This window comes from Gilliamella sp. Choc6-1 (assembly GCF_001690385.1).
Lineage (GTDB): Bacteria > Pseudomonadota > Gammaproteobacteria > Enterobacterales > Orbaceae > Gilliamella > Gilliamella apicola_A.
This window is the reverse complement of sequence record NZ_LZHI01000012.1, coordinates 1-115,343: the sequence shown is the minus strand read 5'-3', so window position 1 is coordinate 115,343 and position 115,343 is coordinate 1. Positions and strand designations below refer to the sequence as shown.

General features: G+C 33.6%; 105 protein-coding genes, 1 tRNA gene and 4 pseudogenes (1 of these 110 running past the window's edge). 47 read left to right on the top strand and 63 right to left on the bottom strand.

From position 1 onward, the window contains the following. On the bottom strand, positions 1–6 hold the start of the coding sequence (locus tag A9G36_RS00980) for an anthranilate synthase component II (protein ID WP_034943573.1). It extends 570 nt beyond the left edge of the window; only the first 6 of its 576 coding nucleotides appear in the window; it begins with the start codon at positions 4–6; the stop codon falls past the left edge of the window. Between the two features lie 1,065 nt (positions 7–1,071). On the opposite strand from A9G36_RS00980, the gene A9G36_RS00975 reads away from it, so the two are divergent. From A9G36_RS00975 to A9G36_RS00955, 5 genes are all read left to right on the top strand, one after another. Continuing rightward, entirely contained in the window at positions 1,072–3,906 is a 2,835-nt protein-coding gene (locus A9G36_RS00975) for a two-partner secretion domain-containing protein (protein ID WP_065585272.1), read from the top strand. Positions 3,907–5,134: 1,228 nt separating this feature from the next. Beyond that, complete coding sequence (gene lptC / locus A9G36_RS00970) at positions 5,135–5,698, top strand: LPS export ABC transporter periplasmic protein LptC (protein ID WP_065568791.1); 564 nt, start codon at positions 5,135–5,137, stop codon at positions 5,696–5,698. Between the two features lie 3 nt (positions 5,699–5,701). After that, positions 5,702–6,256, top strand: a complete 555-nt coding sequence (gene lptA, locus A9G36_RS00965; RefSeq protein ID WP_081295246.1) for a lipopolysaccharide transport periplasmic protein LptA — start codon at positions 5,702–5,704, stop codon at positions 6,254–6,256. 1 nt (position 6,257) lies between these two features. After that, positions 6,258–6,983 (top strand): LPS export ABC transporter ATP-binding protein, encoded by a 726-nt coding sequence (gene lptB / locus A9G36_RS00960; RefSeq protein WP_034943566.1) that lies wholly within the window; start codon positions 6,258–6,260, stop codon positions 6,981–6,983. Then, a complete protein-coding gene (locus A9G36_RS00955; protein ID WP_065585275.1) occupies positions 6,983–8,398 on the top strand; it encodes an RNA polymerase factor sigma-54 in 1,416 nt (471 codons plus the stop codon). The genes lptB and A9G36_RS00955 overlap by 1 nt, the downstream gene beginning before the upstream one ends. A gap of 72 nt (positions 8,399–8,470) precedes the next feature. Here A9G36_RS00955 and leuD read toward each other — a convergent pair whose 3' ends face one another. The 4 genes from leuD to leuA all read right to left on the bottom strand — a co-directional run bounded on the left by leuD (position 8,471) and on the right by leuA (position 13,338). Next, entirely contained in the window at positions 8,471–9,073 is a 603-nt protein-coding gene (gene leuD, locus A9G36_RS00950; RefSeq protein ID WP_065568790.1) for a 3-isopropylmalate dehydratase small subunit, read from the bottom strand. A gap of 13 nt (positions 9,074–9,086) precedes the next feature. After that, positions 9,087–10,487 (bottom strand): 3-isopropylmalate dehydratase large subunit, encoded by a 1,401-nt coding sequence (gene leuC / locus A9G36_RS00945; RefSeq protein WP_065568789.1) that lies wholly within the window; start codon positions 10,485–10,487, stop codon positions 9,087–9,089. Positions 10,488–10,643: 156 nt separating this feature from the next. After that, entirely contained in the window at positions 10,644–11,723 is a 1,080-nt protein-coding gene (leuB, locus tag A9G36_RS00940) for a 3-isopropylmalate dehydrogenase (protein ID WP_065568788.1), read from the bottom strand. 67 nt (positions 11,724–11,790) lie between these two features. Then, complete coding sequence (gene leuA, locus A9G36_RS00935) at positions 11,791–13,338, bottom strand: 2-isopropylmalate synthase (RefSeq protein ID WP_065585271.1); 1,548 nt, start codon at positions 13,336–13,338, stop codon at positions 11,791–11,793. 463 nt (positions 13,339–13,801) lie between these two features. Between leuA and nfsB the strand changes: the two genes are divergently transcribed. Both nfsB and ettA read left to right on the top strand, forming a co-directional pair. Then, on the top strand, positions 13,802–14,446 hold the full coding sequence (gene nfsB / locus A9G36_RS00930; RefSeq protein WP_065568786.1) for an oxygen-insensitive NAD(P)H nitroreductase: 645 nt from the start codon (positions 13,802–13,804) through the stop codon (positions 14,444–14,446). A 417-nt stretch (positions 14,447–14,863) separates the two neighbouring features. Continuing rightward, positions 14,864–16,531, top strand: a complete 1,668-nt coding sequence (ettA, locus tag A9G36_RS00925) for an energy-dependent translational throttle protein EttA (protein ID WP_065568785.1) — start codon at positions 14,864–14,866, stop codon at positions 16,529–16,531. A gap of 92 nt (positions 16,532–16,623) precedes the next feature. Here the strand turns inward: ettA and A9G36_RS00920 are convergent, their stop codons facing one another. From A9G36_RS00920 to A9G36_RS00900, 4 genes are all read right to left on the bottom strand, one after another. Next, on the bottom strand, positions 16,624–18,252 hold the full coding sequence (locus A9G36_RS00920; protein ID WP_065585270.1) for a DUF2813 domain-containing protein: 1,629 nt from the start codon (positions 18,250–18,252) through the stop codon (positions 16,624–16,626). A gap of 15 nt (positions 18,253–18,267) precedes the next feature. Continuing rightward, entirely contained in the window at positions 18,268–19,071 is an 804-nt protein-coding gene (gene rfaP, locus A9G36_RS00915) for a lipopolysaccharide core heptose(I) kinase RfaP (protein WP_065568784.1), read from the bottom strand. Next, on the bottom strand, positions 19,064–20,188 hold the full coding sequence (locus A9G36_RS00910) for a glycosyltransferase family 4 protein (RefSeq protein WP_034943548.1): 1,125 nt from the start codon (positions 20,186–20,188) through the stop codon (positions 19,064–19,066). The genes rfaP and A9G36_RS00910 overlap by 8 nt, the downstream gene beginning before the upstream one ends. Positions 20,189–20,967: 779 nt before the next feature. Next, complete coding sequence (locus A9G36_RS00900) at positions 20,968–21,894, bottom strand: TIGR01212 family radical SAM protein (RefSeq protein WP_065568782.1); 927 nt, start codon at positions 21,892–21,894, stop codon at positions 20,968–20,970. 339 nt (positions 21,895–22,233) lie between these two features. On the opposite strand from A9G36_RS00900, the gene A9G36_RS00895 reads away from it, so the two are divergent. From A9G36_RS00895 to A9G36_RS00850, 10 genes are all read left to right on the top strand, one after another. After that, complete coding sequence (locus tag A9G36_RS00895) at positions 22,234–22,872, top strand: nitroreductase family protein (protein ID WP_034944694.1); 639 nt, start codon at positions 22,234–22,236, stop codon at positions 22,870–22,872. 13 nt (positions 22,873–22,885) lie between these two features. After that, a complete protein-coding gene (locus tag A9G36_RS00890) occupies positions 22,886–24,082 on the top strand; it encodes an FTR1 family iron permease (RefSeq protein WP_034943543.1) in 1,197 nt (398 codons plus the stop codon). Between the two features lie 116 nt (positions 24,083–24,198). Beyond that, positions 24,199–24,762: an iron transporter gene (locus A9G36_RS00885; RefSeq protein ID WP_065585269.1), complete on the top strand. Its 564-nt coding sequence runs from the start codon at positions 24,199–24,201 to the stop codon at positions 24,760–24,762. Positions 24,763–24,858: 96 nt separating this feature from the next. Beyond that, positions 24,859–26,109, top strand: a complete 1,251-nt coding sequence (locus tag A9G36_RS00880; protein ID WP_065585268.1) for a Fe-S-containing protein — start codon at positions 24,859–24,861, stop codon at positions 26,107–26,109. Between the two features lie 23 nt (positions 26,110–26,132). After that, positions 26,133–27,419: an ABC transporter permease gene (locus A9G36_RS00875; protein WP_034943538.1), complete on the top strand. Its 1,287-nt coding sequence runs from the start codon at positions 26,133–26,135 to the stop codon at positions 27,417–27,419. Positions 27,420–27,436: 17 nt separating this feature from the next. Then, positions 27,437–28,579: an ABC transporter permease gene (locus A9G36_RS00870; RefSeq protein WP_065568780.1), complete on the top strand. Its 1,143-nt coding sequence runs from the start codon at positions 27,437–27,439 to the stop codon at positions 28,577–28,579. 10 nt (positions 28,580–28,589) lie between these two features. Then, entirely contained in the window at positions 28,590–29,249 is a 660-nt protein-coding gene (locus tag A9G36_RS00865; protein ID WP_065568779.1) for an ABC transporter ATP-binding protein, read from the top strand. Between the two features lie 20 nt (positions 29,250–29,269). Beyond that, entirely contained in the window at positions 29,270–29,749 is a 480-nt protein-coding gene (locus tag A9G36_RS00860) for a DUF4418 family protein (RefSeq protein ID WP_065568778.1), read from the top strand. Between the two features lie 85 nt (positions 29,750–29,834). Further along, entirely contained in the window at positions 29,835–31,046 is a 1,212-nt protein-coding gene (locus tag A9G36_RS00855; protein WP_065585267.1) for an ABC transporter permease, read from the top strand. After that, positions 31,046–31,711, top strand: coding sequence for an ABC transporter ATP-binding protein (locus A9G36_RS00850; protein ID WP_065585266.1), 666 nt, complete (start codon positions 31,046–31,048; stop codon positions 31,709–31,711). The genes A9G36_RS00855 and A9G36_RS00850 overlap by 1 nt, the downstream gene beginning before the upstream one ends. A 24-nt stretch (positions 31,712–31,735) precedes the next feature. Here A9G36_RS00850 and A9G36_RS00845 read toward each other — a convergent pair whose 3' ends face one another. Then, positions 31,736–32,317, bottom strand: coding sequence for a Maf family protein (locus A9G36_RS00845; RefSeq protein ID WP_065585265.1), 582 nt, complete (start codon positions 32,315–32,317; stop codon positions 31,736–31,738). 583 nt (positions 32,318–32,900) lie between these two features. Here A9G36_RS00845 and A9G36_RS00840 point away from each other — a divergent pair. Then, positions 32,901–33,329: a universal stress protein gene (locus A9G36_RS00840; RefSeq protein ID WP_034943526.1), complete on the top strand. Its 429-nt coding sequence runs from the start codon at positions 32,901–32,903 to the stop codon at positions 33,327–33,329. 226 nt (positions 33,330–33,555) lie between these two features. Further along, positions 33,556–34,239, top strand: a complete 684-nt coding sequence (locus A9G36_RS00835) for a hypothetical protein (RefSeq protein WP_034943524.1) — start codon at positions 33,556–33,558, stop codon at positions 34,237–34,239. Positions 34,240–34,407: 168 nt separating this feature from the next. On the opposite strand, the gene rlmKL is transcribed toward A9G36_RS00835, so the two are convergent. From rlmKL to glmU, 4 genes are all read right to left on the bottom strand, one after another. Continuing rightward, positions 34,408–36,534, bottom strand: coding sequence for a bifunctional 23S rRNA (guanine(2069)-N(7))-methyltransferase RlmK/23S rRNA (guanine(2445)-N(2))-methyltransferase RlmL (rlmKL, locus tag A9G36_RS00830; protein WP_065568804.1), 2,127 nt, complete (start codon positions 36,532–36,534; stop codon positions 34,408–34,410). 714 nt (positions 36,535–37,248) lie between these two features. Further along, positions 37,249–37,485 (bottom strand): hypothetical protein, encoded by a 237-nt coding sequence (locus tag A9G36_RS10080; RefSeq protein ID WP_065573960.1) that lies wholly within the window; start codon positions 37,483–37,485, stop codon positions 37,249–37,251. After that, positions 37,463–37,513: a hypothetical protein gene (locus A9G36_RS10445; RefSeq protein WP_442902642.1), complete on the bottom strand. Its 51-nt coding sequence runs from the start codon at positions 37,511–37,513 to the stop codon at positions 37,463–37,465. Before A9G36_RS10445 ends, A9G36_RS10080 begins: the two co-directional genes overlap by 23 nt. 1,023 nt (positions 37,514–38,536) lie before the next feature. After that, the gene (gene glmU / locus A9G36_RS00820) at positions 38,537–39,913 is read right to left on the bottom strand and encodes a bifunctional UDP-N-acetylglucosamine diphosphorylase/glucosamine-1-phosphate N-acetyltransferase GlmU (protein ID WP_141670315.1); all 1,377 of its coding nucleotides are present in this window, start codon (positions 39,911–39,913) and stop codon (positions 38,537–38,539) included. Between the two features lie 132 nt (positions 39,914–40,045). Here glmU and hemG point away from each other — a divergent pair, with 132 nt between their 5' ends. Both hemG and typA read left to right on the top strand, forming a co-directional pair. Then, positions 40,046–40,591 carry a menaquinone-dependent protoporphyrinogen IX dehydrogenase gene (hemG, locus tag A9G36_RS00815; protein WP_051825019.1) on the top strand — a complete coding sequence of 182 codons (546 nt, stop codon included), beginning with the start codon at positions 40,046–40,048 and terminating at the stop codon, positions 40,589–40,591. Between the two features lie 154 nt (positions 40,592–40,745). After that, a complete protein-coding gene (gene typA, locus A9G36_RS00810) occupies positions 40,746–42,572 on the top strand; it encodes a ribosome-dependent GTPase TypA (protein WP_034943518.1) in 1,827 nt (608 codons plus the stop codon). A 34-nt stretch (positions 42,573–42,606) separates the two neighbouring features. Here typA and A9G36_RS00805 read toward each other — a convergent pair whose 3' ends face one another. Beyond that, a complete protein-coding gene (locus A9G36_RS00805) occupies positions 42,607–43,023 on the bottom strand; it encodes an RnfABCDGE type electron transport complex subunit B (protein WP_051634234.1) in 417 nt (138 codons plus the stop codon). After that, complete coding sequence (locus A9G36_RS00800; RefSeq protein ID WP_065585264.1) at positions 43,023–44,723, bottom strand: formate--tetrahydrofolate ligase; 1,701 nt, start codon at positions 44,721–44,723, stop codon at positions 43,023–43,025. Before A9G36_RS00800 ends, A9G36_RS00805 begins: the two co-directional genes overlap by 1 nt. Positions 44,724–44,889: 166 nt before the next feature. Here A9G36_RS00800 and sohB point away from each other — a divergent pair, with 166 nt between their 5' ends. Beyond that, positions 44,890–45,999, top strand: a complete 1,110-nt coding sequence (gene sohB, locus A9G36_RS00795) for a protease SohB (RefSeq protein ID WP_065585263.1) — start codon at positions 44,890–44,892, stop codon at positions 45,997–45,999. A 103-nt stretch (positions 46,000–46,102) separates the two neighbouring features. Here sohB and A9G36_RS00790 read toward each other — a convergent pair whose 3' ends face one another. The 15 genes from A9G36_RS00790 to A9G36_RS00720 form a co-directional block, all read right to left on the bottom strand. Further along, positions 46,103–47,329: a beta-ketoacyl-ACP synthase gene (locus A9G36_RS00790; RefSeq protein ID WP_065568769.1), complete on the bottom strand. Its 1,227-nt coding sequence runs from the start codon at positions 47,327–47,329 to the stop codon at positions 46,103–46,105. Beyond that, positions 47,326–48,057 (bottom strand): 3-ketoacyl-ACP reductase FabG2, encoded by a 732-nt coding sequence (locus A9G36_RS00785; RefSeq protein ID WP_034943512.1) that lies wholly within the window; start codon positions 48,055–48,057, stop codon positions 47,326–47,328. The genes A9G36_RS00790 and A9G36_RS00785 overlap by 4 nt, the downstream gene beginning before the upstream one ends. Next, entirely contained in the window at positions 48,057–48,536 is a 480-nt protein-coding gene (locus tag A9G36_RS00780) for an ApeP family dehydratase (protein WP_065568768.1), read from the bottom strand. The genes A9G36_RS00785 and A9G36_RS00780 overlap by 1 nt, the downstream gene beginning before the upstream one ends. Further along, the gene (locus A9G36_RS00775; protein WP_065568802.1) at positions 48,536–49,717 is read right to left on the bottom strand and encodes a beta-ketoacyl-[acyl-carrier-protein] synthase family protein; all 1,182 of its coding nucleotides are present in this window, start codon (positions 49,715–49,717) and stop codon (positions 48,536–48,538) included. Before A9G36_RS00775 ends, A9G36_RS00780 begins: the two co-directional genes overlap by 1 nt. Position 49,718: 1 nt before the next feature. Continuing rightward, complete coding sequence (locus A9G36_RS00770) at positions 49,719–50,291, bottom strand: DUF3261 domain-containing protein (protein WP_034943506.1); 573 nt, start codon at positions 50,289–50,291, stop codon at positions 49,719–49,721. A 26-nt stretch (positions 50,292–50,317) separates the two neighbouring features. Then, positions 50,318–52,642, bottom strand: a complete 2,325-nt coding sequence (locus tag A9G36_RS00765; protein WP_065585262.1) for an MMPL family transporter — start codon at positions 52,640–52,642, stop codon at positions 50,318–50,320. Beyond that, entirely contained in the window at positions 52,620–53,225 is a 606-nt protein-coding gene (locus A9G36_RS00760; RefSeq protein WP_034943504.1) for an outer membrane lipoprotein carrier protein LolA, read from the bottom strand. Before A9G36_RS00760 ends, A9G36_RS00765 begins: the two co-directional genes overlap by 23 nt. Beyond that, entirely contained in the window at positions 53,222–53,644 is a 423-nt protein-coding gene (locus tag A9G36_RS00755; RefSeq protein ID WP_034943503.1) for an acyl-CoA thioesterase, read from the bottom strand. The genes A9G36_RS00760 and A9G36_RS00755 overlap by 4 nt, the downstream gene beginning before the upstream one ends. Continuing rightward, on the bottom strand, positions 53,634–55,385 hold the full coding sequence (locus A9G36_RS00750; protein ID WP_065585261.1) for a glycosyltransferase family 2 protein: 1,752 nt from the start codon (positions 55,383–55,385) through the stop codon (positions 53,634–53,636). Before A9G36_RS00750 ends, A9G36_RS00755 begins: the two co-directional genes overlap by 11 nt. Then, positions 55,376–57,112 carry an ApeI family dehydratase gene (locus A9G36_RS00745; RefSeq protein ID WP_065585260.1) on the bottom strand — a complete coding sequence of 579 codons (1,737 nt, stop codon included), beginning with the start codon at positions 57,110–57,112 and terminating at the stop codon, positions 55,376–55,378. The genes A9G36_RS00750 and A9G36_RS00745 overlap by 10 nt, the downstream gene beginning before the upstream one ends. Continuing rightward, positions 57,082–57,567 carry a hypothetical protein gene (locus A9G36_RS00740; protein ID WP_141670314.1) on the bottom strand — a complete coding sequence of 162 codons (486 nt, stop codon included), beginning with the start codon at positions 57,565–57,567 and terminating at the stop codon, positions 57,082–57,084. Before A9G36_RS00740 ends, A9G36_RS00745 begins: the two co-directional genes overlap by 31 nt. A gap of 83 nt (positions 57,568–57,650) precedes the next feature. Next, entirely contained in the window at positions 57,651–57,899 is a 249-nt protein-coding gene (locus A9G36_RS00735; protein ID WP_034943500.1) for an acyl carrier protein, read from the bottom strand. A 13-nt stretch (positions 57,900–57,912) separates the two neighbouring features. Next, positions 57,913–58,170, bottom strand: a complete 258-nt coding sequence (locus A9G36_RS00730) for a phosphopantetheine-binding protein (protein WP_034943499.1) — start codon at positions 58,168–58,170, stop codon at positions 57,913–57,915. A gap of 28 nt (positions 58,171–58,198) precedes the next feature. Further along, positions 58,199–58,993 (bottom strand): lysophospholipid acyltransferase family protein, encoded by a 795-nt coding sequence (locus A9G36_RS00725; protein WP_065568764.1) that lies wholly within the window; start codon positions 58,991–58,993, stop codon positions 58,199–58,201. Further along, complete coding sequence (locus A9G36_RS00720; RefSeq protein ID WP_034943497.1) at positions 58,975–59,694, bottom strand: beta-ketoacyl synthase chain length factor; 720 nt, start codon at positions 59,692–59,694, stop codon at positions 58,975–58,977. Before A9G36_RS00720 ends, A9G36_RS00725 begins: the two co-directional genes overlap by 19 nt. A gap of 119 nt (positions 59,695–59,813) precedes the next feature. On the opposite strand from A9G36_RS00720, the gene A9G36_RS00715 reads away from it, so the two are divergent. The 4 genes from A9G36_RS00715 to A9G36_RS00700 all read left to right on the top strand — a co-directional run bounded on the left by A9G36_RS00715 (position 59,814) and on the right by A9G36_RS00700 (position 64,969). After that, positions 59,814–60,899, top strand: a complete 1,086-nt coding sequence (locus A9G36_RS00715) for a class I SAM-dependent methyltransferase (RefSeq protein WP_065568763.1) — start codon at positions 59,814–59,816, stop codon at positions 60,897–60,899. 35 nt (positions 60,900–60,934) lie between these two features. After that, positions 60,935–61,336 (top strand): hypothetical protein, encoded by a 402-nt coding sequence (locus A9G36_RS00710; protein ID WP_065568762.1) that lies wholly within the window; start codon positions 60,935–60,937, stop codon positions 61,334–61,336. Between the two features lie 307 nt (positions 61,337–61,643). Beyond that, on the top strand, positions 61,644–63,344 hold the full coding sequence (gene aspT, locus A9G36_RS00705) for an aspartate-alanine antiporter (protein ID WP_034943495.1): 1,701 nt from the start codon (positions 61,644–61,646) through the stop codon (positions 63,342–63,344). Between the two features lie 29 nt (positions 63,345–63,373). Next, the gene (locus A9G36_RS00700; protein WP_065568761.1) at positions 63,374–64,969 is read left to right on the top strand and encodes a bifunctional aspartate transaminase/aspartate 4-decarboxylase; all 1,596 of its coding nucleotides are present in this window, start codon (positions 63,374–63,376) and stop codon (positions 64,967–64,969) included. A 145-nt stretch (positions 64,970–65,114) separates the two neighbouring features. On the opposite strand, the gene A9G36_RS00695 is transcribed toward A9G36_RS00700, so the two are convergent. Next, entirely contained in the window at positions 65,115–67,067 is a 1,953-nt protein-coding gene (locus tag A9G36_RS00695) for an acyltransferase family protein (protein WP_065568760.1), read from the bottom strand. A 286-nt stretch (positions 67,068–67,353) separates the two neighbouring features. Then, positions 67,354–69,312, bottom strand: coding sequence for an acyltransferase family protein (locus tag A9G36_RS00690; protein WP_255305577.1), 1,959 nt, complete (start codon positions 69,310–69,312; stop codon positions 67,354–67,356). Between the two features lie 1,529 nt (positions 69,313–70,841). Here A9G36_RS00690 and A9G36_RS00680 point away from each other — a divergent pair. Then, the gene (locus A9G36_RS00680) at positions 70,842–71,075 is read left to right on the top strand and encodes a hypothetical protein (RefSeq protein ID WP_141670595.1); all 234 of its coding nucleotides are present in this window, start codon (positions 70,842–70,844) and stop codon (positions 71,073–71,075) included. Between the two features lie 15 nt (positions 71,076–71,090). Here A9G36_RS00680 and A9G36_RS10440 read toward each other — a convergent pair. Next, positions 71,091–71,894: pseudogene (locus A9G36_RS10440) on the bottom strand (integrase core domain-containing protein). A gap of 77 nt (positions 71,895–71,971) precedes the next feature. Here A9G36_RS10440 and A9G36_RS10435 point away from each other — a divergent pair. From A9G36_RS10435 to A9G36_RS00660, 4 genes and pseudogenes are all read left to right on the top strand, one after another. Further along, on the top strand, positions 71,972–72,037 hold the full coding sequence (locus tag A9G36_RS10435) for a DUF4113 domain-containing protein (protein WP_081295248.1): 66 nt from the start codon (positions 71,972–71,974) through the stop codon (positions 72,035–72,037). A gap of 652 nt (positions 72,038–72,689) precedes the next feature. Then, positions 72,690–73,151, top strand: a complete 462-nt coding sequence (locus A9G36_RS00670) for a GNAT family N-acetyltransferase (protein WP_065568756.1) — start codon at positions 72,690–72,692, stop codon at positions 73,149–73,151. A 3-nt stretch (positions 73,152–73,154) separates the two neighbouring features. After that, a pseudogene (locus tag A9G36_RS00665) lies at positions 73,155–74,060 on the top strand (SidA/IucD/PvdA family monooxygenase). A 376-nt stretch (positions 74,061–74,436) separates the two neighbouring features. Further along, positions 74,437–75,246: a class I tRNA ligase family protein gene (locus A9G36_RS00660; protein ID WP_065585257.1), complete on the top strand. Its 810-nt coding sequence runs from the start codon at positions 74,437–74,439 to the stop codon at positions 75,244–75,246. On the opposite strand, the gene A9G36_RS10430 is transcribed toward A9G36_RS00660, so the two are convergent. The 5 genes and pseudogenes from A9G36_RS10430 to A9G36_RS00650 form a co-directional block, all read right to left on the bottom strand. Continuing rightward, positions 75,221–75,367, bottom strand: a complete 147-nt coding sequence (locus A9G36_RS10430; RefSeq protein WP_442902640.1) for a DNA cytosine methyltransferase — start codon at positions 75,365–75,367, stop codon at positions 75,221–75,223. The genes A9G36_RS00660 and A9G36_RS10430 overlap by 26 nt on opposite strands. Positions 75,368–75,405: 38 nt before the next feature. Then, entirely contained in the window at positions 75,406–75,798 is a 393-nt protein-coding gene (locus A9G36_RS09790) for a hypothetical protein (protein ID WP_141670594.1), read from the bottom strand. Then, positions 75,720–76,067: pseudogene (locus A9G36_RS10425) on the bottom strand (hypothetical protein); the annotation flags it as partial. The gene A9G36_RS09790 and the pseudogene A9G36_RS10425, both read right to left, overlap by 79 nt. Continuing rightward, the gene (locus A9G36_RS10235) at positions 76,040–76,345 is read right to left on the bottom strand and encodes a DNA cytosine methyltransferase (RefSeq protein ID WP_065568752.1); all 306 of its coding nucleotides are present in this window, start codon (positions 76,343–76,345) and stop codon (positions 76,040–76,042) included. The pseudogene A9G36_RS10425 and the gene A9G36_RS10235, both read right to left, overlap by 28 nt. Before the next feature lie 338 nt (positions 76,346–76,683). Beyond that, positions 76,684–76,771, bottom strand: a tRNA-Ser gene (locus A9G36_RS00650). A gap of 194 nt (positions 76,772–76,965) precedes the next feature. Between A9G36_RS00650 and A9G36_RS00645 the strand changes: the two genes are divergently transcribed. From A9G36_RS00645 to A9G36_RS00620, 6 genes are read left to right on the top strand one after another with little or no spacing between them, the layout of a single operon-like run. Next, positions 76,966–77,283, top strand: coding sequence for a TusE/DsrC/DsvC family sulfur relay protein (locus A9G36_RS00645; protein ID WP_034943493.1), 318 nt, complete (start codon positions 76,966–76,968; stop codon positions 77,281–77,283). 21 nt (positions 77,284–77,304) lie between these two features. After that, positions 77,305–77,601 (top strand): cell division protein FtsB, encoded by a 297-nt coding sequence (ftsB, locus tag A9G36_RS00640; RefSeq protein WP_442902637.1) that lies wholly within the window; start codon positions 77,305–77,307, stop codon positions 77,599–77,601. Between the two features lie 8 nt (positions 77,602–77,609). Further along, positions 77,610–78,314 (top strand): 2-C-methyl-D-erythritol 4-phosphate cytidylyltransferase, encoded by a 705-nt coding sequence (ispD, locus tag A9G36_RS00635; RefSeq protein ID WP_081296636.1) that lies wholly within the window; start codon positions 77,610–77,612, stop codon positions 78,312–78,314. 6 nt (positions 78,315–78,320) lie between these two features. Next, the gene (gene ispF / locus A9G36_RS00630) at positions 78,321–78,797 is read left to right on the top strand and encodes a 2-C-methyl-D-erythritol 2,4-cyclodiphosphate synthase (RefSeq protein ID WP_034943489.1); all 477 of its coding nucleotides are present in this window, start codon (positions 78,321–78,323) and stop codon (positions 78,795–78,797) included. A gap of 30 nt (positions 78,798–78,827) precedes the next feature. Then, on the top strand, positions 78,828–79,850 hold the full coding sequence (gene truD, locus A9G36_RS00625) for a tRNA pseudouridine(13) synthase TruD (protein ID WP_065568751.1): 1,023 nt from the start codon (positions 78,828–78,830) through the stop codon (positions 79,848–79,850). Positions 79,851–79,855: 5 nt separating this feature from the next. Further along, a complete protein-coding gene (locus tag A9G36_RS00620) occupies positions 79,856–80,482 on the top strand; it encodes a protein-L-isoaspartate(D-aspartate) O-methyltransferase (RefSeq protein ID WP_065568750.1) in 627 nt (208 codons plus the stop codon). A gap of 237 nt (positions 80,483–80,719) precedes the next feature. Here the strand turns inward: A9G36_RS00620 and pnuC are convergent, their stop codons facing one another. Both pnuC and nadR read right to left on the bottom strand, forming a co-directional pair. Then, complete coding sequence (gene pnuC, locus A9G36_RS00615; protein WP_034943482.1) at positions 80,720–81,409, bottom strand: nicotinamide riboside transporter PnuC; 690 nt, start codon at positions 81,407–81,409, stop codon at positions 80,720–80,722. Between the two features lie 2 nt (positions 81,410–81,411). Next, positions 81,412–82,647, bottom strand: a complete 1,236-nt coding sequence (nadR, locus tag A9G36_RS00610; protein WP_065568749.1) for a multifunctional transcriptional regulator/nicotinamide-nucleotide adenylyltransferase/ribosylnicotinamide kinase NadR — start codon at positions 82,645–82,647, stop codon at positions 81,412–81,414. A gap of 161 nt (positions 82,648–82,808) precedes the next feature. Between nadR and recD the strand changes: the two genes are divergently transcribed. After that, positions 82,809–84,659: an exodeoxyribonuclease V subunit alpha gene (gene recD, locus A9G36_RS00605; RefSeq protein WP_065568748.1), complete on the top strand. Its 1,851-nt coding sequence runs from the start codon at positions 82,809–82,811 to the stop codon at positions 84,657–84,659. Positions 84,660–84,743: 84 nt separating this feature from the next. Here the strand turns inward: recD and A9G36_RS00600 are convergent, their stop codons facing one another. From A9G36_RS00600 to trxB, 12 genes are all read right to left on the bottom strand, one after another. Then, entirely contained in the window at positions 84,744–85,469 is a 726-nt protein-coding gene (locus tag A9G36_RS00600) for an amino acid ABC transporter ATP-binding protein (protein ID WP_034943474.1), read from the bottom strand. Beyond that, entirely contained in the window at positions 85,466–86,146 is a 681-nt protein-coding gene (gltK, locus tag A9G36_RS00595; RefSeq protein WP_034943472.1) for a glutamate/aspartate ABC transporter permease GltK, read from the bottom strand. The genes A9G36_RS00600 and gltK overlap by 4 nt, the downstream gene beginning before the upstream one ends. After that, positions 86,143–86,886, bottom strand: a complete 744-nt coding sequence (locus A9G36_RS00590) for an amino acid ABC transporter permease (protein ID WP_034943469.1) — start codon at positions 86,884–86,886, stop codon at positions 86,143–86,145. Before A9G36_RS00590 ends, gltK begins: the two co-directional genes overlap by 4 nt. Before the next feature lie 86 nt (positions 86,887–86,972). Beyond that, on the bottom strand, positions 86,973–87,881 hold the full coding sequence (locus tag A9G36_RS00585) for a glutamate/aspartate ABC transporter substrate-binding protein (protein ID WP_034943466.1): 909 nt from the start codon (positions 87,879–87,881) through the stop codon (positions 86,973–86,975). Positions 87,882–88,083: 202 nt separating this feature from the next. Beyond that, positions 88,084–89,649 carry an apolipoprotein N-acyltransferase gene (gene lnt / locus A9G36_RS00580; protein WP_065585256.1) on the bottom strand — a complete coding sequence of 522 codons (1,566 nt, stop codon included), beginning with the start codon at positions 89,647–89,649 and terminating at the stop codon, positions 88,084–88,086. Then, positions 89,642–90,514 (bottom strand): CNNM family magnesium/cobalt transport protein CorC, encoded by an 873-nt coding sequence (gene corC, locus A9G36_RS00575; protein WP_065568746.1) that lies wholly within the window; start codon positions 90,512–90,514, stop codon positions 89,642–89,644. The genes lnt and corC overlap by 8 nt, the downstream gene beginning before the upstream one ends. A gap of 74 nt (positions 90,515–90,588) precedes the next feature. Beyond that, a complete protein-coding gene (gene ybeY / locus A9G36_RS00570) occupies positions 90,589–91,053 on the bottom strand; it encodes an rRNA maturation RNase YbeY (protein WP_034943459.1) in 465 nt (154 codons plus the stop codon). Between the two features lie 16 nt (positions 91,054–91,069). Next, positions 91,070–91,540, bottom strand: a complete 471-nt coding sequence (rlmH, locus tag A9G36_RS00565; RefSeq protein ID WP_034944655.1) for a 23S rRNA (pseudouridine(1915)-N(3))-methyltransferase RlmH — start codon at positions 91,538–91,540, stop codon at positions 91,070–91,072. A gap of 4 nt (positions 91,541–91,544) precedes the next feature. Continuing rightward, positions 91,545–91,862: a ribosome silencing factor gene (gene rsfS, locus A9G36_RS00560; RefSeq protein ID WP_034944652.1), complete on the bottom strand. Its 318-nt coding sequence runs from the start codon at positions 91,860–91,862 to the stop codon at positions 91,545–91,547. A 255-nt stretch (positions 91,863–92,117) separates the two neighbouring features. Then, positions 92,118–93,749, bottom strand: coding sequence for a heme ABC transporter ATP-binding protein/permease CydC (gene cydC, locus A9G36_RS00555; RefSeq protein ID WP_065574116.1), 1,632 nt, complete (start codon positions 93,747–93,749; stop codon positions 92,118–92,120). Next, a complete protein-coding gene (cydD, locus tag A9G36_RS00550; protein ID WP_065568744.1) occupies positions 93,743–95,458 on the bottom strand; it encodes a heme ABC transporter permease/ATP-binding protein CydD in 1,716 nt (571 codons plus the stop codon). Before cydD ends, cydC begins: the two co-directional genes overlap by 7 nt. A gap of 15 nt (positions 95,459–95,473) precedes the next feature. Continuing rightward, on the bottom strand, positions 95,474–96,427 hold the full coding sequence (gene trxB, locus A9G36_RS00545) for a thioredoxin-disulfide reductase (RefSeq protein WP_065568743.1): 954 nt from the start codon (positions 96,425–96,427) through the stop codon (positions 95,474–95,476). A gap of 394 nt (positions 96,428–96,821) precedes the next feature. Between trxB and A9G36_RS00535 the strand changes: the two genes are divergently transcribed. After that, positions 96,822–97,007 carry a hypothetical protein gene (locus A9G36_RS00535; RefSeq protein WP_065585255.1) on the top strand — a complete coding sequence of 62 codons (186 nt, stop codon included), beginning with the start codon at positions 96,822–96,824 and terminating at the stop codon, positions 97,005–97,007. 64 nt (positions 97,008–97,071) lie between these two features. Here A9G36_RS00535 and A9G36_RS00530 read toward each other — a convergent pair whose 3' ends face one another. Further along, positions 97,072–97,728: an NAD(P)H-dependent oxidoreductase gene (locus tag A9G36_RS00530; protein WP_034943452.1), complete on the bottom strand. Its 657-nt coding sequence runs from the start codon at positions 97,726–97,728 to the stop codon at positions 97,072–97,074. An 8-nt stretch (positions 97,729–97,736) separates the two neighbouring features. Then, positions 97,737–98,990, bottom strand: a complete 1,254-nt coding sequence (locus A9G36_RS00525) for an AmpG family muropeptide MFS transporter (protein ID WP_081295247.1) — start codon at positions 98,988–98,990, stop codon at positions 97,737–97,739. Positions 98,991–99,255: 265 nt separating this feature from the next. Here A9G36_RS00525 and A9G36_RS00520 point away from each other — a divergent pair, with 265 nt between their 5' ends. From A9G36_RS00520 to rplI, 6 genes are all read left to right on the top strand, one after another. Further along, entirely contained in the window at positions 99,256–100,257 is a 1,002-nt protein-coding gene (locus tag A9G36_RS00520) for a 2-hydroxyacid dehydrogenase (RefSeq protein WP_034943448.1), read from the top strand. 56 nt (positions 100,258–100,313) lie between these two features. Continuing rightward, positions 100,314–101,387 (top strand): lytic murein transglycosylase B, encoded by a 1,074-nt coding sequence (mltB, locus tag A9G36_RS00515; RefSeq protein ID WP_065574115.1) that lies wholly within the window; start codon positions 100,314–100,316, stop codon positions 101,385–101,387. Positions 101,388–101,665: 278 nt separating this feature from the next. After that, positions 101,666–102,049: a 30S ribosomal protein S6 gene (gene rpsF, locus A9G36_RS00510; RefSeq protein ID WP_034943444.1), complete on the top strand. Its 384-nt coding sequence runs from the start codon at positions 101,666–101,668 to the stop codon at positions 102,047–102,049. Further along, on the top strand, positions 102,033–102,344 hold the full coding sequence (priB, locus tag A9G36_RS00505; RefSeq protein WP_034943442.1) for a primosomal replication protein N: 312 nt from the start codon (positions 102,033–102,035) through the stop codon (positions 102,342–102,344). The genes rpsF and priB overlap by 17 nt, the downstream gene beginning before the upstream one ends. A 4-nt stretch (positions 102,345–102,348) precedes the next feature. Continuing rightward, on the top strand, positions 102,349–102,576 hold the full coding sequence (rpsR, locus tag A9G36_RS00500) for a 30S ribosomal protein S18 (protein ID WP_025314965.1): 228 nt from the start codon (positions 102,349–102,351) through the stop codon (positions 102,574–102,576). A 22-nt stretch (positions 102,577–102,598) separates the two neighbouring features. Next, the gene (gene rplI, locus A9G36_RS00495; RefSeq protein ID WP_034943440.1) at positions 102,599–103,048 is read left to right on the top strand and encodes a 50S ribosomal protein L9; all 450 of its coding nucleotides are present in this window, start codon (positions 102,599–102,601) and stop codon (positions 103,046–103,048) included. A gap of 154 nt (positions 103,049–103,202) precedes the next feature. Here the strand turns inward: rplI and ggt are convergent, their stop codons facing one another. The 8 genes from ggt to A9G36_RS00455 all read right to left on the bottom strand — a co-directional run bounded on the left by ggt (position 103,203) and on the right by A9G36_RS00455 (position 111,764). After that, complete coding sequence (ggt, locus tag A9G36_RS00490) at positions 103,203–104,852, bottom strand: gamma-glutamyltransferase (RefSeq protein ID WP_442902638.1); 1,650 nt, start codon at positions 104,850–104,852, stop codon at positions 103,203–103,205. 364 nt (positions 104,853–105,216) lie between these two features. Further along, entirely contained in the window at positions 105,217–106,566 is a 1,350-nt protein-coding gene (celB, locus tag A9G36_RS00485) for a PTS cellobiose transporter subunit IIC (protein ID WP_065568738.1), read from the bottom strand. A 14-nt stretch (positions 106,567–106,580) separates the two neighbouring features. Further along, positions 106,581–107,069 (bottom strand): hypothetical protein, encoded by a 489-nt coding sequence (locus A9G36_RS00480; RefSeq protein WP_051825008.1) that lies wholly within the window; start codon positions 107,067–107,069, stop codon positions 106,581–106,583. Between the two features lie 5 nt (positions 107,070–107,074). After that, positions 107,075–107,425, bottom strand: coding sequence for a PTS cellobiose transporter subunit IIA (locus A9G36_RS00475; protein ID WP_065568737.1), 351 nt, complete (start codon positions 107,423–107,425; stop codon positions 107,075–107,077). Between the two features lie 2 nt (positions 107,426–107,427). Then, positions 107,428–109,455, bottom strand: a complete 2,028-nt coding sequence (locus A9G36_RS00470; protein WP_065585253.1) for a PRD domain-containing protein — start codon at positions 109,453–109,455, stop codon at positions 107,428–107,430. Positions 109,456–109,611: 156 nt separating this feature from the next. Continuing rightward, positions 109,612–109,935 (bottom strand): PTS cellobiose transporter subunit IIB, encoded by a 324-nt coding sequence (locus tag A9G36_RS00465; RefSeq protein WP_034943433.1) that lies wholly within the window; start codon positions 109,933–109,935, stop codon positions 109,612–109,614. Positions 109,936–109,984: 49 nt separating this feature from the next. Then, positions 109,985–111,415, bottom strand: a complete 1,431-nt coding sequence (locus tag A9G36_RS00460; RefSeq protein ID WP_034944636.1) for a 6-phospho-beta-glucosidase — start codon at positions 111,413–111,415, stop codon at positions 109,985–109,987. Between the two features lie 121 nt (positions 111,416–111,536). Then, the gene (locus A9G36_RS00455) at positions 111,537–111,764 is read right to left on the bottom strand and encodes a ChaB family protein (RefSeq protein WP_034943431.1); all 228 of its coding nucleotides are present in this window, start codon (positions 111,762–111,764) and stop codon (positions 111,537–111,539) included. A 545-nt stretch (positions 111,765–112,309) separates the two neighbouring features. On the opposite strand from A9G36_RS00455, the gene A9G36_RS00450 reads away from it, so the two are divergent. Then, positions 112,310–114,679, top strand: coding sequence for a type VI secretion system Vgr family protein (locus tag A9G36_RS00450; RefSeq protein ID WP_065585252.1), 2,370 nt, complete (start codon positions 112,310–112,312; stop codon positions 114,677–114,679). After that, positions 114,679–115,343: pseudogene (locus A9G36_RS00445) on the top strand (hypothetical protein); the annotation flags it as partial. The gene A9G36_RS00450 and the pseudogene A9G36_RS00445, both read left to right, overlap by 1 nt.

The window sequence follows — 115,343 nt, the reverse complement described above, 5'->3', positions numbered from 1 at the left end:
GATCAAAATATTTGCCTACTATTTACTTAAATTTTTTATTGCTGTATTGCCAATTAATAGATCTTATTACATTTCTATCTGATTAGAAAATTTTTTAATTCTTTAATATTTTTATAAAGTTAAATAGATAATAAAATTAATATAAACTTAACCGAGAATATAAAAATAATAGCAAATGCCTTAGAAAAAATGAAGTTATATATGAGGTAGATGATAGAAGAAATACCAAATAGTAATGCCGAGTATTTATTAGGGAAACGTTAATCCGTTGGACAATAGGTATAAAAGGCTACCGACCTGTTGATTATTACTACATGTTTGCAGATATTCCTTTGCATGATTAATAAATTGGATACTACTGTGTGTGGAAAATTAAGTAAACCATTATTAAATGAATAGTGTGATAAAAATAAAAAATTATAAATAAAACCTTTGACCAAATATTATTTTAATGATTATCATATCAAGGTTGGATTATCTAAATCGTGTTAAATTTCTTTACTATTAATTACAAAAATTAAAAGTATAAGAAGCTCATTGAATGAGCGAGTTGTAGTAAATGACATATATGAGTTTTTGATATTTTTAGACGTATTGACATAGTAGATTTCAGTGAGAAATTATGATACGCACAATAAAAGATAACTATGTTATTAATTATATTTAATAACATATTAATAATTAAATTTTTTATTAAATAGTGATTTGGAAATAATTGAATTTTTAAAACTGAATTCATCACACTTAAAATATAGTTTTCTTAATAGTTTAGATAGATTTTCAATAAGTGAATGGCAAGATTGCTTTAATTGAGAGTAATAACTTGTAGTAAAACATTAAAAATTGTGACTAGTTTTATCTAGCTATAAATGAATTATATAGTGTAGATGTTATTTTTTATGTAGTAGGGAACTAATATTGCGTATTTGGTAAGCTTGTAATATTAGTTGTTATCTTTGTTGTTTAATTGCGGATATATATATATTAGCTATAAGTTTTTTTAGAAATAAAAGTGAATATGCTCTTATTTTAGAAAATTTAGGTGAGAAGAAATAAAAGGTGAAATAAATTATGAACAAAAGTTTTTATCGAATCGTTTTTAATAAAGCGCGTGGATTATTTGTAGTTGTATCGGAAATTGCTAAATCACATCAAGTAATTGCAAGCAATAGTTGTAAAGCAAAAGTTAATAATACCAAAGAAAACATGACTAAAAGAGCAAAATTATGCGCTTTAAAACCATTGGTTTTTCTGTCTTATGCTGCATTAGGGATGATCAGTATAGTTGAATCAAGTTATGCTAACAATATTGTTGTCGATTCATATGCAAATCAATATCAACAACCTCATATTCGCCAACTTAATAATGGTACTACAATTATCAATATTGCAGCACCGAATACTCGCGGTGTATCGCACAATAAATATACTCAATTTGATGTGTCAAAACACGGAGTAATTCTTAATAACTCTGTTAATAGTTCAAAGACTCAGTTGGCTGGATTAACTGCTGGTAATCCATTATTAAAAAATAGTGCCAAAGTTATTTTAAATGAAGTTAACTCGCGGAATATTAGTAAATTAAATGGGGCTATCGAAGTAGCTGGTCAAAAAGCACAAGTAATTATAGCTAATCCAGCAGGTATAACCTGCGATGGATGTAGCTTTATAAATGCCGAGCGAGCGACGTTAACCACAGGTAAACCCATATTACAGGATGGAAATTTAAAAGGTTATCAAGTTGATCGTGGGCATATTGAAATTACAGGTAATGGTCTAAAAAATACTGGACAAGATTATACAGATATTATAGCGCGTAGTGTAACTATTAACGCTGATTTGTGGGCAAATAAAGAAATAACTGTTGTAACAGGCAGAGGTTATGTAAATGCTGAACTTAATAATATCGAGAAACACGGATTTAATAATCTAGATCAACCAGAGTTTGGTATTGATGTTTCAGCTTTAGGTGGTATGTATGCAGGTAAAATAAAAATGATTGGTACTGAAGATGGAGTAGGAGTGCGTAATAATGGTCGATTAGGAGCAAGTGCTGGTTCAATTTTGATTTCTGCTGACGGTAAAATAATTAATTCAGGCAATATCAATGCAGTACAAGATGTGGAGTTAATTAGTAATAAAGGTATTGAAAACCATGGTAATGCAATAAGCAAAAAAAATATTACTTTTACGAGTAAAGAAGAAATTAAAAACCTAGGTAGTGTTGTTGCTCAAGAAAATCTTGATTTAAAAGCAGGAAGCTGGATAGGAAATCAAGGTAAATTGACTGCAATAAAAACTATTACAACTGATAGTAAAGATTTTACAAATAGTCATAATGGTGAAATCTCAGCAAAAAATATTGCTATTAATAGTGATGTAGGAAAAAATTATGGCGTTATCAAAGCAAATGGCGAAGTTAAAATTACTGCGTCAGAGACCGAAAATAACGGTAACTTATCAGCAGAAAAAATAACCATTTCAAGTGGCAAAATTAAAAATGATTGGTATGGCGTTATTGACTCAATTGATATTAATTTGATAGGAAAAGCTATTGAGAATTATGGTGAGATTAATGCTAGCTCTAAATTAGAGATCCATACAAATGATTTAAGTAACTTTAGTAAGTTATTCTCAAAATTTAATATCGCTGTATATGGTCAAAATATTATTAACCAACAAAGAGGAACGATTTATTCTGAAGACTTTATGACTTTTAATACAGAAAAATTATTCAACGATGGAAATATACATGGTGAAATAATAAAAGTTTCTGATGCTGAAGAGTTTGTTAATGGTAGTCATGGTGAAATTTTAGGCCGACAATTATATATTGATTCTAATAAAGTCAAAAATGAAAACATTCTTAAAGTATCTCAGATTTTGCGTATGACTGGTAATTACTTACTAAACGATTGGTTTGGTAAAATAGAAGCTAATCTTGTTAACTTATTAACTAATAAATTTGAAAATTACGGATTAGTCAGCGGTGTTGATGAAGTACATTTAGACAATAAAGAGCAATATAATTTAGGCGAAATATTGGCAAGAAATAATTTATTAATAAAAGGTAATAACTTTAAAAATGACTGGAACGGCAAATTAAAGGCTAATAACATTAGGTTAACTCAATACGATATGGGGGGGGATTTTAATTTAACAAATTATGGTACATTTAATGCAATTAATAAACTAACTATTGACCTTCAAGATATCAATAATCATGGACAATTATTAGCTAATAGAGATGTTACGATTAAAAGTAATAATTTCAAGAATGATTGGAATGGTGTAATAAAAGCTGATTATATTTCTATAGTAGGTGGAAAATTTGATAATCATAAAGAAGTCAGTGCTGTAAAAGAGCTAAATATCAATGCTTATGATGTGTATAACCAAGGCACATTATCCTCAAATAATTCGTTAGGAATAAGTAGTAATCGATTTAAAAATGATTGGAAAGGTGATGTTATTGGGCAATACATTGATATTATTGGTGGAGTGTTCCAAAACTATAAAAGTATATCTGCTACAAATGATCTAAATATAAATGCTGATAATATATATAATAATGGAGAAATTTTGGCTAACAATAATATAATTGTAACAAGCGATAAATTTAAAAACGATTGGGAAGGAAATATAAAATCGGAAAATATCAATATTAATGCGACAGAGTTCATTAATTATGGCTATATAAATATGGGTAATATGATAAATATTAGTGCAAAGGATATATATAATGAAGGAAAATTACTATCAGATATGCATATCCGTTTAAAAGCTGATAATTTTAAAAATGATTGGCATGGTCTAGTCAATTCGATCTATATTCAATCTAATGTTAAAAATATAATTAATTATGGCTCAATTATAGGTATAGTTAATGAAGAAAACATGTTATAACCAACCCCAATTATTACGTTTATAAATTCTGTTATTTATAAGTAGCATTGAGATTCTAGTTTACCGATCATTTTTATGATCAGGTAAGTTAGAATCTATAACTTTTTGTACAGAAAGATAATTTATTTTAAAAATAGCTTGTTACAATCATTTAAAAGAATATTGAAGGAATAATTAAATATGTTCGTAAATAACCTAAAACGCCATAATTCTCTATTATTTATTTTCCATTTTTAAGTACTAAAGTCGAAGTTGCTGCACTGCTTACATTTGGTATGGAATTTCGTTGTCAGTTACTTTACTTACCATGGCAACATGTCCATAGTTATTTTGAATAATTTATGATTAACACACTGATAATAATAGATTTTTATAAATTCAACATGTTGATGTTTTTGGCCTAAGTTATAACCGTTCTTAGTAATATTTCTTCCAATTACATTATAGATGTTACCGTTATAATAGGCTTTCCACCATTAAATTCATCAATAACTCTGCCAATTTCTTTGTTTAATCAATTTTAGTATTGGCAAAAGAATATGAATCAAAGGTATAGTAGCTTAATATTGAAAATAGCTAAATAAAGAGCAGGCTTTTTCTATATTTTAATAACATTTTTATTTCTATCGTTTTAATTATTTATTCGTGTTTATTTTATTGAGAAATAAATTTAGTTCATAATTAAAAATTTAGTAATAGTAAAGTTATTAATGAGTTTAAAATTAAACTAGAAATTTAGTATTTATTTTTTATATAAATTATTTACCATGGTAAGAAATTATATTTCGTATTTAGAATCTAAATTAGTATTTTATCATTAAAATAAATATGTTCGAATTATAATAAAATAAGGTTACAAAATGATTAAGAAAGTTAAAATAAATGTTGTCGGTCGTATGTAAGGTGTAGGGTTTCGTTTTTTACTTATCAGTAAACCCAAAAACTAAGTTTAGTTGGTTATGTTTGAAATTTATCTAATGGAGATGTTGAGATTATTGCTCAAAATGATAGCTGACAAATAAACAAATTAATAAAATGGGGATCCTGCTTCTTCGTTCATCTCACATGTTAATAATTTTGATTTATTGCCAAAAAACGATTTAACATTATTTTAATGTTCGATATTAATTTAATAAAAAATAAAGTAGAATAATCGAAATTTTTATTTTATTAAAATAATAATTTTCCCTAATTTCAATTAACTTTAATTGCGTGATTAACTTATGTTATGAATAAAAAAAATTTAATCTATATTTTACTTCTTATCATAATTATTGGTGCCTATTATAATTATCAAAAAAATGATGATGTAACTACACAACCAACAGCAATTTTACCTAATACGCCGATCTATCAAAGTGATGATATGATTACAAAAGTTTATGATATATCAGGCGAAATTCTTTATGAAATTGAATCTGCCCATGTTTGGTATTTTGATGATACGGAAAATACAGAGTTTGATTTACCTAATTTAACACTTTATGATAAAGATCATGTAGCAACATGGCATATCCGTGCTAAAAAAGCAACGTTAACTAACGATAAACTCATTTACCTTTATCAAGATGTTCAATTGGATAATTTGATTCCCGATGCACAATTACATCAAGTAATTACCGATAATGCGGTAGTTGATTTAACAACACAGCATGTGACATCAAAAGATCCAGTTATACTTAAGGGAGCCGGATTTTATTCAACAGGAATTGGATTAAATGGAGATTTACAAGCCAAAACAGCCGATATTCTAGAAAATATAAAAACATACTATAATACTGAGGTAAAGTAAAACATGAGTTCGCAAAAAAAGGTCGTTATTTCACTATTTTTATTGCTGCCTGTAACATTTAGTTGCTTTGCAGCTGATTTTAACAATCAATCACCGGCTGAAAAACAAGAACAAAAAACACTTGTTGATAATAAGCCGATTACCATTGACGCCGACAATCAACAAATTGATATTGAAAAAAATATGATTACTTTTAGTGGAAATGTGCATGTTGTGCAAGAAGGGCTAACCATTATTGCAGATAAAGTCGTTATTACGGATATGCAAGATTCATCAAAACAAAAAATTACTGCTTATGGCAAACCAGTTAATTTTAAACAGATACTCCCTGAAAAGAATAAAATTGTTACGGGGCATTCTGCTCTAATTATTTATGATGTGAAGCAAAATAATGTGACATTAAAAGGTAATGCTGAATTATTTCAACAAGATAATCACATTACTAGTCAACTTATTAGTTATGATGTGAAAAAACAACAAATTTCTGCGCACCCAGGCAAAAATGAAAGAGTAAAAAGTACTATCATCCCAAACCAAATTAAAGAGATGAATAAATAAAATGTCAATTTTAAAAGCGGAAAATCTGGTCAAAGTATATAAGAAAAAACGCGTTGTTGAAAATGTCAGCTTAACTGTAAATTCAGGTGAGATTGTTGGATTATTAGGACCAAATGGCGCAGGTAAAACCACAACTTTCTATATGGTAGTTGGTATTGTTACTTTAAATGCTGGAAAGATTTATCTTGATGATCATGATATTAGCATTTTGCCTTTACATGAACGGGCGCAAAAAGGTATTGGTTATTTACCACAAGAAGCGTCTATTTTTAGAAAGCTTTCGGTTATTGATAACATTATGGCGATTTTAGAAACGCGCAATGATATTGATAAAAGAGAAAAAATTAATCGAGCTGAAGAATTACTTGAAGAATTCCATATTACTCATATTCGTGACAGTATAGGGCAATCTTTATCTGGTGGTGAGAGACGTCGAGTTGAAATTGCTCGAGCATTGGCGGCCAATCCTAAGTTTATTTTACTTGATGAGCCTTTCGCGGGAGTTGATCCGATTTCAGTAATAGATATAAAACATATTATTAAACATCTTAGAGATCGAGGGCTGGGTGTTTTGATTACCGATCATAATGTGCGTGAAACGCTTGATGTTTGTGAACGAGCTTATATTGTCAATAAAGGGCATTTAATTGCTGAAGGTACCCCAAATGATATTCTAAGTAACGAATATGTTAAAAGGGTTTATCTAGGTAATGAATTTAGATTATGATAAAACCAAGTTTACAACTGAAAGTTTCTCAACAGTTATCGATGACGCCACAATTACAATTGGCGATTAAATTACTACAGTTGTCAACTTTAGAACTCCAACAAGAAATTCAAACTGCGCTTGAAAACAATCCATTGCTTGAAATTGATGATCAATATGACGAAGTGAACGTTAAACAAAACGATGAAACAGAAAATATTGATACGCGTGAGGCTTTAGATAGCAAAGAAATTCCTGATGATATTCCACTGGATGCATCTTTAGATGACATTTATAGCGCTGGAACTCCATCTGGAACTAACTCAGATTATCGTAATGATGAATTGCCTATCTATCAAGGTGAAACTCACGAAACATTACATGATTATCTGGAATGGCAACTTGAACTAACACCCTTTAGCGATACAGATAGGGCGATAGCGGTATCTATTATTGAAGCTATAGATGAGAGAGGCTATTTAACAGTTTCAACAGAAGAAATACTTGAAGAGCAAGGTAATGATGAAGTTGAAATTGCCGAAGTTGAAGCAGTATTGAAACGAATATGGAATTTTGATCCTATCGGTGTTGGTGCCAGATCGTTGCAAGAGTGTTTGTCTATTCAAATTCAACATTTAGACACTCCACCATTAGTTAAACAAATTATTGATAATTATTTAGACTTATTAGCCATACGCGATTATAGAAACTTAAAAAAAGTGTTAAATACAACAGATGAACAGTTAAAAGAGGCTGTTGATTTTATACAACGTTTACAACCTTATCCCGGCGATTTGGTTAATACTGCTTCTCCAGACTATGTCATACCTGATGTCATGGTAAAAAAGGTACAAGGAAAATGGATTGTGTATTTAAATAGCGATACAGTTCCAGCTTTACGTATTAACCAGCAATACGCTGATATGGCAAAATTAGCAAATGAAAGTGATGGGCAATATATTAGATCTCATGTGCAAGAAGCTAATTGGTTTATTAAAAGCATCGAAAACCGTAACGAAACCTTATTAAAAGTCAGCCAATTTATTGTTGAGCATCAGCAAGCTTTTTTTGAACATGGTACTGAATACATGAAACCAATGATTTTGTCAGATGTTGCAACGGCAATTGATATGCATGAATCGACCATTTCTCGTGTAACAACTCAAAAATATTTGCATTGTCCAAGCGGAATTTATGAACTTAAATTCTTTTTCTCAAGTCATGTTAATAATGATTCAGGTGGTGAGGTTTCATCTACAGCTATCCAAGCATTAATTAAAAAATATATATCGGCAGAAAATAGTAAAAAGCCATTAAGTGATAGTAAATTAGTTTCGATACTTGAAGAACAAGGTATTATTATTGCACGTCGCACCGTAGCAAAATACCGTGAAGCCTTATCAATTCCACCATCAAGTCAACGAAAACAGCTTTAAATTTGAATTCAAATTTTTTGGATATATATCGCTTATTTTAATCATGGGCGCAATTTGCGCCCTTTAATAAAATTAAGCTAAAAAGCTTGGAATTTTATGTTCAAAGTCGCTAATTGCATCTTCATGTTGTAGGGTTAAGCCAATATTATCTAACCCATTTAACAAGCAATGACGTTTAAAAGCATCAATTTTAAATGAATATTGCTTATCGCCGGCAATGACCACTTCATTAACTAAATCGATGGTAAATTCAACGCCTTCATTAGCTTCGACAATTTTAAATAGCTCATCGATATCTTCTTCGGATAAATTAACCAGTAATAACTGATTGTTAAATGAGTTATTATAAAAAATATCGGCAAAACTTGAACCAATAATAGTTTTAAATCCATAATCAGCAAGTGCCCATGGAGCATGTTCACGAGAAGAACCACAACCAAAATTTTCACGTGTTAATAAAATACTGGCACCTTTATAGCGGGGTTTATTCAAGACAAATTCAGGGTTAGGCTGTTCGCCAGCATCATCTAAAAAGCGCCATTCATGAAAGGCATGTTTACCAAATCCAGTGCGTGTTACTTTCTGTAAAAACTGTTTTGGAATGATTGCATCTGTATCAACATTAGCCGCATCCAAAGGAACGACTAGCCCAGTATGTTTTGTAAATTTTGCCATGACAAGTCTCTCCTTAAAATGGTTTGCGAATATCTGTAAAATGACCAGTAATAGCTGCGGCTGCTGCCATAGCAGGACTAACTAAATGTGTTCTAGCATCGCGTCCTTGGCGACCTTCAAAATTACGGTTGCTGGTTGATGCGCAGCGATCTCCCGGGGCTAATTTATCATCGTTCATTGCAAGACACATAGAGCAACCTGGTAAGCGCCATTCAAATCCTGCATCAATAAAAATCTTATCTAATCCTTCGGCTTCAGCTTGTTCTTTCACTGGTCCTGAACCAGGTACAACTAATGCTTGTACACCTTCAGCAACTTTACGGTCTTTAGCAATTTGCGCAGCAGCTCGTAAATCTTCTATACGTGAGTTTGTACAAGAACCAATAAATACTTTATTGATCTTAATATCAGTCATTTTGGTACCAGCGGTTAATCCCATATAAGCTAATGCACGCTCAGCAGAGTGTTTTTCAATAGGATCAGCAAAATTATTAGGATTAGGTACTGTTGCATCAATTGAAGTTACTTGACCAGGGTTCGTTCCCCAAGTGACTTGTGGTGCGATATCTTTTCCTTCTAACGTCACAACTGTATCAAAATGTGCACCTTCGTCGGTTTTTAGCGTTTTCCAATAAGCAACCGCTTTGTCGAAGTCTTCACCTTTTGGTGAAAATTGGCGATCTTTTAAGTACTCAAAAGTGACTTCATCTGGTGCAATTATGCCAGCTTTAGCTCCCATTTCAATTGCCATATTACACAACGTCATGCGTCCTTCCATTGATAATGATTTAATAACATCACCACAAAATTCAACTACATGACCTGTACCGCCAGCACTGGTTGTTTTGCCAATGATAGCTAAAATAATATCCTTAGCGGTAATGCCATCAACAACATCTCCTTTAACTTCAATTTTCATAGTTTTAGCTCGACCTTGTTTTAAGGTTTGAGTTGCTAATACATGCTCAACTTCGGAAGTACCAATACCAAAAGCTAATGCACCAAATGCGCCATGTGTTGCAGTGTGCGAATCACCACACACAATAGTCATACCCGGTAAAGTCATACCTTGCTCAGGACCGACTACATGGACAATACCACGTAGTGGGCTTTGTAAATCATATAACGAAACACCAAACTCTTTGGCATTTTTTGCCAGTTCAGTTAATTGAATGCGAGCCATTTCGCTGCAAGCATTTAAATCATTACTTTTGGTTGAAGTATTATGATCCATAGTTGCAAAAGTCTTATTGGGCTGGCGAACTTTACGATTCATTGCACGCAGGCTATCAAAGGCCTGTGGAGAGGTGACTTCATGAACTAAATGACGATCAATATATAAAATAGGCGTTTCATTTGGAGCCTCATAAACGACATGCGCATCATATAATTTCTGATACAGTGTTTTTGACATTGCAGATTCCTTATTATTTTTTACAACTGGTATTAGTTTTAAACTTTGACATTATTTACTAATACTATAATTAATTGAATTAAAAAGGATACAAGGAGCAGTTTATTCTGCATACTTGAGTATCCCTTTACTACACATTTAACATAGCTAATTCAATTAAATAAGCTTACAAATAATATCTCCCATTTCATCAGTTGAAACAGGTTGTTCTTTTTGTGCAAGATCGATAGTACGATAGCCTTGCTCTAATGCTTTATTTACTGCTGTTTCGATAGCTGAGGCAATATTATCACGTTTAAAGCTATAACGGACTAACAAAGCTAATGACAAAATTTGTGCTGCAGGATTAGCAATATTTTTACCAGCAATGTCAGGTGCGCTACCACCAGCAGGTTCATATAAGCCAAAGCCTTGTTCATTAAGACTAGCAGAAGGCAACATACCCATTGAACCAGTTATCATGGCACATTCATCGGATAATATATCTCCAAATAAATTTGAGCATAAAATAACATCGAACTGAGACGGATCTTTAACAAGTTGCATTGTGGCATTATCGATATACATATGCTCAAGTTCAATATCAGGATAGTTTTTAGCTACTTCATTGACCACCTCGCGCCACAAAATTGAGGTTTGTAAAACGTTGGCTTTATCAATTGAAGTTACTTTTTTGCGACGTAAACGTGCAGCTTCAAATCCCATTTTTGCAATACGTTCTATCTCAAAACGATGATAAACTTCAGTATCAAATGCTTTTTCTTGAGCACTACTACCTTCACGTCCTTTAGGTAATCCAAAATAAATACCGCCAGTTAATTCGCGCATACATAAAATATCAAATCCACGCTCAGCAATATCGGTGCGTAATGGGCAAAGATCTTCTAAGCCTTGATATAAACGAGCAGGGCGCATATTAGCAAATAATTTGAAGTGTTTACGTAGTGGCAATAACGCACCACGTTCAGGTTGCTTTTCAGGTGGTAAATTAGACCATTTAGGACCACCCACTGAACCAAATAAAATAGCGTCAGCTTTTTCACAGCCTTCAAGTGTTTCATTAGGTAATGGGCAACCATGAATATCAATTGCTGCACCACCCACATCATATTCACTAGTAGTAATAGAAAGTTGATATTTTTGGCGGATAACATCTAATACTTTATAGGCCTGTCTCATTACTTCAGGGCCAATACCGTCGCCGGGAAGTACTGCAATATGGTAGTTTTGTGACATTTTTTATTCCTTTACAATCTAAATTAATTTTCATGTTTTGCTGTTAAACGGCAAAACAAATTATTTTTTAGTCATGATGTAATTTTTGTTTTTCTTGTGCAACTTGATTTGCTCTATATACATTATTCAATACATTAATTAAAGCCAAAGCCGATGAGTGAACAATATCAGTTGCAAGCCCCACACCATGGAACTTACGACCTTTATATTCGGCAACAATATCAACTTGTCCTAAAGCATTTTCACCTTGTCCTTTAGAAGCTAATTGATATTTTACAATCGAAATAGGTTCGCCAGTAATACGGTTGATAGCTTGATAAACAGCATCAACAGGACCGTTACCCGTTGCAGCATCAGAATACTTTTTATCACCAATTAACAAGCTAACCGAAGCGGTTGAAACAACCGTCGAACCTGATTGAACATTAAAATAATCTAAAACATAATGTTCTTTTTCATCTTTTAATTGATTGATAAATATTAATGCCTCTAAATCATAATCGAATACTTGGCCTTTTTTATCAGCTAATTCTAAAAATGCCTCATAGACTTGATCTAAGTTATAATCTTTATCGTGATAACCAAGTTCTTCTAAACGATGTTTAACGGCGGCTCGTCCTGAGCGAGAGGTTAAATTTAATTGGATTTGATTTAATCCGATTGATTCAGGGGTCATAATTTCGTAAGTTTCACGATTTTTTAAAACCCCATCTTGATGAATTCCTGAGGAGTGGGCAAAAGCGTTACTACCAATAATTGCTTTATTACTTGGAATTGGCATGTTAGTAATTTGGCTAACAATTTGGCTGGTACGATAAATCTCTTGATGATTAATATTTGTGTGAACGTTTAAGATATTTTGACGAACTTTAATCGCCATAATAACTTCTTCAAGTGCGGTATTACCCGCACGTTCTCCTAAACCATTCATCGCCCCTTCAATTTGCCGAGCACCTTCTTGAACCGCGCTAATCGAGTTAGCCACCGACATGCCCAAGTCATCATGACAATGAACAGAGATAATCGCTTGATCAATGTTCGGGACACGTTCAAATAGGGTACGAATAATGCTACCAAATTGATAAGGGACAGTATAACCGACAGTATCCGGAATATTGATCGTTCTTGCCCCTGCTTTAATTGCTGCTTCAACGATACGACATAAGTTATCAATTGGGGTACGGCCTGCATCTTCACAAGAAAACTCCACATCATTAGTATAATTACGTGCACGTTTAATACAGTGCACAGCTCTTTCAATGACATCATCAAATGTCATTTTTAATTTATCTTTAACATGTAAGGTTGATGTTGCCATAAAAGTATGAATTCGAAACTGATCTGCAACTTTTAATGCTTCGGCAGCAACATCAATATCTTTATCAACACAACGAGACAGTGCACAAACACAGCTATCTTTAATGGTCTTAGCAATCGTTTGAACTGATTCAAAATCACCAGGAGATGAAACAGGAAAGCCAACTTCCATCACATCGACCCGCATTCGCTCTAAAGCAAGCGCTATTTGTAACTTTTCTTTAACGCTCAAACTTGCTTGTAACGCTTGTTCACCGTCACGTAATGTAGTATCAAAAATAATGACTTGATCGTTCATTGTTCTTCCTTTTATATATTTTGGCGCTAGCTCGGTATTTCAAGTTATAAAAACAAAAAAACCCGCACTTTAGCGCGGGTTCTTGTTTATTTGTTGAGCTGTTTATTAAATAACTTTTTTACTCCACACACAAGCTATCCGCGCAAGTTGATGCGAGGAGGAAACTGAGGTCGAGTAATAAATAGCTAATAAACATAAAAATCTCTATTTATAAATTCAATGAAAAACTAAATTGGTGATATTTTTATCAAATGATGATGATTGTGTCAACGATTATTTCCTCCTGTATTAATAATTTTCAATAGAAGAATACCTATTAACATAGTCTGCATGTCATTTTAAAAAATATAATCAGTTTGATTAGCACTTAAGTATCAAAATGAAACTATTAGATTAATAAGTTGAGCTAGGAATAATTCTAATTATAATATAAATTATTTTTACATCTTAATGGGGACAAACTATGAACATTGTGGATATTTCCGAAAAACGCTACACAGCTAAACATTATGACGAAACACAAAAAATCCCAGCCGATAAAATAGAACAATTATTAACCGTATTAAGAAACAGCCCATCATCAGTTAACTCACAGCCATGGCATTTTTATGTTATTGATAATAACGCTGCAAAAAGTAAAATTTTACCGGCTATTACTGAATTTAACCAATCTAAAGTCACTGGATCTTCACACACTATTGTCTTTTGTATCAAAACCCCATTAGATGAAGCACATTTAGTTAACCTGCTTAATCAAGAAGAAAAAGATGGGCGCTTACCTACAGCAGAATTAAAACAGGCTCAAGACCAAGGAAGACGCTATTTTGTCCAATTAAATAGTGCAACACCCGAATCGCAACAGTGTTGGGAAGGAAAACAGGCGTACATTGCATTAGGACAATTACTTTTTGCTGCGGCAGCGATTGGTATCGATTCAACAGCCATTGAGGGATATAATTCTGAAAAAATGGATGAAATCTTAGATCTTAAAAGCAAAGGACTTAAAAGTATTGTTGTTGCCACATTAGGTTATCGAGCCGAAAATGACGGTAATGCCCATCGACCAAAATCACGCTTACCGAAAGAGCAACTTTTTACGTTTTTATAAACAAGAATAACGTTTTCAAATTACCCCACTTAGTAAAGGTGGGATATCTTAAAATAGCTTTATATTATTTCTGATGATAATTTTTATATTGCTTGAATTTATGCTCCAACACTTGTCATTATTCTGGGGATAAAATTTTAATAAAAAAGAATTAATCATTATATTTTTGAGTATAGAATAAATAGCCTTTGTTAAATTTTTCAATTTTATAAAATTAAGGATATTTAAAGAGCCAAGATATGCATTCAGATTGGATTTGAGCAATTTTATATAAATCTACAGTTAATATTATTTAATTACTCATATTATTATAAATAACCCTAGACCCAATACTCAGAATCATTACAATATACGCTATCAATTACACATCAGCTGATGTGATTTGCTATTTTAAACAAAATTAACGGATGATGTTTTATGGCGCAATATGTTTATACCATGAATCGCGTAGGGAAGATTGTTCCCCCTAAACGCTATATTTTAAAAGATATTTCTTTAAGTTTTTTTCCGGGTGCAAAAATTGGTGTACTCGGTTTAAATGGAGCGGGTAAATCCACTTTACTACGAATTATGGCGGGTGTTGATACCGAAATTGAAGGCGAAGCACGCCCACAACCTGATATTAAAATTGGTTATTTACCCCAAGAACCGAAATTAGATCCTAAACAAACTGTGCGTGAAGCCATTGAGCAAGCGGTTAGTGAGGCTAAACAAGCATTGGCTCGATTAGATGAAGTATATGCCGCTTATGCTGATCCTGACGCCGATTTTGACAAATTAGCCAAAGAACAAGCGGAGCTTGAAGCCATTATTCAATCGCAAGATGCTCACAATCTGGATAACCAGTTAGAGCGAGCCGCTGACGCACTACGTTTGCCAGATTGGGATGCGAAAATTGAAAATTTATCAGGTGGTGAACGCCGTCGAGTAGCAATTTGTCAATTATTACTTGAAAAGCCTGATATGTTATTAATGGATGAACCGACCAACCACTTAGATGCCGAATCGGTAGCATGGTTAGAACGATTCTTACATGACTACGAAGGTACGGTTGTTGCAGTAACTCACGATCGCTACTTCCTAGACAACGTTGCAGGTTGGATTTTAGAACTTGACCGTGGTGAAGGCATTCCATGGGAAGGCAACTACTCATCTTGGCTTGAACAAAAAGATCAGCGCCTAGCGCAAGAAGCCTCGACCGAATCGGCACGTCGTAAATCGATCGAAAAAGAACTCGAGTGGGTACGACAAAATCCGAAAGGGCGCCAAGCAAAAAGCAAAGCCCGCCTAGCTCGCTTTGAAGAACTCAACAGTAACGATTACCAAAAACGTAACGAAACTAACGAGCTCTTTATTCCAGCTGGACAGCGTTTAGGCGATAAAGTGATTGAAGTAAGCAATCTAACTAAATCGTATGGCGATCGTGTGCTGATTGATAACTTATCTTTTAGTATTCCTAAAGGGGCAATTGTTGGCATTATTGGTCCAAATGGAGCAGGGAAATCAACCCTATTTAGAATGCTATCAGGCAAAGAACAACCTGATACAGGTACGATTACTTTAGGTGAAACAGTGCAACTTGCATCAGTTGATCAGTTCCGTGACAGTATGGACGACAAAAAAACAGTTTGGGACGAAATTTCAAACGGTCAAGATATTATGCGTATTGGCAATTTTGAAATACCAAGTCGTGCTTATGTTGGTCGTTTTAATTTTAAAGGCGTTGATCAGCAAAAGCGTGTAGGTGAACTTTCAGGGGGTGAACGTGGACGTGTACATTTAGCTAAATTATTGCAAGTGGGAGGTAATGTATTACTACTTGATGAACCAACCAATGATTTAGATGTTGAAACGCTACGCGCACTTGAAAATGCATTATTAGAGTTTCCGGGGTGTGCTTTAGTGATTTCGCATGACCGTTGGTTCTTAGATCGTATTGCGACCCATATTTTGGATTATCAAGACGAAGGTCATGTTGAATTCTTTGAAGGTAACTTTACCGAATACGAAGAATGGAAAAAGCGCACATTGGGTGCTGAAGCATTAGAGCCTAAACGTGCTAAATATAAACGAATCTCCAAATAGAATTAATTTTTATTTTATTCCGCCGATTTATATTGGCGGAATAGTTTTATCTTCTTGATAGCTATTTTAAATATTTTTCAAAATGTAATTATCTAAACTAACCCTTTAGATGAACTAATAATTCTTGAAAAAGTATCCATTAGCAAACGAGGTATAGCGTTTATACTACGTGATTTTGCATCATCACAAATGGCAATCGCAAGATCAGGTTTTGAACTTTTATGAATTGCTTTTTGAATAATTTGATGTACAGGCAGATCAATATGCTGTGTTGTATTATAAGCGGCAAGTTTATAGACATGACTAAAACCATGTTTAAATAAAAAGTTTTCAATGTCTCGCGCAGGCAAAACCGTTAAGTAATCATCAGGATTTTTATCTTCACCACATAACGATTTTACCGTATCGGCATATTTTTTACCCGCCATATCCCCATCAGTAATTACATACCAATGAATTCCCATTTTATTGGCATATTTTATAAGCGGTTTTAAACCACACTGAGCAAACTCAATAAGCTGAACTCCCTCTGAACTCAGATGATAACCACTTTGTTCAGCTAGTTCACGTAACAACCACACTTCGGTTTCGCCCTCGACTAACAACCAACATCGTGCAAATAAGGCATTTGATCGGCGATAAAGAATATGAAACGCAATACGGCGACTATCACTAACGCTTAATGAATGAGGTTCAATGTATTTGGCAATAATTTTATCTGGCAGACGAATTAAACGATAAAGGTTTTCTAATGAAAATAACGATACCAGATCACTTGAGTTAGACGTGATAATTTTTTGTGTAGGGAAGTTTTTTAGTAAGCGAAATGCAACGGATAAAATGATTGGATGTAACAAACTTTCAGGCTCTTCTAAAATTAAAATAGGCATTGAACTTTGTGAAAGTGAATAATTTCCTTTAGCACCAATAATAGAGCCAAAAATGCCTAAAAATACAGTTCGTAAATAATCATTATCAAGATTATCCAAGACGTCATTAATTTGTTCCAAAACATTCCAATCTTCTGTTCTTGGTGTACTTTTGGCATTTTTTTGTTTGTAATGATTGCGGTGCGCTTGATCGACAAAATAATACTCTATTAATGATCGTGCAGCTTGTAGGCCTCGAGCTAATTCATCTTGGGTTAATTCGGCTGAATGGGCTTTTAGTTGGTTTGAAAGTTGGCTAATGTAGTGTTCGTATAATGGTTCGTTAGTAACCGTTAATTGCTCAGGATTAATTGCGTTTTTAAGTGTCATTACTGGATTTAGTTTGATTAATGTTGCAATTAATAATTTTTCGTTTTCTATATTAAAAGGGTTGCCTTGTGCATTAAGCAATTTATGTTGTGTTATTATTTGGTTATCTTGTTTATTAGCAGAAATTTGATAAGTGATTCGATGCAGATTATCTTGGTGTGATTGATACGAAACCGAGCTTAATGGCTGATAATCTTGATTATTTAATTCATGTAAATGCGATTGGCAATAAGTGATTTTAATAATAATATTATCGCCATAACATTGGTATCGGTCATGATAAAAATCAGAATCGACAAATTGATAAAAAATGTTATCCAGTGATAACAATTGCAAAGCGCTGATTAAACTTGACCGCCCCCAACGATTTTCACCCATTAGTACGCTAGAACTTGCATTTAATTTTAAAGATAGTTGACTAATACCTTTAAATCCGGAAATATCAATTTGTTCAATAAACATAGTGTATCCTTATTGTTAAAGATGATACTTTTCTGTCCTTTTACGAATTCGTTCAACTTTTCGATGCATGCTAGCTATTAGCTTAGATTCATTGCGCAAAATTGTTTTTAAAGGCTGATTAAAATACACTTTCAAAAAACGCCAAATATCACGATCGGTTAACCCAATATTCATGGCTGAAAAATAAAGCCCGATTAAATCTTTATCACGCCAACGAACAGGAACTGTTTTACGGATCTGAGCACGGTGTAAATCAATTACAGATAATTTTATTTGCTGATGATTTTCAAAAAGCGGAATATCAAGCAAAAAATGGCATAAATAACAATCACGATGATTAACCCCAGCCACATGCATTTGAGCAACCATTTTTGCCAAATAAATGACTAAAGAACGCTTCATATGATAGCTAGGAGGGTTAGTTAACCACGATTTAGTCAAATCTTCTAAACTAATTGTCGGATTAAGATCTTTTGTCACAATAAATGAATGACGAGTCAGCGGATTTATCCCTTTACGACCAAATGCTCGCCCATCCATCGTATTAACACCAACTTGCTCCAAACGCTCAATCGCATCCCACTCCTGTTTGGCATCTAAAACAGGTAAACGTAACGAAATGAGATTTTTAACAATCTCTTTAACAGTTGTACCACGATGAATTTTAATAAAATACGATTCATCATCAAGCTCAAAATTCAACGTTTTACGTTGTTTTACTGCACGATAAATTTTCCCCGATATTAACTCAACTTCTGCAAATGGATCTTTACCAGCCCATAATTGCTCAAAAGGTGATTTTAGCTTAATTTCATTCATGATTATCACAACCTAAAATAATCTTTGCAGCACGCTCTGCTAAGTGGTATAAATCAGCCGTTTTACCATAATGTATTGCATTGTAATGCCATGTTAATAACTGATCGTGATTTGTTATGGCATTTTTCACGGTCTCGTTTAACGCTGATTGTGCAAAAGGCTCATCAAGCACAACACCAGCATTGGCATCATCAATATGATAAGCATAGCCCGAAATGCTTGACACAATCACAGGCACCCCAGCGGCTAACCCTTCAATAAGCACCATACCGGCTGCTTCTTGTCTTGCTGGATGCAATAGCAAATCTGCCGCAAACAAAAAATCAGGGATATCATTACGACCGGCAAAAAAACGTACTTGATGCTCAATGCCGAGTTGCTTAGCTAGTTTTTGATAAGCCTCAGGGTTATCCTGCCCCACAACTAAAAAAGTCACTTTTTGTTTTAAATCGCAAGGTAGTGCAGCAATGGCGGTTAAAGAACGATCTACCCCCTTACGCTTAAAATCTGATCCAATTTGCACAACAACAAAATTATTCTCATCAATTTGATTTGCCAGTCTAAATTGTTTACCTTTAGCACTTGATTGAGAATGATATTGGCGATCTTTCGCAATACCAGGTGGTAATAGGTAAAAGCGTGATGGATCAGTATGGTAATAACGCTCAAAGTCACTGATTTGCTGTTTTGTTAGTACCATAACTTTGGTTTGGCTTTGTTGATTAAATACCGCATTTTCAAAAGCTAAATAGTGCTTACAGCGTTTTGACAATTTATACAAAAAGCCTTTGTGTGAAACCTTTTCGGCATAACAAGTATCGCCTGCAAAATAAACATCCAAATCAGGCATTTTATTAAAACCAACCACACAATCAACTGGATTTGCTTGTAAATGAGCCTTCACCCAATGGTAATAAGATTGATTACGACTATGATTGGATAAGCCCTTTTTAGATACCAAAATAATGTCAAACCCACAAGGTACATCGCCTTGCCAATCCATAACATAAACACGAACATTATGTCCTAGATTTTGACAAGCTTTGGCTATTTGCAAAAAATCACGTTGCAAACCACCAAACTGGAAATATTTATAAATACAAAAAGCCAATTGCATGCAGATTGCCTCAAGTTTGAAAGGAGTATTATATACTTGTCGATAAGTAAGGTGCAAAATAGATTTTTTGTTTGTTTTTTATAAGTCATAATTATTTATGATCTTATCAGAGCTCATTATTTGCTTTCATCAAGCGATTAGGAAATAAAACTTGTCTTAAGCAAGGTCATTATTCAATACAAATTTTTGCACAGATAATTATATAGTCGCCTAAATAAAGGCTACATGATAGCTTGATTTTTTAAATATCCAGTTAAAAATAGATATCAATATTATTGTTTATTAATAAGTTAAAATGAAAGTGTAGAAGAAAATAATAGTATATCAATTTAAACAATTTCTACTTTTACCTTGAATGAAATCTAAAATTGAAATTGACAATCATGTTGTTAAAGTTGATGAAATAAATATCACCCTGTTAGGTTATAAAAAACAAAATATTCCTTAAAAAATATTAGTGCATCTATAGCATATAGGTATTATAACGTTAAAAGGCTATTAATAGGGGCCGCATTAATTCTTTTGGAAGTTAATGCGTTTTTCCATGTTATTTCATCATTTGAAGATTTCTGGGCACTTATTTCTTTGCCATTAGGATTATTTATATTTCTTAACAGTATTATTTTAGGATTAATTATACAACGTAGCGGAAATGATTATTTTACTTCCACTTCGTTTATTGAACAAAAAAAATCACATAAAATTAAATTAAGCTTTAATGAACCATACTATTATCTTTAATAAATTAAATATAAAAATACAGTTTATTCTATAAGTTACTACAATTTAAAACAATAACTATCGCCAATAGCACTACCTTGAGCACCAAACTGGCGTAAATTGTGATCAACGGCGTTCATCGATTGCCAATGGTTTTCACACCAATCAGGGGCAAGTAAAGTTGGTTTTCTGGCATTAGCTGATACGCGATGATACAAAATATTAGCTGGAGTTTGGCGAATGATATCGCCAGCAATATCGACATATTCATCTAATGACAATACAGCAATCCGCCCGGCTCGCCAAGATTTTGCCATAATACTGCCTTCAACAATATGTAAAGGATGCAGTTTCAAACCATCCACGCCACTTTCAAGCACACGCTCAAGGGTTATAAAATTATCCTGTTTGGTTTCTTTGGGTAAACCAATAATTAAGTGAGTACAGACCTTAATGCCAAGCTTACGTACTTTTTGAACGGTTTGATAATAATCATCAAAAGTATGCCCTCGGTTAATATCGTGCAAGGTTTTGTTATGAGCAGTTTGCAAACCGAGTTCTAACCAAACTTCATAGCCATTGGATTGATAATGCGCAAGCAAATCAAGTGCTTCATCAGGAACACAATCAGGACGAGTACCAACACAAAGCCCAACAATATCTGCACTATTCAGGGCTTCTTCGTACATATTTTTTAGAATTTCAACCTCAGCGTAGGTGCTTGTATAAGCCTGAAAATAAGCAAGGTATCGTTTAGACTTTTTCATCTGTTTGGCTTGTGAGGTTAATTGTTCAGAAATTGATTTAACCTGAATAGATTCATCAATGATTGAGGCAACATTACAAAAGGTACAACCACCTTGACCAATAGTACCATCTCGATTGGGACAGCTAAATCCACCGTGCAGAGTAAGTTTATAGATTTTTTCGCCATAACGACGTTGTAAATCGGAACCGAATGTATTAACGACTAAATGGAGTTGCATAATCAGATAAAAATAAAATTTTGTTTATTTTACGAAAATAGCAAACTTACTTCAAGTAATGATAATATTTTTAATATAATTACTTTTGTAATCTATAACAATTTTAGGGTTGTTACCATTATTGCTTTTAACTACATGTTGTTAAATATATATGTAATTATATGATTAAAATTTTAATTTTTTAGAAAAATTAACAAAACAAATTTTATGTGTAACTGTGTGATATTAAATGATTTTTATGCGATTATTGGTAATAAATGTGATTGTTTATATTGATAATTATTATTATTAGCAATAAGATGTTTGCACTAAATAATTACAAAAATGTCAGAGGTTGCTATGCCGTACATTATTCGTAACTTAGTTGTTGCTTTATTCTCATCAATATTCTTAATGTCTTTTTGTTATGCTGATATTAGATTACCAACACCTCAGACTAGTGGGGGAATGAGTTTATTTGAAAGTTTAAAAAATCGGGGATCAACCTCTGGTGCAGGTTTTCCTATGGGTCAAGTTTCAGATAATGAACTCTCAACTGTGCTTTGGGCTGCGAGTGGTTTAAATCGTGGGGATAAGGGGTGGACAGTCCCAATGTTTAAAGGAAAACCACCTTACGTACGAATTTATGTAGCTAGTGAAAAGGGTTCTTATTTGTATGAATGGGAAGGACACTATTTAAAAGAAATTAATAAAAAAGACATTCGTGCCAATATTGGTCTACAAGCTTTTATTAAGCGCGCGGCTTATTCACTGGTTTTTGTTGCAGAAGAAAGTGCATTTAAAGATGTAAAACCTGAGCAAATTAATAATTTTAGTTATACTGCTGTAGGTGCAATGAGTCAAGACATCTATTTAGCTGCTGCAGCTTTAAAATTAAATGCTCGTTATATCCATTCTATAAAACCAGCAGCTATACGCCAAGAATTACAATTATCTGAAGGCGATAAACCGCTTGCTATGTTTATAATAGGAAAATAAGAAGGTATAAAGTGTGGAGAGATTTTTAACACTTGCTTTGCTCCTTATTGGAAGTTTAATGGCTTTGGTTCCATCATCTTATGCTGCCGAAAAAAAGTATGAAAGTTGGAATGCTATTGTTGACGAAATGGACACCATCTTAAATGATGCTTATGATATCTATTTTATGAAAGATGTTGAACGTGCTAAAGCTCGAGTTAATAATGCTTATTTTGGCTTTTATGAAAAGCATGGGGTTGAGCGTGCGGTTATGTCTTATATTTCGGGTAAACGGGGAACCGATACCGAATATCAATTTGCCAAAATTAAGCGCTTAATGACAGATGGTGCGTCGAACAAAGTTGTTAGAAATGAAATTGATACTATTTTAAAAATGTTACATGAAGATGCTAACGAACTAGATGGTAAGCAAGAGAGCGGTTGGAGCATTCTGTTAGCTTCGTTTATTATCATTTTTAGGGAAGGACTGGAAGCGATTTTAGTGATTGCGGCAATTTCAGCTTATTTGGTTCGTTCTGGTCATCTTGCCATGGTAAAAGTAGTTTATATGAGCTCACTTGTAGCTATTTTTGCCAGTATTTTAGTGGCAATTGCTCTTCATATTGTGTTTGATATTAGCGGGGCAAATCAAGAAATCATGGAAGGAATTGCTATGCTCCTTGCAACAGTCGTACTATTTTTTATTAGTAATTGGATGTTTTCAAAGGCAGAAGCTGAGGCTTGGAAAAGCTATGTTGAAGAAAAAGTACAAATTGCAGTGTCATCAGGTAGTCGCTTTGCCTTAGGTTTTGCTGCCTTTTTAGCTGTTTTTCGTGAAGGAGCTGAAACGATCTTGTTTTACCAAGCAATGCTAGTTGATGCTAAAGAACATATGGATATGGTTTGGTATGGACTAGCTATTGGAACGATAATTCTTGCGATTATTTTTGTCGTTATTCGTTTTGGTACCATGAAATTACCAATTCGCCCATTCTTTATTGGTACTAGTATTTTAATGTATATCATGGCAATAGCTTTTGCCGGTGGTGGAGTAAAAGAATTACAAGAGGCAGATATGATTCCAGTCACCTCTGTTGATTTTATACATTCTGTCGAAGTTTTAGGTATTTACCCAACGGTCGAGACATTAGTTCCACAAATAATTATGGTATTTATTGTGGTAGTTTCTGTCATGTATTACAAAGCTAAACATAGTTGTAAAAAGCAATAATTATTAATATTGCCTATTTGTTTAAAATTGCATAAATGCGGATTTAAGAACTGAGTTGTGTTAATGCCAAAAAATAAAAGTAATAAATTTTCAAAAAGTAAAAGGAGGAGTTTTCAATGAAAAAGTTAGTTTTATCAGCAGGTATTGCTTCAATACTTGCTTTATCTTCATTTGTTCACGCAGCAGCACCGGCACCAGGCGAACAAAAAGGATTTGAAGAATTTCCAATTGGTGATGAAGTAACCGTGGGGCCATTACACATTGGTGCTGTTTATTTCCACCCTGTTGATATGGAACCCGCCGGTATGGGTGGTTTACCAGCCTCAAAATCAGACATGCACATTGAAGCTGATATTTCAGCTGCAGAAGGTAATAACTTAGGTTATGGTGTAGGTGATTTTGTTCCTTACTTAACTGTAAAATATAAAATTCAAAAGCAAGGCAGTGATAAAGTGATTGAAGGTAACTTTATGCCAATGAATGCATCTGATGGTCCTCACTATGGTAATAATATAAAACTAGATGGTGCTGGTAAATATAAAGTAACATTTATGATTGAAAACCCAGAAAAACAAGGTTATTTACTACATGTTGATAAAGAAACAGGTGTGGAAGGACGCTTTTGGAGCAAACCTATCGAAGTTTCTTGGGACTTTGATTACATTCCACGCGCATGGTAATGATTTTAAAATAACTAATTATATTAAATAATTAATAATCAGTTATTGGTGAGCATTATGCTCACCAATAATATTTGCAATAGTTAGGCAATGAATATGCTTCAATACCTTATCAATATTACCGATAATACTTTCGTTCCAGCAATGATGATGGCATTACTGAGCGCTGCGATTATAAGATCCACGCCTCATCATATTAAAAAAATTATTTTGTTTGGTTTTGTATTGGGCTTTATTGCTGCATTGATTTATGCCATTTTAAAACGCAACACAGGGTTTGCTGTTCGTGAATATTATGATCTTGGCGTGATTATACCTTGGGTTATTATTGCTATACCGCTGATTGTTGCTATTTGCTTGCAAAAATCCACCCATAATCGAACTGGTAAATTCTTTTTTACAATGTTATTTGTGCTAAGTATTGGTTTAATAAGTGCACAGTCTTTACCTAATTTAATGCTCTATCCATTCGAATTTTCTGTCGGGATGGACTCTATTTTTAATAATGATTACTTGCTTAAATGGGTTGGTTATGGATTTGCTTTACTTATAATCTTGTTAACTGGGCTATTTACTTTCCGTATATGTGGACGATTATCGACAAAATTTATTTTTGCTATTACTTCACTGTCAATTATTATTTTCACTATTCAAAATAGTATTAATATTTTACAAATTTTAATTGTTAGGCGTTTTATTTCATCCCAACCATGGATGATGGAGTTGGTTATTTTTATTCTTGGTCATGTTAATTTCTTTATTTTTATTTTCATGGTAATAGTGCTTTGTTTAGCCATTGTTTTGTATATCAAATCAAAAACAACTTCGTTAATGGGTAATAACCCTGCTCAAATTCGTAAACTTAAAGCGCAATTACGTAGCGATAGAAGATCTGCCCTAATGATTGTGGCTGGTACAGCAATAACCGCATATACTGTGACGCGCGCACGTTACATTTTTGAAAAAGGCGTAGAACTTACACCGGCAGAGCCTATATCGCCTAATGCTGATGGCTTAATTGTTATCCCTCTCGATAAAGTGAACGACGGTAATTTGCATCGTTATGGTTATCAAGCAACAGATGGAACTTTAGTTCGCTTTATTATTATTAAAAAAAGCGATAATGCTTATGGTGTAGGTTTTGATGCTTGTGATATTTGTGGTGCAAGTGGTTACTACCAACGCGGTGATCAAGTCGTTTGTATTTTGTGCGATGTAGTAATGAACATTGCAACGATTGGATTTTCAGGAGGATGTAACCCAGTTCCACTTAAATACGAAATTATTAACGGCAACATGGTGATTCGTCCAGCTAACCTTGAAGCAGAGAAAAGCCGTTTCAAATAAAAGCGTATTAAAAGGAATATTGTATGTTTTGTAGAATGTTATTAAGTGTTTTAATTCGCCAAAAAAAGAAACTTTTTCTTATTGCCTTAACGGTTGCATTGGGTGTTTCGCTTGCTACTGCTATGTTAAACGTAATGTTTGATGTGGGGGGTAAAGTTAATCAAGAGCTAAAAGCTTATGGTGCTAATCTAAATATAGTTCCTCGTGGTAGTGCAGTAATTAGCGAAATGTATCAACTGGATAATAACGATAAACAGCAGGCGATACAGTATATTAAGCAAGATGATTTAGTCAAAATCAAGATGATCTTTTGGGCTTATAATATTGTTGATTTTGCCCCTTTCCTAACGACGCAAGCCACCTTTAACGATAAGCCGATTACAGTTGTTGGTACTTGGTTCAATAAACAACTTAATATTCCAACAGGAGATCAAGTTAATACCGGTATGTTAGCTATGAAATCATGGTGGACAATTGAAGGAAACACCATGACCGATGATAATTTGCAAGGAGCTATGGTGGGTGAATCTGTAGCCAAACAGTGGAATCTAAAGCTAGGCGATACGATAGATATAATTTCAACGAAAACAAACAAAAAGTTTACATTAACTATTAACAATATTTTTCATAGTGGTGGTGCTGAAGATACGCGGATCTATGTATCATTGCCTGTTGCTCAAAATATTGCAGATAAATCAGGACTGGTTGAACGTGTTGAGGTTAGTGCATTAACCACTCCAGAAAACGAATTAGCTCGTAAAGCAGCGCAAGATCCAAACAGTTTATCTAGAACAGAATGGGATACATGGTATTGCACTGCTTATATTAGCTCAATTGCATACCAGCTAGAAGAGTTAATGCCCGATGTGCGTGTGAAAGCTATTATGCAAGTTGCTGAGTCAGAAGGATCCATTTTACAAAAAACACAATTACTAATGTTATTACTAACTATCTTATCATTGATTTGTTCGGCGCTTGCTATTTCGAATTTGGTTACTGCTAACGTTATAGAGCGCAGTACCGAAATTGGTCTATTAAAAGCGCTTGGTGCAACTAATACAGCTGTTGCAATGCTAATATTAACTGAAATCTTTATTATTGCCTTACTTGGTGGATTTTTTGGTTACTTTATTGGTTTTGGTTTTGCGCAAATTATTGGTCATACAGTGTTTGGTTCTTTTGTTGAGCCTAAGATGATAATTATTCCTTTAGCCCTAATTATGGTGGTTTTAATTACTTTTTTAGGTAGTTTACCTGCATTACGTATTATGATGTTTTTGCGTCCAACTGATGTGCTACATGGTCGATAAGGTGAAAGGTAAGTCTCATGATCAATAAAAATAGGCGCTTTATAATTAAAACCGTGTTAAGTTCACTTATCCGACGCCGTTCTCGCATTGCCATTGCCTTGCTTGGCGTTGCTATTGGAGCAACGGTTCTTCTTGGTATGATCACACTTTGTTATGATATACCACGGCAAATGGGACAAGAATTCCGTTCTTATGGTGCAAATCTTTTACTACTACCAGCCAATAATCAATCAACGGTAGCAATGACAGAGGTTAATAAAGCAGTTACCTTTTTACCAGAAGATAAATTACTCGGTGTTACTCCATTTCGTTATAATTCAATTCGTAGTAATCAGCAACCTTATACTATTGTGGGGACCGACTTTAAACAAGTGGTAAAAACAAGCCCTTATTGGTCTATTGAAGGTTCAATACCACAAAATTCACATGAAATAATGATTGGTACTGATATTGCTAACTTTGCTAAATTAACCATTGGTAGCACTATGCCGATTTCCGGTAAATCCAAACAAGATTCTCGCTTTGATGAAGAACTTACCGTTACAGGTATTGTTAAAACGGGACGTTCCGAAGATAACTTTATTTTTGTTGATCTGCACGATTTAGAAGAATTACTTGAAGAAAGCGAGCAAGCCGAAATTGTTGAAGTAAGCATTGCCGCCACGGAAATAGAATTAAAACAGTACATTGAAAAAATAAAAAACCAAATGACAACAGTAGAACCTCATTTAATAAAATGGGTAACAAAGTCAGAATCATCTGTATTAGGCAAACTGTCCTCGTTACTCTATTTAGTTACTTTTGTTGTACTCGTTCTTACCATGATTTGTGTAGCTACCACTATGATGACCGTGGTAATGGAGCGTCGTAAAGAAATTGGTCTTAAAAAAGCGATAGGAGCCAACAATAAAAGTATTGCAAAAGAGTTTTTAGCTGAAGGATTAGTTTTAGGTGCTATTGGTGGCATTATTGGGGCTATATGCGGGCTTATCTTTGCTCAAATTATTAGTACCAATGTGTTTGGACGTTCAATTATTATTGAGTTTTATCTGATCCCAACCACTATCATTATCTCAGTGATAGTAACGGTAATTGCGTGTTTAATTCCAGTAAAACGTGCTCTTGAAGTAGAGCCTGCGTTAGTATTACGCGGTGAATAGGATATAAAGTATGAATATACTCGAAGTCAAAAATGTGTCTAAAATTTATGGTTCGCTTCATGCACTTTCTGAAGTGAATTTAACAGTTGAAGAAGGTAAATGGTTATCGATTATGGGACCTTCTGGTAGTGGTAAAACAACTTTGATGAATATCATTGGTTGTATGGATAAACCCTCACTTGGTTCAGTTATTTTAGACGGGCAAGATATTACTCAGCTTTCTTTGTCAGAATTAACCGAAATACGTCGAGATAAGATAGGTCTAATCTTTCAACAATTTCATTTAGTATCGTATTTAACCGCACTAGAAAACGTCATGCTTGCTCAATATTATCATAGTATGGTTGACGAAAAAGAGGCTATGCAAGCACTCGAACGTGTTGGGCTTGCTGCTCGATCTAAACACTTACCTCGGCAGTTATCAGGTGGTGAACAGCAACGTGTTTGTATTGCTAGAGCATTGATTAACTATCCCAAACTGATTTTGGCCGATGAGCCAACTGGTAATTTAGATGAAAGTAACGAAGCGATGGTCATGAATTTATTACATGAGCTGCACAAAGAAGGTAGTACCATTATTGTAGTTACTCACTCACTAGAAGTGTCAAAACATGCACAAACCACCGTAGTACTAGAGCACGGCAAAGTTGCACGTGTAATTGATAATTAATCAACTGAAGGTTGTTATATATGAAAAACCGTCTTATTTCATCAAGTATTTTTATTATTATTGGCGTATTAATTATCTTATTTCCATTATATATATTGCCAGTTTGCCCTCTTCCAGACGTTGTAAGCATGCCCGTTGATACATTGAATCACGCTAGTAGCGAGGTAGCACATAACGGGCATATACATAGTGGCACAGGAAAAATCATGAAATGTTTTTGGACAGCAAGAGCTGAAATTGGCATTGGTTGTTTAGTGATAGCCATTGGTGCATTGCTACTAATTAGCCGTACTGCTTTTGTGCGAATAGGATTAAGTATGGCACTTGCGTGTATTTCTTTATTAGCGGCAGCTATACCAACAATTCTAATTGGTGTTTGCGGTAATGAAATGATGCGATGCAATATGGGGTCTAAACCGGCGTTAGTTTTATTATCAGGTTTATTATTTATTGCCGCTGTTATTAACATCTATTACTTAAATAAAAGAACAAAAAATTGATAGCGTTTTGTTATCAAACAAAGACCACTCTTATCTTTACCAGATATAGGTATAACATTTAAATCCAACAAGCAGGAAAGTCAATATGCACGAAAAACCGATCACCATGGCAAATTTAGCATGGCGCAATATTCAGCGACGACCGTTTAGAAGTTGCTGTTTGATTGTCATCATTACGCTTTTTTCGGCGACGTTGTTTGGTGGAAGCATACTGATGAAAAATCTCAGTCTTGGTATTTCAGGCATGGCTAACAGGTTAGGTGCTGATATTCTTATTGTGCCTAATGGTTACGAAAAAAATATGGAAGTAGCCCTGTTGCGTGGTGAACCGAGTACGTTTTATTTAAAAGTAGACTTGATTGATAAAATAAAAGGTATTAAAGGTATTGATGCCATTTCACCTCAACTTTTTATTGCATCATTAAATGCAGGTTGTTGTTCGTCTAAAGTCCAATTAATTGGTTTTGAACAGCATACTGATTTTATTATTAAGCCTTGGTTACAATCACAACTTTCAGAGCCACTTACTGATAATCAAGTCGTTGTTGGTTCTAAAATTAGTTCTGATGTGGGCGATGAAATCTTATTTTTTAATCATCCTTTTAAAATTATTGCTAAAATGGATAGCACAGGGATGGGATTTGATACCTCTGTCTTTATGACTATGCCTGCAGCACAATCATTAATGAAAAATGCAAAATTAATTGAAGGAGATGTTGACCATTTTACTGATTATGCCTCATCGATTTTTATTAAGGTCAATTCAGATTATCAACCTAAAGATATTGTTAATCAAATTATGCCCAGATACGCTATTGACTATAGTATTGATTTTATTATGACCAAAGGTATGCTAAGTAATATATCTAAATGGTTAACTAGCTTTTCAACCATTGTATATAGCCTATCAGCTATTTTTTGGATTTTAGCCATTATTGTGATCTTTGTTATCTTTTCTTCAACATTAAATGAACGCAAGCGTGAAATTAGCTTATTACGGGTATTAGGCGCGTCACGGCGTGATTTAGTTAAAATGTTGCTTCGTGAATCTTTAATAATTAGTGAATTAGGCGGAGTTAGTGGCATTGTTATCGCCTCGGTATTACTTTATGCATTTAGTTTATTAATCTGCCAATCTATTGGTTTGCCGTGTGTAAATATCTTACTATTTGATGCATTATTATATGCAATTGTTGTTTTTATTCTTACGCTAATTATAGGACCTTTATCAAGTATCTATAGTGCCTTATCTATGACTAAATTTGATACTTATAGTACCCTTAGAGAGGGCGAATAATGTTACTGAATGTTAAAAACCTACGTAAAGATTACACAAGAGGGCAACAAACCTTTTCAGCTGTGAATAATGTTAGTTTTTCAATGGCAAAAGATGACTTTATATGCATTATGGGTAAATCAGGCAGTGGTAAAACGACTTTGCTAAATATGATTGCTGGTTTACTTACACCAACGCAAGGAAAAATCACTATTAATAATACAAATTTGTTTGATCTTAATGATCAGCAAGTATCTGCTTTTCGCAATCAGCATATTGGTTATATTCCTCAAGGTAGCAGTTTGCTACCTAATTTAACAGCAATTGATAATATTCGCCTGCCTTTTTATTTAACCAAGCGAGAAAACCAAAATCCCTTAAATGAAGCTAAGAGGTTGCTTGAAAAAGCTAAAATAAGTCACTTGCAAGATGCATACCCAGCTAATATGTCGGGCGGTGAAATGCGCCGTATTGCAATATTGAGAGCACTGATTTGTAAACCACAAATGATTATTGCTGATGAACCAACAAGTGATCTTGATGAAGAAAGCGCAACTGAAATCATGCAATTACTGTCTGAAATTCATCAACAAGGTACAGCGTTATTAATTGTCACTCATGATCATGATGTTGCCCGTTATAGCCAAAAAGTTATGAAAATGTCAGCAGGGCGATTTATTGATTAATGGGTTTATTTATTAACTGAATTGTTATATTAAAAGTGGATTACAACCCATTTCGATCATAATTTTATTGAGTTTTAATAATGGCAACCCAACTAATGAATTAATATCATCACCTTCAAGTTTATCAAACAGGGTGATGCCCAGTTCATCACATTTAAAACTGCCAGCACATTGTAGTGGCTTCTCTTTGCTAATGTAAGCATCAATTTCTGAATCAGTTAAATGCCGAAAAGTCACCTTAAATGGTTCGCAAATAGTGGTTTGTTGTTGTGTTTTGGTATTAATTACTGTCATACCAGTATAAAAATAGAAAGCTTTACCGCTGCTTTGTCGAAGCTGTTTACGGGCATTATCAATTGTATGCGGTTTGCAAACAATATTACCGTCTAATACACCAACTTGATCAGAGCCAATAATTAAACTATCAGCAAACTGCGTCGCTAATGATTGGGCTTTAAGTTTAGCTAACCGAACCACTAATTGCTTGGCTGATTCTCCAGCTAGCGGCGTTTCGTCACAAATTGGCGGTACGCACTCAAAAGGGATAGCTAATTTTTCGAGCACTTTTTTACGGGATACAGATGTTGATGCTAATATGATTCTCATATTAAATTCCTCTTATAGATCCAAGATGAAAGATGCGTATTAAATTCGATATGCCCATAATAATCAAAGGTCTGTTATGCAGTAGGATAATTGAACATGTTTGCCACTATTTTTCTTCACTTGTCTTAATTAATTTTTACTGATGCCTTGCCGTTGGTAACATTCATCCATAAAAAGGCTAGCTAGAATAAGTAATATATACAAAATCCGTTAAACAACTTGTAATGCTAATTCGCTTTTCATCATGTCAAGCTATTATAACCAATCTGGCATAATTTGAAATTGTATAGTATCAGTAATAGGAAGGCATTTTCCTAATGGCTATTGGCGATAAAACAGAATAATTTGTTCAAGTGTTGGTTTTATATTAAACCAATGAATGATCGTGCTCTCCCGCTATTAAACTAACAAAAAATATTTTACTTTTTCAAAAAAATTCTAGAATATTATTGTAATGTATTAAGATAGTTAACCATGAAAAGTAATTAAAGATTAAATTTAAAATTAGCATCATACTAATTCAATATTGCTAGTTGACAAAATAGATAGACGATAAATGCTTTAGTTTCTTAAGGGGATAATTATGTACAAACAGATTTTAGTTCCTATTGATGTATTTGAAGATGAATTAACTAAAAAGGTAATACCACATGTAGAGTGTTTAGCTAAATTGTCTAATGCCCATGTAATATTCTTTCATACATTGCCAGTCGCATCAGCTATTGTGAATGCGTTTTCTTTTGGTTTTGATGAATTTAAAGATAAAGCAACCATTGAAACTGAACAATGGTTAAATAACTTGATGGATTTGATAGATTTACCAAAAGAAAATCTATCCTTTTCGATAGCTTTTGGTAACCCACGGGACGAAATCCTAAATTTAGCGGAAGAAATGCAACCCGATTTAATTATTTTGGGATCTCGTCGCCCAAATATTGCTACGCATCTATTAGGATCAAATGCTTCAGGTGTAGTCCGTGGAGCTAAAACATCGGTATTAGTAGTGCGTTAGCGTCAAAAATAACCGCATATTATAAAATAACAAACGTTTTTAAATGATTTTTAAAGATCAAATTAGCTTTATTTCTGAATTTAAAAATCTGAATGCCTCTTTGGTTATTGGTTTAACTGATTTTTGCTGTATCTAAGTTGTATAAAATTTTGATTCAAGGTTTTTTTATTGCCCAAAATGTAAAAACCCCATATCATTAACAAGATTTAATATTAGGAATTATTGTATGAAAAAATTATTATTTATAACCCTATTAAGCTTTATTTTAGGTGGTTGTAATTCAGTAAAATACAATTATGTTGTAGACAAAAAACAATTTAGTTATCCAGCATTAAATGTTATTACTAAAACTTTTGTTGGCGATGACATCGTAAGGCAAGGTACAGTAGCCGCAAGAGATGTGATCGAATTTCCTCATACTACGGTTATTAGCCGAATTGTCGATTATACTATACAAGCAGGGGAATATCCTAAAGTAGGTGAAGACGAAAATTATATGTTTTTTGGTTTGAAAGAGTTGAATTCAGGTGCTGCTGTGGGTAAATCGATTTTTGCTGATATTCCCGCTGGTATTAGAACAGATAAAAGAAATAACGATTTATGTATTATAACCACTAAAGGTGGATCGCTTTGTAACAGCAATATTATATTTTCTTACCATAAGAAAAAAGCTACCAATCAAAATACCTTCCAACAGGTATTAATTTATAATGGAAAAATAGGAAACAAAATTAATATCGCTTATAAAGAATTTAATGATGATTATGCTCGCCCTGCATTTTCGAATAATGTTGAATATGATTTATCAAATTCAAGAAATATCAGATACAAAGGCGTTGAATTAAAAGTTATAAGAGCAACAAATCAATATATTGAATACAAAGTACTAAGTAACTTTAATTTTAAATAACGAATCAATTCACGCATTTTTAAACCCTCATATGAGGGTTGTTGTTTTGATGAGTAAAATATTTATTTCGTTAAGTATTATTAGGTAAGTTTTTATGTTTACTTAAAGAAAATTACCTAACAATACAAAGTATTGAGCTTAATTAAGCTCCCAGACGTTTGGTAAAAATTACAATGATTGATGCTTAATAATAAAGCAACAATGTATTTGCTTGTTGCGTTTAAAATCCAGCGATAGCGTTTTATTGGTAATTTCTTGATAGACTAGCCCTAGGTTTTGCATACCGATACTATCCATTTTAAAACCACGCTTATTATTCGAAAAGATAATCGTTCCATTAGGGCGTAACAAGCGTTTTAAATCGGACATCAATTTTAGATGATCACGCTGAACATCAAAGGTATCGTTCATGCGTTTTGAATTTGAAAATGTGGGCGGATCGATAAAAATTAAATCGAATTGCTCATCAGCTTGAGATAAATAGAGTAAACAATCCGCCTGAATTAATCGATGTTTTTTACCTGTTAAACCATTTTGTTTTAAATTACGATCTGCCCATTCTAAATAGGTGCGAGACATATCAACCGTGGTGGTTGATTTTGCTCCGCCAAGTCCAGCATAAACCGTTGCACTACCTGTATAGGCAAATAGGTTTAGAAAGTCTTTTCCTGCACTCATTTCACCAATCATTTTTCGTGCTAAGCGATGATCTAAAAACAATCCTGTATCTAAATAATCGGTCACATTAACCCAAAATGTGGTTTTGCGCTGATTAATCGGGTATTCATGGACTAAAAAATAGTCCTGTTTTTGTCCTAGCTTTTGGTACTGCTGTTTACCTTTTTGCTTTTCTCTTGTTTTTAATACTAACTGATCGGCGGTAAGCTCAAGCACTGACATGGTGGCATTAATAATATCAAAAAGCCGTTGGCGAGTTTTTTGTGGATCAATGTTTTTCGGTGCTGCGTATTCTTGCATCACTATTTTATCTTTATAACAATCGATAGCGACATTGTATTCAGGCAAATCTGCATCATAAAGCCGATAGCATTCTAGTTGTTCTTGAGCAGCCCATTTTTCTAACTTTTGTTTATTTTTCCGTAATCGGTTAGCAAAATCAGTAGCCGGCATTGTAGAATTTGTGATTGCTTCTTCAGTGTTACGCTTGGCAATGACATAATTTTTTTGTATACAGTCGAGTGGTCCATTTTTTGCTTTGAATTGTCTTTCTGCTCTCATTTGTAAGCAATCTAACAACTGTGGTGCACCGCTAAATAATGATAATCGCCATCCACCAAAATTTTGTTTGATCTGTCGACCAAGTGCCGTATGCAAAGCAATAAGCGCTGGTTCGCTTTCTAAGCGTTCTCCATAAGGTGGATTACTGATGATCATGCCTACCGTTTCAGTTGGCAATGGATTGGTCAGTTGTGTCACATCTTGCATCGAAAAAGTAATTAAATCTTCCACACCAGCTTGAAGAGCATTTTGTTTGGCCCGTTCAAGTACTGTAGCATTATTATCATAACCGATAAATGGTGTGTTTGTTTTGGATACGTTATGCTTTGCGGTGAAAAGCAATTCATTCCACAATGTCGGATTAAAGCCTTTCCAAGCAAAAAATCCCCACTGTTTACGATGTAAACCGGGTGGGATTTTTGATGCAATCATTGCGGCTTCAATTAGTAATGTACCTGAACCACACATCGGATCGAGCAATGGCTCATTTGTTTTCCAACCAGAACGCATAATAATAGCTGCTGCTAGGCTTTCTTTTAGTGGGGCTCTACCTGTTTGTTCTCGATAACCACGCTCATGTAAACTATTACCACTTAGATCTAAAGATAGTGTGACACGGTTTTTATTTAAATAAGCATGAAGCCGAATATCTGGATCTTGCTTAGCCACATTGGGGCGTATGTTGGTATGACGTAAAAAGTGATCGACAATAGCATCTTTGATCTTTAGCGCACCATATTGACTATTACGGATAAACTCGTTTACGCCAACAAAATTAATCACGAAAGAGTTATCAACAGCAAAAATATCTGACCATTTAATATTAAACACACAAGAGTACAGATCCAAATCGCTATAGATGTTGAACTCGGCAATAGGTAGCAAGATGCGAGATGCTAAACGTGACCACAATAATGATTGATATAGCGTTTTTTCATCGGCATCAAAATAGACACCACCTTGCGCAATTTTACAATTAATTGCCCCAGTTTGTTCTAACTCTTTTTTTAATAACTCTTCAAGCCCGTGAGATGTACTGGCAAATAGCGTTTTCATGCATAATCCACTTAACAATAAAATTGCTGGCATTATACCGGCTAATTGCAATAGTGGGAAATGAAGACAATTTTTTATTGTTGGTATTAAGGTTAAATTTTTGGTTTTTTCATTTTTTTAAGATAAAAATATCTATCGATAATCTTTTTTATATTAAAACATGACCAAGAAAGCCGTTTTTAACACGATTGTTTTGTCCTAATAACATATTTCAAAAAAATCAGCGATGCCTTTACGTCCATCCAATTTGATATCGCGATACTTTATAAGAAAACCCAACAATTTAATGTCTTTGATATTTTAATTACCTATATCATAATTATTGTTCTAAAATAGATTAATTTCGTCTTTGGCTTCATAGCCCAATAGATTGGTAAGTGAACATGTGTTTTCGGTAAACGAGATAAATATATCGGGGCTTTTTCAACTGAAAAGAGACAGTTAAATTAAGTGGCGTGTTGGCATTATTACCGGCGACAAAGGTAAAAAGGATATATTTACGTACAGTTTGCGGCACCTCAAACAATTCACATGTGGAAAAACATTAAATAATCGCGTCGGCGTTGTTGTTTTGTTTCTTGTCCTAATTTTTCATAATTCAAAACTGGTTAAATTGATGCAAATTTCTTTGTCTCTTTTGTCCCCCTCAGAATATAAATAATTCCTTGGTGTAAATGGAAAAATTGATTCAAAAATATCCGTATTATATTTAGTTTAGAAGCGGAATGCTATTAACCTACTGACTAAGTTCAAGGATTTTAATGGATTGAGATAAACCTTCACCATATAGCTATTGCCAAATTTTGGTTTGTAATTAATAGGCAAATTTCCTAACAAGCATTGCCAGCCAGATTCAGAGCAATTAATGGTTTGCAAATCGTTATCAACAATTAATGCAGCGAGTGCTCGATTTTGCCTACCTAATAGGCTACACATCATTAATGTTGGCATTGCCAACTAATACATACAGATCATCAATAGTGGTTAATTTGCTATGTACATAGATTTATTTGGTGACAGTGCGAGTGCGGTAGCCTAACAGCTCAAATTAAGTAAGATAACATATTTGTTATACTCTTTTAACTCTATTTTTTGTATTCTTGGTCCATTTTATCGTAATAGATAGGGTCCAATTTTGCCAATCTTTATGTGGTATTTTATTTTTAATCAGTTGTTAATAAATCTATAAATGTTTGCGAATGCGGCTAAGAAAACTATCATGACAAACTACAATAGTTTGTACGGTTTGATGAATGGTAGCCATAATATATTCTGTATTTAATAATTCTTCGGGATATACAGGTATAGTTATATAGACATGAAAAGGTTCAGGCTTAAAGGAAAAAATTACACTGGCAAATTTATTGCTTAATGTTTGAATAATTTTATTTTCAGGCAAGCTATCAGCTGTATTAGATAACAGTGTTGTTGCTCAAGGTTTCAATGGCATTTCTGTTATTGTTGCCTCTAATAGTTCATTATTTAATGGATTATTATAAGGGTGCTATATTCAAAAATAACAAATTTATTTTCCAGATAAATATCAGATTGCGGCTTCGATGAAAGATGCTTTTAAAAGATAAGCTGTTTATAGATAATTTTTGCATGTTATGGTTATAGCCTGCTTTGCTATCTGAATTATATTTAGTATCAATATTTATATTAAGTTAAGGTGATTAACAGACATGTTGGCTTTTTCAAAAGATCGATTGCTTGGAATGTAATAATTGTAATGTCACTACCTTATAAGAAAGTAAATTGTTTTCCGAGAATAGCGCAAAATAAAGAGAAGGGAAACAAAGTTTTTATCTTTAAACAGCTAATTATTAAAGAACTGCTAGAATAAAGTACAACGATTCATTGAGTCGCGTTTTTTAAGTGTTTAAATTTTTTCTATTCAGTTAAATCCTTGAAGTTCACTGAATAGAAAAATTATGATAGAACCTTTGTTACACCATAGCTAGTGATAGTATCAAAAATACTACACTTAGTTTAAACTTTGTTAGTTAGATTTTATTGGTCGTTTCCAATCAGCAATTTGTCTTTGTTTTACACGACTAACCACCAATTCGTTCTCATTCACATTATTGGTAACCGTTGTTCCTGCTGCAATAGTTGCCCCTTTACCCACTTTTACAGGTGCAATTAATTGCGTATCAGAACCGACAAACACATCATCTTCAATAATAGTTTTAAATTTGTTTGCACCGTCATAATTACAGGTGATGGTGCCTGCACCTATGTTGACGTTACTACCAATTTCGCTATCGCCAAGATAGCTTAAGTGTCCCGCTTTGCTTGCTTGGCCTAGATGTGCTTTTTTTAATTCAACAAAGTTGCCAACATGGGCTTGTTCATCAAGCTGTGAACCAGGTCGTAGACGGGCGAAAGGCCCGATAGTGCACTGTTTAGCGATAGTTGAATCTTCAATAATGCTATACGGACTGATTGTTGAATTGTCATCAATTGAGCAATTTTTTAAGACACAGCCTGCACCAATAAATACGTTATTGCCTAGTTTGACATTTCCTTCAATAATTACATTACAATCAATCGTAACATCTTTACCATGCGATAGTGTGCCTCGTAAGTCAAAGCGATTTGGATCAAGTAGTGTTACACCAGCTAGTAATAAATTCTGAGCTTGCAGTTGTTGATATTGCCTTTCTAACATTGCCAATTGCAGGCGATTATTAACACCTTCAACTTCAAATTGTTGAACTGGGTGTGAGGTTAAGATTTCATAACCATCTTGATGCGCAAAAGCAATAATATCGGTTAAGTAGAATTCTTTTTGTGCATTATTGTTGGTTAAAAGTAATAACCAATTTTTCAATAATTTTCCATTAACTAGCATTATACCGGTGTTAATTTCGTTGATTTTTTGTTGCTCTGATGAAGCATCTTTTTGTTCAATAATAGCAACAACTTTGCCATTTTTGCGTTCAATGCGCCCATAACCAGTTGGATCTTTAAGAATAACGGTTAATAAAGCGATACCTTGTTGAGGTTTATTAGCAATTAAAGTTTGTAGTGTTTGAGCCGATATGAGTGGGGTGTCACCATATAAAATTAAGATATCTTCGTCATCTTGAATGTAAGATATGGCTTGTTGTACAGCATGGCCAGTGCCGAGCTGTTCAGCTTGATAAATGAGCTGAACATTTTGATCTTTAAGCGCTTTTTCAAGTTGTATTTTGCCATGCCCATAAACAATATTGATATGATTAGTATTAAGTTGTTGAACTGTATCAATAACATGTTGTAACATCGGTTTAGATCCGATTTTATGTAAAACTTTAGGAATGTTGGAATACATTCGTGTGCCTTTTCCTGCCGCCAAAATAATAGCACTCAGTTTTGGTGGTGAAATTGCCATAATTGGTTCCGAACTGGTTAAATTAACTTAACACTATAATCAAAAATTTTAATAAAATCATCCTTATTTTGTTACTTTTTTGATAAAAAAGTATTATTAGAATTGAACAAGTGTTTTTAAGAAGGAAAAATGATGAGCACTGCAATAAAAGTTTTATTACTCTATACAACTCATGAGAAGCAAACGCTTAAAATTATGAAACGCATAAAGAAACAAATAGAAGACCAATGTGATTGTGATGTGATCGAGCTTTTACCTAATACAAAAATCGATTTATCAAAATATCAATCCGTCTTATTAGGAAGTTCTATTCGCTATGGTTTTTATAGTAATGTGATGAAAAAGTTTATTAATGATAATTCTCAAGAATTAAATCAAATTAAATCAGGTTTTTTTGGAGTAAATATGGTTGCAAGAAAACCTAATAAAAATACTCCTGAAACTAATTTATATACTAAAAAATTTTTAGCTAAGATTGCTTGGAAACCAACTTTAACAGCAGTATTTGCGGGCGCTTTATATTATCCACAATATAACTGGTTCGATCGTAATATGATCCGTTTTATTATGTGGTTAGGCAAAGGGGATACCGATGTGACAAAGCCTGTTATTGAATACACAAATTGGGAAAAGGTAGATGAATTTGCGTATCAATTTTATACACAAATAGCAAATTAATCTAAAAACTTTAACAAAAAAATTCAATATTTTTCTGATTTTTTCAAGTTATAAAGTTCTTTTTAATAAACTTTGTGATATAGATCAACATTTCAACTAAAAAGGTGTACAATACTGCGCCTAAAGAATCTATCTCCTAATTGGGATTTTAATTGTGATTGAAAATTTAAGAAATATAGCCATTATTGCCCATGTTGACCATGGTAAAACTACTCTGGTTGATAAATTGTTAAAACAGTCAGGTACGCTTGATAACCTACGTGGCGATGACAATGAACGTATAATGGATTCGAATGCGCTTGAAAAAGAGCGTGGTATTACCATTTTAGCTAAAAATACCGCAATTGATTGGAATGGTTATCGAATAAATATCGTTGATACACCAGGGCATGCTGATTTTGGCGGTGAAGTTGAGCGTGTTATGTCAATGGTTGATTCGGTATTATTGCTTGTTGATGCAATGGATGGACCAATGCCTCAAACCCGTTTTGTAACGCAAAAAGCATTTGCTTATGGTTTAAAACCGATTGTCGTTATCAATAAAGTAGACCGACCAGGAGCTAGACCTGATTGGGTGGTTGACCAAGTGTTTGATTTGTTCGTTAATTTAGGGGCGACTGATGAACAGTTAGATTTCCCTATCGTTTATGCTTCTGCATTAATGGGTATTGCGGGCTTAGAACATGAAAATATGGCTGAAGATATGACGCCACTATTTGAAGCGATTGTTAAACATGTTGAACCACCAAAAGTTGATTTAGATGGTCCATTCCAAATGCAAATTTCACAACTTGATTATAATAATTATGTTGGTGTTATTGGTATTGGACGAATCAAACGTGGTCGTGTTAAACCAAATCAACAAGTGACTATTGTTGATAGTGAAGGTAACAAACGTACAGGTAAAGTAGGACAAGTGCTAGGTCATTTAGGCCTACAACGTTATGAAGCAGAAGTTGCTGAAGCCGGTGATATTATTGCATTAACAGGTCTTGGTGAGCTCGGTATCTCAGACACGATTTGTGATAATAGTTGCGTTGAAGCTTTACCAGCGCTAACTGTTGATGAACCAACAGTAACTATGTTCTTTAATGTTAATAGCTCACCATTTGCTGGTAAAGAAGGTAAATTTGTGACATCGCGTCAAATTCTTGAGCGTTTGAAAAAAGAACTTGTACATAATGTAGCACTTCGTGTTGAAGAAACACCTGACCCCGATGCCTTTAGAGTATCTGGTCGAGGTGAATTACACTTGTCAGTGTTAATTGAAAATATGCGCCGTGAAGGCTATGAGTTAGGGGTTTCTCGTCCTAAAGTTATCTTTAGAGAAATTGATGGTAAAAAACAAGAACCATTTGAACAAGTTACACTTGATATTGAAGAGCAGCATCAAGGTTCAGTAATGGAAGCACTAGGTTTGCGTAAAGGTGATCTAACAAACATGTTACCAGATGGTAAAGGCCGTGTGCGTTTAGATTACGTCATTCCAAGCCGTGGACTTATCGGTTTCAGAACTGAATTTATGACGATGACTTCAGGTACTGGTTTACTTTACTCTACTTTTAGCCATTACGATGATGTTCGTCCAGGTGAAATTGGTCAGCGTAATAATGGTGTAATGATTTCAAACGGTACAGGTAAAGCATTGGCTTATGCGCTTTATGGCTTGCAAGACCGTGGTAAATTATTCCTAGGTCATGGTGCTGAAGTTTATGAGGGTCAGATTATTGGTATTCATACTCGTTCAAACGATTTAACTGTTAACTGTTTAACGGGTAAAAAATTGACTAATATGCGTGCATCTGGCACTGACGAAGCAACAACACTTTCACCACCAATTAAAATGTCATTAGAACAAGCGTTAGAGTTTATTGACGATGATGAATTAGTTGAAGTAACACCGTTATCTATCCGTCTTCGTAAACGTCATTTGACGGAAAATGACCGAAAACGTGCATTTAGAAGTGGTAACAAAGACTAATTAATATTTGTTCTATCGTAATATGAAAACCTCGCTATTTAGCGAGGTTTTTTTTGGCTTTTACTCTAGCAATGGCATCGGCGATAGACTGTTTTCGGTCGATCGATGTGCTAGTTTTGTTTGCCATCGGTGTGGTCCGAGGAAACAAAATTGTTGGCGGCACCAATTGGTTGTGATTTAATCGCTGTTGCTTTTTCTCAGTTAGCGCTAACTCTTCTGATTCACTTAATACAGTGCCTAAAGTGCTTAATGTAATACAGTCTGTTGGACAGGTATTAATACAATTACTACACGAAGTACATAACTGTGGCAAAATAGTGTGTAATACTTGCTTACTGCCCACTATAGCATCGGTTGGGCAAACACGAATACATTTGCCACAGCCAATACAGTTTTCTTCGTCAATAAATGCTTTATATTGTTCTTGGGTTTGCATAATTACTTCTTGCATTAACTTAAACCTACAATATTACCATCTTTGTCAATATCGATTTGTCTATAAGCAGGATTAGTACCTAGCCCAGGCATGGTCATCACATTACCCGCATAAACACGAATAAAACCAGCGCCGGCAGATATCGCTAAATGACTGATATCGACATCAAAATCGGTAGGAATATTTTTTAAGTTTGCATCAGCACTAATTGACATTGGCGTTTTAGCAATACAAAGTGGCAAATGATCCAGTTTTAATTCTTCGATCTCTTTGATGTTTTCCAGTGCAGTGGCTGATAAATTAGCCTTGTTAGCACCATATTTTTTTACCATGGTTTGAATCTTATCAGCGAGAGGCATATTATCAGGATAAGGCAATTTGATTTCACTTGGCATATCACATGCTTTAATAACATGTTTTGCTAATTTTTCAGCGCCTTTACCGCCTTGAGTAAAGACTTCGCTTACTTCACAGGCAAATGCACCTTGTTCAATCGCATATTTTTGTAAAAACGCTAATTCTTCTTCACTGTCGTGTGGAAAGCGATTAATAGCGACAATTACTTGTAAGCCATAACTTTTGGCATTGTTAATATGCCATGCTAAATTAGCTGCACCAATTTCCAGTAATTCAACGTTGGGTTCTGAAATTTCTTTCGGAATAGCTTGCCCCGGTTTAATATTATACTTACCGCTATTGGATTTTAGGCTTCGCACCGTTGCAACCAATACCACACACGAGGCTTTGATGCCGGATTGGCGGTATTTAATATTAAAGAATTTTTCCATGCCCATATCCGAACCAAATCCTGCTTCGGTCACAACATAATCGGCAAGTTGTAACGCAATACGATCAGCAATGACAGATGAATTGCCATGGGCAATATTAGCAAAAGGACCTGCATGAATTAGTACTGGTGTATGCTCAACAGTTTGCATTAGGTTTGGATTAATGGCATTTTTAAGTAATACCGTCATAGCACCTGCAACTTCAAGTTGTTCAGCAGTAATGGCTTCGCCTTTCGTATTATAAGCAAGAATAATACGACCAATACGTGCACGCATGTCGTGTAAATCTGAAGCTAATGCCAAGATTGCCATAAGTTCTGATGCCGCAGTAATTTCAAATCCATCTTGGCGTTCAACACCATTAAAGCCACCACCAACACCAACTATAATTTTACGAAGTGCACGATCATTATGATCAATTGCCCTTTTCCAAACAATGCGATTAACATCAATATTTAAACGAGGCAAACCAGTTTGTGCGGTAAATTCATCGCCTAAACGCTCTTCATGATAAAGGCGTGAATCTAATGCGGTCGATGCCAAATCATGCGCCGCAGTAATTGCATGAATATCACCTGTTAAATGTAAATTTAATGTTTCCATCGGTAATACTTCAGCTTGCCCCCCCCCAGCAGCGCCACCTTTAACCCCAAATACAGGACCTAAACTGGGTTGACGGATACAAGCGATTGCTGACTTACCAATATAATTTAATCCCTCACTTAGCCCGATAGTATTAACTGTTTTACCTTCACCAAGTGGAGTTGGCGTGATAGCAGTAACTAATACCAATTTACCTTCAGGTTTGTTTTGGTTTGTTTTAAGAATGGATAAATCGACTTTTGCAGCATGTTTGCCATAAGGTAGGACAAATTCTTCGGGAATGTTGCATTGTTTAGCTATTTCGGTAATTGGTCGTAAAGACATATTTTTCTCATATAACTGTAATTTGGGCTATCAGTATAAATAATTTGATTTGCCGAATAAAGCGACAATTATATCTTTATTGATTTTCGGCACAACTTTCAATTATCTTGTTATAATAACTAAATACATTCAATTAAAGTATATTTCATCAAAGGGTAATAATTAAATGAATTGGTTTTCTATGTATTCACTTTTCTTAGCTGAAACAGTAACAGTGGTTATAGCTATTCTAGCCGTGCTTATTTTTATATTAAGCCAACGCCGTAAGTCCATAACAGCGGCAGGGCGTTTATCAGTTAAAGATATTAGCCAAGAATATGAGCAAGCCAAAGATGATATGTTAATGTCAAGTATGGACGAGCTAGAAGCTAAACTGTTTATGAAAGATCTTAAAAAACAGAAAAAAAATGAGAGAAAGCAAGCGAAATTAGCAGCTAAACAAAAAAAGAAACAAGATAAAAAACAAGAAAAATCTGCCGAACAAACATCGTCAGATAATGTAGTTAAACCAGTAGAAAGTAATACAAACCAACAAGTAAAACCTAAATTATTTGTATTATCTTTCAATGGCAGCATGGATGCACACGAAGTTGAAGAATTACGCCAAGAAATTACTGCTGTATTAGCTGTTATTAAGCCTGAAGATAAAGTTGTCATTAAGCTTGAAAGTCCAGGTGGTGTTGTTCACGGTTATGGTCTTGCTGCATCGCAATTATTACGGTTTAGACAGCGTGATATACCTTTCACTGTAGTGGTTGATAAAGTTGCGGCGAGTGGGGGATATATGATGGCTTGTACCGCTAACAAAATTGTGGCAGCACCATTTGCAATTGTCGGGTCAATTGGTGTGGTTGCGCAGATCCCTAATTTTAACCGCTTACTCAAAAAACATGATGTAGACATTGAATTACAAACGGCAGGCGCTTATAAGCGTACATTGACTATGTTTGGTGAAAATACCGAAGAAGGACGTCAAAAATTCAAACAAGAATTAGAAGAAACTCACCTTTTATTTAAAGACTTTGTTAAAGAGTATCGCCAAAATGTCGATATCGAACAGGTTGCAACAGGCGAACACTGGTTTGCAACACAAGCTAAAAATAAAGGCTTAGTTGACGAAATTAGCACTAGTGACGACTTTATTTTATCTCACTTAGAAACACATAAAATTATCTCAGTCTGTTATCAACGTAGGCAAAGACTATCGGAAAGAATTTCGAAGAACGTGATAAAAAGTGTAGAAAGATTATTTTTTAGACAAGAAAACGGGCTGTAATAGTCCTTTTTTGTGATGAATGTCAACTTTTTAATTGATTTTTTGAGCTAATTATACTGATAGTTATAATTAGCTACCTTTTATCGTTATAGTGTTGATTAGATTAAAGTCGTTTGATGATAATTGAAGTATTTATCCCCCCAAATGCAAAATTGTTGGTTTGAAAATACTCAATATCTAAATTTCGACCGGTTCCTATTATATAGTCAAGCTCACCACATGCTGGATCAATATTATTTAGGTTAATTGTTGGATTGAACCAACCTGAGTGCATCATTTCAAGTGTTAGCCAAGCTTCTAATGCCCCACATGCACCAAGAGTATGACCGAAATAACTTTTTAACGATGAGATAGGTGTTTGATTACCAAATATTTCAGAAGTTGCATTACTTTCAGCTATATCACCGCGATCGGTAGCTGTACCATGAGCACTGATGTAACCAATATCCGCTGGTGATAAATTAGCTTTTTTTAACGCTTGTTCGATACATAGTTTCATTGTTTCTTTACGTGGTTGAGTAATATGGCTTGCATCACAATTTGTCATAAAACCGACTATTTCACCATATATTTTTGCTCCTCGTGCTTTTGCATGCTCGTATTCTTCAAGAATTAAAGCACCAGCTCCTTCACCAATTACCAAGCCATCGCGATCTTTGTCAAATGGACGAGGAGAGCTTTTAGGATTATCATTCTGTTGACTGGTAGCAAATAAAGTATCGAAAACGGCTGCTTCTGAAGGACATAACTCTTCTGCACCACCAGCTACCATTGCTGTTTGTATACCGTATTTGATGGCTTCATAAGCATAACCAATTGCTTGACTACCTGATGTACATGCACTCGACGTTGTAATTAAGCGGCCTTTTAGACCAAAAAATAATCCTGTGTTTACCGCTGTCGTGTGAGGCATCATTTTTATATAAGTGGTTGCTGTAATATTATTGGTATTTTTGTCATTTAACATAGCACCAAAGGCGGCTACTTGGTCAGTACTTCCTGTTGATGAGCCAAATGCAATTCCTGTATCGCCATTAGTTATGATTGGGTCATCTAATAATCCGGCCTTTTCAAGGGCAATTTCTGTGGCTTTTGTTGATAGTAGAGAAACACGTCCCATTGAGCGTATTTTTTTTCGTGTGTAGTGCTCAGGTATTTCAAAGTTGTCAATAGGTGCACCTAACTTAGTGTGCAAACCTTCATAAACTTCCCATTCTGGCATATACCTTACAGCATTTTCTAATTTTTTTAAGCTTGACTCAATACTATTCCAATCATTACCCAAGGAGGTAACTCCCCCCATTCCAGTTATGACAACTCTTTTAGTCATATCATTCCTCCATTGATTGAAATTACTTGTTTGGTTATATATCCTGACAAATCAGACATTAAATAACTAGCCAGACCTGCTACTTCATCCACTTGTCCCATGCGTTTTAATGGGATCATTTTCATTGCTTCTTGTAATGCAATAGGCTCCATATCTAAAATGCCGGTATCAATTAAACCTGGAGCAATACAATTCACGGTTATTTTTCGCTTAGCTAGTTCAAGTGCCAATGCTTTACTTGCACCGATTACTCCCGCTTTTGCTGCGCTATAATTAACTTGGCCACGGTTACCCGCTATCCCTGACACTGATGAGACGATAATGATTCTTCCGCCACTACGTAGCCCTATCATTGGCATTACACAAGGATGTAGTACATTGTAAAAACTGTTGAGATCAGTATGGATAACTTTAGTCCAATCATCTTCAGTTAAAGAAGGAAAAGCGCCATCTCGAATAATACCAGCATTGTTGATAACACCATAGTAAGCACCATATTGTTCTATATCGGCGTCGATATTTTGTTTGCACTGTAAACGATTGCTCACATCAAATTGTATTAATCGAGCTGTTCCACCTGCCTGTTCAATGATATGTTGTGTTTCTAGTGCACCTTGTTTATCACTATGGTAATGGACAACAATATCAAACCCATCTTGCGAAAGTTTACAAGCAATAGCTTTACCAATTCCTTTACTTGCACCAGTTACAAGGACTGTTCGTTTCATTATTCTTCTTCTCCTAATCGTGTTTTACCAAATAATTGATCAAGTTCTGATAAAGTTGGTTCGTAAACATTAAGTTTACTTGTCGCTACACATTGTTCATCAATCATTATATTACAGTCAAAATTGGCTAATCTAGCATCGTTAAGCACTAAATTAGTATGTATCATTAAGCGACGATTATGAGGGAAGTTTTGTAATGTTGTTTTTATTGATCGTCCACCTAATAGCATTCCTAAAACTGGTTTACTATTCTTCATTAAGCCATAGTATCCATTCCATACGCCAATTGTTTGAGCCATTAATTCAATGGCGTAAAAATTAGATAACGAGTAATCGCTATTTAAAAATGGTGCTAAAACGCTGGTTTTGCTTACTTGTACACTACAAATACATTGTTCATCTGTGATTAGATGAACCTTTTCTATCATTACCATAGGACTTTCATGTGGTAAATAATAATTTGCTGGAGAATATCGCATTATATTTTTCCAATAATAAGTGATGAGTTGTTACCACCAAAAGCAAATGAATTTGACATTATAATTGGGGTTTTTAACATCATGTTTTCAGTAACTATGTTGATTTCATCAAGATTTTTATCAAATGCTGATTTTGAAAAATCTTGCTGTGGTAAATAAATATCTTGATCTAATAATAGGTAACTAATAGCCAATTCTGTTGCCGCTGCACTACCTAAAGTATGCCCCGTTAAGTGCTTTGTTGAACTACAGGGAGCCAAGTTTGGGCTAAATAACCTATATACCGCTTTACTTTCAGCAAGATCATTTAATATGGTTGCTGTGCCATGTAAATTAATGTAACCAATATCATTTAAGGATAGATTTGCATTATCTAATGCTGCTCGCATGGCTTTTTCTGCCCCTAACCCTTCAGGGTGAGGGGAGGATATATGATAAGCATCAGACGATTCCCCCGTTCCTAATATTGCATAATCACTTGTTTTTTTATTAGTCAGTAAAAATATAGCACTAGATTCTCCAATGTTTATGCCATTACGGCTTTCTGCAAAAGGCATACATGGAGTGGTAGAAAGTGATTCAAGCGCATTAAAGCCATTAATTGGCATTCTTGCTAAACTATCGGCGCCACCAACAATTGCTGCATCAACTAACCCTGCTTCAATCAATCTTTTTCCACTAATGATCGCCCTTGCACTTGAGGTACAAGCAGTTGATATTGTGTAGCTTGGGCCTTTTAATTCAAGTAATGCCGTTAAGAAACATGAAGGATCTCCTAATTCTTGTTGATTATAGGTGAAAGAAGAAGCACTGTTTTGTGTTTGCAAATAATGTTTTACATTTATATCCCCTTCATGAATCCCTGAAGTACTTGTACCCATAATAATAGCAATTCGTTTATGACCATACTGTTTAATAGCTGATTCAATTTCTGATTGAATTTGTAAGTAAGCAGCATAAAGTAATTGGTTGTTGCGTGTTACGTATTTTTGCAAGTGTTCAGGGATGCTAGGTAAATTAGCATTAACTTTTCCTAACCAAGTTTTCTGACCATCTAGTAGCCAACCCTCTTGTTCAATTAAGCAATGTTGAGCACAATAGTTTTTAGTTAAACCCTGCTTAATTTCAGTTAAATTATTACCTAAAGAATTAATTGCACCAACGGCAGTAATATAAACCATTTTAATTTGTGTCCATGCTTTGTATTGTAATTTGATAACCAAATATGTGATGTTCAATTTGAATAGGTTTTCTAATATGCTCTGATGCTTTTTCAGTATAAGTAATATCAACGATAATTTGTTGTTTATCATCGCTTAGTGTTCTATGCAGATCTCTATCAACAAGCTGCCAACCTTGAGGTAACACAGTTTGCCATTCTGAAATCGGTAAGATACTTAACATAATATCTGATAATACTTGTTCAGGCGGGGGGAGCTCTTTAACAAAGATATTATTTTTTGAGTTAATAAGCTCACCATTATATTCAATTTCAAAAAGCCGAATACCAAGAGCTGAAAGACCAACAACTTTTAATTGATTATCGTTTACATCAACTAAAGTAATGATTGAATTTTCCTGATCATTATATTTAAACTTTAATAGCTGTTGATCATGATAATTTTGTTTCAAATTGATCATTGGGAGGTTAATTTTAACTTCTTTCGTTAACCATGCTTCTGATTGAGTTTTGGTTGCACAAGCTGAGACAAGCATTGTTAACAAAAATAAAATTAATATCGTAAATCTTTTCATCCTTAATTACCTGATTATTATTTATTTTAATACACTGTATATTTTTTTATGGCTAGTGGAGCAAATAAAAAAGCGGCAAGAATACCACTGGTTAGCACTAGCCCAAACCCCATGATTGCATTTGTATGACTTATTATAAGTAATCCAAAAGACAATAAAGTTGTTAATGCCGCCATTGTTACAGCTAATAAAGCACTTCGAGTTTGGCTTTTATAATTACTTAAAAAGAGACTATAATCTATACCGATGCCAATGACAAGAATGAGTGCTAACATCGAAAATAAATTAAGTGCTTGATTGATAATACCATGTACAGAAAGTGCAATACCGATTGATAATAATGTTGGTAGCACACTTTTTAATGCAGTTTTTAAACCATATTTACGATTGTGGAAAACAAAACATGAACATATTATTACTACAGCCCCAGTAAGTAGTTGGGATAGATGAATTCTGTAGTTAGTAAACATATTATTAAATTCAGTACGACGATCTAACCAATAAACTCCTTTATTTTCATAAGATAATTCCCTGATTTTATCTAATTTATTTATACCACTGATTGGAATAAGTGTGGCGCTTTTGCCATTTTTTCGCGTTAACCAAAGTAGTTTTCTACCTTGGCTAATTTCACTATTTTCCCATAATGTTGGTGTAATAAGGGTTTTTGTGTCGTTCAAATTTAGTAATTGAGTTTCTATGCCAATTTGTTTAAGTGAAGATATTATTTCAGGCATGTATTGATCGACTAATTCTATATTCTGTTGCTGTTTTGCAATGGACGGTAAATTTATGGATTGATATTGTTTAAATAAACCAGCTTGTTTTGCTTGTTCTAATTTCGGTAAAAATTGTTCCAATCGCTGTAATGTCTGTTCTGCTGTATCACCAAACACAATGAACCATTTTTGATCTGTTGTTTGATGCGTTATATCTATAATAGCTTGTTCTTCTTTTTGTAGTTGAACAGGCAAAGCTTGTAGTTTACCTATATCATCATCTATAGTTAGGTTGTTTATACCATATCCTATAAATATTATTGCTGATAATATCATTGACCATTGAACGCCTTTATTTTGCCAAAGATTAAGCCAAAAGGTCAAAAACTGAGATGCCACATTTTCGCGAGCAGGTAATTTGGGGGTTAAGAAAGGATACCAAAAAATAACAGTTAGAAATGCACCTATTAATCCAAATATAGCAAAAACTGAAAGCTGCTTTAATCCTGGAAATGGTGCTATTAATAAAATTAAGTAAGCAATAAGGCTTGAGCATAAAGCAATAGTTAATGTTACTAGCAATTTTTTTAAGCTAACATAGGTTGAATCTTGATTACCATGTAATAATCGCTCAGTTAGATAATGTAATGAGTAATCAATTGTAATGCCTATTACACTGGTGCTCATAACTAGCGTCATGACATGGATTTCACCAAAGATGGTTAATACAGCTACTGCACCGCAAACTATACCTATAAAAATGGATAATAGTGACAGCAAGATTGGTATAACAGATCGGAATACTATAATAATTAATATAATGATACCAATTATTGATAAACTGCCTATTGTTGAAATATCTTCTTTAGCAGCTAAACTTGCATTATCGCTATAATATAATACGCCGCGTTTTAAGATTTCTGTATCTGGCCACTTAGCTTTTAATTGCTCACTAAGTTTATTTAGTTGCGTAACAATTTGGTGTGATTGTTGCATATTAAACGATGAGCCATTTAATTCTGCATAGATCATGTACCACACATTACCTTGCTGATCTTGGCTTGATAACCAGCCATTTTTGACGGTTAGGCTACCTGTGTTGCCAAGTTGATTTAATTGCGATGAGCGCGTTAAGAGAAGTGGATCGCTATTAAGCTCTTTTGCGCTTACACCACTAAATGGTGAATATATTTGGCTTTGAATCCAAGCAAACTGTTTATGAGCTTTAAGTCGTTCGATCGTTTTTTCATCCATAAGTTGATAACGATATTGATAAGCAAATATCCCCCAGTTTTGTTGAAATTGCTCATCCATAAGCCCACTGATTCTGTGGATAAATGGTTGTTTATTTAGATTTTGATACCACCATTTTACTGATTCTAAATTATTAGGATCGGCAGGTTTAATTAACCATACTAATTGTTTATCAAGTCTGTCTTGAAATCCATTGATAAACTCCATAGGAACATTGTTTGTTTGCTCTTGAGGAAGCAAAGATAATACGCTGCTATTAATCTTACTATTAGAAAAAAGATAAGATGCAGTTAGCAGTAAACAAACTACAGTAATAAGCCATACAATAGCACAATTTTTTAATTTTTTTATATTATTATTTGAATAATGATTGTTCATGTTGTGCTAATTTCGTTGTTTGATGATTCAAAAATTCAAGGGTAGTTTTATCATGTTGCATATCATTTATGGTAATTTTTTCTAAATGTGTTGCTCCAATGAGTATTATTTGTTTAAAAATTTTATTTAATGGTGTTACTTTTGGGGTGAGTGTAAGAATCCAATGTTTATTTTGTTCAGATAATTCGATATCAAAATTAGTTTCTAGCATCTCTTTATCAGCAATAAAAAGACTTGTAAGCAAATTGTTAAACTGAAAGAGTTGGGGTTGGCTTTCAGCAGTGATGATTTGAGGTTTTTGATCTTCAATACTTTGTTCCATTCGTTTTGAATTTATCTTTAAGGTAATGACAAAAGGCGTTTGCTGTTGCCACCATAAACCTAAATCTTGGGATATTATCATTTTTCCAGTTGAATGTAATGGGTTTGGTAAACCATTTATATAGCGATATTGTATAAAATCAGCTCGCATAATTTTATTTTTGCTAAATTGCTGCTGAATATCTTCAAGTGTAATTGCTTGTGCAACAGTCGTAAAAAAAGCTATAAAAAAAGTTAATAAAGCGACTAAGTAATTTTTCATTTTAATAATCCGAACTGTTCTAAAAAAATTGTAGGTGTAACAAAACTCATCTCTTTCGTTGTCATGCATACAGCCACTTGAATGGTATAACCAGACGTTGTTTTTTTACCAGTTTTACTGTCCCTAATGGTATAGTTAATTTTTATTCGATTTTCATACTCTTCTAATTGAGCCGTAATTAGTAGAGTTTGTTCTACAAAAGTTGAATTAGTATATTTGATGCGAGCATCAACTATTGGCCAAATATATCCTGACTTTTGCATATCCATATATCCATAATTATATTTCTGGAATAATGCTTCTCTAGCTCTTTCAAAAAGTTTCAGATAATTACCATGCCAAACTACACCCATTGCATCGGTATCATGAAATGATGTTGTATATTCAATTGTTACACTGTGGTTAAAATTATTCTTCATCTTTATTATTACTTATGTGTATGTCATTTGTTTTAGGTTGAGTAAATTGCCAAAAGTCGTAAAAATTAAACCAATCGAGAGGCGATAATAGGCAATAATGTTCTAATCTTTTTGCATAATTTTGTATGATTAAATCAAGTTCAGCTTTACGGTTTTTTCTTGATATTTTTAATTTATCGGCAAAATGCTCAAAGTATATTTGAAAACGTCCGTTTGGTTTTAATCCCCAGGCTAAATAAACAGGAACACCTAAAGCTGAAGATAATATGAATGGTCCTTTTGGAAAAGGAGCTGGTTTGCCTAAGAAATCAGCCCAGCTTACTGATTCATCAAGCATTCTTTGGTGTGGATTGCTTGATGTTCTGTCACCAACAATCGCAACCCATTCGCCTTGTTCTAATTTTTGTTTAAGTAAAATTGCAGTGTCAGCACCAATTGAATCTACTTGTATTAGATTGAAGGTTGATGCTTGATTAGTTTCTTTAAGAATTTGATTAAAACGAGCAGCATGTTTTCTAAAAACAAGAGTATTAATTTTGATATTATGTGATAGTTGAGCAAGCGCTCTGCATATTTCAACATCTCCGAGATGTGAGCATATTAAGATAATACCCTGTTTATTAGATATTAAATCTAAGTAAGTATCCATATTGGGCGAATAAATATCGTCTATTTTTATGTCTCCTTGCCAACATGCTATTTTATCTAGAAACGATTCACCAAAGCGCTGAAAATGGTGAAAACTAGTGAGCTGATTTTTATTAATAAGAGGAATATTTTTATAATAATTACTAATTATTTCTATATACTGCTTAGATGCTTGACGTTGTTTTTTTCCTGTTAGCCAAAAATAGGTGATAACAGGAAACATAATTAATTTAGAGGTTTTTCTACCAAATATGTGGTAAAACTTCAGAATTAATCTAATTCCAAATAAGCCCTTTCGTTCTTGTGTTTGCGACCAATGAATTTGCTCATCGTTTTTTTTATAATTCCTTTTTATTAACGGTAGTATGCGTGGAAGCATTCCCAAAAATAATTTAGTATGCATCTTGGTAATGAGTAAATTATCTTTAAACGCTTTGAAATGTGATATGCCATCTTTAGGATATGTGACTTTAGTTGGCACAAAAATAGACGGTATACCTTTCCAATATAATTGGACCATGATATCTGTATCGAAATCCATTCTTTTTCCTATATTGGATTGCTTAATAAGATTACATGTTGCTTGTAAAGGATAAACACGAAATCCACACATACTATCTTTTATTGAAAAAGATAAGGTTTCAATCCATACCCAAAAATGCGTTATATATCGGGCAATAAGCCGATGTTTAGGGACACTATTATCATATATTGGACAACCAGATATTAAGGCATGAGGATTTTGTAATGATTGTTCAATAAGTTTTTTTACAATCTGGCTATCATGTTGACCATCCGCATCTATTTGTATTGCATAGGCATAACCTTGGTTATATGCATATTCCAATCCTGTCATAACTGCCGCACCTTTTCCTTGGTTTGTTTTTAAACGGAGTAGCGTGACCCACGGAAACAAGGCGATAATTTGATCCATTTTTTGAACTTCATTAACTGAACTTCCATCATCGACTAAAATGCAATTTATCTCATAAGATGCAAGATGTTTGAGAACACCAAGTAATGCTTCACTGTGGTTATAGCAAGGAATAACAAAGCAATAATTAGAAGGAATAAAAAATGGAACTACCGACATAATGTTAATTTTCCTAAACTTGCTATTTTTGCATTATCATTAGGTGTAATAAATGTGTAAGTAAACTCTAATTTATTAGTATCTTTATCCCATTTCAAATGCAGCATTAAATGATCTTCTGGTAGGACAGGGCATTGAAATTTAATCACATCTACTGATGATAAATATAATGCTGAATCAAAACATTTTTTAGCATAATGTACAACCCAATTAAGCTGAGTTACGCCAGGTAGTAATGGTTGGGATGGAAAATGTCCTTTAAACCAGAACAGATCTGGTGATATATGCAGTTCAATGTCAGCTTGCGTGTCACTAAAATTAATGCTAATTTCCTTTGAAAATTCTTTTTTCATTCTTTTCTCTGATGTTTCAAATAATTTCTTTAATTCAATATACGTACACTTCCCTTGAGAATTTTTAGGTAAAGAATCAATAAATCGCCATTTTTTAGGCATTTCGTTTAATGATAATGTATCTATCAATAAATGTCGAAAATATTGTGTTAATTTGAAATGATCTTTGTGCTTTAGTTGTTGTTTGTATTTCGGCGATAATTCGATAATTGCCCCCAATACTGTTCTATTATTTTGTTCTATTGGGATAATAATTGCCTGTTGTACTTCATTGAGCTGGTTAATTTGGTTTTCAATATAAGTTAGCGAGACTCTATTTTCAGAAATTTTAATAATTTTATCTATTCTACCAATCAAGTGAAAATGGTTATCATCAACCTTTTTTAGTTTATCGTTTAACGGCTCAGGTTGTGCTAATAAAGGTGAAATTAGCTGAGGTCTTTCTGAGATATATTCAATTTTCATTGAAGAAAATAATTGCCAAGCAGTATTAATATGTTCTTGCTGGCGAGTTGCGATAATGCCTGTTTCGCTAGAGCCATATATTTCATTTGGAAGTACATTAAAATTTTGTTTACAGAATTGAGCCTCTTCATAAGTGAGTTTCCCTCCAGAAGAAATAACTTTGTCACAATCAATTTTGGGTAATTTACTATCTAAAGTTTTAATAATGGAAGGCGTTGTAATATAAATAATTTTTTTATTATTATAAGTTATGAGCTGTTCTTGGTAGAGTATTGCTTCACAAACAAAAGGTATTTTACTACATAGAGATAACATTATTTTAAATGTTAGACCATACATATGTTCGTGTGAAACTGATGAAAGAAATAAATCATTGTTAAATTCCCCCCAATTGTTTTGGAGTTCTTGAATTTCGTACTCAAGCTGTAAAATTGATTTGTCAATTGATTTAGGTAATCCTGTCGATCCAGAAGTAAATAGTGTTAATGTTTGTTGTTTAAAATCATTGTTAATTAATTGAGAATCCTCTATTAAGTTATTAGAGTTAATTTGATCTATAGTGACAATCTCTTTTTTCAGAAGCTCTTTTTTATTAATCTCTACGTTGTCTGTTAATAATCCTTCAAAATGATGCTGTAATTCTTGATAATGTGGATTAAGTAAATATGGATGTTTACCAACATAGAAAAGAGCAAGCAACCCCGCAACGAAATTAAAACTGTCTTGCATATATAACGCCCAATGTTTATTAGGGTTATGATGTAATGCGTTGCTTAGTAGTAAAACTTGTTTTTTTAAATCACGTATTGATAATGGTTGCTTATTTCTAAAAGCTATAATTTCATGTTCAGGGCGTGATAACTGTTGTGATAGTTTAACTATTGTTGAATTCTTCGACGCAAAAGCCATTCTCCCCCCATAAATACTCCAATTAATACATAACTAATTAAACCATTATAGATTGTCCACCAATATGTATTATTGATTAAACAAGTGATCAAGGCTACTGTTCCATTGAAAACAAAGAATAGACACCAAAATATAGTAACTTTTCTTGTATATTGAATCGCATCAACCGATAAGTCTGGATTCTTGATTCTGGCAAATGTCTCAATAATAGTTTGAGGTTGCGATAAAGAGTAGCTAAAAAAAACAAATAATACTACATTGACCATGACTGGATAATAAAGTAGTAATTGATATTTAGAAAATAACCAACTGGTCAATGCTAAGATCATGCCTATACAAGCAATAATCTTAGCCGTCCATTTTATATTAGATATTACATTCGGTAATGTTACTAACCGTATAAGAAATAAAATAATTAAACATAAAATGGCTAAATTTATATGTTTATTTTGCATAGATAAGTAGATAATAAAAGGGTAACAAACGATTAAAATACTTGTTACACATTTTGTTATTAACTTAATTTTTTTCATGCCAATTATTTTGTATTTGATAGATTATATACGGCTTCAACAACATCTTGTACCGTTCTAACTGATTTAAAAGTTTCAGGCTCTACTTTTTTACCAATCAGCTTTTGTAGATGCACAACTAAGTCAACAGCATCAATGCTATCAAGATCTAGTTCTTCAAATAGTTTTGATTCAGGTTTTATGTCACCTTCAGGTAGTTCAAAAATTTGCACTAGTACAGATTTGACTTGTTCAAAAATTTGTTGCTTTTCCATACTATAATGCTCCTTATTGTTTTTGTGATAAGATAAAACTAGCTAATGTCTTGACTGAATAAAACGCTTTTTTAGTTTCGTCACTTTCAGCCGATAAAACAATACCATATTCTTTTTTAATAGCTAAACCAAGCTCTAATGCATCTATTGAATCTAAGCCTAATCCTTCGACGAATAATGGCGCTTCAGTTTCAATATCATCAGGTGTGATATCTTCAAGATTAAGAACTTCAATTATAAGTACTTTAATGTCATGATGTAAGTTTTCCATTAGGTTTCCTTTTTCTATTTGATCAATATTAATTTATCCTACTTTTAGTAAAAAATGAGGTTAAATAGCTGGTTAATCTTCTTGCTGCAATAGTTGTATTTTGATCCATAAAATCATCAATCAAAATCTTTTCTCCAACTGTAATTTTAAAAGAAGCTTTTTGGATTGGTATGTCATACCACCTTTGATGTTTAATTAGATAAGGTGGATCACATTGAATATGAACTACACGGATGTTTGCATGACAGCGTAAAGCAATATTAGCAGCACCTCTATGTAATTTTATTGGTTGATTAGGGACAGTTCTTGTTCCTTCTGGAAATATTAATATTCGGCCTCCATTTAGTAGTATATTCTGGCACTGTGGTAATATTTTTTCAGATTCAGCATTTAGGATATAGCCTGCTGTTTTAATTATTCGGCTGACAAAAACATTATGAAGTAATGCTCCCTTAACCAAACAATCACAACGAGGCATAACAGATGCTAAGAGTACAAAGTCAAGTAAAGAAGGATGATTAGCAACGATTAAGCAATTTTTATCTTGATTAAGTTTTTCGAGGCCATCAAATTGATATTGAATGACGTTTAAGAATTTTAATATCCTTATAAAAATTCTAAAACTAAAACTGATACTTATTTGAACAATAACGATTCGTTTGTTTTTATTCCAAACAAATAGCCTTAATAAGCTAAACCACAATATTGATAATACAACTAAACCACATAATCCAAAAAGCATGAATCCTAATGCAGTAGCAAATAATCGCCACCATTGGTTGATGCTGTAATTATTTTTTTTTACTAAAGGTTTAATGTCCATTGCCAATCCTGAGTATTTCCTTGTATTGTAAATTGTTTTTGTTTATTCAAATATGCATGCAAAAAAGCAAGAGATTGAGGATAATCGGGCTGATAAATCTTCGGTGTTTTTTTGATGCTTTGGCAATTAATTTCATTACCTTTTGCCAATATATATCCAACTGCATAAGCAGGAACTAACGGTTTGATTTCTTTGTGGTATGCTTCAGGAACCAATCCATCAAAGTCAATCAATAAGACTTTTTTATTTCCTTGATGCAATACTGCAAGAGATTCAATCAAGCCTTGTTGGAAGCTGTCATTATGAGCTGAAAGTGAGCTTATCGGTATCGTTTTATTACTAACGATAGTCAATAATCCAGAGGCGGTATTATGAACAGAAAGAGTAAAATCAGTTGGCGAGATATCTATATTTCGATTCAGTGTAGATAAAATTTTATAGGTTCTTTCTAATTCGCCATGTTGGCTAGTGAAAATAGCTAAATCCAAATTATTATTCTCAATAAGATTAAGCCCTACTTCAACAGCAAATCGTGATGCGATACTCATTCTTCGAGATTGCATCATAGGTATTTTTGTTACTTTAGGTAATGGTAAACTCCAATCATGAACGGGATTTTTAGACCATAATTCCCAATCATGTTTCTTTGATAATCCTGAAGATAAAGCAAACCAACTCTCAACTGCAAAAGAAAAATTCATTTTATTAATATTTTTATTAATTACTTATATTAACTATAATTTGTTAATTTATTGACCAAATTATTACATATATTTATAATTTGTAAATACTACATCAAAATTTAAAAAAGGCAATACTATTGGCTACACAAGAAAATTCAAAATATGGATATGATAAAGATATCTATACCGCATTAGAGGCAATTACTGAAGCGCAAAAAATAGCATTTTCACCAATTTTATTTCAAGCAATTGTTTGCATGAAAAATAAGGGAATTTTGGCGTGTTTAGACCGAGCAGGTCAAAAAGGAATCAGTATTGATAACTTAGTCAAAGAAGTTTCTTTATCTCCTTATGCAATTCAACTTTTGTTAGATGTTGGTTTGAGCATGCATGTTATTTATCAACATGATTCGCATTATATCTTAGGTAAAATAGGTCATTATTTATTACATGATAGAATGACTCATGTTAACCTTAATTTCACTCAGGATGTTTGTTATCAAGGTATGTTCTATCTTCAAGATTCTTTAGAAAGCGGTTGTCCAAAAGGATTAAAGGTTTTTGGAGATTGGAAGACAATTTATCCAGCATTACAGCAATTACCTGAAAAAGCTAAACAAAGTTGGTTTGAGTTTGATCATTTTTATTCCGATCACTCATTTCCTAGCGCTTTTCTTTATGTTAACCAGCTAAACCCCAAACATATATATGATGTTGGTGGAAATACCGGAAAGTGGGCAATTTATTGTGCAAAACACAATCCTGATATTAAGGTGACATTACTTGATTTACCAGAACAAATTACTGTTGCTGAAAAAAATATTAAGCAAATTGGTTTAGAACATCGCATTGATAGTTATGCTGTAGACTTATTATCTGCTGAAAGGCTACCTAATAAAGCAGATGTTTGGTGGATGAGCCAATTTCTAGATTGTTTTAGTGAAGAGCAAATTACAAACATTTTAAAGTTAGTTCACCGTAGTATGAAAGATGATGCTACAGTTTGCATAATGGATATTTTTTGGGATAGACAAGATTTTGAAGCGGGTGCATTAAGCTTGAATGCTTCTTCTTTATATTTTACGTGCTTGGCAAATGGCAATAGTCGTTTCTATCACTCTAAAGTATTTTATAAATGTCTGAATGATGCAGGTTTTCACGTCGAGAAAGATATCGATGGCCTAGGTTTTGGTCATTCATTATTAATATGTAAAAAGCGTTAAGTGAACATAATTAACAATAATTCAAGGAGTAATAAATGAAGTTATTAAAATATTTATCGATACTTTTATTCATCTCATTTTTATTTGGTTGCGGTAATAATAAATATGACACTCCAAAAAATACTTATACACAAGTGAATGGTCTTACTAAAGAGCAAGTAAAAGCAGCTATTTTAGCATCTGCCACTAAAGAACCATCCAGATTTAGTAATTGGAAAATGACTGTTGCTGATAAAAATACAATTCGTGCTACTTTAGTCAATCGCGAGTATCAAGTTGTTGTTAATATACCTTATTCTGCTGAAGGTTATGCAATTAATTTTGTTTCTGGTAGTACAAATTTAACCAATAATAAAGGTCAAATTCACCGAAATTATAAACGTTGGATAAAAAAACTTGATAATAATATTAAGTTAAATCTTGCTAAGGCGAAATAATTAAGTTTCTTACATTTTATTCACTTATATTTAAGTTGTTTTGAGATATGCAATAAGCCCAATTTGTTATTGGGCTTATTAATATAGTCAACTTTGTTATATCTGTTTTTAAATTAAAAATGCATAATTATTGATTAATCATTTTTCTAACAATGATATCAATTGTTAAAATTGACTTTCTATTCTTTCAATAACAGTTTAGTATAAATACGTATTCATAATATTTTAATGAATATTTTTTAAACCCCTTTTTGTATCTTTTCTTATATTTTTAATTCACCATTTTTAGCACTTGAGGACAATTATTATGTTTCAATGGCTTTCAAATTGGATTTTAGATGGACTAAAACACTCACCGGAAATTCTTTTATTTCTTTCTTTGAGTTTGGGTTATTTAATTGGCAGTATTCGTATAGGTAAATTTCAGCTTGGTGGAGTTGCAGGCTCATTGCTTGTTGCTGTTGCACTAAGTGTTTTTGGCGTTACAGTTGATTCTGGTGTTAAAGCAGTTCTTTTCGCACTGTTTATCTATGCTGTTGGTTTTGAAAGTGGTCCACAGTTTTTTCGATCACTAGGTGTTAAAACATTACGAGAAATCTTTTTAGCATTGTTTATTGCTATAATTGGTTTTGTGACAGTGGTAGTATTAGCAAAAGTTTTCAATTTAGATAAAGGGTTAGCTGCAGGATTGGCTGCAGGTGGGTTAACTCAATCAGCTATTATGGGTACAGCTTCTGATGCTTTAAGTCAGCTGGGTTTAAGTGCCGAAGAGCTCAGGAGATTGCAGGGTAATGTGACAATTGGCTATGCCGTTACTTATATCTTTGGTTCGCTAGGGGCAATCATTGTTTGTGTTAATATTTTACCAAAAATAATGGGGCGAGATATTAGTGATGATGCCATAAAAGCTCAATCAGAACAGCTTAATGGCTCGCTATTATTAGGCGCTAATCAAAATTTCGCTTTATCTGATATTAGTGGTCGTTTATATCATGTAACTAATAAGATTAATCAAAGCGTTTCTGATATTGAAAAAATGGTTAATGGTATTAGCATTGAACGAATAAAACGTGACAATAAAATTTTAGAAGCAACTCCAGATGTTTTAATAAAAGAAAAAGATATTATTTTGGTTGTTGGTCATCGCGATGCCATGATTCAAGCAAATGATCTTCTTGGCACTGAGGTTAATTCTGCCTCAGGGATGGATGTTATTATGAATACGCAAGATGTTGAGATGCGTAACTCTCGTTATGTTGGTGAAAACTTAATGCAGGTGCTTTCCTCTGATGAAGTTATGAAGTTAAAGCATGGTATTTATTTAGTCGCTATTCATCGAGATGGTCAGCCTCTTCCACTTAATAATGATATTGTCTTAAAACTTGGTGATGTGATAACTATTTACGGTGCTGATAGTGATCTTCGGCGTGTAATTGATAAAATTGGTGCGCCAATTACCAAAAGCGAGAAAACTGATTGGATATTTCATGGCCTAGGTTTGGTCGTTGGACTTATTATTGGTTTAATTGTTATTCATGTAAGTCATATCCCAATTACATTAGGGGCTGGCGGAGGAGCATTACTTTCTGGTTTATTATTTGGTTGGTATCGTGCTCTGCATCAAACTTATGGAAACATTCCTTCCGGAGCGCTACAACTTTTAAAAGATTTTGGTTTAGCTGGCTTTGTTGCTGTAGTTGGTTTAAGTTCAGGGCTTCAAGCAATTGATACTATAAAAGAACAAGGGATTTCCCTATTTTTAATAGGTGTGATTGTCACATTATTACCAATGTTACTTGCTATCTATTTTGGTAAATATATCCTTGGTTATAAAAATGCGGCAGTATTTGCTGGTGCCTTAGCTGGTTCTCGAAGTGCTAATCCAGCTTTTGGGGAAGTGCTAAATAAAGCCGGCAACTCAATACCAACTAACTCTTTCGCTATTACTTATGCATTAGCTAATGTTTTCTTAACACTTTTAGGTCCATTTGTAGTTGCTTTTGTTTAATTGTAATATCAATTTAAAGGTAAATTCTTATGAAGACTAAATCAGAGTACGCTAAATATGCTAATTTAAGCCCTTTTGAATTAAAAGATAACTTAATTAAACTTGCACAAAGCCATACAGATCATGTGATGTTAAATGCTGGACGTGGAAATCCTAATTTTCTAGCTACTTGGCCAAGACAGGCATTTTTTCAATTAGGTGTTTTTGCGGTGCAAGAATCAGAAATGTCTTATTCTTACTTGAATGAAGGGATAGGGGGCTTTCCAATTAAATCCGGATTAACTGGGCGTTTTGAACATTTTATTTATCAAAACTGTAACACCCCTGGTGTCTCCTTTTTAGGTAAAGCCTTTTCTTATATTCGTGATCAATTAGGGCTTGACGAAAATGCCTTTTTACAAGAAATGGTAGAAGGTATTTTAGGGTGTAATTATCCTGTTCCGGATAGGATGTTACAATTTAGTGAAGAGATAGTAAAAGCCTATGTTTTGCAGCAAATGGGAGCCCAATATCTTGATCGTGGTGATATTGATCTGTTTGCTGTAGAAGGTGGTACAGCAGCTATGGCTTACATATTTAATTCAATGAAAGAAAATGGTTTGATTGAAAAAGGTGATAAAATTGCAATAGGAGCACCTATCTTTACGCCTTATCTTGAAATTCCATCTTTAAATGATTATCAATTAGTTGAGATATTAGTTAATTCTGATCCTAACTTAAATTGGCAGTATCCTGAAGCAGAATTACGTAAATTGGAAGATTCTTCTATCAAAGCTTTCTTCCTGGTGAATCCTTCAAATCCTCCTTCTGTGAAAATTGATAGTAAAAGCCTGAAAATTATAGCTGATATTGTTAAAAAACGTCCTGATTTAATTATTTTAACCGATGATGTTTATGGTACATTTGCCGATGATTTTCAATCTTTGTTTGCTGTTTGTCCCCAAAATACTATCCTGGTCTATTCATTTTCTAAATATTTTGGTGCAACAGGTTGGCGTTTAGGAGTTATTGCAATAAATAAAGATAATGTTATTGATAAAACTATTAAAACTTTACCAAGTAAAACAAAACAAATTCTGAATAAGCGTTACAGTTCAATTGTTACTGATCCTGAGAATCTTAAATTTATCGATCGGCTAGTTGCTGATAGTCGTGCTGTTGCATTGAATCATACCGCAGGACTTTCTACCCCGCAGCAGGTACAAATGGTATTATTTGCATTATGCGAAATGATGGATGCCGATGAAAGTTATAAATCTATATTAAAATCATTAATTCGCCGTAGAGCAGCTTCACTTTATCAACATGTTGGTCTTAAACATCAAATAGATGAAAATAGTGTCGATTACTATACATTAATCGATCTTGAACATATTTGCCGAGAACTTTATGACGATAAATTTGCAAAATGGATCTTAAAAAATAAAAATCCTTCTGAAATGCTCTTTAGGATTGCTGATGAAGCAGGTGTAGTTCTTCTGCCAGGTAAAGGGTTCGCTGTTCAACACCCATCAGCTCGTGCATCTTTAGCTAATTTAAATGAGCACCAATATGCTTCAATTGGTTTATCAATGCGCAAACTTGCTCAAGAGTATTATGATGAATATAATGCAAAAAATAGATAACTGATTTATTTGATAATAAATTTTCAATATAAAAAATATAGCCTTAATTAATTTGGGGCTATATTTAAGTTTTTGTATTCTTAATTAAAAAGTGGCAGATGATGAAAAATAAATATTTTTATCATCTTGTTCACTTATTAATAAACTATTCATTTGCTTCTTTAGCTAATTGTTGCCAAAAAGCTTGTTGTGTTGGTAAAACTTCTTGTGACCATAATCGTGTTACATATTCATTTAAATGGCCGTCATGAGAATATGCAATTAACCCTTTGTAAATAGGCCATTCTTTTCTCGATTTTTCATTTAATCCATTTAATGGATCGAAAAAAATTGCTTTTCCATAAATGGAATTTTGAATCATTGCGTTAGCAAATTTTTCTTGATTAGTAATAAATTTCTTACTTTTAAAAGGTTTATTGTGCAAGAAATAAACCATAAATTTTTCATGCTCTTTAACATTTATCCAAGGTGCTTGGGATAGAACAATTGTTTTTTTATTGTATTTAGTTATATTAGTTGCTAAATAATTAACTATTAAATGTTGTTGTTTACCTTTTTTATTGTAAGCATATGCATTATATCGTCCTGCGTATATTAGAATTTTTGCTTCTTGTATAGCTTTGGTAACTTCTTTTCCTAACTTCAAACATTTTCTTTTAAATTCAGAAGGTATTATATCTAACTTAATTTGTTCAGGTAAAAAAGTACAAGCTGGAGAATTAATAATTTTTACAGCAAATCCATATTTCTTCCCTGCTTCATCAAGATAAGGAGAATAATGTCCCGAATGAGAATCACCAAATAATAATATATTTGCTCGTTTTGTTTTATCACCAAAAATACAATTGCCTTTAATTTCACCCATACAAAAATTTTCTGCTGGATTTAAATATTCTGTTTGTAAATAGTAAAGTTGAAGTCTTTCTAGGCTATGTGTATTTAAAAATTTAGTTGATTTTTGTGCATAATAGATAGTTAAAATTACTGTTACAGGTAGAATGTAATAGACAATTAATGAAAATTTAAAACTTCGTTTTTTCAAACGACAAGGTCGTTCAATAAAATAATAAGTTAATATAGATATAAGCAAAGTACCAACTACAATCCAAAAGTATTGCTTTGGTTTATAAAACTGCTCGACAAAAAGGTATTTTCGCGACAGCACAATTATAGGCCAATGCCATAAATATAGAGAATAGGATATTTTACCTATAAAAACAATGGGTTTTAATGATAGCAATCTAGAGACTATAGTTTTAGGGTGGTAAAAATATAAAATCAAACCTGTGCTAATTGTTGGAAAGATAGCCCAAAAACTAGGAAATAATATTTTATCTGAAAATAAAGTAACTGATAAAGATATCCCAATAAAGCCTATAAGTGTTAGTACATTATTTTTCGTAAAATTTGTTCCAATATATTTATTTTTATCTCTATATATCGATAAAATTCCCAAAATAGAGCCTATTAATAGTTCACCAGCCCTCCCAGTAAGTAATGAATAATAATTGTATTTAGTTAATAATCGAGCTAATGGTGAAATTTGAGCTAATAAGAAAGACAGGAAAGCTATAATGACAAAAACAATTAATGCTATTTTAGTTGCAGATTGCTGCTTTAACCTTAATATTAATAATAATATAAATGGTAATATAATGTAGAACTGTTCTTCAACGGCTAAACTCCAAGTGTGCAAAATTGGCATTGATTCTGCAGATGAATCCCAATATCCTCCAGTATGCCTTGCAAAAAACATATTTTCCCAGAAATAAGTTGTTGATTTTAAACTACGGAAAAACAACATAAAATCATTAGGTAATAATATATACCATGAAAAAAATGCAGTGAAGAGCATGACGAAGAAAAAAACCGGTAATATGCGATTAATCCGTCTTTGATAAAAGTTTTTAAAACTAAATGTATTATTGATAATTTCACCATAAATTATTTTGGTGATAAGAAATCCTGAGATAACAAAAAATATATCTACACCAATAAAGCCACCATGTAGCCAATGATGATTAAGGTGATAAGCAATAACTGCGATGACTGCAAATGCCCTAAGCCCATCAATATCAGATCTGTATTTTAATTCCATCTATAGAACCACCGAATTAAGGTTTCTTAATATTATGCTCTTCATACGTATTACTGGGTGTTGCATATAATTATCTTTTTAGATAAAAAGTTAAATAGAAAAACAACGCCACTTTCAAAAAGAGAGTACTTAAAAAAACAATTTTGAAGCATAAAAATTAAAAATCATAACGTTATGTATTAAATAAAAAATTAATTTGTTTGTGAATCTTAATATTTCCCCTATATTTAAAGAAACTATGTGCAAAATCAAATATGGGGGAACAGTATATTATGATACGAGTGATTTATTCATTTGCTTCTTTAGCCAGTTGTTTCCAAAATTCTTTTTGTTTTGGTAAAACTTCTTTGGACCATTGACGAGTTACATACTCACCTAAATGACCATCATAGCTATAAGCAATTAACCCATTATATATAGGCCACTCTTTTTTAGATTCTTCGTTTAAATCATTCAATGGATTGAAGAATATTGCTTTACCTTTTACTTCTTCTTCAATAAGCTTATTTGGTAATTTTTCACTATTAGTGATAAAGTGGCTGCTTGTAAAAGGTATGCCCTGTAAATAATTAGCTATAAATCTTTCATGTTCATTTGTATCAATCCATGGAACTTGAGCTAATACAATAAATTTTTTATTAGTTTTATCGATAAATTTGGGCAAATATTTAACAATTAAGAGTTCTCCATTATAATCGTAACCATTATAACGTCCTGCATATATTATTATTTTTGACTCTTCAATTGCTTTAGTGACATCCCTTCGAAGATCTTCACAATCTTTTTTGAATCTAGAATCGATTAAATTTAAATCATATTGCTCTGGTAAAAAAGTGCAAGCATGCGCATTAATAATTTTTACAGCAAATCCGTATTTTTTACCTGCTTCATCTAAGTATGGCGAATAATGGCCAGAATGAGAATCTCCGAATAGTACAATATTAGGTTTTTTAGTTTTATCTCCAAAAACACAATCACCTACAATTCTACTAATACAAAAATTTTCAGATGGATCTAAATATTGTCCTTGCAACTTATAAAGCTCTAATTTCTCTTTATATCGATAATCTAAAAATTTAGTCTCTTTTTGCATATAATATACAGAAAAGATTACTAAAACGGGAAATATATAATAAGTAATAAAAGAATATTTAAAGCTTCTTTTATTAATCCGGCAAGGCCTCTCAATTAAAAAGTAAGATATTATAGATAAAATTAAGGTAATAAGGGAAACAATAATGTATTGCTCTGCTGAGTTAAATTCTTTAATAAAGAGGTATTTTCGAGTAAGAACAATTATCGGCCAATGCCATAAATATAGAGAATAAGAAATTTTACCAACAAAGACTACAGGTTTTAAAGATAATAATCTTGATACAATGGTTTTAGGATGATAACAATATAGAATTGTAGCAGCACTAATAGCTGGTATAACAGCCCAAAAACTAGGGAATAGTATTTTATCAGAAATAAAAGTTATAGATAAAACAATTCCAATCAAACCAATAAATGACATTATATTGCATCTAATGAGCAAAGCTTGTTGCTGTGCTAAGTTGTTAAGACCATTATGTTTGTTATCTATATTAACTGAAATAATTCCAATAATAGAGCCTATTAATAATTCACCAGCGCGTCCTGTAAAAAGAGAATAGTAGTTGTATTTGGTTAAAAATGCAGATTCTGGTGAAATTTGAGCTAGTAAAAATGATATAAACGCAATTATAAAAAGAACGCTCAATACTAATTTAATTGATCGTTGTTTCGTTTTTAAAAGAATTAATAGAATAACGGGAAGAATAATATAAAACTGTTCTTCTACAGCAAGGCTCCAAGTATGTAGTATTGGCATAGATTCAGCTGAAGTATCCCAATACCCGCCTGTATTTTGCGCAAAAAACATGTTTTCCCAAAAATAGGTAGTCGATTTTAAACTGCGTAAAAATAACATCAAGTCTTTTGGTAAAAAGAGGTACCAGGTAAAAATTGAAGTGAGAAGCATTACACAAAAAAAGACCGGTAAAATGCGGTTTATTCGTCTTTGGTAAAAATTTTTGAAACTAAATGTATTATTGCAAATTTCACTATAAATTATTTTGGTAATCAAAAAACCAGAAATCACAAAAAATATATCAACACCAATAAAACCGCCTTGTAACCAGTTATTATTTAGATGGTAAATAATTACAGAAAGTACAGCTAATGCCCTAAGTCCATCAATATCAGATCTATACTTTAATTTCATTGCAGCCACAATACCTTGAATAAAATTGTAGCATTATATACTTTTTCTAATCATATTAGAATACATAGAAAATGTTTTATACTTGCTAATAAAAAATATAAAAGGTGATATTAAAATAACAAGTTAAACCTAGATAAATAATTATTTATATTACACTTCATATAATTCAATTATTAAAGAAACGGTACCAATAATGATGAAGCTTAAAATTTAATCATTTTAAAGTAAAGAATATATTATGTTTTTCGTTAATGTTATTTGGATAAATAAGATGCACCAATTTTATGGATTTGTTTAATTATAGGTTGCTTACTTTAGATGTATATAATAAACAAATTTATAAAATAGCTTTTTATTAATGTTAATACAAAATTATTTTTGCTATCACTTTACGAATTTATACATTGTTTCTATATAACAGATAATACACAGATATTTGGTTAAGTTTTAGTTGAATAAAAAACAAGGCGAGATGTTATTTGAAATCTAGAAAAGGATATGGCGGAAGCGCAGGAAAAAGCTGGAATTCGAATTTAAATTTAACTCATTGATTTTATGTAAATTATTCATGCTTCATCTTATGTGTAAATCTCTGTTCTACCTTTGGGTCTACCTTTTGAAAATGGATTATTTTGGACTGGTATGGATTAAAATAATATGATGTACAATCAAAGTCAAACCTAAATTTTGAGTGTCCAAATTATTTATTTGCTAACTATTTTAGCTTCTCCGTTAATGGAATTACGTTATTCCTTAGTCGATGCAACTGAAAAGCTTCAGTCAACAAATTAAATGAAATATATTGAATCATTATTCTTGATAATGTTATAAATGGCATTGGCATATTTATGCCTTTATAGCAAAGGAGATTGGCGTCTCCAAACACTGAATGTATTCGCTATAACCGGTATTAATTTATTCATTAAGTTAATACTTGTTCTGTTATGGCGAACTATGTACGGGGCATCTTCAGATGCACCGATTCAGTGTTTCGGTACGCCAACCTGTGCATAGTTCCGCCTCTCTTTACTGATGTTTAAGTTGTCTGTTTATTGTGAGGCTCATTGATGAGGGTTATCATGCGAAGCAACAACTGGACACCACGGAAAGTAGTCTCAGAACTTAGTCAAAAAGGAATCAAACTTGACCAATTGATACGAGATAATCATATTGATATTAGAAATTTTACTGATTTTGAATCTTGTATAGCAAAAGTTTTAGATATTCCCCTGCAAACTATCTGGCTCTCTCATTATGATAAAGATTAACTATTCACTTTTAATCACTTGAATCCTCATAGATTTATTTAGGTCTTATCCAATATAAGTCCTATTTTGTATGTTATTTTTATTTTTTTACACTAAAATCTATTGATGTTCGCACTATATGCTATATATTTATACATGTTCTTTTTTGCCACGATAATTAGAAAAATAGTGGAAATTTCTTTACTTTAGTTTTTAGGAGTTCTCTTGCACAAATTTTGTTGTATTGTGCTTGGCCGTGTTGATGCCTCTATTATAAATCAGTTGACGTTGGTAGATACGCCTGTTAGAGCGGGATTTCCTTCTCCTGCCGATGACTCTAGACTCATTATCCAAGCTGCGCAAAAGGGATTACAGGCCATTTATAAAAAAGGTTTTTTGTTTATGAAAGCGGGAGTGATGTTACTTGACTTACATGCTAAGCATACGGATACACCGTATGATTTATTTGAAATGTCTACAAATGTAGAGCAAAAGAAAAAAATGATAAGTTGTTAGATTTAAACGGGTTGTTTACACTTTTTGATTAAAATAAAATTCAAGTATCTCATAAGGTGTCGCACTATTCAAACCTTTATGTGGTTTAACTGTGTTATAGAAATTAAGAAAACGACGTAATTTAGCTTGGCGGTCTGCCGAGTCGATAAAGTGCTTCTTTTCGTTCCACATTTCCATGAGTGTTCTTATTACCGGTTCTGCCTTACCATTTGTTTGCGGACATGCTGGTTTTGTGAATTTTTGATTAATCCTATTATCTCGACAAAGCTTAACAAAAGCATGTTCCTGCGTGCCTTTATACTCCCGCCCATTATCCGAATAAACACACTCAATAGTATACGGCACTTGAGCTAACACATCACGCTGTAAAAATGCAGCAGAACTAAATTGAGATTTATCACCATAAATTCCTGCGTATAATTCACGTGAATAATCATCAATGCCCACAAAGAGATATTCTCGGCGCAAGGATTTTACTTCACCTTTCAGCAACGGTAAACGTTTGGTATCAACATGGAACATCTAACCAAGATAACGTTTGTTGTAACGCTTAGCCTGGCGTTTTAATCGCGCTTCAATCGATTTTTCGACTTTAACTAACCGCTTAATACCATATTTGATGGTTTTATAGCGCTCATTCGTACTAAGTTGCGGTTTAAACAACTTGTGACGACAAAGTTTTAATGCTTTGTAAATCGTTGGGCGACTGACGTTAAATCTTAACGCCAGAGACGTAACTGTCACTTTATCTTTATTGTATAAACGCCAAATCTCTTCTCGATGATACGGCGTTAGTCTAGTATTTTTATGCATATTCATTACAGTATTTTCTCCTAATACTGTAAACAACGCTAGAAAATCTTACAGGTGGAATAAGAAAACAGGCACCTTGACAGATTAAACGTGAATTACTGAGTCCTTGTTATACAACACGATGGGATGAGTTACCTTATGTTAGATAACTCTTCCTTGCAAACAACCATAAACGACAGCTAAATATTATTTATATGTATGCCGTATAGTAATGATTAAGAGTTCTAGTAAAGAAAGTTTTTTCTTAGATCTTTCTTTAATAATACGCAAGAGAAAATGCTTCACTAAATGAATGCCGCGGCTCAATATCATTTAATTTACTGCTTCTTAATCCTTTTTTATCATTTGGATTTTCCAACAAAGCATAACCACACACGATAGGATGTGCTTTACTTTTGATAAAATAGTCAATCTTATCATCTATTTTATTGGTTTTTCAATGACTCTTCTGCGTTTTTTAATAAAGAAATAGCCGCTATTTTTGCTAATTTAATCTAATGAAATTGAAACATCAAAGATGGAGTCGCCAGCAAATCTATGTATTTTCATAAGCTCAGGTTTCACTTTTTGGGCATTTAAATCAGTAATATCAAGAGCAAGTGCCAAATTAAAAGAGCCCGTAATTTCACCGTCCTGTTTAATTTTTTGTTAGAATTAAGATCCATTCTGAAGAAATATGAAGAGTACAACCTTAAAATATTAATCTATGTTATTAAAAATAAAACATTGAATAAAATATATAATCCGTTTAATATTATGATAATAGTTATCTAAATGGCATCATGAGGGATATATAAACATATGAATATTCCATTTAATATAATACAAGGAACATTAAACGAGCTTGATGATATATCATTACTTTTTTCTGAATATCGAGAGTTTTATGGTATTGAGGATTGTAATTCTGAATCAAAAAAATTCATTAAAGAAAGATTGATCAACAATGATTCAATAATTTTCCTTGCCTACGACAATAAAATAGCATGTGGTTTCGTACAGCTATATTTTTCATATTCTTCTTTATCCATATCACCAACTATAATTTTGAATGACTTATATATTATAAAAAGCTACAGAAGGTACGGTATTGCAACCCAATTAATGGAAAAAGTAAGAAGCTTTGCTAATAATTCTACATATAATGGAATTTCATTATGCACATCAATCGAAAACCACAAAGCTAGAGCTCTGTATGAAAAATTAAATTATAAAATTGATGATCAATTTATATATTATTTTTTAAAACTACATAAGGAATGATATATGAAAATTTATGATTTTGTTGGAGTTGGATTTGGACCGGCAAATCTTTCAGTGGCGGTTGCTATGGATGACGCTGGTATGTTAAACAAAGATGGCTTACAAATTAAATTTATTGAAAGTAAAAGCGAGTTTGGCTGGCATCCTGGAATGTTACTTCCGGAAGCGGATATGTAAATATCTTTTTTTAAAGATTTAGCAACATTAAGGAATCCTACTAGCAAGTATACATTCTTGAATTATCTATTTTCATCAGATCGTTTAGAAGGCTTTGCAAATTTAAGAAACTTTTTCCCTAGTAGACTGGAGTATAACGACTATTTAAAATGGTCAGCAAATCACTTTAATGATTATGTTTTATTATATGGTCATAAAGTTGTAAGTATTAATCCCATTTATGATGGTCATTTAATTGATCATTTAGAAATTTGCATTGAAGATAATAATAAAACAATCAGCAAATTGTATGCAAAAAATATTTCATTAGCAACAGGCATAACTAAAAATATACCCGTGGGAATTTTCTTAGATGAAAAAAATAAAAAAATAATGCATCCCAATGATTTTTTAAATAATTTGGAACATGAATTTAATGATAAAAATTCAGATTATAAATTCTTAGTTATAGGATCTGGACAAAGTGCAGCAGAGATAACTAATCATTTATCAGATCATTATCCAAATATAGAGTTATGTTTAAGAAACTATTCACTATGGCCAGCAGATGAAACTGAATTTTCTAACGAGATTTTCAGTAGCCATTCAGCAAAAAATTTTTTTGCTTATGATGAAAAACTTAAAGAAAAAGTGTTACTAGATTTTAAAAATACAAATTACTCAGTTGTAGATTCTGCATTGATAAAGCAATTATATAACAAAATGTATTCTCAAAAAGTATCCAAAATTTAATTCATAAAATTAATCAATTTTATGAATTAAAATCAATTGATGTTGAAGATAACATTGCTGTTTTTTATTCTTTACAAGAAAAAAGCATAAAAAAATTAAATTTTGATGGCATATTCCTTGCTACTGGATATGAATCTAAAATTACTGAATCATTAAGTAATTTAGAGCAATTTTTTATAAAAGATAATAATGGTCGATTAGAAGTAACAAACAATTATTTAGTAAAAACAAATAGTAGTGATTTCAAACCTAAAATTTTTATTCAAGGGGTCAGTGAACACAGCCACGGATTGAGTGAGATTCTCCTATCTTTAATCTCTTATAGAGCAGAAAAAATAATAAATACATTATCTGAAACAATAGGATAAAATCATTTATGAAAATTATTAATATTGATAAAACAAAAAATTTTTTTTCTTATGGACTCAAATGTAGTTATCTATTTCCGGAAGAATTAATTTCAAATCCACCACTTGGCGCCATGAGAGCTATAGTCAAGCCTAATCAAGCATCTATTATTCATAACCATCATGAAACAGAGATATTTTATATAATTAAAGGAAAAGGAATTGTTGAATCTAATTCAATCCAATATTCTGTAAGTGAAGGTGATTTAATTCATTTTTCAGCTTTTTCTGATCATACAATTACTAATTTATCTAATAATGAACCTTTAGAATTTTTAACATTTTGGTGGGAAAATCATGATGAAATTAATTATAAATTAAATGAATTGGATATTATTATTGGAAAAAATATCTTAGTTACCGCCACTCCTCAAACTCCTAATGGTGATTTGCATTTAGGACATATAGCAGGGCCATATTTAGGTGCTGATATTTACTCAAGATTTATGCGTTTTCAGGGAAATAATACTTATTTTCTGTCAGGAAGTGATGTAAATCAAACGTATGTATTGACAAAATCAAAACAAAAAAACATTATCCCTTTAGAATTAGTAGAGACTAATACCAATTGTATTAAATCTACCTTAAAAAAGTCCTTAATTACTTATGATGCTTTTTATAACCCGTTTGAAATAGGTGACTACAACCAAGAAATACAGAAATTTTTTCTTGAGTTATATAATGATGGTTGTCTAATCATCAAAAAAAATCTAGAGTATTTTGACAGTGATAAAAACTTGCATGAAGCTTATATTAGCGGTACTGTAAAAGATGAGTAATCACATCAACTGTCCATCCATTACCAATGCATTTATAACGCTGATTATCAGAAATTCTCTCCGAATAGCCATCATCTAGCGTTTGTAATCGTTCACACTCTACAGGATGTAACCGCCTGATATACGGATAAGCTAAAATGTCATGCTGGTCAACGGTCGTTAACGTATAAAACTTATCACCCTCGCCAAAGCGCCCCCATTACCTCTAACGTTTTCTTTGTTTGGCGTTCTACATTTAAATAGATAAAACCTCGTCTGGTTGCCTTGAGAGCTCAACGTAATAGATTTATCATAGATACGGTAAACACGATTGGATTGCTGTTCTTTACCAAAATATCCCACTTTGCGTGTTGCGTTTTCGTTTAAAATGAGTTTTTCGGTTTGCTGCGGTGAAATGAAATATTGTGAGACTTCGATGAAATTGCCTTGCCAATTGGCATACATTCGGCTGGTGAGCGTGATGGCTTTGTTGGCTAGATTACCAATTTGTGAGTATTTCTTTTGTAGCTGAAATTGTTTTTTTCCCACCAATGATGCCAGCCAGAGGAGCATAAATACGCTTCTGAGAAAACAGATAACAGGATATCAGCCAATAGAATACCTTTATCTTTGGATTGTGGTGCTTGCCAGTTAAACCAGTACAGTCGTTTACGATTCTGCGCACAGACTAAATTACTTTCAATCATCTGTGGTTCAACTTTCATATACTCGGTAATGACTGCTTGATGTTCCTTTTTCATGCGAACATTTTCAAGTAAAAATTTCACATGCGGATTGAGTGACTTGATATGATTCAAAATATCCACAAAGGTGAAAAAAAGTTGCCCGCGTGGATCATCAAAACCAAGCCGTTTGCCGGCAAATGAAAAGGCTTGGCACGGGAGCCTGCAAGCACCAAATCAATTTTAGTCCAATCAATATCCCATGTTCGCCAATTGGTTACATCCCCCAATCGAATGATATCAGGATAATTTTTTTGACTAACTTGAATCGCAAATTTATCAATTTCTGACGCATAATAACAAGTGACAGGAATTTTGGCTCTATCGAGTGCAACTCGTCCACAACTAATTCCATCAAATAAACTTAATATATACATAGTGTATCTCCTAAAGGTTAATGTGGCTTATGCCACACTGGAGATACTGCTAAATTAAGATATCAAAAGACCGTTTAAATCCAATATTGCCATGAATAATTCCCCAACATATTTTTAATGGGTTGAATTATGCAAAGAGGGATAATCGAATTTAATAATAAATACAAAATGGTTTGAGTATTTTTCTTTCTACCTTTTGAAAGTGGATTGGTATGGATTAGTCTGGACGAGTATGGAATTAATAGAAAAATAAAAACAAAAAAATCCACTCAAACCCCTGATAGTAAAGGTTAAAATGGATTTCTTTGGACAACTGTGGAATCTGCCACAAAAATAAGTGGCGGAAGCGCAGAGATTCGAACTCTGGGAGGGTCGCCCCTCGCCGGTTTTCAAGACCGGTGCTTTCAACCGCTCAGCCACACTTCCGCAATGGCTGTGAATATTAAAGGATACGAGTTTATTTGTAAATAGCTTTTTCTAAAAAAAAGATTACTTGCTTTAATTTTCATCTATTTTGAGTGTTTTTAGCGTTTCAGCGATAGTTTTGTCATCAAAATTAGTGTTGGAATCAATTTAATTGAGTATAATATCACGCAAATAAAATAGCATACATTAGAGAAATGTTAGAGCAAATAAAAACTGATAATAATGGTTACTTGAAGAACTGGCAGGACTGGTCCATTGATTTAGTTCCGGAACTGGCGTTAAAAGAATCAATAAGTTTAACTGATGCACATTGGGAAGTTATTTTATTTGTTCGCGATTTTTATTTAGAATATAAAACTTCGCCTGCTATGCGTACTTTAGTCAAAGCAATGGAAAAAAAACTTGGTTTAGAAAAGGCTAACAGCCGTTATTTATATAAATTATTTCCTGGCGGACCAGCAAAGCAAGCGACTAAACTAGCTGGCTTACCCAAACCTGTAAAATGCATATAGATAAAGGGAAATAATGAATTCATGATGCGATGGAAATTACCTTTAATCTTACTGATCTTGTTAGGTTACCTTCAATATTCTTTGTGGTATGGAAAGAATAATGTTTATGATTATAAAGCTAATTTGCAAATGCTATCAAATATGCGTCAGTATAATGATAAGCTAAAAATACGTAATGAACAGATGTTTGCCGAAATTAACGATTTGCAGCGTGGCTTAGAAGCAGTGGAAGAACGTGCCCGTAGCCATTTAGGTATGATTAAACCAGACGAATATTTTTATCGAATTATTATTGACTCTAACACTCATCAACAATAAGGCAATTTGTGAACAACCCTTCTAATATTATTGCAATTGTCCCTGCCGCGGGAATTGGTAGCCGAATGAATAGCCAAATACCTAAACAATATTTGAAAATTGGTTCGATGACGATTTTAGAACATACAGTGGATAAATTATTAACACACCCTAAAATAGATAGAGTGATCGTTGTAATTAATTCTAATGATAATTTATTTAATAAACTCCCTATTGCGACAAATGATAAAATTAGTGTAACTTTAGGCGGTCAAACTAGAGCAGCTTCTGTTTTAGCTGGCTTAAAGCTGTTGCATAGTGAACAATGGGCTTTAGTTCATGATGCAGCTAGACCTTGTATCGATCACCATGATATTAATCGTTTGATTGAAGCAGTGATGAATGCAAAACGAGGTGGTATTTTAGCGATGCGAATTAGTGATACGGTGAAACGATCTTATCAAGATAATGATAGCATCATTGAGCATTCGGAAGATCGTACTCATTTATGGGGGGCTGCGACCCCACAATTGTTTAAAGTAGACGAATTAAAGTTTTGTTTGCAAAAGGCGTTAAATGATAATGCCGCAATTACTGATGAAGCTTCGGCAATTGAATATTGCGGGGGGCATCCTTTATTAGTTGAATGTCGACGCGATAATATCAAAATTACACGTTCAGAAGATATTGCATTAGCGACTTTTTATATAAAAAATCAGATTTCAAAAAGGTAGAAAAGCATGAGAATAGGTCATGGGTTTGATGTACATAAATTTGGTGGGGAAGGTCCAATTACCTTAGCTGGGGTAAAAGTATCTTACCCATATGGTTTAGTTGCACATTCTGATGGTGATGTTATATTACATGCAATCACCGATGCTTTAATTGGGGCATTAGCATTAGGTGATATTGGTAAGCTTTTTCCTGATACTGATCCTAAATATAAAAATATTGATAGTCGAATGTTACTCAAAGAGGTATATCAAATTATTCGGGCTAAAGGCTACGAGCTGTGTAACTTGGATACAACTATAATTGCTCAAGAACCCAAAATGCGTCCTCATATCGATCAGATGCGAGTTAATATTGCAGAAGATCTTAATGCTAATTTTGACCAAATTAGTATTAAAGCGACAACGACAGAACAACTAGGTTTTACTGGACGTAAGGAAGGTATTGCTTGTGAGGCTGTGGTATTGTTGACTAAAAAACGTTAAATAGAATAATTTAAATAGTGAGCCAAATAAGTGTTAGTAGAACTTAATTATTTGTATGGAAAACCAGTAACAACAGGGCAATATAAACAACAAAATAAGGATTTTGAGGTAACTGAAGATCTTGGTTTTGAGTTGAAAGGCGATGGTGAACATGTTTTAGTTTATCTACAAAAAAGTGATTGTAATACTGTTTTTGTTGCTGAACAATTAGCCAAATATGTTGGTGTTTCAGCAAAGTTTGTTAGTTATGCAGGTTTGAAAGATCGTCAAGCTATTACTAAGCAATGGTTTAGCTTACATATGCCAGGTCAACAAACGCCGGATTTTTCTAATTTTGATTTGCCTGGATGTCAGATCTTAAATGTGACTCGTCATAATAAAAAATTAAAGATTGGTGCATTGAAAGGCAATAATTTTATTATCACTCTGAGAAAATTAACTAATAAAAGAGAACTTGAATCTAAATTAGCATTAATCAAGCAACATGGTGTACCTAACTATTTCGGTGAACAACGCTTTGGGCACGAGCAAAATAATATTATGCAAGCGATCAAATGGGCTAAAGGCGAGATTTCAGTTAAAAATAGAAAAAAAAGAAGTTTCTATCTTTCGGCTGCTCGTAGTGCTATTTTTAATGATATTGTAAGCCAAAGAATTGGGAGCAATCTGCATCAAACAGTCCTTAGTGGTGATATATTACAGTTTGCTCAGCGAGGAAGTTGGTTTGTAGCACAAGATGAAGAATTGCCAGTTTTACAACAACGCTTACTAAGTGGTGAAATTAATCTTACTGCTCCAATGGTTGGTAATTCTCCTTTTGGAACAATATCCCAAGCACTCGAATTTGAGCAAAACTGTTTACAGCACTGGTCAATCTTTTGGGATTTATTAAAAAAAGAACAAGTTGAAACAGCAAGGCGTTCAATATTATTAAGACCAGAAGGGCTTTATTGGCAATGGTTAGACAATGAAAGTCTGCAAATTTGTTTTTATCTACCTGCTGGTTGTTACGCCACAAGTGTGCTACGTGAATTGATAATAGGGAATAATTAACGTAAATGCAAAGTTTAAAAATACAGTCTCTTATTCAATTATTGTATCAGCAAGGAATTAAAGATGAACGTGTCTTAGCTGCTATTGCTTTAATTCCTCGAGAGCATTTCATTGACGAAGCGCTTTCTCATCAAGCTTATGATAACCGCTCTTTACCAATTGGTAGTGGTCAAACTATTTCTCAGCCTTATATAGTTGCAAAAATGACAGAATTATTAAGGCTAGAGCCTCATTCTAAAGTATTAGAAATCGGTACTGGTTCTGGTTATCAAACAGCAATATTAGCTAAACTGGTTAATCACGTTTGTTCTGTTGAACGAATTAAAAATCTGCAATGGAATACCAAAAGGCGCTTAAAACAATTAGACATTCATAACATCTCAACTCGGCATGGTAATGGTTGGCTTGGCTGGCCTGAGCGAGCTCCTTTTGATGGTATTATTGTGACAGCAGCTGCATCAGAAGTCCCTAAACATTTACTTGAACAGCTAGCAGATAAAGGTCGTTTAATCATTCCTGTAGGTGAGCAAAAACAAATTTTACAATTAATAGAACGTAATGGGGATAAGTTTATCACAAAAAATATCGAAGAGGTGAAATTTGTCCCATTAGTCAAAGGTGATATAGCATAGTAGTTACGCTAAAATAAGTAATACAATAGAGAGTATTTACCATTTATAGAAATATAAAATTATTTATTTCATTAAAACGTATGTATGAATAATTAAAAATATAACAAATAGAAAATAAATCATTTATTTTCTATTTGTTATATTAAAAACTTATGGTAATTATTAGTGTTTCTATGCGTTTATTTATGGCATTTTAATAAGTATTCATCATAAATCGAATATTATGATTAAAATTCTTTATTGTTTTTGTTCAGATTGTTTCCATTCACAAATACCGTAAATTGCATTGAATAAATAAATTAAGTATTGCGTAGCGATAACAATATTATTAGTATAAATATTTAGCCCAATTACTAGCACATTTAATATTATCCATAAATACCAATTAAAAGAATAACGCATCATTAAAAGTAACTGTGCAACAACCCCTAATCCGAAAATAAAGCAATTAGTAACGAGTTGGTAAATTGTGTTTTCTACACCAATAGCGTGAGTTAAATAAATATTGATAAATACAGCAACTATTAAAAAAATCAAAACATATAAAAATGCAGTTTCACTTAATGAGCGGACTTTAACATTTTTATCATTATCTTGATTTTTCTTCCAAGCCATTAGACCAATAATATGTGATCCAAAATAGTAAAAAGTCGGCAAACCAGCCCCGATATTGTTACCTAAGTAATTGGCATAACATTCTGCCATGACCGCAAACATGCCTAACACATTACCCATATTTTTGCGTTTGGCTAGCAAAATCACACATAATAAACCACAGAAAGCACCAATATAAGAGGAAAAGTAACGTAAATTTAAATAAGTAAAAGGATCTGTATATAAAAAGGCTAAAGTGATACAAATGACGCAAAAATAGGGGTAAAATTTGTTGCGCCCAATTAACATAGCAATATAGCTTAATTTATTCATAATTAATACTCTTCATTATTAATAAGTTGATTCACTAATTCGATGCAACGCAAGTAACGCTCTTCATAATTAGGTGAGTCAATTTGGATGTATTTGATATTATTTTTTTCAAGGATTGAAATAAGCAATTGTTGGAAATCCTTACGTTGTTTGCGGCTACCAAGGGATCGTAAACCATCAGCAATCCATGGTGTGTTATTACCTAACAAGATTACCAAATCAAAACGATAGTTGTTGATCATCGCCTGTAAAAAAGGATGTTCTTTACCTTCATATTTTTTACAAAAAGCTTGGGTAGTTACAAAATCCGTGTCGATAAACGATACTTTGTTAGCATGTTTTATCGCAAAATCAATATACTGTGCATGCCCTAATGCAATCTTATCATAGTCTGCATATTGCAAAGCACGCTCATCACCGCCAAGATGAGAAAAAACATAATTGCGTCCATATTCCCATGCGCTAGTTGTATTAAATACGTTTGCCAATTTATTTACTAAAGTTGATTTACCACTGGATTCCCCACCCAAAATGGCGACAGTTCGAACAAAAAAAGGTCTTACTTCTGTTGGAATATATTGCCAATTTTGAAGTGGTGCTTGGCGGATTTGGGTACCACTAACTTGCATAAACTTGCGTTTTGGATCGATAAGTACAGTATCTAAATTAAATAAATCTTTATACATAGCTACATCTTGAGGTTCACTAGAATAGACGCAATTAGGGTGAATGCCTTTATCAATAAATAGCTTTTTGACACGCTCACTCCATTCAAACCAACCGTTAGGGTAGGCAGGAATACCATCTTCTTCTAATAATTCAATATGAATATTTTTTTGATATTTAAATGTTTGTAATAACCAACGAATTCGATCATTAATAGTTGGCTGGCGAGACATCGCACTTTGCTTAAACAGCGCCATATCACGAAGGGTATCTGAACAAAGAACTACATACAGCTCATCAACTTGACTAATGGCACGTTGGATTAAATGAATATGCCCAGTATGTAATGGATAGAACTTACCAAAAATTACCCCTATTTTTTTATTTTTATCTGATTCTTCAATTTGTAAATACTGGTGAAGTGATTGCAATTTTTGAGCACTTGGATTTTTAATTTTATCATTTATTAGTTGGCTCAAATAACCTTTGGTCATTTGGCAGGCATCAGCAACAGTTTGTAACGATAATTTTTTTCTTTTTATTGCTTTTTTCACATAGCTAAAGCTATTCATATGGTCTCCCTGTTTCTTATATGCGACAAAATTTACACCATTTATTTTAAATGTTCAATATAGTAAACAAAAATATTTATATAAGCTCCAAGCTAATTTATCCAAAAGATAATTATGAGTATATAATTAGGCTATAGATAATATTAAAATAAAGAAAAGATATGTTAACTCAGTGGTTCAATCAATTTAAACAATATAGTCAAATTAATTTATTAGATATACATATAGCCAAATTTTTAACTGACAAAGCCCAGTTAACTGATAAACTAACAGCAAAGCGTTTTGGTTTTTTAATTTTGTCCCTGAGTATGGAGGTAAGAGCAGGACATGTTTGTCTGGATCTCTCATGTCTAAACCCACTAAATACAGAGCCTGAAATTTGGCTTGGCTTGGAGTCACCAACGGATAAAGACTGGATGCTTACATTAGAGGCAGCCAAAAATAAGCAAGTAGTAAGTGATGGTAATATTTTATCTCCATTGATTTATACTAACAATAAACTTTACTTTCAACGGATGTGGTTAGACGAAAAGCTAGTTGCTTATTATTTTAATCATACTAAACTTGATCATAATGAATATGATACTTCTAGTCTAAATGCCATTCTGGATCGGCTTTTTAACAATCAAGAATTACAGATTGATTGGCAAAAGGTTGCAGTAGCCGTTGCATTAACACGCAAGGTCGCCATTATATCTGGTGGTCCTGGTACAGGTAAAACTACTACTGTTGCCAAAATTTTAGCTGGACTTATACAAACTAATTCCTCAGCCCGAATTATAACGGCTGCACCAACTGGTAAAGCAGCTTCAAGATTAACTGAATCATTAAGTCGAGCAATTGATAAATTATCACTTGAATCGTTAAATCTCAAAGCAGAATCAGTCACATTACATCGATTATTAGGTGCAAGAACAGATAATCGTGCCTTTATTTATAATAAAAATAACCCGTTGCATGTCGATGTGCTAGTAATAGACGAAGCTTCAATGATTGATTTAAATATGATGGCACGAATTATCGAAGCATTACCTAAGTCAGCACGTTTAATTTTACTAGGTGATAAAGACCAACTATCATCAGTTGAAGCTGGGGCTGTATTTGGTGATCTGTGTTCATTTATTGCCAATGGGTATAGCCAAATGCGAGCAGATGAATTAAGCCAGCTAACGGGCTATATGATACCTGCGCATTCACAAGTAGCCTCAATTACCGACAGCATATGCCTATTACAAAAAAGTTATCGATTTAATGATTCATCAGGAATTAGTATATTAGCTAATGCTGTAAAAGAAGGTCAGAGCTCACTGGCAAAAACGTTGTTAACGGATAATTTATTTGATGATATTCGTTATTACTCATTATCTTCTAAACAAGCTTATCAAACAATGCTACAAGATAGCATCGAACATTATAAGCATTATTTAAAATCAATTAATCGACAAGGTAACAATAATGTTGCGGCTATATTAGATAAATTTGCCCAATATCGCTTACTTTGCGCCTTAAGAGAAGGGATTTTTGGATTAGAAGGGTTAAATAAGCAAATTGAATTATTATTGGTTAAAAATAAATTGATTGAACAGAGAAATAAAGAAAATTGGTATATTGGCCGCCCAATTATGATTTTACAAAACAGTGCCACATTAGGGCTATATAATGGTGATATAGGTATTACGTTGCCATCAGAGAAGGATAGTTCAAAAATGCGAGTTTATTTTCCTTTTGCTGATGGGGTAATCAAAGGTTTTTCACCATTTAGGCTACCAGAGCATGAAACAGCTTATGCAATGACAATATATAAATCGCAAGGTTCAGAGTTTAATCATGTTAATATTATTTTACCAACGGATTATTCACCTTTGCTTAATCGATCGCTACTTTATACCGCAATTACACGGGCTAAAAATAGTGTTTCAATTTATGCAAATGACTATGTACTAATGCAATCAGTAAAAACACAAACAGAAAGACATAGTGGGTTAATTAATTTATTGCAGAACAATAATTAAATTAGATATATGTTTTTTTATGATAAATTGGGATGATTTTTGTAGGAATAGCAAAACAGGGCAATAAAGCCCCGTAATTAAATATTAATGAATAATTTTAGCTAAAAAGTCTTTAGCGCGATCAGACTCAGGATTACTAAAGAATTGCTCTTTTGAAGTATCTTCAATAATCTCACCTGCATCCATAAAGATAACTCGATGTGCTACCTTGCGAGCAAAGCCCATTTCGTGAGTAACTACCATCATAGTCATACCTTCATAAGCGAGTTCAACCATAACATCTAGTACCTCATTTACCATTTCAGGATCAAGAGCTGATGTAGGTTCATCAAATAACATGACAATCGGATCCATACAAAGCGCCCGAGCTATAGCAACACGTTGTTGCTGACCTCCTGAAAGTTGTGCCGGATATTTGTTAGCATGAGCAAGTAGACCAACCCTATCTAAAAGTGAAAGTGCTTTTTCGCGAGCCTCTTTATCTGCTCTTCCTAATACTTTGATTTGTGCAAGCGTTAGGTTTTTTAAAATCGTTAAATGTGGGAACAGTTCAAAATGTTGAAAAACCATACCGACTTTAGAACGTAATTTTGCCAAATTAGTTAATTGACTAGTAACTTCGGTTCCATCAATAATAATTTTGCCTTCTTGTACAGGTTCTAACCCATTTACAGTTTTAATTAATGTTGATTTTCCCGAACCAGAAGGACCACAAACAACTACCACTTCGCCTTTATCGACTCTTGTAGTACAGTTTTTTAATACTTGAAATTGTCCATACCATTTTGATACGTTTTCTAAAGAGATCATCGAGTAATCCTTTTCTTAAAATAATTAACTAAGCGTGAAACAGTGAAGCATATGATAAAATATACTGCTCCAGTAAATAGCACCATTTCAACAATTAAACCATCTCTGTTACCCACAATATTTACAGCTCGGTAGAAGAAATCAGCTAAATTTAGCGTATAAATAAGCGTAGTATCCTGGAATAAAATAACACCTTGTGTTAATAAAAGAGGCGTCATAATGCGAAATGCTTGTGGTAAAACAACCATCCGTAGAGCCTGACCTTTAGTCATACCAAGAGCCAGAGATGCACTGATTTGACCTTTAGACACACTTTGAATACCCGCACGAATAATTTCAGAATAATAAGCAGCTTCAAAAAGTGCAAAAGCGATTAGTGCGGACACAAAGCGTATGTCTGTCGTTGGAGGAAGATTTAATAATTTCCCCAAAAGTTGTGGGACAAGTAAATAAAACCATAATAAGACCATCATAAGAGGAATTGAACGGAAAATATTTACATAACACATAGCGAACCAATGCAAAATTTTGATTGAAGATAAACGCATAATTGCCAGTAGTGTTCCCCACACGATACCAAAAATTACTGCAGTAATTGTTATCTCTAAGGTTAATATCATGCCTTTCATGATATAAGGTAAATTTGGTAAAATTTGCCCCCATTCTAATTCCATCATGATTTACCTCCTAAAATCCCAGGAAGTCGTACTTTTTTTTCTATATATTGCATAGCAAACATAATAACCACATTAATAAGTACATACCCTAAGGTAATGGCAATAAATGATTCATAAGGTTGGCCAGCATGCTCTAATAATTGATTAGCCTGTTTTGTTAGCTCAATATAACCTACTGTAGAGGCAACAGCAGAGTTTTTAACCATGTTCAACATTTCGGATGTTAATGGCGGAATTACTCTTCGATAAGCATTTGGCAATAATATATATAAGTAGATTTGTTTTAGTGTTAATCCTAATGCAATTCCAGCATTTTTTTGTCCTATTGGGATTGATTGGATTGCGGCCCTTATTTGTTCACAAATACGAGCACCAGTAAATAATCCTAAGCCAATTGTTGACATTAATAATGTAAATGTCATTGGATCAATATCATTATATAGCCAATCTCTAATTGATTCTGGTACCAATATTGGCACAACTTCAATCCAAAAGAATAAATGAATGATAAGGGGAATATTTCTGAAAATTTCGACATAACAAGTGCCTAACGTTGATAAAAAACGATTAGGTAATGTTCTCAAAACACCAAATAGTGAACCTACGAAAAAGGCTACTAATCCCGATGTAAAAACTAGCAATATGGTCATTTGAAAACCTAACCACAGCCATCCTAAATAAGTTGTATCCCCAAAGGGAGTTGGTTGCAGAAAAATCCCCCAATTCCAACTTGTTGTCATAAATGCTCCAACATATAAAAAATATTTTTTGTAAATAAGATGATGAGCGCAGCAACCTGCGCTCTTTTGAAAATATAAGTATATTATTAGTCTAATGCTTTATCATTAGGGTGAGCGAAAAGTTCTTTCATCTCGGGAGACATGTCAAAGTTCATGTTTAATCCTTTTGGTGGAATAGGCTCCTTAAACCATCGATTATATGACTTCTCTGCCATACCAGAAGTTTGAAATTCGGCAATGGTTTTATCTACTAATGCTTTAAATTGAGGATCTTGCTTGCGCAACATACATCCATAAGCTTCATAAGATAGTGGTGTCCCGACAATTTCCCAAAGTTCTGGTTTTTTAGCTTTTGAGCGTTCACCAGCTAAAAGTGCATCATCGATCAGGAATGCCGCTGCTCGTCCGCTTTCAAGTGTGCGAAATGCATCACCATGATCTTTCGTTGCAATAATACGAATATTCAAACCTTTTTCAGAATTGATTTTGTTTAGCATAACTTCAGAGGTTGTACCAGAAGTTACGACTACATTTTTACCTTTCAGGTCGTCAATATCTTTGATTTTGCTATTCGTTTTTACTAAAAAGCGAGTACCAACTATAAAAATAGTATTTGAAAAATCTACTTGTTGTTGACGAGAAAGATTATTAGTTGTTGAACCACATTCAAAATCATAAGATCCATTTTGTAAAAGTGGAATACGATTTTGTGATGTAAGTGGTAAATATTTAACTTGTAAATTTGGCATATTAAGTTCTTTTTTTACCGCATCAACGATAAGATCTGAGTAGTCTTGTGAATAACCAATAACTTTTTGATTATCACCATAATATGAAAAAGGAACTGATGATTCTCTATGCCCAACGACAATCATACCATTTTCTTTCACTTTAGCAAGTGTACCATTAAGTTCCTCCGCAACTGCAGAACCAGCCATTAGACCTAGCATTGCAAATGATAACACTAATTTGGTTAATTTTGTCTTTCTGTTCATACTCATCTCCTACGGTTTGATTTGTATCGTATTAAATAAATTTAATATTTTTACAAGCGATGTATATTATAACTTATTTTTAAACATAAAAGTACTTTTTACTGTTTATTTATATATTATAGAAACTAGATACAACTAATAAATAGTGCTTTATAACTCTCATTGAGGTGCTAAAATTTATTCTAAACTAAATAAGCAATAATTATGCCAGTATTCTAGACCAAAATCGTTCTTTTATAAAAAGAAGAATAAACATTAAAGCCATCATGATCCAATAAGGTTGATTTCCCCAACTAGCATAAGGCGTTAAACCTACCGTAGGTGATAATGTTTGTGTTAATACTGTAGTTTCAAATTGTGGTAATTGTTTAATAATCTCACCATGATGATCAATAATGGCAGTGATTCCTGTATTGGTGCTACGAATTAATGGTCGCCCAAATTCTAATGCTCTTGCTTGAGCCATTTGCAAATGCTGTTTTGGTCCAATACTATCACCAAACCAAGCGTCATTGGAAACAGTAAGTAAAAAATCGGTATCAGCGGTAAAGTTTTGCCAAATCAGATTGGATAAAATTACTTCATAACAAATAGCTGTAGTAAACTTAAAGCCTTTCATTTCAAGTTGTGGCTGCTGTTTTTCACTGGATGTCATTGATGACATAGGGATATTAAGTAATTTAGCAATCGGTTTAAGTACGGATTCCAATGGGGTAAACTCACCAAATGGTACTAAGTGGTGTTTTTGATAACGATTCCTAGTTGGGTATTGGTAGGGGGTTTTTTCTCCTAATACTAATAATGTATTATAAATTTTTCCTTGGGCTTCGGAATTACTGTCATCAAAGCGATAGTCAATGATTCCCACCGCAATTTCAGAATCATTTGCTCTTGCTTGCTCATCCAGATAATTCAAAAAAGATTTTTGATTTAATTCAATATCGGTAATGCTTGCTTCAGGCCAAATAATGATCTTATTGCTACTAATGTTGGCCTGAGTTAGCATTGCGTAGGTTTTTAACGTATTATTTAACTGTTGATTATCCCAACGCAATGATTGTGGAATATTACCTTGAATTAAAGCAAAATTGGCAACACGTTGATGATCGACGGTGGTCCAGTTAATATTTTTGAATGGAATTGGTGCAATAAAAATCGTAAAAAGTGCAAACCCTGCACCAAATATGTACTTTTTATTAGCATGTTGTTTTATTTTGTATAAACAATAAACGAACAGCCCGCACAAAATAGATGTCAATAAATTAACACCATCTATTCCCATAATTGGAAAATAAGCGCGTAAAGGGCTATCAAGTTGACTATAGCCTAATTGTAGCCAAGAAAAACCTGTCAAGATATAACCACGTAAAAACTCAGTCCCTTGCCAAATGATGGGTGCTGCAAAAACTAATTGTTTAAATGAACATTGTGGGGCAAATCGTTGTACTACTCTAAATCTAAGCAAAAAAGCAAATAACATAGGATAAAGTGACAAATAAAGGATAAAAATCCCTAAAATAATGAGCGCCACAAGTGTAGGTAATTCACCATATTGTTTAATACTAATATATACCCAATGAACTCCAGCTGCAAAGTAACCGATACCCCAAAATAATCCAAGTAGGATAGCTTGTTTACTAGATTTATTAGCAATAAGCCATAATAAACCCGAAAATGAGATAAAAGCTAAAGGCCAAAGGTGAAAAGGGGTATAACTGAAAACAGCTATACTACCTAAAATCATACTAGCTAAGACGTATTTAAGCATTTTCTGATAGTTCAAGATTAGGTACAGTAGCACCTTCTGGAATAGTTACATGTAATTGGATGATTCGCCTGCGATCAACAATAGTTACTTTAAATTGATATCCATCAATAGTAATACTTTCACCACGTAAAGGTAAACGTCCAAAATGTTGCATTACTAAACCCCCAATGGTATCCATGTCATCATCACTAAATTTAGTAGCGAATATTTCATTAAAATCTTCAACTGGCGTGAGCGCTTTTACAGTATAAACTGATTGAGTTAAGCGGCGAATATCGCGATCTTCAATTTCATCATACTCATCTTCTATATCACCAACAATAAGTTCTAAAATATCTTCAATAGTAACAAGACCTGATACACCGCCAAATTCATCAATTGCCATTGCCATATGATAGCGCTGCATACGAAACTCTTTTAACATATGATCAACACGTTTACTCTCGGGAACGACAACAGTAGGGCGCAGAATTTTTTTGAGATCAAAATTATCAACGCCTTGACGAATAAATATAAGAAGATCTTTGGCTAATAAAATGCCTTCAATATGATCTCTATCTTCACTAATAACAGGATAGCGCGAGTGCCCATGTTCAGAAATAATATCCAGGCATTCATCTAAAGTATAATTATCTTTAATTGTGATAATTTGAGAACGAGGAATCATGATATCTCGGACACGTTGTTCCGCTATATCCATAACACCTTCAATCATATCAAGGGTATCTGGATCGATGAGATCGTTTTCTTCGGCTTCACGAATGACTTCAATCAACTCTTCTTTGTCTTTCGGTTCAGAATTAAATAATTGATTTAACCATAATGCAAACCCTTTTTTAGGGGACCGGTGATTGTCATCACTCATTTGCTCTCTTCCTTTCTTATTTTGCTATGATAAAAAATGTTAATAAAAACAAATAGTGTAATGAATAGTTTCGATTAGTCAACTAGTTGATAAGGATCATCAAATCCTAACTGCTGCATAATACTTATCTCGATATTCTCCATTTCTTTTGCTTCTTCGTCAAGAATATGATCATAGCCAAGTAAATGTAAACAACCATGCACAATCATATGTGCCCAATGTGAGGTTAATGATTTGTGCTGAGCTATTGCTTCTGCTTCTACTACTTGTTTACAAATAACCAAATCACCGAGCAACGGTACAGCAATTTCAATTGGTGACTCAAATGGAAAAGATAATACATTAGTAGGTTTATCTTTGTGTCGATAAGTACTATTCAATTGCTGGCTTTCTTGTTCATCGACAATACGAATAGTAATTTCAGCACTATCCATAAATTGTGGCAAAATAACTTCTAACCATTTTATAATTTGCTTTTCAGTAGGTAGGTTTTGGTGATCTTTTGTAGCAACTTGCAGATCTAAAATAATCTCGCTCATTTTTATTACCTAGTTATTATTCACGATGATATGGATGATTAGTGGTTAAGCTAAAAGCTCGGTAAAGGCTTTCTGCCACGATGATGCGAACTAAAGGATGAGGAAGTGTAAGCGGTGATAGAGACCAACTTTGCTGCGCAGCGGCTTTACAAGCAGGAGATAAACCTTCAGGTCCACCAATTAATAAACTCACATCACGACCATCTGCTTTCCAGTGCTCTAACTGTTCGGCTAAATTATACGTTGTGTAAGGTTTACCTGGAATATCGAGCGCCACAATGCGATTACTTTTACCGCAAGCACTTAGCATTGCTTCGCCTTCTTTATCTAAAATTCGTACAATATCTGCATTTTTAGTACGTTTTCCTGCGGGAATTTCAACAAGCTCCAAAGGCATATCTTTAGGAAATCGTGACTGATAATCATTAAAAGCAATAGTAACCCAGTTTGGCATTTTAGTGCCAACAGCAATAAGCTGTATTTTCACGGCATTAACTCCAAAGTTTTTCAAGTTCGTAAAGCTGGCGACTTTCCTCTTGCATAATGTGCACAATCACCGAGTCCATATCAACCACAACCCAATCAGCATCACCTTGTCCTTCACTGCCTAAAACTAGATGACCTTGTTTTTTTGCTTCATCAATTAAATGACCTGATATTGAAGCTACATGACGGTTTGAAGTACCGGTGCAGATAATCATATAATCGGTAATGCTCGATTTACCTCGAACATCAAGGGTAACAATGTCTTTGCCTTTTAGATCATCAATCTTATCAATAATAAAATCTTGTAACGACTGTTGCAAAATAATCTCTCTATCAATCAAAACAAAGCGCTATTATAGCATATTTTTAAGAATAACGGTGTGGATAACATATAAATCCAACACTCCCTTAAAAAACTTATGATTACAAAATATTTAAATAAAAAGTAATTTTAATACAACCAAGTATTGTAAGATCCAATAAATATTATGTTAACTATTAAAGCTAATCCCTTTTTTAGCCTAAATAATGCATTACTTACCAATATAGCGTTCTAATTATTATTAAAAACATCTATTTTAAAGTGAAACAACCCGATCAAACATTGGATTATCCGTTAAACGATGTGTAACCATAATCAATGTTTTACCCTTACATGTCTGCTTGATTAATTGAATAATTTGTTGCTCTGTTTGTTGATCAAGGCTTTCTGTTGGTTCGTCCATTAAAATTAAAGGGGAATTATGCAGTAATGCTCTTGCAATGCCAATACGACGAATTTCACCGCCAGATAAAGTACGCCCGCCTTGTCCAATTAGCATATCTAAACCTTGTTCTGTAATTAGTAATTTGTCCAATTCAACTTGATGTAAAACCTCAATAAGCTGTTGATCCGTTGCATTAGGATTACCAATGAGCAAATTTTGCCGTAAAGTTTCACTAAAAATAGTAATAACTTGAGGAACCATTGCGATAGCTTGTCGCAAAGTTTTTTCATCCAGTTGATTTATTGGGGTATCATTAAAATAAATATTACCGGATCTTGCCTTCCAAGTTCGATTCACTAGACTTAATAAAGTTGATTTACCACAACCAGTTTTACCAATTATTCCAATATGTTCACCTTGTTCAACCGTTAAGGAAAAATCAGTTAATATCGCAAAAGGTTGATTTGGATAGCTGAAATTAATTTGTTCAAATTGTAATTTTGCCGTAGTTAAATCTATTTTTTTACCTTTAGAAACAAATTGAATGTCGGGTGTTTGATTAAAAATAGCTGTTGTGCGTGTGGCAGAAGTAAGTACTTGCCCTAAAAAGATAAATGCGCCAGGAATTGGCATGAGTATTTCAGCACTTGCAAGACTAACAAATACAAATAACGCCACCAAAGGGGATAGGGTGTATTGGGTAATTAGCCATAGAACAAGCAACGTTAAAAATCCAGCAATCAGCACAATCAATGCACTTGATAGTGCCATTAATGTTGATTGACGTTGCTGGTTATAAAGCCAGTTTGATTCAAGCTCATCAAGTTTAGCACGATAGCGTGGTTGTGCATTAAATAGGATAAGTTCAGCTTGTCCTTGTAGATAATTAATTAATAATAAACGATATTCACTTTGTTGTTTAGCTAGTGTTTTGCCGAGTTGCTTTCCTGCTTGATAAAAAATGACCGGAACCACAAGTAAAGTGGTTGTAAGGATAATAGTAATAATTAACGCAATAGGTAAGTTTATATTTGCTAATCCAACAAACAAAACAGCAATGGTAACAAGTGCGGTTACAATAGGTGAAAAAAGTTTTAGGTATAAGTGATCAAGTGCGTCAATATCAACAATAAAGCGATTAAGCAAGTCAGCCCGTTGGTAGTGGGCTAATTGATTGGCACTTAAGGGCAAAATCTTACGAAAAGCTAACGTTCTTAAATAAGCTAAGATTTTAAATGTGGTATTATGATCAACTAAACGCTCCATATAGCGGGCAGCGGTTCGAATAATTGCCGCAGCACGAACACCAGCAGCAGGCAACATATAATTGAAAGTATACAAACCTGCAACGCCAACAAAAGCTGTAGAGGCTAAAAACCATCCTGATAATGATAGCAAAAATACGCTGGCAAATAGGGTAAGAATTGACAAAAATAATCCCAATAAAATTTGCCCAAAATAGTGTTTATATAGTGCGATATAAGGGCGTAATATAGCTAGCATAAATCCCCCTTGATATCACAGTGTAGCTTACCATTAGCCAATTGCCAGATCTGTTTAAAATCTTGCATGTCATCTGTTTGATGAGTAATTGTAATGCTATTAGGGGCAATGTGTTGCTGATCCAAATTTTGGATGGTTTGTTTATCTAAACTAGCAGTTGGTTCATCAAGAATCAATAATTGACAAGGTTTTAGCATTGCTCTTGCTAAAGCGATCCTCTGTGCTTGCCCAATTGATAAACGTACCGCATCTTCGCCAACTTGGGTTTCAATGCCTTGTGGTAATTTAGCAATAACTTCAGTCAATTGGGTTTTGGCTATCACGTTATCAAGTTCATGGTTGGTTGCATTTTGTTTACCCAATAAAATATTTTCACGGATAGTACTATTAAGCAAGTAAGGATTTTGACCAATCCAGCTTACTTGCTGTTGCCAATCATTAATATCTAATTGATTAAATTCAATACCATTAATCTTTAATGAACCTTGATAAGGTAAAAATCCGAGTAGTACTTGCATTAACGAAGTTTTACCTTCGCCACTAGTCCCTATGAGAGCTAATTTAAAAGGTGCCTGCAAGCTAAATGATAATGGACCAACGATAGGTTGTTGTTCGTTAGATAATATAATTAAATTATCTGCTTCAATTGTTTTTAATGGCTCAGTCAATTTTATGTTTGTTATATTATCATTGATTTGTTTTGGTGCGATTTTTTTACTTAAAAAAGTTTCGATATTATCTGCTGCTGCAATTGCTTCAGCTTTGGCATGATAGTAAGTGCCCAAATCACGTAAAGGTTGAAAGTATTCAGGGGCTAACATTAGCGCAAAAAAACCAGCAAATAGAGTAACAGTTCCATTATATGCACCAAAATCAAATTCGCCTAAATACGAAAATCCAAAATAAACTGCCACAATGGCGATTGAAATAGAAGTAAAAAACTCCAATACGGCTGAAGATAAAAAGGCTATTTTGAGCACTTGCATAGTTTTAATACGAAAATCTTCAGAAGCAATCGCTATTTCGTTAGTTTGTTTTTCACCTTGGTTGAATAGTCGAATGGTATTGAGGCCTTTTAAACGATCTAAAAAATGACCACTTAAATACGCAAGCGCTTTAAAATGACGACGATTAATATCAGCAGCTCCCATTCCCACTAAAATCATAAAAATAGGAATCAAGGGAGCGGTACAAAGCAAAATTGTAGCTGCTGCCCAGTTAAATGGAAAGATAGCAATACAGATTAATATTGGAGCCATACTTGCCAATCGCATTTGGGGTAAATAACGGGAAAAAAAGTCATGCAATTTATCGACTTGTTCAATAAGTAGCGTACTTAATGCACCTGTGGTGTTTTGGTTTAAATGAGCAGGTCCATACAACTCAAGTTGATCAATTAATTGCTGTCGAACTTGCTGGCGAACTTTTTTGCCTATGGCAAAGTTGATCTTTTCGCGTAGATAAATTAAGCCTGCTCGACCAAGTAACACTGCAACTAGTGCGCCAAAAAAAGGCAGAATATCCACAAAATAGTGTTGTTCAATAATAATTTTTTGCAAAATTACAGCGAGCAATGCAGATTGAATAATAACTAATATAGTTAAAACCAAGCCGGTTAAAATTGAAGCACGCAAATTAGTTTTATACATTTTTGCTTGCTGTTTTAACCAGCCAAGTAGATAGGTCTGGCGTTTTTTATCTAATGACATAAAGATCTTTACTGCTTATTTTAAATTATCCAAATAATGTTCTGCATCTAAAGCAGCCATACAGCCTGTACCTGCTGAAGTGATTGCTTGACGATAGACATGATCCATAACATCACCAGCAGCAAAAATCCCTTCGACACTGGTTTGAGTAGCGTTGCCTTGCGTGCCTGATTGTACTTTGATATAACCGCCATTTAGTTCAAGTTGACCTTCAAATATAGCGGTGTTTGGTTTGTGACCAATAGCGATAAACACGCCTAAAACCGACAACTCTTCGGTAGTATTAGGATCTTGTGAGCTACGGATTCTAACTCCAGTTACTCCCATGTTATCCCCTAAAACTTCATCAACTACACGATGAGTATGTAGGATAACTTTACCTTCTTTAATTTTTTGAGCTAAGCGAACCATTAAGATTTTTTCTGCTCTAAAGGTATCTCGACGGTGAATTAAATGTACTTCACTCGCAATATTGGCTAAATAAAGAGCTTCTTCTACCGCAGTATTACCTCCACCCACGACAGCTACTTTTTGATCGCGGTAGAAAAATCCATCGCAGGTTGCACAAGCTGAAACTCCTTTACTTTTAAATGCCTCCTCAGACGGTAAACCAAGATATTGTGCTGAAGCACCAGTTGCAATGATGAGTGCATCACAGCTATATTCAGTCTCACTACCGAAAAGCTTATAAGGCTTAGCGCTAAAATCGACACGCTCAATTTGATCTAAAATAATTTCAGTATTAAATCTTTCTGCATGTTCCTTCATCTTAACCATTAATTCTGGTCCTGTTAAATCAGGAGCACCGGCTGGCCAGTTTTCAAGATCGGTTGTGGTTGTTAGTTGCCCACCTTCTTGCAATCCTGTAATTAGCACAGGTGAAAGATTCGCTCTTGCAGCATAAACTGCAGCTGTATAGCCGGCGGGACCAGAACCCAAGATAAGTAAACGTGCATGTTTCGATTTCATTTTTAGAACCTTACTGATTGTTAATAACAGTCATTTTATTTTTAATATTCATTAATTAAACTTTTTAATAAACCGTAGAGTCATCAAACAGTTTTTTAAAATAAGGATGATTTATGACACAAAAGTCTATCATTATCAATCTCTTTCTGGCAAAAAAATTGATTATTACAGTAATAGGTAACCACAATAAATTTTTTACTTTTAAAAAATAGATTATCTTTCCCTTTTCAGTTTTTTTAATTGAATTTATACTTTTTAAAACAACGTTTGTTTTATTTTTTGCTTTTTTTTGTTTAAAATACGTGCTTTTCTTATTCATGACTTATTGTTAACTTAGATAATCTATTTTCAGCCGCTTAGGCATGAAATCCTAACAAAACGGAGGACGTGTAAAATGAATAATCCTTCAAAAGAAAACGTAGAAGCCGTACTACGAAAAATTAATTGGGCACAAGAAATATTAATCTCATTGCAACACAATGTAACTGATCCGCAAATAGGTAATATTTTATCAGGAGTAGTGTTTATTATGAATTCCGCATCTGCGGATACTGAAACATTGTATCAATCGATTGAATAAAATTAAGTGTTGTTTTTTTCATTTTACCTTCAGCGGCTATAAAGCAACTGAAGGTTTTTTTATTTTAATCAGATAAATAAGTTGTTACCTCATCAAGCGACCAACGAGTTTTAGCTCTTGGTTCATTAAGTCGGTAACCGAAAGCCAGACAAAGTCCCACACCAAAAGATTCGCCACTAAACGCTAGTATATATTTTTCTAGAATCTTAATAATGCCATCATGTTGAAATCCACCAATAGCACATGAATCAATACCATAATAAGCGGCTGCAGTTAACATATTTGCGCAAGCTAGGTAGCTTTGCATTTCGGATGAATGATTGATGGTCAACCCACTTGCTAAACCGTGCTCATAAAAATTGATAATTGATTGACAACCAATATCAATAGCGGTTTGATCTTCAGGATTTGGTAAGTTACGCGCAACTGTTCTACGCAAATATTCGCTTTGTGACGTAAAATTATTAGCTTTACGATAAAGCACAATCACAAAATGTGAACAGCTGGTTACTTGCTCTTGATTGTAACAAACAGCACGTAATTCACTTTTAATTTTATCGTTATCAACAACGACAAAATGCCAAGGTTCTAATCCAAATGTAGAAGGGGATAGTCGACCAGCTTCTAAAATAGATTCAATATCAGTATTACTAATTTTTTTGGTACCATCGAATTTTTTGCATGCATGTCGAAAATTAAGGGCTTGTAATAATTTATCCATGCTCTCTCCTAATTTTTTGTGTTCCATGGAGCAACTTTAAACAATAATAACATACCGGGTATGGCAAGAATTGTACATAAACCAAAAAAGGTCGTCCATCCTAAATAATCAACCATAATACCGGTGGTGGAATTAATCAGTGTTCTTGGAATAGATGCAATACTCGTAAACAGCGCAAATTGTGTTGCAGTATAAAGAGGATTGGTTGTTTTAGCGATAAACGCTACAAAGGCAGCTGAACCCAAACCAACGCCCAGAGATTCAAAGCCTATGACAATCGCTAATAATATTTTTGCATAAAAGGTAATTTTAGTAAATGGACCTTCTATAGATAGCCACGCAAATCCTAAAATAGAAATAACTTGAACAAAACCAAACAACCAAAGTGCACGATTAATGCCAATTTTAATCATTAAAATACCACCTAATAAAGCGCCAAATATACTCGGCCATAAGGAGGCATTTTTAGCAATCCAACCAATATCTAAAAGAGTAAACCCCATTTGCATATAAAACAGCGTAGCCAATGATGTTGCCATACTATCCCCTAATTTATATAAAAATATAAAAGTTAGAATCAATACAGCTGTCTTAATACCATTTCGTGTAACAAATTCACTAAAAGGTTTAATAATAATATCTTCAAGCTTATATATTTTAGGTGATTGATTGATTGGCTCTTTTACTTTTAATGTCATGATAATTGCAGGCAACATAAATAGAGCAGTAACAATAAAAACACTGTCCCAGGGTAAATACTTAGAAAGAATTAATGATAGTGAACCTGGTACTAAACCAGCAATACGATAGGCGTTAGTATGAATAGTATTACCAAGTCCTTGCTCATTATCCAATAATAACTCTCGTCTAAAAGCGTCAAGAGCAATATCTTGGGTGGCAGAAAACAGAGCAACGATAAAGCTAATAGATGCAATTAACCAAATATTTAATGAAGGAGAAAGGAATCCTAGTATTGCAATAGATAAAACCAATATAACTTGTGAAGTAAGCATCCAGCCTCGCCTTCTTCCCAAATTAAATAAGGAAATATTATCCATAAATGGTGCCCAGACAAATTTCAAAATATAAGGAAACTGCGTTAACGTAAATGCGCCAATAGTTTTGATATTAATTCCTTCACTTTTTAACCATGCAGGTAATAATTGGGATAATAAATAAAAGGGTAAACCAGAAGCAAAACCAGTGAAAATGCAGATAAGCATTTTAGTGGAAAAAATAGTTTTAAAAATAGAGTTTTGCATATGGTTCATGAATTAATCTTATTGGTTGGTTTTTAGCAAGGTGCTATCATAGCATACAATAATCAAAATAATCACTAATGGTTAACACATACTGCTGGCGAATAATGATATTTAGGGTTAAAAAAGTTAAATATTGTTATATAGCTGTTTTATCTATATTATCGTTGGCTATTACCATATAAAATATTATGTATTTTAACTATGATATAAAAATATCTAACCAGTTAAAAAATTAATCAATCACCGTTAAGAGGGGTGTTGTAATATGAAAAGTTCATTAAAAATCGCTGTTTTTAGCAGTAAACATTATGATAAAGAACATCTAGAAATCGCGAATAAAAAGTATGGTTTTGATATCGAATATTTTGAACACAAATTAAGTCATAAAACGGTAGTGACCGCACAGGGTTACAATGCAGTTTGTGTCTTTGTTAACGACGAAATTGATAAAAAAGTATTGCAAAAATTAGCTGATTACGGCATTAAAATCTTAGCGCTCCGCTGTGCGGGGTTTGACAATGTTGATATAACCGAAGCTAAAAAATTAGGTATAACCGTTGTTCGAGTACCTGCATATTCCCCAGAAGCAGTAGCAGAGCACGCTGTTGCTTTAATGATGACACTCAATCGCCGCACTCACAAAGCTTATCAACGCACGCGTGATGCTAACTTCTCACTTGATGGATTAACCGGTTTTAATATGCATAATCGTACTGCAGGTGTTATCGGTACCGGAAAAATTGGTCAAGCGGCTATCCGAATACTAAAAGGTTTTGGTATGCATATTTTAGCTTATGATCCTTATCCAAACGATACTGTTGTTGAGCTAGGCGCAAGATACGTTGAACTTGATGAACTCTATGCACAATCAGACGTTATCACACTTCATTGTCCAATGACACCTGAAAATTACCACCTCCTTAATAAAGAGTCATTTAACAAAATGAAAAATGGTGTAATGATCATTAATACTAGCCGTGGTGCACTACTTGATGCAACAGCTGCTATTGATGCATTAAAGCAAACCAAAATTGGTGCATTAGGCATGGATGTTTATGAAAATGAACGAGACTTATTTTTCGAAGACAAATCAAATGATGTCATTTTAGATGACGTGTTCCGTCGATTATCCTCATGTCATAATGTAATCTTTACTGGTCATCAAGCCTTTTTAACACAAGAAGCATTATTAAATATTTCTGATACAACTTTAAATAATATTAAACTTATATCTAAAGGTGAGTCTTGTTCAAATATTGTTGAATAACAATCAACAATTTATGATAATGACAATTTTTTAACAATTCAAAATTTGGATAGTCTATGCAGCGTATTCTTCTTTTTATTAGTATGATGCTGATGCTTACGTCTTGTAGTAGCAATAATTATTCAACTTCACCAATGCAAGAGCACAGGGGACATTCTAATGTTGAAGGAGGGGTGTATCTGGAACAAGAACATATCCAACCTGAAACTGACAACATTCCTTTATCAACAGATAAAGAGCAGTTTATTGATAAAATGGTGAGTAAGCATGGTTTTGAACGTCAGCAACTTCATAATATACTAGCACAAGCTAATAAGCTTGATTGGGTGATTAATTTAATGGATAAACAAGCACCCAAATCAAGCACTTCAAATGTGCCTAATGGTGCTTGGATTCGTTACAGAAATAAATTTATTACCCCAAGCAACCTTTCTAAAGGCGTTGATTTTTGGAACCAATACGAAAAAGAATTACAGCGTGCTTATAATGAATATGGTGTACCACCTGAAATCATTGTTGGCATTATTGGTGTTGAGACAGGATGGGGCAGGGTTATGGGTAATACCAAAATTATTGATGCTTTATCAACTCTTGCCTTTTATTATCCAAGACGAGCCCAATATTTTACCAACGAACTAGAAGACTTTCTAATAATGTGTCGAGATGAAGGTGTAGATCCTTTTGATCTAAGTGGATCGTTTGCTGGTGCAATGGGATATGGTCAATTTATGCCCTCGGCCTTTAGAAGGCATGCCGTTGATTTCAATCAAGACGGTCATGTAGATTTATGGGATCCCATTGATGCAATTGGTAGTGTTGCTAACTACTTTAAGGCGCATGGATGGCAACGAGGAAAAAAAGTAGCAGTAATGGCACATGGTCAAGCACTAGCGCTTGAAACGGGATTTCACACCAAATATTCAATTGAAAAGTTAGCAAAAGCGGGTTTAAAACCAAAAAGTTCACTAGAAGGGCACAATCAAGTCAGTTTATTGCGACTTGATGTAGGCGATCGTTATCAATATTGGTATGGATTACCCAATTTCTATGTAATAACCCGTTACAACCATAGTTCACACTATGCCATGGCTATTTGGCAATTAGGAAAAGCAGTTAAAGCGGCAAGATAATCGCATCATTCAATTACAACCGGTTATTATGGGATTTTATACTCAACTTTAAGGTCGCAGCAGTGCGATCTTTTATATTTTATTCATTTTTTTCAATTTGTTATATACCAATTCATTCCCCTGATAATAATTCATTAAAATTACTATATTCATTTGTCAATTATAGTTAGTTGATATATAATGCCCCGTCGATTTCAACCGCCTATTTTTCATGTTCCTTGCTTTCAATGGGTTGCGGTTGCCCCGACAGAAAGCTGATTAATCCGTAGGGAGCGATAATGCGTCATTACGAAATAGTATTTATGGTTCACCCAGACCAGAGTGAACAAGTACCTGGTATGATTGAACGTTATACTGGTACATTAACCACTGATGGTGGTAAAATCCATCGATTAGAAGATTGGGGTCGTCGCCAATTAGCCTATCCTATCGAAAAACTGCACAAAGCACATTACGTGTTAATGAATGTTGAAGCAACTCAAGAAGCTGTTAACGAACTTGAAGATAACTTCCGTTTTAATGATGCAGTGATTCGCAGTTTAATTATGCGCACTAAACATTCTGTAACTGAAATGTCACCTATGCTAAAAGCTAAAGACGAACGCCGTAGTTCTGAAGATGATTTTAGCGAAGTAAATATGGACGATGATTCCGACGAATAATCGTTTAATGTTATCGGGTATTGTTACTAAAACGCCGATACGAAAAATGAGTCCAAGTGGGATTTCGCACTGTCAGTTTTATTTAGAACATGTATCTGAACAAATTGAAGCAGAACTCATAAGGCAAGCGTGGTGCGTCATGCCCATTATTGTTAGTGGACAACAAGAATTAAGTTACAGTATTAAAAAAGGCAGCAAAGTGTTAGTAAGTGGCTTTATCAGTACACACACTAAACGCAATAAAACAAGCCAACTTGTTTTACATGCTGACCAAATTAAACTATTAGGAGAATAGCCAAATGGCACGTTATTTCCGTCGTCGCAAATTCTGCCGTTTTACAGCAGAAGGCGTTAAAGAAATTGATTATAAAGATGTTTCTTTATTAAAAAGCTATATCACAGAAAGTGGTAAAATTGTACCAAGCCGTATTACTGGTACAAGTGCAAAATATCAACGTCAATTAGCTCGCGCAATCAAACGCGCTCGTTACTTGGCATTATTACCATATACTGACAATCATCAGTAATTAGCAACAGAGGGAACATATAATGCAAATTATTCTACTCGATAAAGTTGCTAATTTAGGCAGCTTAGGTGATCAAGTTAATGTTAAAGCGGGTTATGCGCGTAACTTTTTGATTCCACAAGGTAAAGCAGTACCTGCGACTAAAAAGAATATCGAATTTTTTGAAGCGCGTCGTGCTGAATTAGAAGCAAAACTTGCGGATGCATTAAAAGCAGCTGAAGAGCGCGTTGCTCAAATTAATGCGCTTGAAAAAGTAACGATTGCTTCTAAAGCTGGTGACGAAGGTCGTTTATTTGGTTCTATTGGTGCACGTGATATCGCTGATGCAATTAAAGCTCGTGGTATTAATGTATCAAAAAGCGAAGTTCGCTTACCAAATGGTGTATTACGTACAACTGGTGAGCACGAAGTCTGCTTCCAAGTACATAGTGAAGCTTTTGCTAAACTTATTATTGATATTATTCCTGAATAATCATCAATCAATATCGATAAAAAAACCCGTCTAAGTTGACGGGTTTTTTTATTATGTTTTTTTGATATTGATATCAGTAATTTTTATATATTACATACTAATCTACATACCCAATCATTACGGCTAAAAAAGGGTAAATAGCTAGGTAACAAAATTATTTAATAATAAACGCTTTGCCTCTACCTCGAATATCTGAAACGGCTTCGAGTTTATTATTATTAATTCTTATGGCTTGAATATCACCACTAAAATCTTGCTGTTTAAAATGATAACCCATCTGTTTAAGTTTATCTTTTAACTTCTCTGGCACTTTATTTTGAAAACGCTCAATAAAGATAAGATTCGCTGGTAATAGTTGATGATGATAACGTGGGGCATCCATTGCTGCTTTTAATGACATATGATTATCAAAAACATTTGTCACAACTTGAAAGATTGAAGTGAAAATCCTTGAACCACCTGGTGTACCAATAACCATTGCAACTTCGTTATCTTTAATAAAAATACTTGGTGTCATAGAAGATAAAGGACGTTTATTCGGCTCAATCGCATTAGCATCCTTACCAACGACACCAAATTGATTTGCCACACCTGCTTTACTACTAAAATCATCCATTTCATTATTTAATAAAATACCTGTACCTTTTATTACAACTGCAGATCCAAACCAACCATTAAGTGTATAAGTATTGGATGCGGCATTACCCCATTTATCTACAATAGAAAAATGCGTTGTCTGTAATTTTTCATGATTATTATCTAATCCTGGTTTAACTTGTTCAGTAATTGAAATAGTTTTAGGATTAACTTGTTTGGCTCTTTTTGCTAAATAATTACTATCAATTAATTGAGTAACAGGAACAGAAATAAAATCGGGATCGCCCATATATTCAGCCCGATCTGCAAAAACACGTTTTTCTATTTCTGCTAATAAGTGAATATATTGAGGTGAGTTCACTTTAACATGCTTAAAATCATTCGCTAAATTTTGCTTCATTAATAATAGTTGAATTAAACCAACACCACCAGAGCTTGGAGGCGGAGCAGTAACAACTTGCATATCGTGCCAGTTAGCAATTAAAGGTTCTCGCCATTTAACTTGATAATTAGCAAGATCACTTTCCGTAATCAAACCTTCATTCTTCTGCATTTGTTGCGCAATTAATTTAGCTGTTTCACCTTTATAAAACCCGTCGCTTCCTTGACTTGCAATACGTTCTAATACTTTGCCAAGTTCAGGTTGTTTAAATCGTTTTCCTTCTTGCATAGAACCAAAGTACTGCTTAAAGTGACCATTAGCTGGTGCTAATTTTTCGGCTTCTTGATAACGAGTAATCAACGCTTTATCTACTATAAAGCCTTCATTAGCATATCGAATAGCCGGCGCCATTACTTCTTGCCAAGTGAGCTTACCAAACCGTTGATGTACAGCCCACATCCCAGCAACTGTACCTGGCACGCCCGATGCTTTATGTGAATAAAGACTTAAATTAGGGATAATATTTTTATTTTTATCCAAATACATATCTTTATCAGCTCTGCTTGGGGCAACTTCGCGATAATCGATAAAATAAGGTTTACCGTCCATCCAAAGCGTCATAAATCCACCACCGCCAATGTTTCCAGCTTCTGGATAGGTTACCGCCAGAGTAAATGCTGTTGCAACTGCAGCATCGGCTACATTTCCACCTTTTTCGAGCACTTCTTTTGCCGCCTTTGCACCATAATAGTCGGGCGAAGCAACAGCTGCAGCTTCAAACTTTTGTGGACTCAGGTTTTTGGCAAGCACTTGCTGATATACCATGATAAATAAAGTAAAACAGCAAAGCTTCACCCACTTACTTTTTAGATAGAACATTTTAAACCTCCTAATAAATACATTGATACCGTCTTACTTTTCTGTTACATAAAAATGAATAAAGCAAAATTCTTGCCAATATGTAAAAGATTTCATAAGAGGGAATTAAAAAATATATCACAGAAAGATTATCAATTGAGTAAATATTGTTCAGCTTTTGTTAATGCGGTTTTACTTGGTGATATCATATAATACATAATTTTTAATAATGAAAATTCACAATAAAACAGCGCCACTCCTTTAAATAAAAGATTATGACGCTAAAAAAGTGAATTTAAAAAAGTTATTACCTTACCTATATTCAATTTTTTTAAGCTTCTTGAGCTTGGCTATCTATTTTCCCTTGTTCTTCTTTATAAAGTTTATTGTCATAAAGCTTTATAAAAGGCAGATAAATTACAACAGCTAAAATTGCCGACAAGATAGCAACAAAAATGGCTTTATAATCTCCTCCAGTACCAATAAAGGCACCTAATCCCATTGGTGATGGCCATGGTATTAACGCAATAATTGGATGAATAAGGTTTGAATTAATTGCAAAATAGCCCAACGTACCGCATGCCATAGGGGCTAAAAAGAAAGGAAGTGCTAAATAAGGATTATAAACAATCGGCATTCCGAAAATTACAGGCTCATTAATATTAAAAATGGCCGGTACGGCTGATGCACGTCCTAATATTTTTAATTGGCTAGATTTAGCATAAAAAGCAATAAAAAAAGTCATCAACAATGTAGATCCTGATCCTCCTAAAATCACAAATGAGTTATTAAATTCGCCAGCAAAAGGAATATGTGCCCCAGCTGCATTTTCACTCATATTGGCGAGCATAATTGGTGTAATAAACGCTCCAATAATACTAGCACCATGGATACCGACAACCCATAAAGCATGGATTAAAAATAAAATAACCATAATCCCCAGCCAACTTTTGGTTAAATTGGTGACAAAAGTAAAAGGGACACTAACAATATGAAAAATATCTGTTCCTAAAAAAACCAAAACACCATTAAGAATGATGACAAAAAAAGCGATAACAAAAGTGGGAATTAACGCAGTGAAAGAACGAGAAACACCTAAAGGCACGGTTTCTGGCATTTTTACCACCCAATTGCGTCTAACACATAAAAAATAAAGGTGGGTAGCTAAAATTGCCATAACAATGGCAATAAAAATACCTGAAGTTCCTAATCGAAAAATAAAAGGGTTTAAACGTAATCCATTGATGACTGAATTATCAAGATTATTAAATAACGCAATTCCTCCATTTTGTATTACCAATTCAGGTAATGTCATAAAAAAGGCAAAAACGGATAACATTGCCCCATTAAGTGCATTGACTTTTAACCCTGTTTCTTCTGCTTCAATTTTACTTAACTCATAACCAACAACAAAATTAAAATAGAGAGCTAAACTACCGATAGTTGCTGTATTAGCAATCATATAAAGGTTACTAACTCTAAAAAAGGTATTTTCAAAAAAAACCTCCAAACCAGTAAATGTCATCGGCAATGTATTAAACACTAAAAACATAGACCCAACGATAGAAAAAGGTACTGACGCCATTCCAGCAGCCATGACTGCTCGCACAATTTTAAATTGGGATATTTTTGCCATTGGGGTCATCAAAAACCTTTGTAAAAACATAAATCCGGCATTCATTTTGTTTTCCTCATCTAATTAATGATTGCTTGATAAGCTTGAATTCTTTGAAAATGTTTATCTTTATTGAGTTGAATTTTTTTTAATTTTTTAAGCATCAAAAAATCGATAAATACACAGCCTATTAAAAAAGCGCTAATTGTATTTAAAACATCTTGCGTATCTTTCAAAAAAGGAAAAAAAAGAGGATACCAAGGGGTATAAAGTATGATAATTAACGCACTAAAAGTGAATAATATTGAACGATAAAATAACGTTGCATAAGGTAAATAATTATAATGATTCCGATAAAGTTTTATCTGTTCAAACGAAGCCAAAACACCTAGTACCAATAAAGCAATGGGCATAATAGAAAAAAAAGACATTGAACTAATTAAAAACACAGCCCAATAAAGGTTAAGAAAAATAAAAAAAGCAGTGCCATAACGAATAGCTAAAAAACGATTAAAATAAAGATTAGCTAAACTTATTTTTTTATGCATCTTCAATTGATTAGACATCATATTGATTAACCCCTAAGCGTAGCTAATAGTTCATGATTCTTTCTATACAAATAAGAAATTTCAAGGGAAATTTCGCGCATTGCCATCGTTGTCATTAAATGATCTTGTGCATGCACCATAATAATTTCCATATCGATTTTTGTTCCATTCGCATAAAATTGCAGTAATTGGGTTTGTGATTTATGTGCTTCTAAAATTTCTTGGTTGGCATCTTCGAGCAGCGTATTAGCATAGTCAAAATTGGCTTCTCTCATGGCTTTAAATGCCTCGTAAATTTTGGTTTTAGCGTTACCACTGTGCAAAATAATATTAAATGCAACAAGTTGAATATTCTCGGAGCTCATTTTTTTATTCATTGTTAGATTCCCTTTTCTATAAGTTTGATAAAAAGTGATTTAAATTCGGTAAAGTTTTGGCTCTGCAACAATTTCGATTGCATCGGCAAATCATCAATTAACGTAACGACAGCTTTTGTCATCATGGCTAAGTTAGGGTTCTGATAAATAGAAGGGGATATCATAAAAATAAAGCGGATATCTGGGTGACTTTTATCCCAAACTAAACCATTAGGGATAATTGCAATCCCCATTTTTGACAATTTACCCACAGGAACAGCGGGATGTGGTACCACAATGGTAGGGCTAAAAAAGATATCACCTAATGCCATTCTGTTTTCCATTTGCTTTATTATCTTATGTTTATAACAACAATCTTCATTTATTGCTAAGCGATCAAGTAAACTATCCATGATTTGATCTTTAGTTTTAGATTGCTGGCACACATAAAAATAGTCAGCTGATAAATCATCAACAGCTTGCTCAATATGAATTAAACGGCGGGGATCACTTACCGCTTTATTTGTTGATAATGATCCTTGACTAAAAGAAACCAACATTTTACGTGATATAAGGTACCGACGAATTTTCTGCACATCTTCATCATTAAAAAATACAGAAACATGAAAAATAGGAACTTTAAAAATTTTCGCTGAAAGATCAACCGACGATATAATAAAATCAATATCATTTAGCATATCAGCTTCAATTTCATAATACCCTCGAATGGCAACAATTTTAATCCGCTCATCAAATTCATTCTCCACTCGATTTTTTAGCAACTGCGCACTTCCAAGCCCTGTTGCACAAATAATTAATGCTTTGAATTTTTGCTCATTTTTAAGTTTTTCAATCGAAGCTAAAAAGTGCAGGGTTAAATACCCCCACTCGTCATCATTAATAGAAAATGTATTTAAATTAACAAGTTGATTAAAATAGTGTTTTACTAAATCGAATAATTCTGGTGAACAAGTTTTAATTTCATTAAGCAGTGGATTTTCTAGTTTAATATTTTGTTCTAACCGTACAAGCATAGGTTTTAAATGTTGAATCAACCCATTTTTTAATTGTTCATCTTTTGAAAATTGATACCCGGTTTCCTCTTGAATTTTTCGGAGTAACTTGGTCAACATCACACTAAGTTGCGAATCTAAATTACAATGAGCAGCATTTGATTTGCTCATCAAATGTAATGTCAAATACATTTGTTCTTCTTTTGGAAAAGTAACCCCGATCGCTGCCTCAACACGAGTAATAATTTTCTTAGCAACTTGATATTCCAGCTTGTCTTTCGTTGAATCGGGCATATCAAGGTGTTGGATTAAAAGCCCAGATTGCAAACGCTTTATACTTAAAGAAAGATGCAGCACAATATTTTGCACCATCACATCAGACAGTTTAAGGTGGGCCTCTCGGCATTCATCTAAAATAATAATAGTTAAAGTATCAAAACTAATGGCATCACTAAATTTATTTAAATAGCTTAAACGCTGTAAAAAATGAATCGACTTTTCATGAAAAAAATAGCTCATAATAAAATGCCGTTTTGCCTTCTCTGCGCCGTCAACATAAAACAAGCATTTATCTTTTTTCAGTTTAAGTTCGAAAGATGCCAATTGATTTTTAATTTCCAACATATCCTTATTCAACTGAGAAGTGCTAATAAATATCTGTTCAGACAAGTCTTCAATATCAATTTTTTGGCTTTCTAAAAGAAGCAAATTAAGAAGATAATGTTTTCTTTGGCAAACATCGCGATAACTTGATAGTTCTTCATTACGATTTAGATTTTGATTTTGATCTAACAAATGATGATGAATTAAAAATGAATTGAAAGCGGTTCTATTTCTAATCTGTAATTGGTATCCATAGCCTTGCTTACTAACTATAATTGCGCCATTACTTTCAATTAAAGGTTTCAAATGGTTAAGATAAGTGCGAACGGTCCTATCAGATAATGATAACTTACAGGCCAGCAACGTACTGCTTTGGAATTGATTTTTAGAACTAACTAATAAACTAATAAGATCACGTTGTTTATTTTTAATCATTATCACCCATACCTATAACAGTTAAAAGCATGCTTAATAATATTGTGGTTGTTCTTATTGGCTTAATAAAAATGCACGCAGAGCAACATAATAAGGCACCGCTATATAACGCAACAAACAAACGGTGCCAAAATCAAATATTTACAAAGGAATGGCTTAAAGCGATTGAACATTATCCTCAATTAATTTAGCTAACTGCTCAATTCCTGATTGAATCGGAATATAAGCCTGAAAAGGAATACTCACAACAGGCTTACCGACTTCTTCCCCCAATTTTCTAAATTTATCAAACATCATCATAGTTTGAGGGCTAATTAAAAAGAGCGAAAAATCGCTATCTTTAATCATATTTGCCCCTTCAGTGGAAGAAACTGCATCAACCGAAATGGTTTTATTTTGGCTTGCAAAATATTCGGTTACTTTTTTGGCCATTAAGGATGATGACATCCCAGCAGCACAGATAATCAATGCTTTTTTCATCGCTTTTCTTATTCTCCAATAAATAATAATCTGTTATCAGCTCAACCAGCTATAAGATTTCACCGTTTGACCCAATGACTTTCTTATACCAAATGAATGAATCTTTTCGACTGCGTTTTAAAGTACCATTACCGTGATTATCTTTATCAACATAAATAAACCCATAACGTTTTTCCATTTCCCCTGTGCCTGCCGAAACAAGATCAATACAGCCCCAAGGGGTATATCCCATCAAATCAACACCATCTTCTTCAACAGCAATCTTCATTTGTTTAATATGTTCACGCAAATAATCAATACGGTAAGCATCATGGATGCTACCATCAGCTTCGACTTTATCGTAAGCACCAAAACCATTTTCAACAATGAAAAGCGGCAAACGATACATATCAGTTAACCAATTTAAAGTATAACGTAACCCTTCAGGATCAATTTGCCAACCCCAATCGGATTTTTTCACATATTGATTACCAATCAGATCGGTTTTTTCGTTATATTCATAGTTATCCGATTTTTTACGAATAGCGTTTGACATGTAATAACTAAACCCAATGTAATCGACAGTTCCATTTGCTAAAATTTCCAAATCTTGGGTAGTCACATCTAATTTATAGTTTTTACCTTGCCAATATTTAATGATATGGTTTGGATACTGACCATGTACATGAACATCGGCAAAAAAATATTTACGCTCCATCGCCTTTTGTGCCATTAAAATATCACCTGGTTTACAAGTCTCTGGATAGATAGGAATCATCGCCAACATACAGCCTATTTCAAAATCAGGGTTAATAGCATGACCAATTTGCACCGCTTTGGCACTGGCTACTAATTCATAATGTGAGGCTTGGTACATAATCTGCTCACGATTGTCACCTGCTTTATAGAAAATACCGGAATTGGTAAACGGAGCGAAATCCTCATCAAAATTTGCTTGATTATTAATTTCGTTGAAAGTCATCCAATATTTGACTTTATTTTTATAACGATCAAAACAGACCTCGGCAAAACGCACAAAAAAGTCAATTAATTTACGATTACGAAATCCACCATACTCAGTGACAAGGTAATAAGGCAATTCAAAGTGGGAAAGGGTAACAACTGGCTCGATATTGTATTTTAAGCATTCATCAAAAAGCTCATCATAAAATTTTAAGCCTTCTTCATTTGGTGCAAGTTCATCGCCTTTTGGAAAAATACGCGTCCAAGCAATCGAAGTACGAAAACATTTAAATCCCATTTCGGCAAATAGCTTAATATCATCTTTATAATGATGATAAAAATCAATAGCTTCGTGATTAGGATAATATTCCCCCTCAATTACCCCTTCAGTAATTTTACGATAACTTTTAGGTGAGCCCACAGTCATCACATCAGCGACACTTACACCTTTCCCTCCAACTTGCCAAGCACCTTCTAATTGATGAGCCGCAACAGCGCCGCCCCATAAAAAATCTTTTGGTAAACCTTTATTACTCATAATTAAGTACCTGTGTTTATTAATAATTCAAAATTAGTATAAAAGGAAAAAAATAGAATTACTAACCCACTTTTTCCGTATTGATAAGGAAAAATATAAGAATAATTGGGAAAAAAGCTATTTATTTAGCCACCCATTTACCATTTTCATTTTTGTGATAAACCTTTTCAACAGCAGCCCAAGCTACTTTAAAAGCAATTGTTTCTGGATCGCTGTTATCATGTCGTTTATGCGGATCTTGATACTGTTTAATAGCGCTATTGAAGGCTTCTTTAAAAATATCCTGCGCATGTTCAGGCAAAACATGGCGTACTGAATCGGGTAAATCTTGACGTGTTTTATATGGCATAACACTCTCCTTCTAAATTGAACATACATTATTGAAAAGTTAACAATGATTATATGAGTATCGCATTCAAAACAACTTGCTTAGAATTTAGACTTTTTTACGATTTAATACAATAACTGGTTTAATACAGTAATTAATTTAATACAAATAAACTAAACACTATAATCTACTGAAAAAAATTTAATGTAATATCTAAAACGGATAATTGCTTAAATTAAAAAAATTTTATTGTATTGATTAAATGGCAAGCAAAACAATTAATAACGCATAAAAACCATGTTATTTATAAAAATGCTCGTAAAAATGACTATCAGCATCATTGTTCAAAAGAGCTTCAAAATGATAAATGTTATTCTTTAGATTTTTAATTAAAGAGTGTAAAGAAGAATTAACACAACAAAATAGTTGATTAATTACTCAAAAAAAGTTATTTTAACGGCTTTTTAAACATTAACTGTTAATGGCTTTACATTCACTAACATTAATTAATCGTTTACGCATCAAAAATAAATAGTATTTGGATATTGGATTAGTAAGGAATATAGATGTCTTTTTCGGATTTAATTTCAACAGGGTTAGATGCTCTTTCTTCAGCAGTACCTCATAATCGTTACTCTCTTAAATTGAATGAACTGAATATAACCGAATCAATTTCAGTTCATGCCGTTGCCATTGATGAACAGTTAAACCAACCTTGGCGTTATACTATCACCTTTACCAGTTGCAACCACACATTAGCGGTTGACACCATTTTAAACAAACCGGCTTCATTTTCTTTTTTACCGGCTGAAAATAGCGCACTTGACCGCCTATTTGACGCATCAGAAGCCACCCGCACCGTGTACGGTGTAGTAACGGCGTTTAGTTTGCTATCCACAAGTCAAGAAGAAACGCGATATCAAATTATATTACAACCAAGGGTTGCATTACTTAGTAATAGTTACAGCAGCGCCATTTATCAAAATCAAAGTGTAATTAGCGTGGTTGAATCTTTATTCCGACAGCATGGCTTAACAGGCATAGATTACCGCCTAGAATTAAAAGAAACTTATCCAAACCGCGAGTTAATCACACAATGGCAAGAAAGTGATTTAGTCTTTATTCAACGACTATTGGCTGATGTTGGCATCAGTTTATTTTTTGAAACTCACCCAGAGCATCATTGCGACGTGGTAGTATTAAGTGATGAAGACCAGCGCTTTAAAGATTATGGCACAATTATTCATCAAAAACCCAGTGGTATGATGGACAGCGGTAAATACAGTGTCTGGGCACTGGCTCGGCAAAGTGGTGTAGTAAACCAAAGTGTTACGGTTAATAATTATAATTACCGTGAAGCAAAACAAAATTTACTCTCCCAAGTCAACACGGCGGCGAAAGACACTACTACCTACGGCAATGACTACCGTTACGGAGAGGATTATAAACACCTTATTGAAAATGACGAAGATAGTGAAATTGAAAGCGGACAGTGGTTTGCCGCCATTCGTCACCAACAAGTTATTTCGCAGCAACGCCTTATACGGGGAAAAAGTAACGACTACCGTTTAGCCCCAGGTCAACGCCGAACGATTACCAACAGCTCAATGGCTGGCATTGAAGACGGCATTATCATCTTAACCACCAAAGGCTATGGTGACCGCAGTCAGGCTTACGAAATTGAATTTACTGCCATAGCCTTTGACGTATTAAAACCTTACCGACCAGCGCCCCTCCCGATGCCAAAAATTAGTGGCACACTACCGGCTCGAATTACCAGTCCAGATAATGACACTTATGGTTATATCGACACACATGGGCGTTATCGAGTTAAATTTAACTTCGACTTAGCGAACTGGCGCAGTGGTGAAGAAAGCTTGTGGGTTAGACTTGCCAGACCGTATGCGGGTAATCAATACGGATTTCACTTTCCATTGATTGACGGCACCGAAGTGGCAATAGCCTTTACGGACCAAAACCCTAATCGTCCTTATATTGCCTTTGCGTTCCATGACAGCGCCCACCCCGACCTGATTACTGCCATGGATAAACACCGTAACGTAATTCGCACGCCAGCGAATAACGAGCTGCGAATGGATGACAAACGTGGGCAAGAGCACATCAAACTGGCAACCGAATACGCTAAAACCCAATTAAATTTGGGTCATTTGGTGGATAAAGACAAAAATCACCGAGGAGAAGGCTTTGAATTAAGAACTGATCAGTGGGGGGGCATTGCCGCCAATAAAGGCTTATACCTCACCAGCCAAACCGAACTCAAAGCGCAGGGCAAACAGCTCGATATGCAAGGGGCAATGGTGGAGCTTGAAAACGCCTTATCCATTGCCAAAGCACTACATAGTGTCGCAGAAAGTGCCCAGTCACACACACCAGATACCGAATCACAGCAACAGCTGCAAAGTTCACTGAGTAACTTAACGCAATCAGGCATGCTGGCTTATGCTCAAGAAGGCATGGCGCTAATCAGCCCGCAAAACATACAGTTAACCACTGGTAACAGCTTAAGTATCATCTCGACCAATCAAACAGACATTACCGCATTAAAAAATATCACGGTTGCCACACCTGAGGCAATCAGTTTACTGGCGCAAAAATCAGGGATGAAACTCATTGCCAATGAAGGGGACATCGACATTCAAGCACAAAGTGACCAAATGGCGTTAGCGGCAAAGCAAAACATTAAAATTGACAGTGAGGACAGTCAAGTTGACTTTTCGGCAGCCAAAGAAATTACCTTAATGTGTGGTGGCTCTTATATCAAAATCAGCAGTGAAGGTATTGAACTTGGCACGCAGGATAATATTTATCTTAAGTGCAATGTAATGCAAAAAATGGGGGCAACAACGGAAACACGAAACACGAAATTACCATCTAGCGATCTGGATGTTCATGGTTGTGTAGAAAAGGGTAAATAATGATTTTTGAATTAAATAATACCAACAACTTATTTAAATACCGTTACTTATTGGTTGATAACATCGTCGCCCTTAACCCAGTTGAACCATTATCAAAAGAAGGGTTAATAGACCTATTTGGTAAAGGCAACCCATTTAGCGAAAAAAAACTCACGCAAGTTTTACGTTCGGATTTAGATTATGACCCAAGCGTCTGCCCAACACTGGTTAAACTTGCCGAACCCGATGAATTTTTAGAAAGCCCAATATTGGATAGAATTGGCTTTGAAGCAGCAAACGAATGTTTTGAGTCAAAGCGTTATATTTGTGCTTATATTGTTACAGACCTTAAACCATCGGTACTGGCAAAACAACTAATCAATATTGGCAATACCATTGCCAATGCATTGCATCGGCGTTATTACCCCTTTTTTGAACCATTTCGAATGCAATTTCTGCAAGAAGTAGCGAGCAAAGAAGACAACGCATGGCTAAAATCACAATTAACCCAAATTGCAAACTACTACTACCCATCGATTCATGGTGGGCAGTTTATCCGTTTTACCGCCGATGACACCGCCAATATTGCCGAAAGTTGGAGTGAAAATTACGGCAATCGCTTAAAAAATTTGATAATGATTCAAAACTTAGTCAATTTATGGGCAAATAACCGAACATACTATAC

What these genes read in the sequence shown, in the direction of transcription:
- A9G36_RS00975 (WP_065585272.1), top strand. Translation starts at nt 1,072, where the DNA reads ATGAACAAAAGTTTTTATCGAATCGTTTTTAATAAAGCGCGTGGATTA.
- lptC (WP_065568791.1), top strand. Translation starts at nt 5,135, where the DNA reads ATGAATAAAAAAAATTTAATCTATATTTTACTTCTTATCATAATTATT.
- lptA (WP_081295246.1), top strand. Translation starts at nt 5,702, where the DNA reads ATGAGTTCGCAAAAAAAGGTCGTTATTTCACTATTTTTATTGCTGCCT.
- lptB (WP_034943566.1), top strand. Translation starts at nt 6,258, where the DNA reads ATGTCAATTTTAAAAGCGGAAAATCTGGTCAAAGTATATAAGAAAAAA.
- leuD (WP_065568790.1), bottom strand. Translation starts at nt 9,073, where the DNA reads ATGGCAAAATTTACAAAACATACTGGGCTAGTCGTTCCTTTGGATGCG.
- leuC (WP_065568789.1), bottom strand. Translation starts at nt 10,487, where the DNA reads ATGTCAAAAACACTGTATCAGAAATTATATGATGCGCATGTCGTTTAT.
- leuB (WP_065568788.1), bottom strand. Translation starts at nt 11,723, where the DNA reads ATGTCACAAAACTACCATATTGCAGTACTTCCCGGCGACGGTATTGGC.
- leuA (WP_065585271.1), bottom strand. Translation starts at nt 13,338, where the DNA reads ATGAACGATCAAGTCATTATTTTTGATACTACATTACGTGACGGTGAA.
- nfsB (WP_065568786.1), top strand. Translation starts at nt 13,802, where the DNA reads ATGAACATTGTGGATATTTCCGAAAAACGCTACACAGCTAAACATTAT.
- ettA (WP_065568785.1), top strand. Translation starts at nt 14,864, where the DNA reads ATGGCGCAATATGTTTATACCATGAATCGCGTAGGGAAGATTGTTCCC.
- A9G36_RS00920 (WP_065585270.1), bottom strand. Translation starts at nt 18,252, where the DNA reads ATGTTTATTGAACAAATTGATATTTCCGGATTTAAAGGTATTAGTCAA.
- rfaP (WP_065568784.1), bottom strand. Translation starts at nt 19,071, where the DNA reads ATGAATGAAATTAAGCTAAAATCACCTTTTGAGCAATTATGGGCTGGT.
- A9G36_RS00910 (WP_034943548.1), bottom strand. Translation starts at nt 20,188, where the DNA reads ATGCAATTGGCTTTTTGTATTTATAAATATTTCCAGTTTGGTGGTTTG.
- A9G36_RS00900 (WP_065568782.1), bottom strand. Translation starts at nt 21,894, where the DNA reads ATGCAACTCCATTTAGTCGTTAATACATTCGGTTCCGATTTACAACGT.
- A9G36_RS00895 (WP_034944694.1), top strand. Translation starts at nt 22,234, where the DNA reads ATGCCGTACATTATTCGTAACTTAGTTGTTGCTTTATTCTCATCAATA.
- A9G36_RS00885 (WP_065585269.1), top strand. Translation starts at nt 24,199, where the DNA reads ATGAAAAAGTTAGTTTTATCAGCAGGTATTGCTTCAATACTTGCTTTA.
- A9G36_RS00880 (WP_065585268.1), top strand. Translation starts at nt 24,859, where the DNA reads ATGCTTCAATACCTTATCAATATTACCGATAATACTTTCGTTCCAGCA.
- A9G36_RS00875 (WP_034943538.1), top strand. Translation starts at nt 26,133, where the DNA reads ATGTTTTGTAGAATGTTATTAAGTGTTTTAATTCGCCAAAAAAAGAAA.
- A9G36_RS00870 (WP_065568780.1), top strand. Translation starts at nt 27,437, where the DNA reads ATGATCAATAAAAATAGGCGCTTTATAATTAAAACCGTGTTAAGTTCA.
- A9G36_RS00865 (WP_065568779.1), top strand. Translation starts at nt 28,590, where the DNA reads ATGAATATACTCGAAGTCAAAAATGTGTCTAAAATTTATGGTTCGCTT.
- A9G36_RS00860 (WP_065568778.1), top strand. Translation starts at nt 29,270, where the DNA reads ATGAAAAACCGTCTTATTTCATCAAGTATTTTTATTATTATTGGCGTA.
- A9G36_RS00855 (WP_065585267.1), top strand. Translation starts at nt 29,835, where the DNA reads ATGCACGAAAAACCGATCACCATGGCAAATTTAGCATGGCGCAATATT.
- A9G36_RS00850 (WP_065585266.1), top strand. Translation starts at nt 31,046, where the DNA reads ATGTTACTGAATGTTAAAAACCTACGTAAAGATTACACAAGAGGGCAA.
- A9G36_RS00845 (WP_065585265.1), bottom strand. Translation starts at nt 32,317, where the DNA reads ATGAGAATCATATTAGCATCAACATCTGTATCCCGTAAAAAAGTGCTC.
- A9G36_RS00840 (WP_034943526.1), top strand. Translation starts at nt 32,901, where the DNA reads ATGTACAAACAGATTTTAGTTCCTATTGATGTATTTGAAGATGAATTA.
- A9G36_RS00835 (WP_034943524.1), top strand. Translation starts at nt 33,556, where the DNA reads ATGAAAAAATTATTATTTATAACCCTATTAAGCTTTATTTTAGGTGGT.
- rlmKL (WP_065568804.1), bottom strand. Translation starts at nt 36,534, where the DNA reads ATGAAAACGCTATTTGCCAGTACATCTCACGGGCTTGAAGAGTTATTA.
- A9G36_RS10080 (WP_065573960.1), bottom strand. Translation starts at nt 37,485, where the DNA reads ATGCCAACATTAATGATGTGTAGCCTATTAGGTAGGCAAAATCGAGCA.
- glmU (WP_141670315.1), bottom strand. Translation starts at nt 39,913, where the DNA reads ATGGCAATTTCACCACCAAAACTGAGTGCTATTATTTTGGCGGCAGGA.
- hemG (WP_051825019.1), top strand. Translation starts at nt 40,046, where the DNA reads ATGAGCACTGCAATAAAAGTTTTATTACTCTATACAACTCATGAGAAG.
- A9G36_RS00805 (WP_051634234.1), bottom strand. Translation starts at nt 43,023, where the DNA reads ATGCAAGAAGTAATTATGCAAACCCAAGAACAATATAAAGCATTTATT.
- A9G36_RS00800 (WP_065585264.1), bottom strand. Translation starts at nt 44,723, where the DNA reads ATGTCTTTACGACCAATTACCGAAATAGCTAAACAATGCAACATTCCC.
- sohB (WP_065585263.1), top strand. Translation starts at nt 44,890, where the DNA reads ATGAATTGGTTTTCTATGTATTCACTTTTCTTAGCTGAAACAGTAACA.
- A9G36_RS00790 (WP_065568769.1), bottom strand. Translation starts at nt 47,329, where the DNA reads ATGACTAAAAGAGTTGTCATAACTGGAATGGGGGGAGTTACCTCCTTG.
- A9G36_RS00785 (WP_034943512.1), bottom strand. Translation starts at nt 48,057, where the DNA reads ATGAAACGAACAGTCCTTGTAACTGGTGCAAGTAAAGGAATTGGTAAA.
- A9G36_RS00780 (WP_065568768.1), bottom strand. Translation starts at nt 48,536, where the DNA reads ATGCGATATTCTCCAGCAAATTATTATTTACCACATGAAAGTCCTATG.
- A9G36_RS00775 (WP_065568802.1), bottom strand. Translation starts at nt 49,717, where the DNA reads ATGGTTTATATTACTGCCGTTGGTGCAATTAATTCTTTAGGTAATAAT.
- A9G36_RS00770 (WP_034943506.1), bottom strand. Translation starts at nt 50,291, where the DNA reads ATGAAAAGATTTACGATATTAATTTTATTTTTGTTAACAATGCTTGTC.
- A9G36_RS00765 (WP_065585262.1), bottom strand. Translation starts at nt 52,642, where the DNA reads ATGAACAATCATTATTCAAATAATAATATAAAAAAATTAAAAAATTGT.
- A9G36_RS00760 (WP_034943504.1), bottom strand. Translation starts at nt 53,225, where the DNA reads ATGAAAAATTACTTAGTCGCTTTATTAACTTTTTTTATAGCTTTTTTT.
- A9G36_RS00755 (WP_034943503.1), bottom strand. Translation starts at nt 53,644, where the DNA reads ATGAAGAATAATTTTAACCACAGTGTAACAATTGAATATACAACATCA.
- A9G36_RS00750 (WP_065585261.1), bottom strand. Translation starts at nt 55,385, where the DNA reads ATGTCGGTAGTTCCATTTTTTATTCCTTCTAATTATTGCTTTGTTATT.
- A9G36_RS00745 (WP_065585260.1), bottom strand. Translation starts at nt 57,112, where the DNA reads ATGGCTTTTGCGTCGAAGAATTCAACAATAGTTAAACTATCACAACAG.
- A9G36_RS00740 (WP_141670314.1), bottom strand. Translation starts at nt 57,567, where the DNA reads ATGCAAAATAAACATATAAATTTAGCCATTTTATGTTTAATTATTTTA.
- A9G36_RS00735 (WP_034943500.1), bottom strand. Translation starts at nt 57,899, where the DNA reads ATGGAAAAGCAACAAATTTTTGAACAAGTCAAATCTGTACTAGTGCAA.
- A9G36_RS00730 (WP_034943499.1), bottom strand. Translation starts at nt 58,170, where the DNA reads ATGGAAAACTTACATCATGACATTAAAGTACTTATAATTGAAGTTCTT.
- A9G36_RS00725 (WP_065568764.1), bottom strand. Translation starts at nt 58,993, where the DNA reads ATGGACATTAAACCTTTAGTAAAAAAAAATAATTACAGCATCAACCAA.
- A9G36_RS00720 (WP_034943497.1), bottom strand. Translation starts at nt 59,694, where the DNA reads ATGAATTTTTCTTTTGCAGTTGAGAGTTGGTTTGCTTTATCTTCAGGA.
- A9G36_RS00710 (WP_065568762.1), top strand. Translation starts at nt 60,935, where the DNA reads ATGAAGTTATTAAAATATTTATCGATACTTTTATTCATCTCATTTTTA.
- aspT (WP_034943495.1), top strand. Translation starts at nt 61,644, where the DNA reads ATGTTTCAATGGCTTTCAAATTGGATTTTAGATGGACTAAAACACTCA.
- A9G36_RS00700 (WP_065568761.1), top strand. Translation starts at nt 63,374, where the DNA reads ATGAAGACTAAATCAGAGTACGCTAAATATGCTAATTTAAGCCCTTTT.
- A9G36_RS00695 (WP_065568760.1), bottom strand. Translation starts at nt 67,067, where the DNA reads ATGGAATTAAAATACAGATCTGATATTGATGGGCTTAGGGCATTTGCA.
- A9G36_RS00690 (WP_255305577.1), bottom strand. Translation starts at nt 69,312, where the DNA reads ATGAAATTAAAGTATAGATCTGATATTGATGGACTTAGGGCATTAGCT.
- A9G36_RS00670 (WP_065568756.1), top strand. Translation starts at nt 72,690, where the DNA reads ATGAATATTCCATTTAATATAATACAAGGAACATTAAACGAGCTTGAT.
- A9G36_RS00660 (WP_065585257.1), top strand. Translation starts at nt 74,437, where the DNA reads ATGAAAATTATTAATATTGATAAAACAAAAAATTTTTTTTCTTATGGA.
- A9G36_RS09790 (WP_141670594.1), bottom strand. Translation starts at nt 75,798, where the DNA reads ATGCTCCTCTGGCTGGCATCATTGGTGGGAAAAAAACAATTTCAGCTA.
- A9G36_RS10235 (WP_065568752.1), bottom strand. Translation starts at nt 76,345, where the DNA reads ATGTATATATTAAGTTTATTTGATGGAATTAGTTGTGGACGAGTTGCA.
- A9G36_RS00645 (WP_034943493.1), top strand. Translation starts at nt 76,966, where the DNA reads ATGTTAGAGCAAATAAAAACTGATAATAATGGTTACTTGAAGAACTGG.
- ftsB (WP_442902637.1), top strand. Translation starts at nt 77,305, where the DNA reads ATGATGCGATGGAAATTACCTTTAATCTTACTGATCTTGTTAGGTTAC.
- ispF (WP_034943489.1), top strand. Translation starts at nt 78,321, where the DNA reads ATGAGAATAGGTCATGGGTTTGATGTACATAAATTTGGTGGGGAAGGT.
- A9G36_RS00620 (WP_065568750.1), top strand. Translation starts at nt 79,856, where the DNA reads ATGCAAAGTTTAAAAATACAGTCTCTTATTCAATTATTGTATCAGCAA.
- pnuC (WP_034943482.1), bottom strand. Translation starts at nt 81,409, where the DNA reads ATGAATAAATTAAGCTATATTGCTATGTTAATTGGGCGCAACAAATTT.
- nadR (WP_065568749.1), bottom strand. Translation starts at nt 82,647, where the DNA reads ATGAATAGCTTTAGCTATGTGAAAAAAGCAATAAAAAGAAAAAAATTA.
- recD (WP_065568748.1), top strand. Translation starts at nt 82,809, where the DNA reads ATGTTAACTCAGTGGTTCAATCAATTTAAACAATATAGTCAAATTAAT.
- A9G36_RS00600 (WP_034943474.1), bottom strand. Translation starts at nt 85,469, where the DNA reads ATGATCTCTTTAGAAAACGTATCAAAATGGTATGGACAATTTCAAGTA.
- gltK (WP_034943472.1), bottom strand. Translation starts at nt 86,146, where the DNA reads ATGATGGAATTAGAATGGGGGCAAATTTTACCAAATTTACCTTATATC.
- A9G36_RS00590 (WP_034943469.1), bottom strand. Translation starts at nt 86,886, where the DNA reads ATGACAACAAGTTGGAATTGGGGGATTTTTCTGCAACCAACTCCCTTT.
- A9G36_RS00585 (WP_034943466.1), bottom strand. Translation starts at nt 87,881, where the DNA reads ATGAACAGAAAGACAAAATTAACCAAATTAGTGTTATCATTTGCAATG.
- lnt (WP_065585256.1), bottom strand. Translation starts at nt 89,649, where the DNA reads ATGCTTAAATACGTCTTAGCTAGTATGATTTTAGGTAGTATAGCTGTT.
- corC (WP_065568746.1), bottom strand. Translation starts at nt 90,514, where the DNA reads ATGAGTGATGACAATCACCGGTCCCCTAAAAAAGGGTTTGCATTATGG.
- ybeY (WP_034943459.1), bottom strand. Translation starts at nt 91,053, where the DNA reads ATGAGCGAGATTATTTTAGATCTGCAAGTTGCTACAAAAGATCACCAA.
- cydC (WP_065574116.1), bottom strand. Translation starts at nt 93,749, where the DNA reads ATGCTAGCTATATTACGCCCTTATATCGCACTATATAAACACTATTTT.
- cydD (WP_065568744.1), bottom strand. Translation starts at nt 95,458, where the DNA reads ATGTCATTAGATAAAAAACGCCAGACCTATCTACTTGGCTGGTTAAAA.
- trxB (WP_065568743.1), bottom strand. Translation starts at nt 96,427, where the DNA reads ATGAAATCGAAACATGCACGTTTACTTATCTTGGGTTCTGGTCCCGCC.
- A9G36_RS00535 (WP_065585255.1), top strand. Translation starts at nt 96,822, where the DNA reads ATGAATAATCCTTCAAAAGAAAACGTAGAAGCCGTACTACGAAAAATT.
- A9G36_RS00530 (WP_034943452.1), bottom strand. Translation starts at nt 97,728, where the DNA reads ATGGATAAATTATTACAAGCCCTTAATTTTCGACATGCATGCAAAAAA.
- A9G36_RS00525 (WP_081295247.1), bottom strand. Translation starts at nt 98,990, where the DNA reads ATGCAAAACTCTATTTTTAAAACTATTTTTTCCACTAAAATGCTTATC.
- A9G36_RS00520 (WP_034943448.1), top strand. Translation starts at nt 99,256, where the DNA reads ATGAAAAGTTCATTAAAAATCGCTGTTTTTAGCAGTAAACATTATGAT.
- mltB (WP_065574115.1), top strand. Translation starts at nt 100,314, where the DNA reads ATGCAGCGTATTCTTCTTTTTATTAGTATGATGCTGATGCTTACGTCT.
- rpsF (WP_034943444.1), top strand. Translation starts at nt 101,666, where the DNA reads ATGCGTCATTACGAAATAGTATTTATGGTTCACCCAGACCAGAGTGAA.
- priB (WP_034943442.1), top strand. Translation starts at nt 102,033, where the DNA reads ATGATTCCGACGAATAATCGTTTAATGTTATCGGGTATTGTTACTAAA.
- rpsR (WP_025314965.1), top strand. Translation starts at nt 102,349, where the DNA reads ATGGCACGTTATTTCCGTCGTCGCAAATTCTGCCGTTTTACAGCAGAA.
- rplI (WP_034943440.1), top strand. Translation starts at nt 102,599, where the DNA reads ATGCAAATTATTCTACTCGATAAAGTTGCTAATTTAGGCAGCTTAGGT.
- ggt (WP_442902638.1), bottom strand. Translation starts at nt 104,852, where the DNA reads ATGGTATATCAGCAAGTGCTTGCCAAAAACCTGAGTCCACAAAAGTTT.
- celB (WP_065568738.1), bottom strand. Translation starts at nt 106,566, where the DNA reads ATGAATGCCGGATTTATGTTTTTACAAAGGTTTTTGATGACCCCAATG.
- A9G36_RS00480 (WP_051825008.1), bottom strand. Translation starts at nt 107,069, where the DNA reads ATGATGTCTAATCAATTGAAGATGCATAAAAAAATAAGTTTAGCTAAT.
- A9G36_RS00475 (WP_065568737.1), bottom strand. Translation starts at nt 107,425, where the DNA reads ATGAATAAAAAAATGAGCTCCGAGAATATTCAACTTGTTGCATTTAAT.
- A9G36_RS00470 (WP_065585253.1), bottom strand. Translation starts at nt 109,455, where the DNA reads ATGATTAAAAATAAACAACGTGATCTTATTAGTTTATTAGTTAGTTCT.
- A9G36_RS00465 (WP_034943433.1), bottom strand. Translation starts at nt 109,935, where the DNA reads ATGAAAAAAGCATTGATTATCTGTGCTGCTGGGATGTCATCATCCTTA.
- A9G36_RS00460 (WP_034944636.1), bottom strand. Translation starts at nt 111,415, where the DNA reads ATGAGTAATAAAGGTTTACCAAAAGATTTTTTATGGGGCGGCGCTGTT.
- A9G36_RS00455 (WP_034943431.1), bottom strand. Translation starts at nt 111,764, where the DNA reads ATGCCATATAAAACACGTCAAGATTTACCCGATTCAGTACGCCATGTT.
- A9G36_RS00450 (WP_065585252.1), top strand. Translation starts at nt 112,310, where the DNA reads ATGTCTTTTTCGGATTTAATTTCAACAGGGTTAGATGCTCTTTCTTCA.